Raw genomic sequence first — 105,211 nt, forward strand, 5'->3', positions numbered from 1 at the left:
GGAGTAACTTGTGATGCTGATAATCTGTTGACTAGCAGTCTGACTCCACAAGCACCCACACGAATTGCTTGATTCAGTTGTTAAAGAGCGGTTGGTTAAGATCTTTCGTCTCAACCGAGGCGCGCATTCTACAGCAGCCTCATTTGCTGTCAAGTGGTTATTTTCAGAAGTTTTCAAGGATTTCCTTAACAACTTCAACCACTTGCGCTTCAGATCTCTCATCAGCGGGAGGCGAATTCTACAGCGTTACCCGCTGATGTCAACACCTCTTTTTCAACTTCCTTTTGGCTTCGATGAACTGAAGCAACCTGCTGCCGAAAACTGCGTAACTCTTTGTTTACCAAGGAATTTTCCGTTTCGACTGCGCCGGAAGTGGGGCGAATTATAGACACCTGAGATCTGCCGTCAAGCACTGATTTTGCTTTTCTATCAATAGCTTGCAGAAAGGACCTGCCTACCCTCTATATAGAGGTGCAAATACGCGCCTCTATATAGAAGACATAATCAAAGAACGCCGGACGCTTTGAAAGCAGACACCACCGAAGCATCCATTCCCAGCACCCGCTGTAACACCTCCAGCGTATGCTCACCCAGCAAAGGCGGCGCATTACGGTACTCCACCGGCGTCTCCGACAGACGAATCGGACTCGCTACCTGAGGCACTATTCCGGCCAGCGCATGCGGCAGTTCGATTGCCAAGCCACGCGCCTTGACCTGGGGATCGGCAAACATCTGTGCCAGATCATTGATAGGCCCGCACGGAACACCAGCTTGCTCCAGCTGTGCCACCCATTGCGCCGTAGTCTTGAACACTGTCGCCTGACGTATCAGCGGAATCAGCACTGCCCGGTTAGCCACCCGCAATTTGTTGGTCACAAAGCGCGGGTCGTCTGCCCACTGCGGCTGCCCAGCCACTTCCGCGAACTTGCGGAACTGTCCGTCATTACCCACGGTAAGGATGAAATCACCATCCGCCGTAGGAAAATCCTGATACGGCACGATGTTCGGATGAGCATTACCCAAACGTTTTGGCGCATTGCCCGTGGTCAGATAGTTCATCGCCTGGTTGGCCAGGCATGCCACCTGGACGTCGAGCAAGGCCATATCGATATGCTGACCACCACCATCGTGATCCCGATGCGCAAGCGCCGCCAGGATCGCGACTGTCGAGTAGAGCCCGGTCAGAATGTCCGTCAACGCGACGCCCACCTTCACCGGTCCTTCACCTTCTTCGCCTTCAGGTCGCCCAGTCAGGCTCATGAGCCCGCCCAACCCCTGGATCATGAAGTCATAACCAGCACGCTTGGCATACGGTCCAGTCTGACCAAACCCGGTAATCGAGCAATAGATCAGATCCGGATTGATTGCCTTCAGCGACTCATAGTCCAAACCATAAGCCGCCAGGCCTCCGACCTTGAAGTTCTCGATCAGGATGTCCGACTTGGCGGCCAGATCACGAACCAGTTTCTGCCCTTCTGGACGCGTGAAGTCGATGGTGACCGATTGCTTGTTGCGATTGGCCGACAGGTAGTAGGCGGCCTCGCTGGTGTTCTCGCCATAGGCGTCTTTAAGGAACGGCGGCCCCCAGGCACGCGTGTCATCACCGTTGCCCGGGCGCTCGACCTTGATCACTTCGGCGCCAAGGTCGGCCAGGATCTGCCCGGCCCAAGGCCCTGCCAGCACCCGCGATAAATCCAGTACCCGTAGATGCGATAGCGCGCCCATGGACGTTCTCCTATTAATAGAACGCCTGGAGGCCAGTCTGCGCACGACCCAGGATCAGTGCATGGACGTCGTGCGTACCTTCGTAGGTGTTCACCACTTCCAGGTTGACCAGGTGACGTGCAACGCCGAACTCATCGGAAATACCATTGCCACCCAGCATGTCACGAGCCATGCGGGCGATGTCCAGGGACTTGCCGCAAGAGTTGCGCTTCATCATCGAGGTGATTTCGACCGCCGCCGTGCCTTCATCCTTCATACGCCCCAGACGCAGGCAACCTTGCAGTGCCATGGTGATCTCGGTCTGCATGTCGGCCAGTTTTTTCTGGATCAACTGAGTAGCGGCCAATGGGCGACCGAACTGTTGACGATCCAGGGTGTACTGACGAGCGGTGTGCCAGCAGAACTCGGCGGCACCCAATGCACCCCAGGAGATGCCGTAGCGCGCGGAGTTGAGGCAGGTAAAAGGACCTTTCAGGCCACGGACATCCGGGAAGATGTTCTCTTCCGGAACAAACACGTTATCCATGACGATCTCACCGGTGATCGACGCCCGCAGGCCGACCTTGCCGTGAATCGCCGGAGCGCTCAGGCCTTTCCAGCCCTTTTCCAGTACGAAGCCACGGATGTCGCCAGCATCGTCCTTGCCCCAGACCACGAACACATCGGCGATCGGGCTGTTGGTGATCCACATTTTGCTGCCGGTCAGGCTGTAGCCGCCTTCGACTTTGCGTGCACGAGTAATCATCGCGCCCGGGTCGGAACCGTGGTTAGGCTCGGTCAGACCGAAGCAACCGATCCATTCACCCGACGCCAGTTTCGGCAGGTATTTCTGCTTCTGGGCTTCGGTACCGAATTCATTGATGGGCACCATCACCAGCGAAGACTGCACGCTCATCATCGAACGATAACCAGAGTCGATACGCTCGACTTCTCGGGCGATCAGGCCGTAGCTGACATAGTTCAGACCGCTGCCGCCGTATTCCTCCGGGATGGTGGCGCCCAACAGGCCAACTTCGCCCATCTCGCGGAAGATCGCCGGATCGGTCTTCTCATGGCGGAAAGCTTCAAGAATGCGAGGCGCAAGACTCTGCTGGGCGAATTGCGCAGCGGTGTCGCGAATCATGCGCTCTTCTTCAGTAAGCTGTTGATCCAGCAGCAGTGGATCGATCCAGTTGAAGCTAGCTTTACCGGCCATGAGTGTGTCCTCTCGAAACAGGTCAAATAACGTGGACTGATCCTAGGCCGGGTTCGTCGTCTCGGCAAACGAGGATTTCGCATACTGTTGTGCTAATTTCTCACTTCGAAACGTCGCAGAAGAGCCTTTATGCGATGCATTAGTGAGGTTGACGTACATGCGCAGGAAGATTCCCAGTACCACCGCCCTGATCAGCTTCGAGGCGGCAGCACGCCATGAAAGCTTTACCAAGGCAGCCCAGGAATTGTCGCTGACCCAAGGGGCGATTTGCCGACAGATCGCCAGCCTTGAGGAGTTCCTCAGCGTGGAACTGTTCCGACGCTCGAGACGCGGAGTGAAGCTGACGGAGGCCGGACTTTCCTACAGTCGCCGCGTCGCCACCCAGCTCGATGCCGTTGAACGAGACACGCTGTCGGTCATGGGCCAGCAGGGCGCCAATGTGATTGAGCTGGCCGTGGTTCCGACCTTCGGCACCCAGTGGTTGCTGCCGCGCCTCAAGGACTTCCAGCAAAAACACCCTGAGGTGACAGTCAACCTGACCAACCGCACACGCCCGTTTCTGTTTGCAGACACCGAATTCGACGCGGCAATCTATTTCGGCGATGCAGATTGGTCAGGTACGGAATCCCACAGGTTGATGGGTGAAAATCCGATGCCTGTGTGCAGCCCCAACTTACTGGGAAAAAAGCCTCTTCTGACGCCCGGCGAAATCGCTGACCTGCCCCTCCTGCAACAAACCACACGCCCTTACGCCTGGCGCCAATGGTTCGACTCTCAACACCTGAATGTCCCCCGAGACATGACAGGACCGCGCTACGAACTATTCTCCATGCTTGCCCAAGCAGCCATGCACGACATGGGCATTGCCCTGATCCCGCCGTTCCTGATTCAGCGTGAACTGGCCGAGAAACGCCTGGTGATTGCCAACCCTCAGGCACTCTCCAGCATTAAGGCCTATTACCTGATGATTCCAGAGCGAAAGGTCGAATCCGCGTCATTAAGGGCCTTTCGTGACTGGCTGGTAAATCAGGCCCACGGCTACAGCCTAGAAGGATAAAGGCTCGAAGCCATTATCTGACCTCGTAGTCAGCAAACACAAAGCCCTACAGATATAAGTATTTGTCGCGTAACAGCAAACTGTACTAAGCAGCCGAACAATCGTCCCACAAGCGCCGGTTGACGCGGCTTTGCGCCACTATTTTGCGACGATGCCGCATCATTCATACGGCCGATGTGCAAATTATTGAATTTCGCTCAAAATCCTTACAAAGCACGGTCTACAAGGGATCGGGCCTGTCGGTTGCGACATTCGGTCACGGGGTGACTTGTAGTTAATTTTCCGTCACCCGTCATAATCCCTTGAAGGGCACAAAGTTCGCCTGCAAAATGCCGCGCCCCGCCCTGATTTGGCGGGATCGTGCTGATCGGCCGCCCCAGCCGCACCATCCGTAGTGCATGGGTTTACTCAATAAGATCACGCAGGAGATTTGACGTGCACATTGGTGTTCCTCTCGAAACCCAGACCGGTGAAACACGGGTTGCTGCAACCCCGGAAACCATCAAGAAGCTGATCGGCCAGGGCCATAAGGTCACTGTACAAAGCGGCGCCGGCATTAATGCCAGCGTTGTCGACAGTGCCTATGAAGCGGCAGGCGCAAGCATTGGCAGCGCCAACGATGCGTTTGGTGCAGAGCTGATTCTCAAAGTTGTCGCCCCCAGTGACAGCGAGCTCGCACTGATCAAGAGCGGCACCATTGTGGTGGGCATGCTCAACCCGTTCAGCAATGAAACCATCGCAAAAATGGCCGAGTGCGGCATTACTGCCTTCGCTCTGGAAGCGGCGCCTCGTACCTCACGCGCCCAGAGCCTGGACGTGCTGTCCTCGCAAGCCAACATCGCCGGTTATAAAGCCGTGTTGCTGGCTGCTCACCACTATCCGCGCTTCATGCCAATGCTGATGACCGCTGCGGGCACCGTGAAAGCGGCGCGCGTGCTGATTCTCGGTGCCGGTGTTGCCGGCTTGCAGGCGATCGCCACGGCCAAACGCCTGGGTGCAGTGATCGAAGCGTCTGACGTGCGTCCTGCGGTTAAAGAGCAGATCGAATCCCTCGGCGCCAAGTTCGTTGACGTGCCGTACGAGACCGATGAAGAGCGTGAATGCGCCGTCGGTGTCGGCGGTTACGCACGCCCTATGCCAGCCAGCTGGATGCAGCGCCAGGCCGCGGCCGTACACGAACGCGCCAAGCAGGCTGACATCGTCATCACTACCGCACTGATTCCGGGTCGCAAGGCTCCGACGCTGTTGAGCGCGGAAACCGTGTCGCAGATGAAGCCGGGCTCGGTGGTCATCGACCTCGCGGCAGCCCAGGGCGGCAACTGCCCGCTGACCGTGGCCGATCAGGTGGTCATCGAGAATGGCGTGACCATTGTCGGCCCGACCAACCTGGCCGGCGCGGTGGCGGCTGACGCTTCGGCGCTGTATGCCCGCAACCTGCTGGACTTCATGAAACTGTTGTTCGATAAAGAAGGACAACTGGTGATCAACCTTGAAGACGACATCGTCGCCGCGTGCCTGATGTGCCGCGACGGCCAGATCGTGCGCAAGAACGGCTGAGGATAAAAACAATGGAAGACATGCTGATCTCTGACGGTATCTACAACCTGATCATCTTCGTGCTGGCGATTTATGTCGGTTACCACGTGGTCTGGAACGTGACGCCTGCGCTGCACACCCCGTTGATGGCGGTGACCAACGCGATCTCGGCGATCGTGATCGTCGGTGCCATGCTGGCAGCGGCTTTGACCGTGACGCCACTGGGCAAGACCATGGGCACTCTGGCTGTGGCCCTGGCCGCGGTGAACGTGTTCGGTGGCTTTTTGGTCACCCGTCGCATGCTGGAAATGTTCAAGAAGAAAGCGCCAGCAAAAGCGCCGGCCGCCAAGGCTGAAGCAGTCAAGGCTGAGGTGCAGCAAGCATGAGCATGAACCTGGTTACGTCCCTGTATTTGATCGCCTCGGTCTGCTTCATCCAGGCGCTCAAGGGCCTTTCGCACCCCACCACGTCGCGTCGCGGCAACCTGTTCGGCATGCTCGGCATGGGCCTGGCGATCCTCACCACGGTCGGCCTGATCTACAAGCTCGGTGCCGAACTGGCACAGGACGGTATCGTCTACGTGATCGTCGGCCTGCTGATCGGCGGTACCGCCGGTTCGATCATGGCCAAACGCGTTGAAATGACCAAGATGCCGGAGCTGGTCGCCTTCATGCACAGCATGATCGGTTTGGCTGCGGTGTTCATCGCCGTGGCTGCCGTGGTCGAGCCACAGTCGCTGGGGATCGTCCATCAGCTCGGCGACGCAATTCCGGCCGGTAATCGCCTGGAACTGTTCCTCGGCGCGGCCATTGGTGCAATCACCTTCTCCGGTTCGGTGATCGCGTTCGGCAAGCTGTCAGGCAAGTACAAGTTCCGCCTGTTCCAGGGTGCCCCGGTGCAGTTCACCGGCCAGCACAAGCTGAACCTGCTGCTGGGTCTGGCGACACTGGGCCTGGGCGTGACCTTCATGCTCACCGGCGACTACACCGCTTTCGCAGTGATGCTGGCCCTGGCCTTCGTGCTCGGCGTGCTGATCATCATCCCGATCGGTGGCGCCGACATGCCGGTCGTGGTGTCGATGCTCAACAGCTACTCCGGTTGGGCGGCAGCGGGTATCGGCTTCTCGCTGAACAACTCGATGCTGATCATCGCCGGTTCGCTGGTGGGTTCGTCCGGTGCGATCCTCTCGTACATCATGTGCAAGGCGATGAACCGTTCCTTCTTTAATGTGCTGCTCGGTGGCTTCGGCAATACGGCGGATGCGGCCGGCCCGGCGGGTTCGAAAGAAGCCCGTCCGGTGAAATCCGGTTCGGCTGACGACGCGACCTTCCTGCTGACCAACGCCGACACCGTGATCATCGTTCCGGGCTACGGCCTGGCGGTAGCGCGGGCACAGCACGCACTGAAAGAACTGACCGAGAAGCTAACTCATCGCGGCGTGACCGTGAAGTACGCGATCCACCCGGTTGCCGGTCGTATGCCGGGCCACATGAACGTATTGCTGGCCGAGGCCGAAGTGCCTTACGACCAGGTGTTCGAGATGGAAGACATCAACTCCGAGTTCGGCCAGGCCGACGTGGTATTGGTATTGGGCGCCAACGACGTGGTCAACCCGGCCGCCAAGAACGATCCGAAGTCGCCGATTGCCGGCATGCCGATCCTCGAAGCGTTCAAGGCCAAGACCATCATCGTCAACAAACGCTCGATGGCCAGCGGTTATGCCGGCCTGGACAACGAACTGTTCTACCTGGATAAAACCATGATGGTGTTCGGCGACGCTAAAAAGGTCATCGAAGACATGGTCAAAGCCGTCGAGTAATTCTGCGCGGCATACAGAACGCCCCGATTCGTCGGGGCGTTTTTGTTTGCGCAAATCGTCGGACAAAACTACGCTTTTGTTACCGATCCGGTAATGGTGTTTTGCTCAAAAGGCCCGAAATAGACAGCTCTTTTGCGACCTTGGTAGCGGGACAGGACTCGGCGTAATTCACTAGACTGCACGTCCTGTTACTTGTTGCCCGAGATAATAATCCATGTACCGTGACCGTATTCGCCTGCCTTCGTTGTTGGACAAAGTGATGGGCGCTGCCGAAGCCGCCGCCTTGATTGAAGACGGCATGACCGTCGGCATGAGTGGTTTCACCCGCGCCGGTGAAGCCAAGGCCGTGCCACAGGCACTGGCCGAACGCGCCAAGGTCACGCCGCTGAAGATCACCCTGATGACAGGTGCGAGCCTGGGCAACGACCTCGACAAGCAACTCACCGAAGCCGGCGTGCTGTCACGACGCATGCCGTTCCAGGTCGACAGCACCTTGCGCAAGGCGATCAACGCCGGCGAGGTCATGTTCATCGACCAGCATTTGTCCGAGACCGTGGAGCAATTGCGCAACCAGCAACTGAAGCTGCCGGACATCGCCGTGATTGAAGCTGTGGCAATCACCGAACAAGGGCACATTGTGCCGACGACTTCGGTGGGCAACTCGGCCAGCTTCGCGATTTTCGCCAAGCACGTCATTGTCGAAATCAATATGGCGCACAACCCGAACCTCGAAGGTCTGCACGACATCTACATCCCGACCTATCGCCCGACCCGCACGCCTATTCCGCTGGTCAAGGTCGATGACCGTATCGGCAGCACCGCCATCCCGATTCCACCGGAAAAGATTGTCGCCATCGTCATCACCAATCAGGGCGACTCGCCATCCACGGTGCTGGCGCCAGACGCCGAGACTCAGGGCATTGCCGACCACCTGATCAACTTCTTCAAGCAGGAAGTCGCGGCTGGGCGCATGACCAACAAGCTCGGCCCGCTGCAGGCCGGTATCGGCACCATTGCCAACTCGGTGATGTGCGGCCTGATCGATTCGCCGTTCGAAGACCTGACGATGTATTCCGAAGTACTTCAGGACTCGACCTTCGACCTGATCGACGCCGGCAAGCTGAGCTTTGCGTCGGGCAGCTCGATCACCTTGTCGAGTCGACGTAATGCCGACGTATTCGGCAACCTGGAGCGCTACAAGGACAAACTGGTGCTGCGCACGCAGGAGATTTCCAACCATCCTGAAGTCGTGCGCCGCCTGGGCATCATCGGCGTCAACACGGCGCTTGAGTTCGACCTCTACGGCAACGTCAACTCCACTCACGTTTGCGGTACGCGGATGATGAACGGGATCGGTGGTTCTGGCGATTTCGCGCGCAATGCGCATTTGTCCATCTTCGTGACCAAGTCGATCGCCAAGAACGGCGCGATCTCAAGCGTAGTGCCGATGGTCAGCCACGTAGACCACACCGAGCATGACGTCGACATCCTCGTCACCGAAGTCGGCCTGGCGGACCTGCGCGGCCTGGCGCCTCGGGAGCGGGCGCGCATCATCATCGATAATTGTGTGCACCCGGATTATCGCCAGGCGCTTGATGACTACTTCACAGCCGCTTGTGCTCTCGGTGGACACACCCCGCATATCCTGCGCGATGCACTGAGCTGGCACATCAACCTGGAAGAAACCGGGCAAATGCTGAAGAAGTAATTGATACAGATAGGAGCTGACGCAAACACAGTTTCGTCAGCTCCTCATTGTCCGTTTCTATTATTGAAAAAACTGTACTGCTGTACTGGTCATTTCCTACCGAAAAAGCCTACACCCTCCGACCAAAAACCTAAAAATGCACAGAATTAGTGCAGATAGGTACAGTTGCCTCAATTTAGACCAGTACACCCCCTATAAACAGTTAACTGAGCTCTCACAATACAGATGAACTGTATCTACAGAGACTAGGCAAAGAAGAGGAACATGGGCACCAGTTAAACCACTACCTGATCCCGCCACAAGCGGAAGGATGTCAACCATGGAACGTACACTCAGTTCCGAACTGTTCTTCGAAAACACTGCTGCAAAAACCCAGGCTTCCATGCCTCTGCGCGTTATCGCCAACCTGATGCTGTGGCAGCGCCGCATCTCCAGCCGCCACCAATTGGCTCGCCTGGATTCGCGTCTGCTGGCTGACGCCGGGATTAGCGAAGCACAACGCTACGAAGAGCTGAGCAAGCCGTTCTGGCGCTAAGTTAGCGTCGCTGGCTCTGACCTGAAGGGTCCACCGCCAGCACCCGAATTGAACAAACAAGACCCGTCGTGGGAAACCACGACGGGTCTTGTCGTTTAAGGGTCAAAAAAGTAAAAATAGTACAGTTTCACAAAATCAAAAAATGCACAGGTACAGTTGAACTGTAAGGTTTAACCTTGCAGCTGTTACACAGAGTTTTTTCAAGCAGGCTGGTCGACCGACATATACAGGCCTAATATCCAACCAGAACGGGGTGATCGAAGCTCCGGCGCTGAATGGCCGGGCACGCACCTCTCATCGAGCTTTTCCAAAGGAGTAACACCATGTCCCGACTACGTCTGCTCAGCGCTGCAGCCTTGCTTGCCGTGGCTGCCAATTCCCACGCCACCAGCTTCATCGTGACCACCGACGCCGTCGTTGGAGCACTCAAGTCGAGCTCCGATTCGACGTCCGACGTCACGTCGTCCTTCAAGGATGACAAGATCGTGCTTGCTGCCCGTGATGACGCTGCCAGCTTCGTCGCCAGCGAAGGCTCTATCCGCGGTGTAAAACTCGAAAGCGCACTCGACCACATTCGCCACCAGGCGCCTGCGTTGAATGCGACAGACGCACAGCTGGCGCAAGCCATCCTGTCGATCTAAGCGAAACCGCTGATATGGGACGCGCCGGTCGCGTCCCGATATTTCGGCGCTGGCTCTAGAATGGGCCTTACGCTAGCCTTGGGACTCACTTGCAACTGTCGAGTCTCATGCGTTTTCTTTCAAATCTGTTGATCGCTCCAGTGTTCCTTGCTCTTGGCTATAACGGTTCGGCCCAAGCCTACGACGCTTTCAACCTGTCTACCCAAGGCACGGTTGCCAGCGGTTACGCCACAAGCCTGGTGACCTCCGCCCCCTTCGACCATAAACTGCTCGACGCCCGGGATGATGCCGCGGCATTCATTGCCAGTGACGGTCGATTGAGAGGCGCGCAACTGGAAGCGGCCCTGCTGTATCTACGCCAGACCCAGCCGAAACTTCATGCTGGCGACCTTGAACTGGCACAGGCAATACTCGTCCAATAGTTATCCTTGTTTTATCTGGAGTCGTTCCATGCGTAACCCGCTCATTGCTGCCGTCTTAGGCCTGTTTCTGTTGGCCGACGTGGCCCAGGCACAAACTCTGGTCGCCACCAGTAACATTCTGATTCGCGCTACCCAGCGCACACTTGATTTCACTTCCGATACCACCACGTCCATTCGCGATTCGAAGATTGTCCGCGAAGCCCAGGACGATGCCGCCAGCTTCGTCGCCAGCAATGGCGATATTCGTGGCGCACACCTGGAGTCCGCGTTTGATTTGTTGCGCACCCGCGTGCCGGAAGCTCGTGATGCCAGTGACCAGGATCTCGCCGAAGCCATCCTCGCACTGTGAAGGGTCCAGGCGCCTGGCTGCTGGCCGGGGCCCTGTTGCTGCTTGGCAACACGGCCCACGCTGGCCTTCAATTACAGCTCAAGACCGAAGGTCTGACGCCCGCGCAACAGCAAGCCAGCCAGGCCCTGCTCGATGAAGCCATGCAGGCCCTGCCGCCGCGCTTCATCGAGCAACTGGACCGGCGCATTGATGTCGGCTGGACCGATGACATGCCCAAGAATGCCTACGGACAGGCATCACTGGTCTCGGAGCTCGATCTGAATCGCAATCTGTTGGCCAGCCTCACGGACGGCAGTGCCGCGACCAAAAAGACTTATCGCCCCCACGGCACTGTGCGCCGGGAAATGCTGGCCACCGTCCTGCATGAGTTGACTCATATTTATGATCGTTCGCGCCTGTGGTCGGATACCGAGCGCAAACTGATTCAGCGTTGCACCCAACGCAGTAACAGTTCGGGCCTGATTGGCATTCCGGACGAATGCCGGAGCCAATCCGATCGGCGCTTTACCCTCAGCGACGATCCGCGCCTGCTTGACCTCGCCGGGTGGCAGCAATACGTCGGCCGTCGTGGCGAGCGCGAACAGCACAACCGGCAGATCGCCCGCAGCCCGGACATCTACGAGACAAGCAGTCCGAAGGAGTTCGTCGCGGTCAACATGGAGTACTTCCTCCTCGACCCGAGCTACGCCTGCCGTCGCCCCGCGCTGTATCGCTACTACGAAGAACGCTTTGGCTGGGCGCCCGCTGCCAGGAACGCTTGCGGCCAAACCTTCGCCTTCCTCAATGCCGGTAATGACTTCGCCAAAACGCCGTTAGGCCACGTTGATCCGGAACGGGTCTACGCCGTTGACTATCTGCTGGCCGAGGCCAATCAGAACTGGGTCAGCCGCTGGGGCCACAGCATGTTGCGGCTGGTGATCTGCGCACCGGGCCGTCCACGCGGGCCGGATTGCCGGCTGGATCTGGATCAGCATCTGGTGCTGTCGTACCGCGCCTTCGTCGGCGACGTTCAACTGTCGAGCTGGGACGGACTTGTGGGTAAATACCCGTCACGCCTGTTTGTTTTGCCCCTTGCCCAGGTCATCGACGAATACACCAAGACCGAACTGCGCAGCCTGGCCTCCGTGCCGTTGAACCTGTCGCGCAGCGAGATCGATGGCGTGGTGGAGCGTGCCGCCGAAATGCACTGGAGTTACGACGGCAACTACTTCTTCCTGTCGAACAACTGCGCAGTGGAAGAGCTGAAACTGCTACGCGGCGGCACCAACAATGCGCAACTGGTCGCCCTCGACAACATCATGCCCAACGGTTTGCTGGAAGTGTTGAAAGGCCGCGGACTGGCGGACACCAGCGTGTTGAACGATCAACGGGAAGCCCTGCGTCTGGGCTATCGCTTCGACTCTTTCCGCGATCGTTATCAAGCCATGTTCGAAGTGCTGAAGAAGCACCTGCCGATCAAGCAGGACACCGTCGAAGAATGGCTGGACTTGAAAGCCCATGAGCGCCGCGAATGGTTCGGCCAGGCTGACTTGCGCACCAGCGCAGCCTTGCTGCTATTGGAACAGGCGAGCTTTCGGCGCCAGATGCTGTTGGCTCAGGATGAAGTGAAGCAGCGATATCTAGGCGCTCGAGAGCTGAAGAACGGCGGCATGGACAGGGCCAACGAAACGCTCAGGCAGATTCTCGACAACAGTGGCTTCCTCAGTCGCCCGGCGGAGTTGCTGGGCACTGGCGGTTATGGATTGCCGCAGCCAAGCGAGTCGCAGCATCTGGAAGCGGAAACCAGTTTGCGCCAGAAAAAACTCCAGGCACTGACCGGTGATCTCGACAAAGAGGTGAGGGCGCTGCTCGAACCGAGCCGAGCCGCCGAGATGGCCGCCAATGAAGCCAACGTGAAGCAAATCGGCGAACATCTGCGCAAACTGCATAAGGCATCGGGCGGACTGGAGTTGCCTTGATAGCTTAGAAAGCAAAGATCGCAGCCTGCGACAGCTCCTACAGATCACATTTCATCTGTAGGAGCTGTCGCAGGCTGCGATCTTTTGATGCACGTTACTTTCAGCTGATGCGGGCCTTGCGCACGCCTTCGGCCAACGCCGAGCAGAGGCTCAGCACGCCATCCACCGCTTGTTCCGGCGAGGTGGCATTGGCGATGTGATCGATCAATGCCGAACCCACCACAACACCGTCGGCCAGACGCGCGATAGACGCAGCCTGTTCAGGGGTGCGGATACCGAAACCGATGCTGATCGGCAGATCGGTATGACGACGCAGACGAGCGACGGCTTCTTCAACGTGCTCCAGCGTCGCGGCACCGGCACCGGTCACACCGGCCACCGATACGTAATACACAAACCCGGAGCTGCCGTTGAGAACGGTCGGCAGGCGGACATCGTCGGTGGTCGGCGTGGTCAGACGGATAAAGTCCAGGCCCGCGGCCTGCGCCGGGTCGCACAGCTCGCCGTTATGCTCCGGCGGCAGATCGACCACGATCAGGCCGTCAACGCCGGCCTCTTTGGCATCGGCGATGAAACGCGGCACGCCGTACATGTGGATCGGGTTGAAGTAACCCATCAACACCAGCGGCGTCTCTTGATTGCCTTCGCGGAACTCGCGGACCATTTGCAGGGTTTTCGCCAGATTCTGTTTGGCGCCCAACGCACGAATGTTGGCCAGTTGAATCGCCGGGCCATCGGCCATCGGATCGGTGAAGGGCATGCCCAGTTCGATCACGTCTGCACCAGCGGCCGGCAAGCCTTTGAGGATGGCCAGGGACGTGTCGTAGCTCGGGTCGCCCGCGGTGACGAAGGTCACCAGGGCGGCGCGGTTCTGTTCCTTGAGTTCGGCAAAACGCGTTTGCAGGCGGCTCATCAGTGTTTCTCCTGCTTGGATTGTTCCATGTGGTGCATCACGGTCTGCATGTCTTTGTCGCCACGGCCGGACAGGTTGACCACCATCAGGTGATCCTTCGGCAAGGTCGGTGCGCGCTTGAACACTTCGGCCAGGGCATGGGCACTTTCCAGGGCAGGAATGATGCCTTCCAGACGGCAGCACTGGTGGAACGCGGCGAGGGCTTCGTCGTCGGTCACCGAGGTGTATTGAACGCGGCCGATGTCATGCAACCAGGCGTGTTCCGGGCCGATGCCTGGGTAGTCCAGGCCAGCAGAAATCGAGTGGGCGTCGATGATCTGGCCATCGTCGTCCTGCAGCAGGAAGGTACGGTTGCCGTGCAATACGCCCGGTACGCCACCGTTCAGGCTCGCCGCATGCTTGCCGGTTTCGATGCCGTAGCCAGCGGCTTCAACGCCGATGATTTCGACGCTCTTGTCGTCGAGGAACGGGTGGAACAGGCCCATGGCGTTGGAACCACCGCCAATGCACGCTACCAGGCTGTCCGGCAGGCGGCCTTCCTGGGCTTGCAGCTGCTCACGGGTTTCCTTGCCGATCACGGCCTGGAAGTCGCGAACCATTGCAGGATATGGGTGTGGACCGGCCACAGTGCCGATCAGGTAGAACGTGCTGTCGACGTTGGTCACCCAGTCACGCAACGCTTCGTTCATCGCGTCTTTCAAGGTGCCGGTGCCCGCCACGACCGGGATCACTTCAGCGCCCAGCAGCTTCATGCGGAATACGTTGGCCTGCTGACGCTCAATGTCAGTGGTGCCCATGTAGATCACGCAGTCCAGACCGAAACGCGCAGCCACGGTGGCAGTGGCCACACCGTGCATGCCGGCGCCGGTTTCGGCGATGATGCGTTTTTTACCCATGCGCCGTGCCAGCAGGATCTGGCCGATGCAGTTGTTGATCTTGTGCGCGCCGGTGTGGTTCAGCTCTTCACGCTTGAGGTAGATCTTGGCGCCACCACAGAATTCGGTCAGGCGCTCGGCGAAATAGAGCGGGCTTGGACGACCGACGTAGTCACGCTGGAAATAGGCCAGCTCTTCCTTGAAGGCAGGATCTTCCTTGGCCAATTCGTATTCGCGGGCCAGGTCGAGGATCAGCGGCATCAGGGTTTCAGCGACGTAACGGCCGCCGAACGCGCCGAACAGGCCGTTGGCGTCGGGGCCGTTGCGCAGATTAGTCTGGGTCATGGGGCGCTCCAGTTGAATGCGTGAAGTGATAATGGGCTTCACTCTACCCCTGACGTCCTCGGCTGAAAACCGATAAGATCACCACAACCTGTCAGGAAAACTCACAGATCTAATGAGCCACGATCTCCCACCGCTGAACGCCTTGCGCGCCTTCGAAGCCACTGCTCGCTTAAACAGCGTCAGTCAGGCTGCCGAACAGCTGCACGTGACCCATGGCGCCGTCAGCCGTCAGTTGAAAGTGCTGGAAGAGCACTTGGGTGTGAGCCTGTTCATCAAGGAAGGTCGCGGCCTTAAACTCACAGATGCCGGCATGCGACTGCGCGATGTGAGCGCCGAAGCGTTTGAACGCTTGCGCACCGTGTGCGCTGAGCTCACGCAAAGCACCGCCGACGCACCCTTCGTGCTTGGTTGTTCGGGAAGCCTGTTGGCGCGCTGGTTCATCCCGCGCCTGGGACGGCTCAATGCGGATCTGCCAGACCTTCGGTTGCACCTGTCTGCCGGAGAAGGCGATCTCGACCCACGACGGCCGGGGCTGGACGCACTCCTGGTGTTCGCCGAACCGCCGTGGCCAGCGGACATGCAGGTCTTCGAACTGGCCAGCGAACGCATCGGACCGGTCATGAGCCCGCGCTTTGCCGGTTATGAAGGACTAAAACACTCGCCTGCTACGGCACTGCTGAGCGAACCACTGTTGCACACCACATCACGCCCACAAGCCTGGCCAAGCTGGGCGCAGCAGCGCGACCTCGACGCCGGGACATTGACGTATGGTCAGGGCTTCGAGCATTTGTATTACTTGCTGGAGGCTGCCGTTGCGGGGCTGGGTGTGGCGATTGCCCCCGAGCCGTTAGTGGCCGAGGACTTGAAGGCTGGCCGCCTGGTTGCACCTTGGGGTTTCAGCGAAACCTCGGCGCAACTGGCGTTGTGGCTGCCCAAGCGCGCCGCAGACGGACGCGCCCGGCAACTGGCGCAGTGGCTCAAGAATGAGCTGCGTCGAGCGGATTAATCACGCTTGCACAGCAAATAAGCAGCCAACAGGCCCAACGCACCCACCGCGACTCCGGCTGTTGTCCAGGGATGTTCCTGAGCGTAATCGCGGGTGGCGATCCCGGTTTCACGGGTTTTGACCTTGACCTCTTCATAGGCATCGGAGAGTAGGTGTCGCGAATGCGTCAACGCATTCTCGGCGTTGACTTTCAGGCTTTTCAGGGTTCTACGCGACTCGTCCGAGGTGTCGTCCTTAAGGCTTTCCAACGACTTGAGCAGACTCTCGATCTCGGCTTCCATGCTTTGCAATGAGGCTTTACGTAACGAAGTGCTGGCCATGGTGGCTCTCCTGCATTGGTGATGAGTAGCGTGTGTTGGTTGGGACTTCAGGTGAAGGAGAAAGTGCAGTAAATCTGAACTTCACTGCGGATGTGTCGACTGAAGTAATAGGAAAAATCACTGCTAGGCTGTAATTCACACGCCGAGGAGAACGCCATGACTGACCATCACACCTATAAGAAAGTCGAGCTGGTCGGCTCGTCCACCACCAGCATTGAAGATGCGATCAACAACGCACTGGCCGAAGCCAGTAAAACCATCAAGTATTTGGAATGGTTTGAAGTGACCGAAACCCGAGGGCATATCAAGGATGGCAAGGCCGCGCACTTTCAGGTGACCCTTAAGGTCGGGTTCCGGATTGCCAGCAGCTGACTTTAGTCTAGTCTTCTGAACTTGCGTGCTGGCCGTATGCCACAGGGAATGGCAAAGCGCTGTATGAGCGCGTCTGGCAGACCGCTGGATAACCCTTTTGATTCGACCAGGGGATGCAACCGATGAAGAAATTTATATTGGCAGCAGGTTTGTTGAGCCTTGCCGGTTCTGTGTTTGCGGCCGGCAAGCCATGCGAAGAACTGAAAGCCGAAATCGCAGCGAAACTGGATGCCAAGGGCGTTTCCGGTTATTCACTGGAAATCGTCGATAAAGGCGCTGAGGCCGGCGGACAAATCGTCGGCACCTGTGAAAGCGGCACCAAGGTCATTGTTTACAAGCGATAGCCCGATTTCTGTGCGTTATTAAAAGCCGACGCCAAGGCGTCGGCTTTTTTGTCATCGGGTTTTCGCATCAACCTTTCATGACTTGCGCCAGCAGTTCGTAGGAATGCACGCGATCGGAATGTTCGTACAAGTCACAGGTAAAAATCAGCTCGTCCGCCTGAGTCTGCTCAATGAGCACGTCCAGTTTGGCGCGGATTTTCTGCGGGCTGCCCACCATGGCCAACCCCAGGAAATCACGCACAGCTTCTCGCTCATGGGGTAGCCACAGGCCATCCATGGATTCCACCGGCGGACGCTGCACCAGGCTCTGACCACGCATGAGCGCGAGAATCCTTTGGTACACCGACGTCGCCAGGTAATCGGCTTGCTCATCGGTGTCGGCAGCCACCAGCGGCACACCGAGCATCACGTAGGGTTTGTCCAACACGGCCGATGGCTTGAAATGGTTGCGATAGACGCGAATCGCCTCGTGCATGTAGCGCGGCGCGAAATGTGAGGCGAATGCGTAGGGCAAACCGCGCTCACCTGCCAGTTGTGCACTGAACAGGCTCGAACCCAACAGCCAGACCGGTACATTCGTACCGGTGCCCGGCATTGCGATGATGCGTTGGTCCGGGGTTCGCGGGCCTAGGTAGCGGACCAGTTCGGCGACATCTTCCGGGAAGTCATCGGCGCTGCCGGAGCGTTCACGGCGCAGCGCGCGCGCGGTCATCTGATCGGAGCCAGGCGCACGGCCAAGGCCCAGATCGATCCGGCCAGGATAGAGGCTTTCCAGGGTGCCGAACTGCTCCGCGATCACCAGCGGCGCGTGGTTGGGTAACATCACGCCACCCGAACCGACACGAATGGTCGATGTGCCGCCCGCAAGATAGCCGAGCAGCACCGATGTAGCGGAACTGGCGATGCCATCCATGTTGTGGTGCTCGGCGACCCAGAAGCGGTTGTAGCCGAACTTCTCGACGTGTTGCGCCAGGTCCAGCGAGTTGCGCAGCGACTGGGCGGGGCTGCCGTTCTCGCGCACAGGCACCAGATCGAGGGTCGAGAACTTGATATCGGACAGTCGTTTCATAAACCTGCTTCTCCAAATGAGGGCGCAGGTTTTTATGCGAGCAAAAACCTGCCGAATCCAAAGGCGTGTTTCATGCAATGTGGGCATATACCCGAGATTCAATAGCCGGGTAAAAAATCCTGCAAAAAAAGCGTCCCGATCGGACAGGATGAACTTTGCGCCTCGGTCTATCCTCACAACCCTGCTAATCGAAAACCACAAAGGCGTGACATTTCGCGCCGCTCTTGAGGAGACAGGCATGGCTATCACCAAGAAAGCATCGGCTCATTGGGAAGGGGACCTGAAAACCGGCATCGGCTCGATTTCCACGGAAACCGGCGTACTCAGAGAGGCACCTTATGGCTTCAAAGCGCGCTTCGAGGGCGGCAAAGGTACCAACCCGGAAGAGCTGATCGGCGCAGCCCACGCGGGTTGTTTCTCCATGGCGTTTTCAATGATTCTGGGGGAGGCGGGGCTGAAAGCCGACAGCATCGATACCAACGCTGAAGTGACTCTGGACCAGGTGGATGGCGGCTTTGCGATCACGGCCGTGAAACTGATCCTCAAGGCGAAAATCCCCGACGCAACTCAAGCCCAGTTCGAAGAGCTGAGCAACAAGGCTAAAGAAGGCTGTCCGGTGTCCAAAGTGCTGAATGCGAAAATCAGCCTGGATGCGACGCTGGTTGGCTAATACGCTTGCGCTTCGCAGCCTTCGGGCTGCGAACTTTTTGCCCTGAAACAAAACCTGAACGGCAAAACTGTGGTCGAATAAATGACAGCAGCCAAAACGCATTACCGTGCGTGCTGCCTCAAAGGAGCTTCAACCATGAAACGTTTTGCCTTGGTGGTTATCTGTTGCGCGCTGGCCACATCGGCGATCGCCGCACCGAAACCCTGTGAAGAACTCAAGGCCGAGATCGAAGCCAAGATCCAGGCCAGCGGAGTAACCTCCTACACGCTTGAAATCGTCACCAACGACGAAGTGCACGACAAGAATATGGTCGTGGGTTCGTGTGAAAACGGCACCAAGAAGATCATCTACCAGAAGAACGACCGCTGACACTCACATCAGGCAGTAGGCTTCCCGATCTTCAGCGACGATCTCCCGCTTGGCGTTATACAGCCGGGCGCCAGGGGTGAAGGCGATTGAGCGGCCTTCGAGCACGTAACGCTGACCGGCTTCGAAATGATCATATCTGATGGTCAGGTAGCAAAGCCGTTCCGAGGGCCCACTCATCATACTCATGCCCCCGCCACCGGGTACTTCGAAGTCGAACCGGACGACCAGCTCATGGCTGCCGGGCAACACTTCGAAATAACGCCCGTCGCGCAATCGCTGCTTGTCGAGGCGCTCGGCCATCAACAACTTGTCGTTAGGGAAGGGCGTAGAGAACTCCACCCAGGCCATTTGAGGATTGGGTGTCGGCATCGGGGTTTGGCAGCCCGCGACCACACTGGCGGCGAACAACAGCATCAACCTGCGCATGTTGGATGTCTCAAGGGGTAGGCATCCAGCATAACGCTGATCAGGTGCGTTGGCAGCCCGCCGGCGTGCCCTGACCAATCACTTTGCGCTGTTGATCGTAGAGCTTTGCCCAAGGCCGGAAACCGATATTGCCCGCCTGCAGTTCATAGCGCTCGCCGGCATTGAATTCCTTGAATTTCACGTTGATCTGACAATCGCGCCACAGCGGCTCAGCGTCGGGCCCGATGTTGGTGGGTTGCACGGTGAACTGGTAGCGAACGGTCAACTCATGGCTGCCGGGTTGAACCTCAAAGTAGCGCTTGTCCTCAGTGGCCTTGTCGTCGACCTCCAGTGCCTGCAAAGCCGTATCTTCTTGTTGTGAATCCAGATCGATCCAGGCTTGCGAGGGATCGTGGTGCGGTAGTCCAAATCCAGCACAGCCAGCCAGCAACAGCAGGCTTCCCGTCAGCATCAACATGCGCATAGCGGAGCTCCAGTCAGGCGGGATAGTCTTGCGGGCAGACTCTCCAGGGTAAATTCATTTTGATCAGGCCACTTCCAAGCCTTGGGTTACTTGATCGCGTTTTTCGCGTTTTGTTTCCGGGTGTGATGTTTTTGTTGCTCAACGGTTGCAGCAGCGTCAGCTATTACAGTCAGTTGGCCAGTGGCCAGCTGCAACTGTTGCGAGCGCGGGAGCCTGTTTCCGAAGTGATCGCCGATCCGGCTCGCGATCAAAAACTGCGCGCTCACCTGGCCCAATCACAAACGGCCCGGACGTTCGCCAGCCAGCAGCTGCGTCTACCGGACAACCAGAGCTATCGCCTGTACGCCGATATTGGCCGGCCATATGTGGTCTGGAATGTTTTCGTCACGCCGGAGTTTTCCCTGACCCCGCAAAACCACTGCTTTCCCATTGCGGGTTGCGTGGCCTATCGCGGTTATTACAGCCAGAGCGCGGCTCGCGGTGAAGCAGCCCTGCAACGTCTGCAAGGGATGGATGTGTCGATTGGCGGTGTCGAGGCCTATTCGACACTCGGCTGGTTCAACGATCCGATCTTGAATTCGATGATGGGTTGGGGCGATGAACGACTGGCTACGCTGATTTTTCACGAGTTGGCGCATCAGCGTATGTATGTGAAGGACGACACCGAGTTCAACGAGTCATTTGCCACGTTTGTCGAGCAAGAGGGCACTCGCCAGTGGCGCGCCTTTCGCAACCTTCCTCCCGATAACAATGCGCAGGCACGCCAGCGTGACCAGTTCATTGAGCTAGTGCTGGACACCCGCAGCCGATTGGAGAAGCTCTATGCGCAGCCATTGCCGGCCGAACAAATGCGTCAGCGCAAAGCGGCGGAGTTTGAGCGGTTACGTGGCGAATACCGGCAAATGCGCGACCGTCAGTGGGCAGGCGACAAACGCTATGACGCCTGGATCAATGCTCCGATGAACAATGCCCGATTACTGCCGTTTGGCCTGTATGACCAATGGGTACCTGCGTTTGTCGCATTGTTCAACCAGGCGGGCGGTGACTGGCTGAAGTTCTACGCCGCCGTGGAAACGCTTGGCGCCTTGCCGCTAGAGGAGCGCAAGACAGCACTCAAAGCGCTGTCCGGATCAGCAAGCGCCCATCAACCGAAGAACCAGTAGCAAACACCGATCGCACCGAGCACCCCGGCCAGCTCCGCCAGCAGCGCACAACCGACCGCATGCCGAGCGCGCTGGATGCCCACGGCGCCGAAGTACACCGCCAGCACATAGAACGTCGTTTCGGTGCTGCCCTGGACGGTTGCCGCCACCAGCGCCGGGAAGCTGTCTACGCCCGAGGTCTTCATGGTTTCAATCAACATCGCCCGGGCAGCGCTGCCGGAGAAGGGTTTGACCATGGCGGTTGGCAGCGCATCGACGAACCGCGTATCCCAACCGGCCCATTCCACCAGATGACGAATCCCGTCCAGGCCAAAATCCAGCGCCCCGGACGCCCGCAGCACGCCCACCGCACACAGCATCGCCACCAGATACGGCAGCAGGTTCTTCGCGACATCGAAGCCTTCTTTGGCACCCTCGACGAAGGCCTCGTAGACCTTCACTTTGCGCAGCGCGCCGATCACAAGGAACAGCATGATCAGACCGAACAGCGTCAGGTTGCCGAGGATCGATGACAAACCGGCCAGTGCGGCGGCCGACATCGTGCCCAACAGCGCCATGAAGCCACCGAGGATGAGGGCACCGGGAATCATGTAGGCCAGCACCACCGGGTCCCAGATGCGCAGGCGTTGCATGAAGGCCACGGATAAAAAGCCGACGATGGTCGAGCAACTGGTGGCCAGCAGAATGGGCAGGAACACCAGCGTCGGGTCAGGCGCGCCTTGTTGGGCGCGGTACATGAAGATCGTCACCGGCAACAGCGTCAGGGACGACGCGTTGAGCACCAGGAACAGGATCTGCGCGTTACTGGCGATGGTGGCGCTGGGATTGAGCTCCTGCAGGGCCTTCATGGCTTTGAGGCCAATCGGCGTGGCTGCGTTGTCCAGGCCCAGGCCGTTGGCGGCGAAGTTCAGGGTGATCAGGCCGATGGCCGGGTGACCGGGCGGGACTTCCGGCATCAGGCGCAAAAACAGCGGGCCGAGCGCCTTGGCCAGCCATTCGACGATCCCGGCTTTCTCGGCGATCCGCAGAAAGCCGAGCCAGAGGGTGAGGGTGCCGAACAGCAGGACCATCACTTCGACCGACAGCTTGGCCATGGCGAAAATGCTCTCCACCATCGCCGCAAAAATCCCGGCATTACCGCCGACCAGCCACTGCACCAGCGCCGATATTGCGGCCACAACGAAGAAGCCAAGCCACAGGCCATTAAGCATCAGTCAAATCCCCCAAAAGATGCGCGAATGATAGCGGGGTGGCCAGAAACGACAAACCCCGGATTTCTCCGGGGTTTGTCTATGCGCTACACATCTGTAGGAGCCGGCTTGCTGGCGATTGCTGCACCGCGGTGTATCTGTCACATCGCGTTATCGTTCATCGCCAGCAAGCCGGTTTCTACAGAGGGTGTCAGTTGCTGGAAACTTCACCAGCCGGCAGCTTTTCCTTGCTGCGCCAGTGTGGCAGGGAGTTCCAGTAGCGCTGGCCCTTGGCATCGTCGTACATGCCTTCCCAACGCGAGATAACCAGTACGGCCAGGGCGTTGCCGATCACGTTCAGTGCGGTACGCGCCATGTCCATGATGCGGTCGACACCGGCGATGAACGCCAGACCTTCCAGCGGAATACCAACGCTGCCCAGAGTTGCCAGCAGTACCACGAAGGACACGCCCGGTACGCCGGCGATGCCTTTGGAGGTGACCATCAGGGTCAGGACCAGCAGCAGTTGCTGGCCGACCGACAGGTCAATGCCGTACAGCTGAGCAATGAAGATCGCCGCGATGCTTTGATACAGGGTCGAACCGTCGAGGTTGAACGAGTAGCCGGTCGGTACCACGAAGCTGCAAATGGCTTTCGGTGCGCCGTAGGCTTCCATCTTCTCGATCACGCGCGGCAGCACGGTCTCGGAGGAAGCGGTGGAGTAGGCCAGCACCAGCTCATCCTTGAAGATGCGCATCAGCTTGATCACCGAGAAGCCGAACAGGCGTGCGATCAGGCCCAGCACCACGAAGGCGAAGAAGGCGATGGCGACGTAAACCAGGATCACCAGTTTCGCCAGCGGCAGCAGGGAAGCGAAACCGAAGTTGGCCACGGTTACCGCGATCAGTGCGAAGACGCCGATCGGGGCGTAGTTCATGATCATGTGGGTGACCTTGAACATGCTTTCCGACACGCCCTGGAACATCGTGACCAGCGGATCACGCAACTCTGGCTTGAGGCTCGACAGACCGAGACCGAACAACACGGAGAAGAAGATGATCGGCAGCATTTCGCCGCGGGTCATGGCCGCGAAGATGTTCGACGGGATCAGGTTGAGGATGGTCTCAATGAACGCGTGTTCATGCTGGACCTCCGCCGCCGTCGCCTGGTACTTGGAGATATCCACCGTTCCCAGCGTGCTCATGTCGATGCCGGCACCCGGATGGAACAGGTTGGCCATCAGCAGGCCTACGACGATGGCAATGGTGGTGACGACTTCAAAGTAGATGATGGTTTTGAGGCCGATGCTACCGAGTTTCTTCGCATCACCCACACCGGCAATGCCGACGATCAGCGAAGAGATCACGATCGGGATCACAATCATCTTGATCAGACGGATAAAGATATCGCCTGCCGGTTGCAGGACGTTGCTGATCCACCAGGCTTTTTCGGCACTGAAATGGTTGAGCAGCGCACCGATTGCAATCCCCAATACCAGACCGATGAGGATCTGCCAGGCGAGGCTAAGCTTTGCCTTCTTCATATCTTTACCCTTACTTCAGTTTGACTCGGACAGACGCATGGACTGGCCCGCTTGTGGCGAAACCGTCTGTGCATCTGCCCCCGTATAAGGAGCCCCGGAGCACTTGTTAATAGCTCTCTGGCAGGCGAAAAAAGGCGCAACTATTCCGATGCAAGGAAGCGACGTCTAATGCCGTAAACGCCTACCCCATGCCGAATCGGCATGAGGTTTTTTTACTGAAAGCGACGTCGCAATCGGTTCGAATACGACATTTCAGCAGGCATAAGCGCCGTGAACCGGTCATCACAGAGCAGGTTGGTTGTTTTTTGAGCAGGGCAGGATCGTGGTTTTTTCAGCAAAATCCCACGTGATGGCGAGAAAAATCACAGCAAAATAACGGTTATTTTTCTCGATATACGGTCACAGAGATTGCTGCGCAAATCATGTTTGTGAGCGCAGATGACCAACGGGGAGAGGAAAAACGAAGGAATGACGGTCTCAAGCGTATGTGTGATCAAGCCCTTCGCAAGTCCGTCGAGCCTGGGTCGGTCGGCGAACTTGCGACGCAGCTTTTCCTGACCCGGCCCTCGCGCAGGCACTCCCTGTACCCGTAGGTCACTCCGCCCCTGACACAGGCAGAACGTCCCGACCCCATGGTCATGCGCCGGCCTTCCTCAGGTGGCGCAGATGGAAAGAAGCGCGGCGGCCTCTTTCCTGTACAAATTCTGATCTTTCAACAAACCCTGCATACGCAGATCAGGCATGTCGGCAAGCCCTGGCACTACCGCCCAACAGCAGGGCGGCTGCCAGTGTTTTCGACAAACCGCTCATGTCAGCCGCGACCGCGACGGCTAAAGAAGAAGGAAGCAATGAACATCACCAGGAACACGACAAACAGAATCTTGGCGATACCCGTGGCGGTGCCCGCGATACCACCGAAGCCCAGTACGGCAGCGACAATGGCAATGATCAGGAATGTGATTGCCCAGCTCAACATGGTGATTCTCCTTACGCGTCTATTAAAGGTGCTGCGTTTCCCGGCGCATCAAAGGCGACAGGTGTATTGCCTAGAACACCCAACGCTCCTGGGGACGCATCTCGTCCACAGGCTGGGCCTGGTCGACGTCCATCATTCGCATCGGGGTGCTGTCGGCCTGGCTGCTGACAGCGCTGAATTGGGTTTGGGTCGGGTACTGAAACGTTGGGCGCGCCGCGTCTGGCTGCTGACTCTGCTCCCAGCGCACAAACTGCTGGCCGCCGATCAATGTGATCATCAGCGCCAGAGCAGCGAACAAGCCTTGCTGGAAATACAGCGGCGATAGGCGCAAGTGGGCGGCACGTTGACGGTTCATCCTGAAGCTCCTCCCAATCAAGTCGGGATTGACGGGCGTTTGTTCTTGAATGCCCTGGTTAATCAGACCATTGCACCCTGCATGCCAGATTTTTTTTAGAACAAAACACCTTTTAAATCAATACGTTATCAACTTAACGAAAATCACTTCAGGCGCATCCTGCACGATGCCGACCCTAGAACCGTGCGAATTGCACGATCCCAATCAAGGAAGTCGTAATTTTTTTGGAATTGCGAGGAGGGCGCAGATGTCAGAAATGGACGCAGGACGTTGTCTGAAACCGGGATTCTATTAAAAGACCCAAAGAATCAGGCTGCTAACTGATCATTGAGATGAGCGCTACCCTCTCTGTGCAGGAATGGCTCAGAATCAACCATGCAACTTGCCCGATTTTTCCGGGACTAAATTCAGACCATTCACTAAGGAGCGTAGGAAAATGGAATCAGCCACTGAGCATCAAGGCCGTATTCTGCTGGTGGACGATGAATCCGCCATCCTGCGTACTTTCCGATATTGCCTCGAAGACGAAGGCTACAGCGTGGCCACTGCCACCAGCGCCGCGCAGGCAGAGACGTTGCTGCAACGTCAGGTTTTCGATCTGTGCTTCCTCGATTTGCGCCTTGGCGAAGACAACGGGCTCGATGTGCTGGCGCAAATGCGCGTACAAGCGCCCTGGATGCGGGTCGTGATTGTCACGGCGCACTCGGCCGTCGACACGGCAGTGGACGCCATCCAGGCCGGTGCCGCCGACTATCTGGTCAAGCCATGCAGCCCTGATCAATTGCGACTGGCCACCGCCAAGCAATTGGAGGTGCGGCAACTGTCGGCGCGCCTGGAAGCCCTGGAAGGTGAGGTACGCAAACCCAAGGATGGTCTGGACTCCCACAGTCCGGCCATGAAGGTGGTTCTCGAAACCGCCCGACAGGTCGCCACCACCGACGCCAACATCCTGATTCTTGGCGAATCCGGCACCGGCAAGGGTGAGTTGTCTCAGGCCATCCACGGCTGGAGCAAGCGGGCGAAGAAATCCTGCGTCACGATCAATTGCCCGTCGCTGACGGCCGAACTCATGGAAAGCGAGCTCTTCGGCCATAGCCGTGGCGCATTCACCGGGGCGAGCGAAAGCACCCTGGGTCGCGTCAACCAGGCTGACGGTGGCACGTTGTTTCTTGACGAAATCGGTGATTTTCCACTGACGTTGCAGCCAAAGTTGCTGCGTTTCATCCAGGACAAGGAGTATGAACGCGTCGGCGACCCCGTGACCCGTCGCGCCGATGTGCGCATCCTCGCGGCCACCAACCTCAACCTTGAGGACATGGTGCGTGACGGCCGCTTCCGCGAAGACCTGCTCTATCGACTGAACGTCATTACTTTGCACCTGCCGCCGCTGCGCGAACGCCGCGAAGATATTCTCACCCTCGCCGATCGGTTCCTGGCGCGGTTCGTCAAAGAGTACGCACGACCGGCACGGGCCTTCAGCGATGAGGCGCGGGAAGCGCTGCTGAGCTACCGCTGGCCGGGCAACATCCGCGAGCTGCGCAATGTCGTCGAACGTGCGAGCATCATCTGCCCCCAGGAGCGCGTCGAGATCAACCACCTGGGCATGGCCGAAACCCCGGTCAACAATGCGCCACGTATCGGCGCGGCGCTGAGCCTGGACGAACTGGAAAAAGCCCACATCGGCGCAGTCCTGGCCACCGCCGACACGCTCGACCAAGCCGCCAAAACCCTGGGCATCGATGCTTCGACGCTGTACCGCAAACGCAAGCAGTACAACTTGTGAGCCACTGCCAATGAAACTGGCGATGAAGTTGAGGACACGGCTCTTCCTGAGCATTTCCGCACTCATCACCGCAGCCTTGTTCGGGCTGCTACTCGGGCTGGTCGGCGTGATGCAGATGGCGGCTAGCCAGGAATCGCTGATCCGCAACAATTTCGCCACTCTGGATCTGGGTCTCAAGCTACGTCAGACCCTGGGCGACCAACTGGTCATCCTGCTCAGCGACAAACCCGATCCAAATGCCTTCGAAGCCTCCAAGCAGCAATACTTCAGTTTGCTTGAAGAAGGTATCGCCCAAGAGCCACAAGACGAGAAAGGCAACGAGTACGGATTCAGAAAAGCCAAGGCGGATTACCAGAGCTTCATCCAGGCATATGAACTGTCCCCGAACACCACAAATGTCCTCGGCAGCCACAATGACCTCGCGGACAAGTTCAACGCACTGCGTAATGGCTTGATCGCCGAACACAAACGCGCGCTGGACGACATCAACCTCATCCAGCGACAGGCCCGTGAACGTGCACTTCTGGTGGCCGGGTTACTCGGGCTGGTGGGACTGGCAGTACTGATCATCGGCTTCGTCACCGCCCATGCCCTTGCTCGGCGATTCGGAGCGCCGATTGAAGCCTTGGTCCAGGCAGCGGATAACATCGGCCAAGGTAATTTCGACGTCACACTGCCGATCTCGTCCGCTGCGGAATTGAACCAACTGACCCGGCGTTTCGGGATCATGGCCGAAGCGCTGCGCGACCATCAGGCCACCAACGTCGACGAGCTTCTGGCAGGTCAGCAGCGTTTGCAGGCAGTCCTCGACAGTATCGACGACGGTCTACTGATGATCGACCGCCAGGGCAACCTGGAGCACCTCAACCCCGTGGCCCAACGCCAACTCGGCTGGGACTCTGACCGCTTGGGGCAGGGCTTGGGCACGGCATTGGAGCGCCCTGAACTCGATCCGCAGCTGCAACTGGTCCTGCGCGGCGGCACGCTGGAGCGAGCGCCGGACGATTTGAGCATCGAGGTCGACGGTGAAGCGCGCGTGTTGACCTACAGCCTGACCCCGGTCAGCCATACCCAGGGCCATATTCTCGGTGCCGTGATGGTGCTGCATGACGTAACGGAACAGCGGGCCTTCGAACGGGTACGCAGCGAGTTCGTGTTACGAGCGTCTCATGAGTTGCGAACACCGGTCACCGGCATGCACATGGCGTTCGGTCTGTTTCGCGAACGTGCGCACTTTGCCCCTGACTCCCGGGAGGCCGATCTGCTGGACACGGTCAACGAAGAGATGCAGCGCCTGATGCAACTGATCAACGACCTGCTGAACTTCTCCCGCTACCAGAACGGCTTGCAAAAACTCACCCTGACACCCTGTTCCATCGAGGATTTGCTGGAGCAGGCTCAAACACGCTTTGCCGAATCAGCCAGCGAAAAGGAAATCGACCTGCTGGTAGAAGTGCAGGGACCGTTGCCTTGGCTGCAAGCTGACCAGCTGCAATTGGACCGGGTACTCGATAACCTGATCGACAACGCGCTGCGCCACACCGGCTCGGGCGGGCGCATACGTCTGCAGGCCCGACGGCATGGCGATCGGGTGATCATCAGCGTTGAAGACAATGGCGAAGGCATTGCCTACGGCCAGCAAGGACGGATCTTTGAACCGTTCGTGCAGGTCGGGCGCAAGAAGGGCGGTGCCGGGCTCGGTCTGGCCCTGTGCAAGGAAATCGTGCAATTGCATGGCGGTCGGATGGGCGTCTATTCACGACCAGGACAGGGCACACAGTTCTACATGGCGCTGACCGTTTAGAGCGGCGTCAGGCTTCATCATCCAATCGTCGCACCGTGCGGCGGCGCCCTCGGGTGATCAGTTCAATGAACTGCACCGCGCTCAGGGCCTGGGCGAACAGCCAGCCCTGACCGAACTTCACGCCCTCGCTGCTGAGTAACGCAGCCTGGGCTTCATGTTCGATGCCCTCGGCAATCACCTTGAGGTGCAGTGACTGGGCCATGTGGATGATGTGCGGAGCCACACCACTGCTGGCGGCGTCATGGCCCAGGGCGTCGATAAACGCCTTGTCGATTTTCAGGCAGTCCACCGGCAAGGTTTGCAGGTAGGCGAGGCTGCAATAGCCGGTACCGAAATCATCGATCAACACCTGATGCCCGACATCCCGCAAGGCTTGCAGGTTTTCCCGGGCCACTACCACATCGATCAGGCCGCGCTCGGTGACCTCGAAGGCAATCTGCCGGGCCGCGACCCGATGCAGTGTCAGCAACCGCTCCATGACCTGGCCGATCCGCGGAACCATCACGTCACACGCCGCGAGATTGACCGAAATGTAGAGCTGAGGATTGGCGCGCAGCAGTTGCCCGAGTTGTTCAAGCAGGCGTTGCAGCACGAAGTCTGTCATCTGGCGAATTTGCCCGGTGTTCTCCGCCATTGGAATGAACAGATCGGGACTGGTCAGTGTGCCGTCCGGCCTGCGCCAACGCAGCAGGGCTTCAGCGCCCACACAGTTACGGCTATCGAGGTCGAAGATCGGTTGATACAACACCTGCAACTCGCCGCGTCGAATCGCGCCGGTCAGCTCGGCGTCCAGCGACTGTCGCTGACGCACCAGCAGAAACACCAGGAATCCCACGCACACACCCAACGCCAAACTGGCCGGCAACAACCACCACCAGACCGTCGGCACATGCATGCCGCTACGTGGACTGATCAACACCAATTGGTATTCCGGGTTGTCGGTGGGCATGCGGTAAATCAGGCGCGTCCCGGTAATTTGCAGCGCGTCTCGATTTTTCGGTGGCCAGCCTTTTTTCGGTGGCCAGGGCTGTGAGACCCCCAGCACCGGAATGGCCCGCGCGCCATCGTCCAGAACAACCAGCAGGCTGCTACCCGGCGACAGATCGACCATGTCGGTCAAATGCCCACGAGACGTCGCCACGCGAAAATTGCCGCGCCCGAGCATCAGCGCGGCACGGTTTTCGTCGGGTTCAGTCGTGGTATTGAGCCAGTAACTGTAGGTAGGGCCTTCGATGTCTGGCGGTCGAATCAGCGACAACCCTTCCTGACGCGGTCGATTTGAGCAGACACGCGAAGCATCCATGTAGGCTGCTTCGTAAACGAAACGGTAATTGAAACTGACCGCCTGCAAGGTCGCGATCATCTCATCGTCGCAGCCTCTTAACGGCTGGGCCTCAAGGTCGTCGAGACTTTCTCGCAACTGCCCGAAAAGTTGTTCCAGACGGGCGAGGAAACGTTCGCCCTGAGCGTTCATTTCCTCGCTCTCGTTTTGCTCAACCTGATGCAGTGCGACGAACAGACTGCCTGTCATCAACATGCCTGTGCTCAAGACAGCCGCCATCAACCCCAGAAACCAGGGGTGATAGAACCAACTTCGAAAGGTATCTCGAGCAGCAGCCATTGTGGAATTCCGGCGAATTACCAATGAGTTATAGCTGCTGATTGAGAAAGCGCCCGCACCGTCGGGCGGTCGTCATTATTTTGTCTGATTTAAGACCATCAACATCGCCGCCGTTTGCGCATCCGGCGTGCCGTCGAAACGGGCTGGCCGGAAACGCATCTGAAACGCTGCGATCACATGCCGTGTTGCAACATCCAGCTCACCGGTTTGTGGCGTGGAATAGCCTAATCGTGCCAATTGCGACTGAAACCAGCTGATGCTCGGCAATTGTGCGGCGAACTGCATTTGCTGGCGCGCCACGGCCTGTTCGTTCGGCCAGATGCCGATACCCTCGGCGGCGAGGCGCTTCCAGGGGAACAGCGGGCCCGGGTCCAGTTTGCGCAGCGGTGCGATGTCACTGTGACCGATGATGTAGCGAGGATTGATGGTGTAGCGCTTGCTGATGTCCTTGAGCAGCACGATCAAGGACTGAATCTGATCCTCGGTGTACGGATACCAGAGCCGGCCGGTCGGGGTGTCCTTGAAGCCCGGATTGACGATTTCGATGCCGATGGAGCTGGAGTTCAGCCAGGTCCTGCCGTCCCACTCGCTTTCACCGGCGTGCCAGGCACGCTGGCTTTCGTCCATCAGCTTGAAAATGGTGGCGCCCTTGTCATCACCGATCAGGTAATGACTGCTGACCTCGCCATGGGTCAGCAATTGCAGCGAACGCTCCATTGAGGCATTGGTGTAGTGCACCACCACGAACTGGATGCGGCTGTCGAAATTGGCAGACTTGTGACGGGTGTCGAATCGAGGGCCGCTGGCACAGCCGGCCAGCAGGATCAGAGACACGAAGAGGGCAAAATATTTCATGGCGAGAGGCTGTACGCAGGAGTCGATAATGCAACAGTGTAACGTACCGCCCTGAACACGGACGGCATTCACGCTGAATTAAACATAATGGAACAATAGGCGATCAGCCCGTTTCGACCCGATTACGACCTGCATTTTTCGCTCGATATAACGCCTGATCGGCCCTTTTAAGCGCCTGATCGCTTTGCTCGCCCGGGCGCAACGCTGTCATCCCCATGGAAATGGTGATGGTCACCGGCTCACCCTTGAAGTGAAACGGGCAGGCTTCGATGGAAGCACGGAGGTTTTCCAGCAGCTTCAGACCGGCCGCAGGCACCGTGGACGGCATCAGCAGGACAAACTCTTCACCACCGAACCGGGCAATGAAATCCGTTCCACGCAGCCGCTTGCGCAATACACCAGCAATGATTTTCAACACTTTGTCGCCAGCCAGGTGCCCGTAGTTATCGTTGATGCGCTTGAAATGATCGAGGTCGAACATGGCCAGCAACAACGTATTGCCATGTTGCTGCCACTGTTTGACTTCATCCTCCAGCCGCTCGCTCCACGCGGCCCGATTGGGCAGCCCGGTCAACGGATCGATCAAGGCTTTCTGGCGCTGCTCTTCTAGGTGCTCGCGGTAACCTTGGGCCTCCTGCTCCATATGGGCGACCCGTTCCGCCAGACTGTGCAGGCGTGCGGCGACCTCTTGCTCGCGTTCGTCGCGTTTTTTCTGGTGCTCGTCCATGGTGCCGAGCAGGCCTTCGAGGTGGTTTTCCAGGACGACTTTGAGATCGTCCAGATCCGCTGCTTCTTGCATGCGGCTCTGCAATCCGTCGACCTGTTCGCGGATCTGCGTGTCCATCTCGCGCGCAGCCGAACGGTTGTCGGCGTGACCGGCGCTGGCTGCCTGAAGGTTGCTCTGGAACGACTCAAGACGCTCGTTGAGTCGCTGCAGGTAGACTTCGAATTCGTGCTGGCCACTGTCGGTGATCGCCAGCATCAACGTCGCGAAATCGTCGAGAATCGGCAGTAACTCGTACCAGTTCAAACCGTTTTTCAGACGATCACGCATGGACTCGGCTTGCGGTCGATGGCGCTCGGGCAACGTCAGGTCATCCAGCAGGCCCAGCAGTGTGTCTTCAATATGGCTGGCCACCGAGCTGTAAGACGGCTCGGGGGAGTCTGGCAGGGCGTAAAGGATGTCGTGCTCGGATAACTCCGGATCGACCAGGGTGATTTCCACCGTGGTGGCCGGTGGAAGGTGCGCGTTTTCTGCCGATGCCTGGGTGATCAGTTCATCGGGGTTGATGGCCGACTCGGTAATTGCCCGCAGCGTCTCGGGGGCCTGTTGCTCCTGGGTTTCGCTTACTGGAGCAGGTTCGGGATGGCCCACAACAAGCGGCTGGACGATTGAATCGTCGGCCGGCACAAGTAATTCGGTAAGCCGGGGTTCGGGCGCCAGTGACTGTGGCTTCGACACCTCGACCAAAGGTTGCCGGGCCGTAGGTGGCTCGACGCTGACAGGCGCCGCAGGGGCATCCGGGGTGTTCGCTGCCTCCGCATCACGATGTCCAAACAACCGCTGCAACAGACCCGGTCGATCCTGCTCGGCCGGGTTCTCAAGCTGGCTCAGCGCTTTACCTTGCAGACCACTCAGCTCACTGAGCAACAATGGAATCTCACGCGCCTGACCCACTCGGGCATCCAGTTGTTTGGCAAAACTCTTGAGCGGCCGACTCACTTCCCGTGGCAACGGCAGTGTTTGCAACTGAGTGACCAGCGCGGTCAGGGCGGCGCTGGTCTGGTTGATCCGGGTTTCGCGGCGTTGCTCAGAGTCGAGCACGGCTTTTTCCAGACGCGGAATCAACGCCGCCAGGCCGGCGTCCATGTCATCGGTACGCACGACTTCGCGCATTTCCTTCATGCACTGGTCCACGGCGCGGTCGGTGCCTTCCGCCGCCAAGGTGCTGCGCACCAGCCCGCGCCGCAACAGGTCGAGTCGTGCATCCCAACGGCGTTCGAGTTTTTCCTGTTGTTCGATGCTTTTGAGGTACTTCTCTTTCCAGCGCTGTGTTTCGTCGCTCATTCAGGGGTTCCGCGAAGGGCAGGACTCAACGCGGGCAATGCATCGGCCGTGAGCGAACCCGGCAGACGAATCTCTACCGCGACCGGCAGGTGATCGGAAATGGGTTGGGCCAGCACCTCGACCTTTTCAAGGGTCAGGGTCGGACTCAAAAGAATATGGTCCAGGCAGCGCTGTGGGCGCCAGCTGGGGAACGTCGCTTCCAGCTGCGGGGCCAGCAGGCCGAGGTCACGCAATGGAGAGTTTTGCAGCAGGTCACTGGCATGGGTGTTCATGTCGCCCATCAGCACCTGGTGCTTATAGCCACCAATGAGCTCGCGGATATAAGCCAATTGCAGGCTTCGAGTACGCGCACCGAGCGCGAGATGCATCATGACCACCACCAGTGCCTCCGGACCTTCGCCGAAGCGCACCAGAATCGCTCCACGGCCTTTTGGCCCAGGCAATGGATGGTCCTCGATCGCCCACGGGCGCAAACGGCTGAGCACGCCATTGCTGTGCTGGCCGAGACGGCCGAGATTGCGATTGAGCTGTTGATACCAGTAGGGGAATGCGCCGAGCTGGGCCAGGTGTTCGACCTGATTGACGTAACCTGAACGCAGGCTGCCGCCATCGGCTTCCTGCAAGGCGACCAGATCGAAGTCGCCCAGCAGATTGCCGATCTTCTGCAGATTACCGGCGCGCCCGGTGTGGGGCAGCAGATGTTGCCAGCCCCGCGTCAGGTAGTGCCGATAGCGCTCGGTACTGATGCCGACCTGAATATTGAAACTGAGCAGGCGCAAACGACTGTCTGCGGGCAGGCCCGTCGACTCCAGATGGTGCTCGTTAACCCGCGGATCATGCAGGCCAACGATGCGTTCAGTACCCCAGCGGCGCATGGAAAACGATGCCCTTAGTTGGCGGCAGCCTTATTAGCCGCTCGCTCTTTGTCGATCAGTTTATCGGCCAGTTGCAAGGCTTGTTCGGCACCGCCGGCAGAGCCCACGTCGAAGCGATACTTGCCGTTGACGATCAAGGTTGGAACGCCGGTGATTTCATATTTTTTGGCCAGTTCAGTGGCTTTGGTGATTTGGCCTTTGATGGCGAAAGAATCGAAAGTCGCCAGGAATTTGTCCTTGTCGACGCCCTGGGTGGCCAGGAAATCGGCCATGTCATTCTTGTCGGTCAGCTTTTTGTGCTCTTTCTGAATCGCTTCGAACACCGCGGTATGGACCTTGTGCTCGACACCCATCGCTTCGAGGGTCAGGAACAGCTGGCCGTGTGCGTTCCAAGGGCCACCGAACATGGCAGGGATACGGACGAAATTCACGTCGGAAGGCAGCTTCTCGACCCATGGATTGATCACCGGCTCGAAAGCGTAGCAATGCGGGCAGCCGTACCAGAACAGCTCAACCACTTCGATCTTGCCAGGCACGGCAACCGGAACCGGATTGGTCAGTTCGACATAAGGGGCGGCTGGGGCTTCGGCGGCCTGGGCAGTCATGCCGAACAGGCTGGCAGCGGCAAAAACGGCGCTGATGATCAGATTACGCATGCTTTACTCCTGGACAATTTTATCGCCTCGCGCGACCTGTTCTCAGACAGATCGCGGCGGGCTCGAGTTCTGTAGTGTAGCGGCAGCGGCCACAAAAAAGGGCGGCCAAAGCCACCCTTTTTATACTTGCTGTGACGGATTAATCGAGCGTTAACGTTGCAAGAGATATGCAACCGCGTCACGCCCGATTCGTCGGTCTTAGTGCAGGCCCTGAATGTAGCTGGACACTGCGGCGATGTCTTCGTCGCTCAGGCGCTTGGCGATGGTCTGCATGGTTTTCGCATCGCCATCGTTGGTGCGACCGCCTTCTTCCTTGCGGAAATCAGTCAGTTGCTTGGCGACGTATTGAGCGTGCTGGCCACCCAGGTGCGGGAAACCGGCGGCAGCGTTGCCGGTGCCGTTTGGCGAGTGACAGCCGGTGCAGGATGGCAGGCCCTTGGCCATGTCGCCGCCACGGAACAGTGCTTCACCCCGTGCCACGATTTTCGGATCGGCGGCGCCGACGCTGCCTTTCTGGCTGGCGAAGTAAGCGGCGATGTCCGCCAGGTCCTGATCGCTCAGGTTGGTCAGCAGGCCGGTCATTTCCAGAACCGTGCGCTTGCCCGACTTGATGTCGTGCAGCTGCTTGGTCAGGTAGCGTTCGCCCTGACCCGCCAGTTTTGGAAAGTTTGGCGCCATGCTGTTGCCATCCGGTCCGTGGCAAGCGCCACATACGGCGGCTTTTGCCTGGCCTGCGGCGGCGTCACCGGGTTTTACTGGCTCACCTGCAGCATTGGCAATGCCGGAGATCCCCATGGTCAACAGCAGACTCACGATCAATTTGTTCATCAGCTAATCCAACTACGGCTAAGGGTTGAAGAGTTATGGACCGGGCTTACTCGCTCATCCAATGGATGATGGCTTGGTAATCCTCGGCACTGCAGTCCATGCACAAACCACGCGGCGGCATCGCCTTGAAACCCTGGGTCACGTGTTGCACCAGCGTCTCCATACCTTTCGCCAACCTCGGCGTCCAGGCTTCCTGATCGCCCTTGCGGGGCGCCGTTGGAAGCTGGCCGGAATGACAGGCACCACAAACACGGTTGTACACAGCTTCCGGATCCTGTGTAGCCTGAGCGCTGTAAAGCGGCATCAAGACACCGGCAGCTAGCAGCCATTTCGTCATAAAACGACCTTTTCAGGGTTGAGAGCGTGCTGCGTTCTAGTGCGCAATCAAGGTCTGTCGCTCTCGTGAACTTCATCCTACGCTGGGACAAAGCGCACACAAAATCTGCGGCATTATATACTGGCGTCACTGAAACGGAAGCGACACTGCTTGCCGCACCTATTCCTGGCGCCGCCCACATCGGAAATCCCATGCAACTCAAGAATCCCATCCTCGGTCTGTGCCAACAGTCCACCTTCATGCTCAGCGCCGCCAAAGTCGACCAATGTCCGGATGACGAAGGCTTTGAAGTCGCCTTCGCCGGGCGTTCCAACGCTGGCAAATCGAGTGCACTGAACACCCTGACCCACGCCAGCCTGGCGCGGACCTCGAAAACCCCGGGTCGCACGCAACTGTTGAATTTCTTCAAGCTAGACGATGAACGCCGTCTGGTCGACCTGCCGGGCTACGGTTATGCAAAAGTACCGATTCCGCTCAAGCAACACTGGCAGCGTCACCTGGAAGCCTATCTCGGCGGCCGCGAGAGTTTGAAGGGTCTGATTCTGATGATGGACATCCGCCATCCGATGACCGATTTCGACCTGCTGATGCTCGACTGGGCCGTGGCCGCGGGCATGCCGATGCACATTCTGCTGACCAAAGCGGACAAGCTGACCTACGGCGCCGCCAAGAACACGCTGCTCAAGGTTCAAGCGGAAATCCGCAAGGGCTGGGGCGATCTCGTGACCATTCAGCTGTTTTCGGCCCCCAAGCGCATGGGCCTGGAAGACGCCTACACTGTATTGGCAGGGTGGATGGAATTGGCGGACAAGGGCTCCGAAGCAGAAGCCGAATAAGCGAGAAAAACTGCCTGTGACGCACTCAGGCAGTTTTCTTCAGGCAAAAAAAACCCCGGACTTCTTATGGGGAGGGGGAAGTTCCGGGGTTCAAATTCTAGACCGCTAGGGCGGGGTCCAGATATCTGCCAACACTTAACACAACATAGGAGCTCGAAGGGCTTCACCAGCCATTCAGTAACTCTGAGTGCCTGAATCGAAGATTAGTTCAGATTTTTTTCGATTAGCTTTGGAATAACCCCAAGAACGCTTCGAACTAAGCAGCCCTCGCCCCCTCTGCCGCGGCATTTCGCCGCGCACAAACGATGATTTCTCTGTTGGAGCGAGCTTGCTCGCGATGGAGTGTCATCCAAGTCAATGTGGCTGATACACCTTCGCGAGCGGGCTCGCTCCTACAGGGGGCCGTGGCCTTTTCAGACGGGTTAGTGAGCCTCATCCCAGTTGTTTCCGACGCCGACTTCCACCAGCAGCGGAACATCGAGCTTCGCCGCTTCGCTCATGTGCACGCGAATTTCTTCGCGGACCTGATCGACCAGATCCTCACGCACCTCAAGCACCAGTTCATCGTGCACCTGCAGGATGACTTTGGCGTCCAGGCCCGAGGCTGTCAGCCAGTCATCCACCGCGACCATGGCTTTCTTGATGATGTCTGCAGCGGTGCCCTGCATCGGCGCGTTGATCGCCGTGCGCTCAGCGGCAGCGCGTTCTTGCGGCTTGTTGGAGTTGATGTCCGGCAGGTACAGGCGCCGTCCAAAGAACGTCTCCACGAAACCTTGCTCGGCCGCTTGGGCACGAGTGCGATCCATGTACTGGCGAACGCCGGGATAACGGGCGAAGTACGTATCGATGTAAGCCTTGGCGGTCTTGGTGTCGACGCCAATGTCCTTGCCGAGCTTCTGCGCACCCATGCCGTAGATCAGGCCGAAGTTGATCGCCTTGGCGCTGCGGCGCTGGTCGGAGGTCACGTTCGCCAGGTCGTCCACCTTGAAGACCTCGGCGGCGGTCGCGGTATGCACGTCCAGATTGTGGCGGAAGGCGTTCATCAACCCTTCATCTTTGGACAGGTGCGCCATGATCCGCAGTTCGATCTGCGAATAGTCCGCTGCGAGTAATTTGTAACCGGTCGGTGCCACGAAAGCCTGACGAATGCGACGCCCTTCAGCCGTGCGCACCGGAATGTTCTGCAGGTTCGGATCGCTGGAGGACAGCCGGCCGGTGGACGCCACCGCCTGATGATACGACGTGTGAATCCGCCCGGTGCGCGGGTTGATCTGTTCCGGCAAGCGGTCGGTGTAGGTGCTTTTCAGCTTGCTCATGGAACGGTATTCCATCAGCACCTTAGGCAACCGGTAGTCGTCCTCGGCCAGTTTCGCCAGCACCTCTTCGGCGGTGGACGGCTGGCCCTTGGCGGTTTTCTTCAGCACCGGCAGACCGAGTTTTTCGTAGAGGATCACGCCCAGTTGCTTGGGCGATCCAAGGTTGAACTCTTCCCCGGCAATCTCGAAGGCTTCACGCTCCAGCGCGACCATCTTGTCACCCAACTCGATGCTTTGAATGCCGAGCAACGCGGCATCAACGAAAGCGCCTTGGCGCTCGATGCGCGCCAGCACCGGCACCAAGGGGATTTCGATGTCGGTCAGCACGCTGGCCAGGCTCGGGATGGCGCTGAGCTTTTCATGCAGGACCTGATGCAGACGCAAGGTGATGTCAGCGTCTTCGGCCGCATACGGACCGGCCTGTTCAAGAGCGATCTGGTCAAACGTCAGCTGCTTCACGCCTTTGCCGGCGATGTCCTGGAAACTCACCGTGGTGTGATCCAGGTATTTCAGCGCCAGGCTGTCCATGTCGTGGCGAGTCGCCGTCGAATTGAGGACGTAAGACTCGAGCATGGTGTCGAACGCAACGCCGCGCACGGTGATGCCGTTGGCTTGATCGCCGCCGATGGCGCAGTTGGCCAGGATGTTGATGTCGAACTTGGCGTGCTGACCCACTTTGAGCTTGTTCGGATCTTCCAGGATCGGCTTCAGCGCGCGCAGGACGGTGTCGCGATCCAGCTGCTGCGGTACGCCGATGTAGGAATGGGTCAACGGGATGTAGGCCGCTTCGTTGGCCTGCACCGCGAACGACAACCCCACCAGTTGCGCCTGCTGCGCATCAATGCCGGTGGTTTCGGTATCGAAGGCGAACAGCTTGGCGTTGTTCAGTTTTTCCAGCCAGACATCGAAACGCGCTTGATCGAGGATGGTTTCGTAAGCGGCTTCAGCAGCGACGATCGGTGCTTCGGCCTCGGGTTCGCTGAACAGGTCGACGGCCGGTGCAGGCTCGGCGGCAGCGCTCAGCTCCAGGCGTTTGGCGTCGCGATCAAGGTCGTTCAGCCAGCTTTTGAATTCCAGCAGGGTGTACAACTCGTAGAGTTTCGCCGGATCTTCCGGACCCATTTGCAGATCGTCGAGGCCAATGTCCAAAGGCACGTCGACCTTGATGGTCGCCAGTTGATAGGAGAGGAATGCCATCTCCTTGTGCTCTTCGAGTTTGGCCGGCAGGGTCTTGGCGCCACGGATCGGCAGGGTCGGGACGATGTCGAGCTGCGCATAGAGATCGGTCAGGCCACCATTCACGCCAACCAACAGGCCGGAAGCGGTCTTCGGACCGATGCCCGGAACGCCCGGGATGTTGTCGGACGAATCGCCCATGAGTGCCAGATAATCGATGATCTGCTCGGGAGCGACGCCGAATTTCTCCTTCACGCCTTCCACGTCCATGCTGCTACCGGTCATGGTGTTGACCAAGGTAATGTGGCCGTCGACCAGTTGCGCCATGTCCTTGTCGCCGGTCGAGATGATCACCGGGCGATCGGCGGCCGCGCTGCTGCGGGCCAGGGTGCCGATCACATCATCGGCCTCGACGCCTTCGACGCACAGTAACGGGAACCCGAGGGCGATCACGCTCTGGTGCAGCGGTTCGATCTGCACGCGCATGTCGTCGGGCATGCTCGGACGGTTGGCCTTGTATTCGGCGTACATTTCATCGCGAAAAGTCCCACCCTTGGCGTCGAACACCACGGCGAACGGACTGTCCGGATATTGCTTGCGCAGGCTCTTGAGCATGTTCAACACGCCCTTGACCGCGCCGGTCGGCAGGCCTTTGGAAGTGGTCAGCGGTGGCAGCGCGTGAAAGGCGCGGTACAGGTAAGAAGAACCGTCCACCAGGACGAGGGGGGCTTGGCTCATGAGCAGGATCAACCTTTTCGGCGGGTCCGGCGCTAGAATAGCGGGACCGTTGACGACAAAGGGACAAGGTTATCATGCGCACACTAAATCGCCTGTTGCTGGCTGGCTTGTTTGCAATTACACCATTGGCCGCCATGGCGGCGGACGATGCGCCATCGCCGGAACCGGAAGTCACGATCCGCACGGAAGGGGACAAGGTCATTCAGGAGTACCGCCAAAACGGTTTCCTGTATGCGATCAAGGTCACGCCGAAGGGTGCGCCACCGTATTTCCTGGTGCGCTCTGACGGGACGGATGCAAACTTCATCCGCTCGGATCAGCCAGATATGCTGATTCCCGCGTGGAAAATCTTTGAGTGGAAGTAGTTTCTTAATTTCAATCGGCGCTGGCCCAACAGCGGCGCCCGTACTGGCAGTTTAAACATGTCTGTGTTCACCCCCCTGGCTCGGCCCGAGCTGGAAGCTTTTCTCGCCCCTTATGGCCTCGGCCGCCTGCTTGATTTCCAGGGGATTGCCGCCGGTAGCGAAAACACCAATTTCTTTATCAGTCTGGAGCAGGGTGAATTCGTCCTGACCCTGATCGAGCGCGGCCCGGTTCAGGAGATGCCGTTCTTCATCGAACTGCTCGACGTACTGCATGACGCCGACCTGCCGGTGCCTTACGCGATCCGCACCACCGACGGCGTGGCCTTGCGTGAACTGGCCGGCAAGCCTGCGCTGTTGCAACCGCGCCTGGCCGGCAAGCACATCAAGCAAGCCAACGCGCAACATTGCACGCAGGTGGGCGAGCTGCTGGGACATCTGCACCTGGCGACCCAGAACAACATGATCAAGCGCAAAACCGATCGTGGCCTGGACTGGATGCTGGAGGAAGGCACGCAGTTTCTATCGCACGTTAATGCCGAGCAAAAAAATCTGCTGCAACGGGCGCTGGACGAAATCGCACAACAGAAAGAGAAAATTCTGGCGCTGCCACGCGCCAACATCCACGCCGACCTGTTCCGCGACAACACGATGTTCGAAGGTACGCACCTGACCGGGCTGATCGACTTCTATAACGCCTGCTCGGGGCCGATGCTCTACGACGTGGCGATTGCCTTGAACGACTGGTGTTCGGACGACGACGGTTTGATCGACGGACCGCGAGCGCGGGCCTTGTTGGGCGCTTATGCCGCGTTGCGTCCGTTCACGGCGGCCGAAGCCGAACTGTGGCCGACGATGTTGCGGGTGGCGTGTGTAAGGTTCTGGCTGTCACGCTTGATTGCGGCGGAGTCGTTCGCCGGTCAGGACGTGTTGATTCACGATCCGATGGAGTTCCAGTTGCGATTGGCGCAGCGGCAGACGGTCAATACACCGTTGCCTTTCGCCCTTTAAGGCAAAAGATCGCAGCCTTCGGCAGCTCACAGAGATATGCGTAACTCTGTAGACGCCGGCTTGCTGGCGATGGTCGTTAACGATAACGCGTAGGGCATGGTTAAACGCGGTGCCCTTGAGTCCATCGCCAGCAAGCCGGCTCCTACATGGGGCTGCAATCTTTTTATGGGGTTACAACGACTCCAGGCACCCCGCCAAATCATTCCCCAGCTTCTCCAGCAGCTGCTCATACCCCTGAGCAGTCGCAGGCGTGTACCCGCCCAGCGCATCCAGTTCCGCCAGTTTCACCGGCAGCCCCGCCACCAGTGTTTCAGCCAAACGCGGACGCAGCGGCGGTTCGCTGAACACGCAAGTCTTGCCGACTTCCTGCAAACGCGTGCGCATCGCCGCCACGTGCTGGGCACCGGGTTGTACTTCCGCAGCGACACTGAACACGCCCGCGTGCTTGAGGCCATAGGCGTCTTCGAAGTAGTCGAAGGCTTCGTGGAACACGAAGTAGGGTTTGCCTTCAATGCCGGCCAGACGTTTCTTCAGCCGAAGGTCGAGCGCATCGAGACGCTCATCGAACGCCTTGAGGTTGCTTTGATAGCGCGTGGCATTGGCAGGGTCGGCAGCGCTGAGGTCGGCAGCCATTTTACTGGCGATAACCCGGGCGTTGACCGGAGACAGCCACAAGTGCGCGTCCAGGCTGCCGGGACGGTGATCGTGGTCATGTTCGTCGGCTTCTTCGGGATGGGAGTGGTTATCTTCGGCGAAATGTCGGAGTTTCAGCCCAGGCAGGTCCTGCACGGCAATGCTCGGCAGCGTACGACCCTTCAGCACGCGGGGCAGGAAACCTTCCATGTCCGGGCCAATCCAGTACAGCAGATCCACCGACTGCACCTTGCGTACGTCGGACGGGCGCAAGGCATAGTTATGCGGCGATGCACCGGGTGGCAGCAAAACCTCTGGAATCGCCACACCGTCCTGCACTGCCGCGGCAATCAACTGCAACGGCTTGATGCTGGTAAGAACCTTGACCTCGGCTTGCGCCGTACCGATCAGCAGAAAACTTGCGATAAATGCGACAAAGATAGAAAAAAGTCGGGACACGATGACCACTCGAAGAGGCGAGAACGGGTAACATAATAACGTCTCTCACAAAACTCGTCGCCGCTCATGCCTAAAACACCGATTGCCAGCCGCCCCCACGACCACTCTCATTGCGTTCACAGCGCTTTGTCCGAGGCCGATGTCCTGTGCGCACGTCAGGGTCTGCGCCTGACCGCATTGCGCCGGCGGGTGCTGGAACTGGTGTGGCAAAGCCACAAGCCGCTGGGTGCGTACGACATTCTCGCGGTGCTCAGCGAGCAGGACGGCCGCCGCGCCGCGCCGCCAACCGTGTACCGCGCGCTGGATTTCCTGCTGGAAAACGGCCTGGTACACCGCATCGCCTCGCTCAACGCCTTCATCGGCTGCAATCATCCGGGGCACGCTCACCAGGGCCAGTTCCTGATTTGCCGTGTATGCCACGCCGCCATCGAACTCGAACAGAAGTCCATCAGCGACGCGATCATTACCAGCGCCAAAGATGTCGGGTTTGTCGTCGAAGGCCAGACCGTCGAAGTCGTCGGTCTCTGCTCGGGTTGCCAGGGGGCTTGATGAGCAACGCGCTGATTCGCCTGGAGCAGGTTGCCGTCACATTCGCCGGACAGCCCGTGCTGGATAACATCGAGCTGAGCGTCGAGCCGGGGCAGATCGTCACCCTGATCGGTCCGAACGGCGCCGGCAAGACCACACTGGTGCGCGCCGTGCTCGGCTTGTTGAAGCCCGACAGCGGCAGCGTCTGGCGCAAGCCGAAACTGCGCGTGGGCTACATGCCGCAAAAGCTTCACGTCGATCCGACGCTGCCGCTCTCGGTGCTGCGCTTCTTGCGTCTGGTGCCGGGTGTGGACCGTGCGATGGCATTGGCCGCGCTCAAGGAAGTCGGCGCCGAGCAGGTCATCGACAGCCCGGTGCAAAGCGTTTCCGGCGGTGAAATGCAGCGCGTGTTACTGGCCCGTGCCTTGTTGCGCGAGCCGGAATTACTGGTGCTCGATGAACCGGTGCAAGGCGTCGACGTGGCTGGACAGGCCGAACTCTATAGCTTGATCACCCGCCTGCGTGACCGCCACGGTTGCGGCGTGCTGATGGTTTCTCACGATCTGCACCTGGTGATGAGCACCACCGACCAGGTGGTCTGCCTGAATCGCCACGTCTGCTGCTCCGGCCATCCAGAGCAAGTCAGCGGCGATCCGGCTTTCGTCGAGCTGTTCGGAAAGAACGCACAAAGCCTGGCGATCTATCACCACCATCACGACCACGCCCACGATTTGCACGGCTCGGTGGTCAAGGCACCCGCGTCGGGCCAACCCCATGTTCACGGAGATAGCTGCAAGCATGGCTGATTTTCTGCTCTACGCCCTGCTTGCAGGTTTGGCTTTGGCCGTCGTCGCGGGACCGTTGGGGTCGTTCGTGGTCTGGCGGCGCATGGCCTATTTTGGCGACACGCTTTCTCACGCGGCGTTGCTGGGTGTGGCGCTGGGCTTTCTGCTGGATGTCAGCCCGACCGTCGCGGTCACCGTCGGCTGCTTGCTGTTGGCGATCCTGCTGGTGACATTACAACAGCGCCAACCGCTGGCGTCCGACACCCTTTTGGGAATTCTCGCACCGAGCACACTCTCTCTGGGCCTGGTGGTACTAAGCTTCATGCACGAAGTGCGGATCGACCTGATGGCCTATCTGTTCGGCGACCTGCTGGCGATCAGTCCGACCGACCTGGCCTGGATCCTCGGCGGCAGTGCAGCGGTGCTGGCGTTGCTGGTGACGCTGTGGCGCCCGTTGCTGGCGATCACCGTGCATGAAGAGTTGGCCAGGGTCGAAGGCTTGCCCGTGGCGGGGCTGCGCATGGCGCTGATGTTGCTGATCGCCGTGGTGATTGCCGTGGCGATGAAAATCGTCGGCGTATTGCTCATTACTTCGTTGCTGATCATTCCGGCGGCTGCGGCACAACGTCACGCCCGATCACCGGAACAGATGGCACTGGGCGCGAGCCTGCTGGGCATACTCGCCGTGTGTGGCGGGCTGGCACTGTCCTGGTTCAAGGACACCCCGGCCGGACCGTCAATTGTCGTGGCGGCCGCCGCGCTATTTCTGCTGAGTTTTGTTCTGCCCCGTCGAGGGGTGTAGACTTGCTCGTTTTTTGCGCAAATAGAGAGTCGCAGGAATGAAGTCGTTCGCCTCCCGTTATCTGCTCCTTGTCGCATTTTCTGTGCTACTGGGCGCCTGTCAAAGCACGCCACCGGCAGCCACCCAGGCCTCCGATGCGCGGGCCACGGCCATCGCGCAACTGGAACAAAGCCTGGCCAGCAGCGAGCTGGCCACCGCCGAAGATCAATTGGCAGCCTTGCAAGCTGAATCGCCCAACGATCAATCCCTTGAGCAGTACCAGCGGCAACTGGCCGAAGCCTATCTGCTGCGCAGCCAGATCGTGCTGCAAAAGGGCGATGTCAATGCAGCCGCCACCGCCCTGGCCCGTGCCCGCGCCTTGATGCCGAAGGCGCCAGCGCTAACCGGTGGCGTAAACGGTCCTATTGCTGAAGCCCGCAAAGCTGAACTGGAAAAAGCCGAAGCTGCCCTTAAAGCCGCTGAGGCAATGCCAAAAGCCAAAGTCATTGACCCAACCGCTGAAAGCACCACGGTTGCACTGAACATCAACGACATTGCCAAACTGCGTCGCCAAATGGATGCGATCGCCGCCGATGTGGTGAATTATCAGTGCGATGTCAGCATTCAGGCGCCGCGTACTGACGACTATCCATGGCTGGCGACCTTGCTGACCAAGCGCGTGACGAAGCTCGATCCGGAATTTGATCTGAAGCTTGAGCGGCAGATTTTGCGTAGCGTGCCGGCGCAGATGGTTTTGAGTCCGCGTAAGCCTTAACAGCATCGTCGGAACGCCGCCCGGAGCAAGCTCGCTCCTCCCCCCCTGTAGGAGCGAGCTTGCTCGCGATGGCGGCCTCTCTAGCTCCGTAGAGCTTCAGGCCGGAATCGCCTTGGCCTTCTCCTCCCGCTCCCACACCCGATGCTGCCCGATCGCGGCCAGAAACGGTTTGATCAGCTTCGCATCCACGCCCACGATCAACCCCGCATCAACCTCTAGCTTCAACACATCCAGCAACTGCTTCGCTTCGCCCTGCAGCGCAATGGCTTTCAGGTGTTTGTAGGCTTCAAGCAGGTAATGCAGCGCCACGCCGTCAGTACTCAACGCTTTGATCGACGCCGCGCCGCCGGGCACGAACACCGCATCGAAGGCTACCGAGGGCGAACCTTCCATCGAGGCATCGACCGCTAGGGTTTTGCCATCGGCAGTTTTCACTGGCGCCGAACTCGGACCTAACAGCTTCCCGTGCGCACCCTCGGCTTTCAGCGCTTTCTTCATCGCATCAATGGCCGCGCCATCGACACCGTTGGCCGCCAATATCGCCACCTTGCGGGTTTTGATGTTCTCCGGCAGCAGGTTCGCCTGACTCAGCGCCGGAGAGTGATCCAGCGAGATTTTCGGGACCTCGACAGTGCCCGCGGTCGGCGCTGGCAACCCCAGGTTCTGCGCCACGCGCTTGGCCAGCTCCAGATCAATGCTGGAGAGAATCTCATTCACTTCGCGGGCGCGGATCGTTTCCCGTTCGACCTTGCCCAGCTCGAAGCTGTAGGCAGAGATGATGTGCTCCTGTTCATGTTTGCTCATGCTGTGGAAAAACAGCCGTGCCTGGGAGAAATGGTCGCTGAACGACTCGCTGCGCTGGCGGATCTTGTTGGCGTCGATGCGTTCCGGATAGCTCTCGAAGCCGCCATCCTGAGCGGCGGGTGGCGTTTCCTTCGGCCAGCCACCATCGATGGAATTCGGCTCATAAGAGGCGCGCCCCTTGTCGATGGTGGTGCGGTGTTGCGCATCCCGCTGACCGTTGTGGAACGGCGCGACCGGACGATTGATCGGGATCTCATGAAAATTCGGCCCGCCGAGTCGGCTGATTTGCGTATCGGTGTAGGAAAACAACCGGCCTTGCAGCAATGGGTCGTTGGAGAAATCGATCCCCGGCACGATATGCCCAGGGCAGAAGGCGACCTGTTCGGTTTCGGCAAAGAAGTTGTCCGGGTTGCGGTTGAGCACCATTTTGCCCAGCGGTGTGATGGGCACAATTTCTTCGGGAATGAGTTTGGTCGGGTCGAGGAGGTCGAAATCGAAGGCGTGTTCGTTTTCTTCCTCCACCACCTGAACACCGAGTTCCCACTCCGGATAGTCACCGATCTCGATCGACTCCCAGAGATCACGGCGATGGTAGTCGGCGTCTTTTCCCGCAAGCTTCTGCGCCTCGTCCCACACCAGTGAGCAAGTGCCCGCCGTAGGGCGCCAGTGGAATTTGACGAAGCGCGACTTGCCCTCGGCATTGATCATGCGAAACGTGTGCACGCCGAAGCCCTGCATGCTGCGCAGGCTCTTGGGGATGGCCCGGTCGGACATCGCCCACATCACCATGTGCGCCGACTCCGGCACCAGCGAAACAAAGTCCCAGAACGTATCGTGGGCCGAGCCACCGGTAGGGATTTCGTTGTGCGGCTCGGGTTTTACCGCGTGCACGAAGTCGGGAAACTTGACGGCATCCTGGATAAAGAACACCGGCATGTTGTTTCCGACCAGGTCGAAATTGCCTTCGTCGGTGAAGAACTTCACCGCGAACCCTCTGACGTCCCGCACGGTATCGCCCGACCCACGTGGACCTTGCACCGTGGAAAAACGCACGAACACCGGGGTTTTCTGCGACGGGTCCTGTAGGAACCCGGCTTTGGTCAGCACCGAATGGTTTTCGTAACACTGGAAAAAACCATGGGCTCCGGTTCCGCGGGCGTGAACGATACGCTCGGGAATGCGCTCATGGTCAAAATGCGTGATCTTTTCACGCATGATGAAATCTTCCAGCAACGACGGCCCGCGCGCTCCGGCCTTCAGGCTGTTCTGGTTGTCCGCCACTTTCACGCCCTGATTGGTACGCAGGGCCTGTGCAGTGGCGTCGGAGCGGAAGGTTTCCAGGCTGTCGAGCTTGGCGTTGGTGTTGTTGCGGTCGGGGGTATCGGTCCCGGCCAGTGCGCTCTGGGTGGCGGCAGGCTTCTTGGTACTCATCAGGCGTGAACTCCTCGGGCGGTTTGCAGTGGCCTAAGTAGTGACTGGCGGGCATCTTTAGCCGTTCCTTTTTTCTGACCTTTGATCGCGTTATTGCTAAATGGCAGGACAAATACGAAATAAATGCTAAGAACCTCTATACGGACAGGCTAAAATGCGCGCCCGGCTAACCGCTGATCCTTTTCTAACGCGCCCCACAAGGTTCGCTACGTGATCGAGTTTCAAAACGTCCACAAAACCTACCGCGTCGCCGGTAAGGAAATCCCCGCACTGCATCCGACCAGTCTGACGATTGAGAACGGGCAGGTTTACGGCTTGATCGGTCATTCCGGCGCAGGAAAAAGTACCCTGCTGCGTCTGATCAATCGCCTGGAAAATGCCAGCGGCGGCAAGATCATCGTCGACGGTGAAGAAGTCACCGCGCTCGACGCCAACGGCCTGCGCCGCTTCCGTCAGCAGGTCGGGATGATTTTCCAGCACTTCAACCTGCTGGCCTCCAAGACCGTCGCCGACAACGTGGCGCTGCCGCTGACCCTGGCCGGCGAACTGTCGCGCAGCGAGATCGATGCGCGCGTGGCCGAATTGCTGGCGCGAGTCGGTTTGTCCGACCACGCCAAGAAGTACCCGGCGCAGTTATCCGGCGGACAGAAGCAGCGCGTGGGCATTGCCCGCGCCCTGGCGACCAAGCCGAAAATCCTGCTGTGCGATGAAGCCACCAGCGCCCTCGACCCGCAGACCACTGCGTCGGTCCTGCAATTGCTGGCCGAGATCAACCGCGAGTTGAAGCTGACCATCGTCCTGATCACCCACGAGATGGACGTGATCCGCCGCGTTTGCGATCAAGTGGCGGTGATGGATGCCGGCGTGATCGTCGAGCAAGGTTCGGTGGCCGAGGTGTTCCTGCATCCCAAGCACCCGACCACCAAACGCTTCGTGCAAGAAGACGAGCAGATCGACGAAGGCGAACAGCGTGACGACTTTGCGCACGTCCCGGGCCGCATCGTGCGTCTGACGTTCCAGGGCGAAGCGACCTACGCGCCGTTGCTCGGCACCGTCGCCCGCGAAACGGGTGTGGACTACAGCATCCTCGCCGGTCGTATCGACCGCATCAAAGACATCCCTTACGGGCAACTGACCCTGGCCGTGACCGGCGGTGACATGGAAGCAGCCTTCGCCCGCTTCACCGCGGCTGACGTCCACATGGAGGTGCTGCGCTAATGGAAGCCCTGACAAGTTTCTTCGCCAATATCGACTGGTTCGAAATCTGGCTGGCCACCGGCGACACGATGCTGATGCTCGGCGGTTCGCTGTTGTTCACCGTATTGCTCGGTTTGCCGCTGGGCGTTCTGCTGTTCCTGTGCAGCCCGCGCCAGTTGCTGGAAGCCAGAGGCATCTACGCGATGTTGTCGCTGGCGGTGAACATCCTGCGTTCGCTGCCGTTCATCATCCTGTTGATCGTGATGATTCCGTTCACTGTGTTGATCACTGGCACCTCCCTCGGTGTTGCCGGCGCGATCCCGCCGCTGGTGGTCGGGGCCACGCCGTTTTTCGCACGGCTGGTGGAAACCGCCCTGCGTGAAGTGGATCGCGGCATCATCGAAGCGACCCAGGCCATGGGCGCGACCACGCGGCAGATCATCGTCAATGCCTTGCTGCCGGAAGCCCGCCCGGGCATTTTCGCAGCGATTACGGTGACAGCAATTACGCTGGTGTCCTACACGGCAATGGCCGGTGTTGTAGGCGCTGGCGGTCTGGGTGACCTGGCGATCCGTTTCGGTTACCAGCGTTTCCAGACCGATGTCATGGTGGTGACTGTGGTGTTGCTGCTGGTCCTGGTTCAGGTACTGCAAACCGTAGGCGACAAACTGGTCGTCCACTTTTCCCGTAAGTAAGAAATGAGCCGGCCATTCGCTGGCAGGTGCCAAACGGGCACCTCATATGGAGTTAGCTGAATGAAAAAACTACTCGTGGCCTTCGCGGCCGTTGCCGCGTTCTCTGCTCACGCTGAAACCCTGACCGTCGCGGCCACCCCGGTACCGCACGCCGAGATCCTCGAATTCGTGAAGCCGACCCTGGCCAAAGAAGGCGTGGACCTGAAGGTCAAAGTCTTCACCGACTACATCCAGCCGAACGTACAGGTTGCGGAAAAGCGTCTGGACGCCAACTTCTTCCAGCACCAGCCGTACCTGGATGAGTTCAACAAAGCCAAGGGCACCAGCCTGGTTTCCGTGGCCGGCGTACACCTTGAACCCCTGGGCGCTTACTCCAGCAAATACAAAACTCTGGAAGAGCTGCCAAGCACCGCCACCGTAGTCATCCCGAACGACGCCACCAACGGCGGCCGTGCGCTGTTGCTGCTGCAAAAGGCCGGTGTGATCCAGTTGAAGGATGCGAACAACATCCTGTCGACCGTCAAGGACATCACCGCGAACCCGAAAAACCTGAAGTTCCGCGAACTGGAAGCCGCCACCATCCCGCGCGTGCTGACCCAGGTCGACCTGGCGCTGATCAACACCAACTACGCGCTGGAAGCCAAGCTTGATCCGGCCAAGGACGCGCTGTTCATCGAAGGCAGCGACTCGCCGTACGTGAACATTCTCGTGGCCCGTCCGGACAACAAAGACAGCGACGCGATGAAGAAACTGGTCGCTGCCCTGCACAGCCCGGAAGTGAAAGCCTTCATTCTCGAGAAGTACAAAGGCGCAGTCGTGCCGGCGTTCTGATCTGTTGCTGAAATGAAAAAAGGAGCTCCTCGGAGCTCCTTTTTTTACGCCTGGAATTCGGACTCCGTAGGAGCCGGCTTGCTGGCGATTGCGATTCACCGACGCCATCGCCAGCAAGCCGGCTCCTACAAGGGTCGTGTGCTAGTTACGTTTGAGCATGACCGGCAACTGCGCCACCAGTTTCACGTTGTTCAACGGCGCCCGAATGAACCCGCGCTGGGTGCCGTCAGGTCCGATCACGGCGAGGTTGCCGCTGTGGTCCACGGTGTAGTTGGGTTTGCTGGTGTCAGCCGGGATGAACGGGATGCTCAGCGCGTTGGCGACTTTCTGCAGTTCTTCGATCGAGGTCGGGGTCAGGCCGATGAATTGCGGATCGAAGTAGCCCAGGTACTGCTTGAGCTGCTTGGGCGTATCGCGATTGGGGTCGACGCTGACCAGCACGATTTGCAGTTTATCCACCGCCTCGGGTGGTAACTCACTCTTGATCTGACGCAGCTGCGCCAGCGTGGTCGGGCAGATGTCCGGGCAGAAGGTGTAACCGAAGAACACCAGGCTCCACTTGCCTTTCAACTCGTTGATGGTGACCGGTTTACCGTCCTGATCGGTCATCGTCACGTCCGGCAGGTTGCGGCTCTGCGGCAACAGGATGATGCCGGCGTCGATCAACGCTGTCGGGTCGCCCTGGCCCTTGCCGGACAGCACTTTGTTGATGGTCAGGCCCAGGACCAGTGCGATCAGGGCCACAAGGATGAAGACGGTTTTCTGGGTTCGAGTCATAGGTTCAACAGTAAGTAGTGGTCTACGAGCAGGGCGATAAACAGCAGGAACAAGTAGTAAATAGAGTACTTGAACGTGTTGATCGCCGCGTGCGGCCGAGTGCCACGGTACAGCACCACGGCCCATTGCAGAAATCGCGCACCCAGCCCAAGCGCGCACACCAGATAGAGCGTGCCGCTCATGTGAATCACGTAGGGCATCAGGCTGACGGCGAGCAACACGAAGGTGTAAAGCAGGATGTGAACCTTGGTGTAGTGCTCGCCATGGGTGACCGGCAGCATCGGGATGTCGGCCTTGGCGTATTCCTCTTTGCGATGAATCGCCAGTGCCCAGAAGTGCGGCGGGGTCCAGGCGAAGATGATCAGCACCAACAGCAGCGGTTCGGCGCTGACGTGACCGGTGGCTGCGGTCCAGCCGAGCAACGGTGGCGCGGCACCGGCGAGGCCGCCGATGACGATGTTCTGCGGGGTCGCACGTTTCAGGAACCCGGTGTAGATCACCGCGTAGCCGAGCAATGAGGCAAGGGTTAGCCACGCGGTCAGCGGGTTGGTGAAGGCCAGCAGCATGGCTTGCCCGAGGGCGGCCAGGACCAGCGCGAAGGTCAGCGCCGCCGTCGGCGAGACCCGGCCTTCGGCCAATGGCCGCTTGTGGGTGCGCGCCATGATCGCGTCGATGCGCCGGTCCACCACATGGTTGACCGCCGCCGCACCACCGGCACACAGGGCGATCCCCAGATTGCCGAACACCAGCACCGTCCACGGCACCCCGGCGCGGGTCGCGAGGAACATCCCGACCAGCGAGGTGATGAGCATCAGCACGACTACTTTGGGCTTGGTCAGCTCCAGGTAGTCACGCCAGATCGCCTGACTGGGACGTTCGCCGATCAGAATCGCCATGGCATTTCTCCTTTTATTGTTATGGGCCCGGCTGAGTGTTTACGCGGGCTGAAATGCCAGCGCGTTTGCTTGACCCGGACCAGGCTGGTCCGGGCGTGGTAATTGACCAGCACCAGGGTCAGCAACAACGCCGCCCCGCCCGCGTTGTGCGCAACGGCCACCGGTAATGGCAGATGGAACAGCACATTGCTGATGCCCAGGGTGATTTGAGCGGCGAGGGCGATCAACACCAGGCCTGCCAGGCGCGTCATGCCGACCGCTTTGAGTTGCCAGGCCAGGCCGACCAATACCAAAGTCACCAGCAGGGCGCCGATACGGTGCGTCAAATGAATCGCCGTGCGCGCGTCGCTGTCCAGTTGCCCGCCGAGGTAATTCGGGCCGATGTGTTGGGTCAGGTGAAAGCCGTTGGCGAAGTCCGCTGCGGGCATCCATTGGCCGTGACAGGTCGGGAAGTCGATGCAGGCCACCGCGGCATAGTTGGAACTGACCCAGCCACCGAGGGCGATTTGCCCGATCACCAGCAACAGCCCCGCCGTCGCCCAGTGCTGCAAACGTCGCGGCACGGTCAGCGCCGGCAGCACGCCGGACAAACGCAAGGTCAGCAAAAACAACAGGCTCAAGGTCGCAAACCCGCCGAGCAAATGCCCGGTAACCACTTGCGGCCAGAGCTTGAGCGTCACCGTCCACATGCCGAACGCGGCTTGGCCGATCACGACCGCCAGCAGGAACAACGGCAACTTCACCGGTTGCCCCGGATGGCGACGATGCACCCAGGCGCGACCGGCCAGCACCGCGATCAACAGCCCCAGGGTGCCGGCGAAGTAGCGGTGGACCATCTCGTTCCAACCCTTGTGGGCCTCGACTGGTGCGTCCGGAAAATGCAGTTCGGCATGGGCCAGCTGGGCTTCGCTTTTCGGCACGCTGATAAAGCCGTAGCAGCCCGGCCAGTCCGGGCAGCCGAGGCCGGCGTGGGTCAGGCGAGTGTAGGCACCGAGCAACACCACAATCAGTGCCAGCAAGGTGGCAAACAGCGCGAGGCGAAATCCAGGTTTGGCCATGACGATGCCCTTATCCGATGTTCGACAGTTTCAGCAGGTGACGCAGGTCGTTAAGCAGGTCCTTGCCCTTCACCGACGGGTCGTAGCGCAGCACCAGATTGCCGTGGGGATCGATAATCCACAGTTGCGGCACGCTCTGGTCGCCGGTGGTGCGGCTGAAGGTGGTCAGGTCCAGTGGATAGCGTTGCAGTTGAGGATATTCCCGTTGCAGCTTGGCGTCGTAGTCGGCGCTCAGCGGTTGCGCGGCGGCCAGGGCATGGCTGGCGCGGGACGCGTCGCGACTGAGGCCGATCTGGACTTGCCGCGCCAGATACACCAGCTGCTGGCAGTCCACCGCGCAATCCTTGGGCGCCGTCACCAACATCTGCCAACGATCGTCCTGGGCCTGCACGCCAATATCGGCACGGGTCTGACCGTTGCCGATCAGTTCGCCGTGGTAACTGCGGCCCTCGGGCACCCAGAAATTCAGCTTGTACATGCCGGTGGCGAGGATCATCGGACCGATCACCCCGAGCAGGATCAATAGCAACTGCAAGCGGCCCTTGCGCCGGTTCACCGACGGTTTTGCCTCAGACATGCTGGGTGGATTCATGGCCGCTCCCATGGTGTTTCTCCTTTGCGTTGTGCCAGCCGAGATAGAGATAAAGACCGAACAGGGCGATCGCCATAGCGAACCACTGCACGGCATAAGCGATGTTTTTTTCCGGCCCCATGGCCACCACCGGCCAATCGGCCTGATAGGTCGCGGCGCCGGTTTCGGCACGTAATTCGTAGGCAAACCCTTCACGGCTGAGCGTGCTCCAGAGTCTGGCCGGTTCAACCGCCGTCACCAGTTGCGGCCAGGTGTTGCTATCCGGATCGGCATGCAGCTGGAAGGTGGCACCGGGGGAAACGTAGACCCAGGCGTCGAGACTCAAGGCTTGTGTGGGGGTGGTGAATTGCGGCGGGGTGCGCCGGTCCGGCCAGGGCAGCCAGCCACGATTGATCAGCAGCCAGAGCCCGGTCGCGTGGTCCCGGAACGGTTGCAGCAACTCGACCCCGACCTTGCCGTCGCGCTGGCGGTTATCCAGCAGCAGGCTGTGCGCAGCGTCGAACTCGCCCTGCAGACGAACCCGGCGAAAGGCCGGGTCCTGAGTGTGTTGCAACTCGGTGCTGGCCATCGGTTCGGCAGCCCGGCGCTCGGCGTAGTTTTGTAGCAGTGCGCTTTTCTCCGCGCCCCGGCTCAACTGCCAGAACCCCAGGGACACCAACAGCGGCAGCAACAGCGCCACGACCACTGTCGGCACGACGCCCGGCCGGAAACGCTTCATGGCGTCGCCCGCAAATCGGTCCGTGCGATAGCTATACTCAAGTGCATCGCTTGTCCCCCCGGAGTCTCACCATGCTCAAAGCAGCCATCGTCCTGATGCTGATTGCCACGGTTGTCAGCCTGTTCAGCGGCCTGTTTTTTCTGGTCAAGGACGACAGCAGCTCAAACCGCCTCGTCATTGCCTTGAGTGTTCGTGTGACTTTGGCCGCCCTGACCCTGGGTTTGATTACCTGGGGCTTTTTCAGCGGCCAACTGGTCTCCCATGTGCCTTGGTAAAAGGTTTAGAGCACGTAAACGAACACGAACAACCCGATCCACACCACGTCTACAAAGTGCCAATACCAACTCGCTGCCTCGAAAGCGAACTGGTGCTCGTTATCGAAATGCCCGCGCATGATCCGCATCAGCATCACGAACAGGATGATGGTGCCAATGGTCACGTGCGCACCGTGGAAACCGGTGAGCATGAAGAAGGTCGCGCCGTAGATGCCGGAACCCAGAGTCAGGCCCAGCTCGTGGTAGGCGTGGATGTATTCTTCAGCCTGAAAGCCAAGGAACGCGCAGCCGAGCAGCACCGTGATCGCCAGCCAGATTTTCAGCGCGCCGCGATGGCCTTTTTTCAAGGCATGGTGGGCGATGGTCACCGTCACGCTGGAACTCACCAGCAGCACCGTGTTGAGCAACGGCAGACCCCAAGGGCTGATGACGTCCTTGGGCGGTGGAAACAGTTTCGAGTCGGGGTTGTTCAGCAGCGGCCAGGTGAACTGGAAGTTCGGCCACAGCATGTGCGCCATGCCTTTGGCGCCTTCACCACCGAGCGCCGGCCCGGAAATGTGGCGCACATAAAACAGCGCGCCGAAGAAGGCGATGAAGAACATCACCTCCGAGAAGATGAACCAGCTCATGCCCCAGCGGAACGAGCGATCCATCTGTGCGCTGTACAAGCCGCTGCGACTTTCCTTGATCACCGTGCCGAACCAGCCGAACAGCATGTAAGCCACCAACAGCCCGCCGATGAAAAAGATCAGCGGCCCGTGGGATTCCGGTCGTGCAGCCTTCAGATCGTTGAACCAGGTCGCCAGACCGAACACCGTGACGAACATCCCGACCGTGGCGATGATCGGCCATTTGCTCTGGGCCGGGACGTAATAATGTTCATGAGTTGCCATTTATTGTTCTCCTTATCGGGCACGCTCAACCGCCAGTGATTACGGCTACCGGTGGATGTCGGGCGGTGATATCGAACAGCGTGTAAGACAGCGTCAGGTGCTTCACATCTTTGGGCATGTCACGGTCAACGATGAATCGCACCGGCATCTCGATCCGTTGACCGGGCTGCAGCACTTGCTGGGTAAAGCAGAAACATTCGGTCTTGTGGAAATACGCCGCCGCGGCGCTTGGCGCGATGCTCGGCACGGCCTGGGCGCTCATCGGTTTATCGGTGGGGTTGTGGGCGATGAAGATCATCTCGTTCACCGCCCCCGGGTTCGCGGTCAACTCGTCATGCTTGGGGTAAAAGTCCCATGGCATGTCGGCGGTGTTGGTCGACAGAAACTGCACGCGCACCTGCCGCGAGGTGTCGACCGTTTGCTCACCTTCGTACTGCCCGGCGGTCTTGCCGTTGATGCCGAAGGCCCTGCACATCACGTCGTAGATCGGCACCAGGGCAAACCCGAACACAAACATCGCCACCACCACGGTCAGCAGACGCGTGACCAGTTTCTTCATCGAAATTGAGTCAGCCATGACTTCTAACCCCTACTCCAAATCCTGTAGGAGCTGGCTTGCCAGCGATAGCGGTGTGTCTGACACACCGTTTTAGCTTCATCGCCAGCAAGCCGGCGCCTACAAGGGCGTTGTTCATTTCACTTCCGGCGGCGTAGTGAAGGTGTGATACGGCGCCGGTGACGGAATGCTCCACTCCAGGCCTTCCGCCCCATCCCACGGTTTGGCCGGGGCTGGCGGGCCGCCGCGAATGGTCTTGATCACGATGAACAGGAAGAAGATCTGCGTGGCGCCGAACATGAATGCGCCGATCGACGACACCATGTTGAAGTCGGCGAATTGCAGGTTGTAGTCCGGAATCCGCCGAGGCATGCCCGCCAACCCCACAAAGTGCATCGGGAAGAAAGCCATGTTCATACCGATGAACGACAGCCAGAAATGCAGCTTGCCGAGGGTTTCGTCGTACATGTGGCCGGTCCATTTCGGCATCCAGTAGTAGGCCGAAGCGAAGATCCCGAAGATCGCCCCCGGCACCAATACATAGTGGAAGTGCGCGACCACGAAGTAGGTGTCCTGATACTGGAAGTCCGCCGGGGCGATGGCCAGCATCAACCCGGAGAACCCGCCGATGGAGAACAGGATCACGAACGCCACCGCAAACAGCATCGGCGTCTCGAACGTCAGCGAGCCTTGCCACATGGTGCTGGCCCAGTTGAACACCTTCACGCCCGTTGGCACCGCGATCAGCAGCGTGGCGTACATAAAGAACAACTCGCCCACCAGCGGAATGCCGACCACGAACATGTGGTGCGCCCAGACGATGAACGACAGGAAGGCGATACTCGCCGTGGCGTAGACCATCGAGGTGTAACCGAACAGCGGCTTGCGCGAGAAAGTCGGGATGATTGCGCTGACGGCACCGAAGGCCGGCAGGATCATGATGTACACCTCGGGGTGACCGAAGAACCAGAACACATGCTGGAACAACACCGGATCTCCGCCACCGGCGGCACTGAAGAAGCTGGTGCCGAAGTGGATGTCCATCAGCATCATCGTCACGCACCCGGCCAATACCGGCATCACCGCGATCAGCAGGAACGCGGTGATCAGCCAGGTCCAGACGAACAGCGGCATTTTCATCAGCGTCATGCCGGGGGCGCGCAGGTTGAGGATGGTGGCGATCACGTTGATCGCGCCCATGATCGAACTGATCCCCATCAAGTGGATGGCAAAGATGAAGAACGTCACGCTTTCCGGTGCATACGTCGTCGACAACGGCGCGTAGAACGTCCAGCCGAAGTTCGGCCCGCCACCGGGGGTGAACAGGGTCGAGATCAGCAGAATGAACGCCGCCGGCAACAGCCAGAAACTGAAGTTGTTCATGCGCGGCAAGGCCATGTCCGGCGCGCCGATCATCAGCGGAACCATCCAGTTGGCGAGGCCGACGAACGCCGGCATCACCGCACCGAAGACCATCACCAGACCGTGCATGGTGGTCATCTGGTTGAAGAATTCTGGCTGGACGATTTGCAGCCCCGGCTGAAACAGCTCGGCGCGAATCACCATCGCGAACGAGCCGCCCAGCAGGAACATGGAGAACGCAAACCACAGGTACAGCGTGCCGATGTCCTTGTGGTTGGTGGTCAGCACCCAACGCATCAGGCCTTTGGCGGGGCCGTGGGCGTGGTCGGTGGCGGTATGAACATGTTCATCGATTACAGCAGTCATGTCCTGTCTCCTGCAAACAGATGGGCTGGGCAGGCCGGGGTACATTGCCCCGACCGGTTCCTTACGTGCGCAATAGACCGGGTCATTTGCTTTCCGCCTGTTTCAGCTCCAGCACTTCTTTTGGCGTGACCATGTCGCCCTTGTTGTTGCCCCAGGCGTTGCGTTCATAGGTCACGACCGCTGCGATATCGACTTCCGAGAGCTGTTTGCCGAACGCCGCCATCGCTGTGCCAGGCTTGCCATGGAAGACAATGCCCAGGTGAGCGTCTTTCGGCCCGGTGGCGATTTTCGAGCCCTTGAGTGGCGGGAACATCGGTGGCAGGCCCTGCCCCTCGGCCTGGTGACAGGCCACACAGGCGGTGTGATAGACCTTGTCACCGCGCTCCTTGAGCTCGTCGAGTGTCCATTCCTTGCTGGTCAGCTCTTTGAGTTGCGCGGCCTCAGCCTTGCGCTCGGCCAACCATTTTTCGTAATCGGCCTTTTCCTTGACCTCGACCACGGTCGGCATGAATCCGTGATCCTTGCCGCACAGTTCAGCGCACTGGCCGCGATAGATGCCGGGCTTTTCGACGCGGGTCCAGGCTTCGTTGACGAACCCCGGAATCGCATCGCGCTTGACCGCGAAGGCCGGCACCCACCAGGAGTGGATCACGTCCGCGGACGTCACCAGGAAGCGCACCTTGGCACCGACCGGCAACACCAACGGCTTGTCGACCTCAAGCAGGTAATGCTCGCCCTTGGCTTCCTTGTTGTGGATCTGATCGGCGGGTGTGGCCAGGTTGCTGAAGAACTCGACGTCCTGGCCCAGGTATTTGTAGTGCCACTTCCACTGATAACCGGTGACCTGGATATCGATCTCCGGCTCACTGGCGTCGTACATCTTGATCAGGGTCGCGGTAGCGGGAATCGCCATCACCACCAGGATAAGAAAGGGCACGATGGTCCAGAGGATTTCGACGGTGGTGCTTTCATGAAATTTGGCGGCCACCTGCCCGGTCGAGCGGCGGTGGAGGATCATCGACCAGAACATGGCCCCAAAGACGATGATGCCGATCACTACACAGATCCAGAAAATGGTCATGTGCAGGTCAAACACAGCGTGACTGATTTCAGTCGCTCCAGGCGCCATATTCACAGTCCAGGCCGCTTGCGCCTGACTGAAAATCGACCACAACAGGAGGCCCATCCAGACATGTGGATGTCGCATCATTGCGGGTTCCCCTTATCGTTCTTGTTATCCCGCCGGCTTTCACCTGCGGCAAGGGAGCGGCTGCATCAGACTACGAACTTGAGCACCGGGCCTTGCTGCATATGCAGTCGGGCGTCATCAGCTAACTCCATTCCAACCCGAGTATAGACAGCACCTCCGACCTCGCAATGTGAAGGCGTAAATGATCTGAAACAGCATTCACTTGCTTTGTAGGGTGCGAATGGAGAAGGATGCAGACGAGTGGTGGCGAACCGATATAACGGGGGCGTCTCAAGGATGAAATAATTATGACAAATGCGTCTTAGCATTTTTCGTAAGCCAGCTAAGTTATGTCTTCCATATTTCATTGCCTTGTTCCCTGGAGTTTTCATGAACACCGCCGCATTGCGCGAGCAGATCCAAACAGCCCAACAACACGAAGCCGAGACCCGCCTGCTGACACGTCAGCTGGAAAATAAACTGCCTCATCTACACCCGGCGATCCAACTGCCGGAAACCGATACCAACGGCGTTCTGACGCGTTTTGTCGCCGCCTACATTGAAGAAGTACCTGATCTGCTGGATGCAGCCAATGAAGTCGCCAGGGAAGCGGGCATTGAGTCACAGATCAAACCGGTGCTGAAAATCGCCGAACAGTATTTCATTCAGCCACCCGCCATCATGGCCGGGCACATCGGGCTGGACGGTTTGCTGGACGAAGCCTATCTGGCGCACCGTTTTGTCGAAGAGGTCAACGACCTGTACATCAAGCATTTCGGCCAGCCACTGATCCCTTTGGACATGACTGTCGCCAACCTGATTGCTCACCAATTGATCGGTGAGGAATTTGCCAACCAACTGGACGAAGTGGTGCATCACGCCATTGACGAGATGCTCAACGACGAAAGCTTCGCGCTGGAATCGGTGGAAGCCTACCGTGAGAAACTCAACAGCCCGGACACCGGCGCCGCGTGGAAACGCTGGCCGTGCATGTCCCGCCGCCTGGGCGTAGGCCTGGAACTGGATCAGCCGGCGGCTTGATCCACCGGTAAACACATCCCCTGTAGGAGCGAGCTTGCTCGCGATGAGGCCATGTCATTCAACATCAATGTTGACTGATCCGCCTCTATCGCGAGCAAACTCGCTCCTGCATTGGTTTTTAGCCAGCCGCACCGATACCGGTGTTGGTACGAACCCTGCCTTCAAGCCTGCGCTTCAACCCTCGCGACTCAATCAACAGTTTCGAGCCCTTGGCCGAATTCGCCCGTCCCCATTCCTCCAGCAATTCCAGACACGAATGATCGATGTAGCTCAGGTTATTGAGCGGCACATGCACCGTCGTACCCGCAGGAATGCTGCCCAGCACCTGGGTCAGCGCCGGCACTTTGAGGAAGGTCGCCGCGCCCACCAGACGCAATTCCATTTCCCCCTCCTGTGGCAGGTCGATCAGGCTGATTTTCAAGCGTGAGGCTTTCAACGCCAGCTTCACCAACGTCAAGCCAAAGCCGATCAACACACCCGTCAGCAGATCCGTGAACACGATGGCGAGGGCGGTGGCCGCATAGGTGAACATCGGCGCTCGACCATAGCGGCCCAAACCGCGAAAGACCTTGAGGTCCACCAGTTTGAAACCGGTGTACACCAACACGCCCGCCAGGCTCGCCACCGGAATGCTCTGCAGCACGCTGGACAGCAACAGCACGAACGCCAGCAACCACAGCCCGTGGAATATGGTCGAGAAGCGGGTCGTGGCGCCGGCCTGCACGTTGGCCGAACTGCGCACAATAACGCCCGTCATCGGCAATGCACCGAGCAAGCCGCACAACATGTTGCCGATACCTTGCGCCGACAGTTCCCGGTCGAAGTCCGAGCGCTGCCCGCTGTGCATGCGATCAACCGCCGCGGCCGAAAGCAGCGTCTCGGCGCTGGCGATGAAGGCCACGGCAAACGCGGCAATCAGCAAGGTCGGATCAGCCAGGTTGAGCAAATCCGCCGGTTTCAGCCAGTCGATGGCCTCCGTCAGGTTGGCCGGCACTTCAACCCGTTTGACCTGCAATGCCAACACCAGGCTGGCAAGTGTTGCCAGACCGACGCCCAGCAGCGCGCCGGGGATGAAGCGCAGGGATTGTGGGCGGAATTTTTCCCACAGCCACATGACGACAATCGTCGACAACCCGAGCAAACCGGCTTGCCATCCCAGCGTCGGCAACGCCTGAGCCAGCGCAGCCGGGAAACCGGCCAGGTTATCCAGACCCGAGGGTTTAGGCACGGCATCCAGCATCACATGCACCTGGGACAGAACAATCAGCACGCCGATCCCGGCCAACATGCCGTACACCACCGCAGGTGCTGTCACGCGAAACCAGCAACCCAGTTTCAAACGACCGGCCACCAGTTGCAGAAAACCCGCGAGCAACAGAATCGGCCCGAGCATGGCGATGCCGTGCTCGCGCACCAGTTCGAACACCAGAACCGCCAGGCCCGCCGCCGGGCCGCTGACTTGCAGCGGCGAACCGGCCAGCCAACCGACCACCAGGCCACCGATGATGCCCGTTATCAGACCTTTGGCCGGTGGCAGTCCCGAGGCAATCGCGATGCCCATGCACAAGGGCAGGGCGACCAGAAACACAACCACCGAAGCCAGCAGCTCCCGTGGCAGAACAGTTTTGAGTTGAGCTGCACGCATGGTGAGTCTCCCGAAGTTTTCTTCAGGCATGGCAAAGCCGGGCTGCCTGATCGGCAGCCTCGGCTAAACCACACAAGGATTTAGGAGTATTTAGAAGCGCGCTTTGGGCGTCGCCACGGGAATCGGCAGGCTGCCATTGAGCGGCAGGAAACAACCTTTATCAGCGTCGTAGGCTTTGATTTCGCTGGTTTCGATGTTGTAGACCCAGCCGTGGATAAACAACTGACCGTTGGCCATGCGCGAGGCCACCGACGGGTGGGTGCGCAAATGCTGCAACTGGGCGATGACATTCTCTTCGGTGAGGATGTGCATGCTTTCGCTTTCGTTGGCGCAATTGCAGTTGTCCTGGACCATGGTCTTCGCCACTTCGGCATGCCGCAGCCAGGCTTTGACCGTGGGCATTTTTTCCAGGCTCTGGGGGTTCAGCACCGCACGCATCGCACCGCAATCAGAATGCCCGCAGATGATGATGTGATGCACACCGAGGGCCAGCACCGCGTACTCGATGGCGGTGGAAACACCACCGTTCATTTGCCCGTAGGGCGGCACAACGTTGCCGACGTTGCGGGTCACGAACAAATCGCCGGGAGCGCTTTGGGTGATCAGTTCCGGAACGATGCGCGAGTCGGCGCAAGCGATGAACATCGCGCGCGGCCGTTGGGCCGTGGCGAGTTTTTTGAAGAGTTCTTCCTGCTGCGGAAAGATCTCATGATGAAAATGCAAAAAGCCTTCAACGATATGCTGCAGCGCTGCATCGGCGGTTTCCGCCTCGGGTTCGGCGGAAGCCGACGCAGCCAACGGCTGTTTATCCTTGTCACTCATGATTCATCCTCTTTGGCGGAGTCAGGGAATCTTCCCGTGTTGTCCGGTATGAAGCCAGTGCCTGTGTAAAAAACATCCAGGCCGAGCATCTCGACCCATCAGTCACTCGATGAACAAGGTAGCGGCCGAATCTTAATTCAAACTGAAGAAACCGCTCTGGAATGCGTGTTCCAGATCACAAAAAACGTGACCAGCCTAATGGCAAAGTGAAATCCACCGTACTCAACCATAGGCCAATTGTCCTCAAATCAACGACATCTGGCGACCCGGCGGACAAAAGGCATCACAGTCCAGATTAAAGCCTTCCCGGTGATTGAGTCCCAGACGCCTGATCGCTTTGCTAAAACGTTGCGCCAACAGGTCGGCAAAAGGACCTTCACCACGCATTCGCGCACCAAAGCGACTGTCGTAGAGTTCGCCGCCCCGGCTCTGGCGAATCAGGCTCAACACGTGCGCGGCCCGTTGCGGGTAGTGGGCAGCCAGCCACTCTTCAAACAACGGCGCCACTTCCAGCGGCAGGCGCAACATCATATACGCAGCGCTTTGCGCCCCGGCCGCCTGAGCCTCGGTGAGCAGGCTTTCGAGTTCGCTGTCGTTGATCATCGGAATCATCGGGGAACACAACACGCCGACCGGAATGCCCGCGTCGCGCATCACCCGGATCGCGCGAAGCCTGGCCTTGGGCGCCGCCGCGCGGGGTTCAAGGATGCGCTTGAGTTCGTCGTCCAGGCTGGTCAGGCTGATCATCACCGCCACCAGCCTGTGCCGGGCCAGCTCGGTCAGCAGGTCGAGGTCGCGCAGAATCAGCGAGCCCTTGGTGACGATGGTCACCGGATGCCGGTAGCGCAGCAGCACTTCGAGGGTTTGTCGGGTGATCTTGTATTCGCGCTCGATCGGCTGGTATGGATCGGTGTTGGAACCCAGATTGATCGGCGCGCATTGATAGCCGCGTTTGGACAGCTGTTGCTCCAGCACATCGACGGCATTGGTCTTGGCGATCAGTTTTGTTTCGAAATCCAGCCCCGGCGACATGTCCCAGTAAGCGTGGCTCGGCCTCGCGTAACAATAAATGCAGCCGTGTTCGCAACCGCGATAGGGGTTGATTGAACGATCAAAGGGCAAGTCCGGCGAAGTGTTGCGGGTGATGATGGATTTCGCCGTCTCAATGCTCACCTCGGTACCCTGCGTGGTGGGCACCTCTTGATACCAGCCGTCGTCCTCAGCCACTGATCGGCTGGGGGCGAAGCGATTATGGGGATTGGTCGCGGTGCCGCGGCCACGTGGGGGCAAGGGCGTGTGCATGGGGAAACCCTGATAACTGTATGCGCATACAGTATCCCGACAAGAACGCGCTCACCAGTGCCGTTCGGCATTTTCCTGGAGGCTGGTTAGTGCGAAGCAACTAAGAGATACAGATAACGGCTGGCTCAAAAGTTTGAAACACCGGTATCGTTGTTTCGCTGCACACAGGGATATTCATATTAATTAAAAGGATTTAGTGATGTCGTTCTTCAACCGTCGCGGTATCTTTCTGCAAAAGCTTGGCCCAACTATTGTCGACCCAAATGAAGTTCTCGTTTCAATGCAGTTCGCATTGAAAGAGGACGGATGGGATGCTGAAAACTCGCTGAAAACCACGGCGCTGCTAGATTCCACCAGCCTGATCGCCTCTTCGTATGATGGCGGAAAATCGTTCAACCTCGGCAACGTCAATAAAGACATTGATGGAGACGGCGATATCGACGCCGATGACAAGGCCAAACTTCTGGCACTGGCTAAAGCCTATGTCGATATTGTCAGGCCTTGATTAAAACTTAAAAAAAGCCCCCATTGCAGGACGCAATGGGGGCTTTTTTGATTACTCGTTTTATTACTCGTCCGACTTCTTCTTGAGCTTCGGATTCGGGAAAAACTGAACCGCCTGAACCTTGGTATCCGGAGCTTTTGGCGCGGTGACGTTCACCCGCGTTCCCAGCTCCTTGGGCACCGAAAGCCCCTGTTCATTCAGCGTGTCAGAGTATCCACAAGCCACGCACTCGCGATGTGGCACGCTGTCCTCATTCCACATCATCAGTTTGTCCGGCTCGCTGCAGGCCGGGCAGACCGCCCCGGCGATAAAGCGTCGTTTGGTAATCACAATCCCCTCACTCATGCTGCCGCGTCCTCACTCAGGCCGCTGTGGCGCAAGAGTGCGTCAATCGAAGGCTCACGGCCACGGAAGTCGACGAACAGCACCATCGGTTCCTGGGAACCACCGCGCGCAAGGATCGCTTCACGGAATGCGCGACCGGTGTCGGCGTTGAGCACGCCGTCCTCTTCGAACTTCGAAAACGCATCCGCCGACAACACTTCAGCCCACTTGTAGCTGTAGTAACCCGCCGCGTAACCGCCAGCGAAGATGTGCGCAAAGCTGTTGGGGAAACGGTTGTAAGCCGGTGGCCGCATGACCGAAACCTCGTCACGCACGCCTTCGAGCAATTGCAGCACGCTGCGGCCATCGCCGTGGGTGGCATGCAATTCGAAGTCGAACAGCGAGAATTCCAGTTGGCGGACCATCATCAGGCCGGACTGGAAGTTTTTCGCTGCGAGCATCTTCTGCAGCAAGTCTTGCGGCAGTGGTTCGCCGCTTTCGTAATGACCGGAAATCAGCGCCAGGCCTTCCGGCTCCCAGCACCAGTTTTCCATGAACTGGCTCGGCAGCTCGACCGCGTCCCAAGCAACGCCGTTAATGCCGGACACACCGGCGTGCTCGACGCGGGTCAGCAGGTGGTGCAAGCCGTGACCGAACTCGTGGAACAGCGTGGTCACTTCATCGTGGGTCAGCAGCGCAGGCTTGCCGCTGTCGGCCGGGGTGAAGTTGCACACCAGGTTGGCCACCGGGCTTTGCAATACGCCCTCGGCGGTACGGCGACGGTCGCGGGCGCCGTCCATCCAGGCTCCGCCACGCTTGTTGGCGCGGGCATAGAGGTCGAAGAAGAAGCGGCCGACGTGCTGGCCGTTTTCCTTGATTTCAAACAGGCGAACATCCGGGTGCCAGGTGTCGAAGCCTTTCTGTTCGGCAATCTCGATGCCGTACAGGCGCTGAACAATGGCGAACAGGCCGCCCAGCACTTTATCGATCGGGAAGTAGGCGCGCAGGGCTTCCTGGGCCACGCTGTAGCGTTGTTCACGGAGTTTTTCACCGTAGAAACCGCTGTCCCAGCTTTGCAGATCCGGGCAACCCTGTTCGGCGGCGTACGCCTTCAGCTGCTCCAGATCCTGAGCGGCGAACGGCTTGCTGCGCTTGGCCAGGTCGCGCAGGAAACTCAGCACCTGATCGCTGGACTCGGCCATTTTGGTCGCCAGGCTCAGTTCCGAAAAACTGGCGAAGCCCAAGAGCTTGGCCAGCTCCTGACGCAGGTCGAGGATTTCTTCCATGACCGGGCCGTTGTCGTTCTGGCCGGCGTTCGGGCCTTGGTCCGACGCACGGGTGCAGTAGGCGGCGTAGACTTCTTCGCGCAACGCACGGTCGTGGGCGTAGGTCATCACCGCGTAGTAGCTCGGGAATTCCAGGGTGATCAGCCAGCCGTCCAGGCCTTTGGCTTGCGCGGCGGCCGCCATTTGCGCCTTGGCCGAATCGGTCAGGCCGGCGAGGGCGGCTTCATCGGTGAGGTGCTTGGTCCACGCCTGGGTGGCGTCGAGCAACTGGTTGGAAAAGCGGCTGCCCAACTCGGACAACTTGCTTTGCACTTCGGCGTAGCGCTTCTGCTCAGCTTCCGGCAGGTCGATACCCGACAGACGGAAGTCACGCAGGGAGTGTTCCAGAATAGTCTTCTGCGCCACGTCGAAACCGGCGGCTTCCGGACTGTTGGCCAAGGCTTCGAAGGCCTGGAACAGTTCGCGGTTCTGGCCCATCTCGGTGGAATAGGCACTCAAGGCCGGCAGGCACGACTCGTAGGCTTCGCGCAGTTCGGCGCTGTTGCACACGGCGTTGAGGTGGCTGACCGGACTCCAGGCAGCGCCGAGGCGATCATTGAGCTCGTCCATCGCCAGCACCAGGCCGGCCCAGGTCGGCTGTTTGCCCTGGGTCTTGAGGATCTCGAGGATGGCGGCGCGGTTGTCAGCCAGGATCTGTTCAATGGCCGGCTGCACGTGTTCGGCACGGATCGCAGAGAACGGCGGCAAGTCGTAGGACTGCAAAAGAGGGTTGTTCACGCTCACAGTGGGCACCTTGGCTGGAGAAACATGCGGCCATCTTAATTACAATCGACGCTCACCGCAGCTATCAGCAACAGAGAGAAACCCTATCGTGAACCTTCGCAAGTATCAGAACCACACGCCGTTGCTGGGCAACGGGGCATTTGTCGACCGTTCGGCGGTGGTGATCGGCGACGTCGAGATCGGCGAAGACAGCTCGGTGTGGCCGTTGACGGTGATCCGCGGCGACATGCACCGCATCCGCATCGGCGCACGCACCAGCGTGCAGGACGGCTGCGTGCTGCACATCACCCACGCCGGGCCGTTCAACCCGGACGGTTACCCGCTGTTGATCGGTGATGATGTGACCATCGCCCACAAAGTCATGCTCCACGGTTGCTCGGTGGGCAGCCGGGTGCTGATCGGCATGGGCAGCATTGTCATGGACGGTGCCGTGGTCGAAGACGACGTGATCATCGGCGCCGGCAGCCTGGTGCCGCCGGGCAAACGCCTGGAAAGCGGTTTTCTGTACGTGGGCAGCCCGGTGAAACAGATCCGGCCGCTGACGGACAAGGAACAGGCCTTTTTCACCTACAGCGCGGCGAACTACGTGAAGCTCAAGGATCTGCATCTGGCCGAAGGCTACGACCAGCTCTGAACCGGCGCACCAACATCCAGGAATTTTCATGCATTACCAAACCGTTTTGTTCGACCTCGATGGCACCCTGACCGACCCGCGCGAAGGCATCACCCGTTCGATCCAGTTCGCCCTGAGCAAACTGGGGATCGATGAGCCGGACCTGAGCAAACTCGAACACTTCATCGGCCCGCCGCTGTTGCAGGCGTTCATGCAGTTCTACGACTTCGACGAGCCGAAAGCGTGGAAGGCGGTGAATTTCTACCGCGAGCGCTTCAAGGTGACCGGCCTGTACGAAAACCGCGTGTTCGACGGCGTCACCCCGCTGCTCGAAACCCTGGGCGGGCAAGGGCGACAGCTATACATCGCGACCTCGAAGCCTTGGATTTTCGCGCGGGAAATCGCCCGGCATTTCGACTTCGCCAAACACTTCAAGGTGATTTACGGCAGCGAACTGGACGGCACCCGGACCAACAAGGTCGAGTTGATCGCCCATCTGATCGCTGAAGAAGGCCTGGACCCGGCCAACACCTTGATGATCGGCGACCGTAAACACGACCTGATCGGCGCACGCAGCAATGGCCTGGACGCGGCAGCGGTGGGTTATGGCTTCGGCAGCCATGAAGAATTGAGCGCCGAAGCGCCGGCGTATCACTTTGAAACGCTGGAAGCGATGCATCAGGCGTTTTTGCGTCGCTGAAGGCGCCTGTAGGAGCAATCTTGCTCGCGATGACGCTCGCACATTCAAAATCAATGTGACTGACAGACCGCTATCGCGAGCTCGCTCCTACAGAGGACTGCATCAGGGTCTGGGTGGCGGGGCGAGCCTCTGCCCTTGTTCAACCGCCCAGTTCACCACCTGCGTGGTCAATTGATCATTCGCCTGACCAAACCCGGCCACCACCGCAGGCACCTGTACATCATTCAGCGGCTGGCGTACTTCAAAGCGGCGACTGGCGAGGATGCGCTGGTCGTAACCGCGCACCAGCAAAGCATCCAGGCGCACGACCACGCTCGCCGAGGTGCCTTGGTACTCGGTCTGGAAGGCCTGCAGATTGCCGCCCAGTTCCAGGTCGCCATGAAAAAGGCTGTCATCGGTGCTCAACAGCGCCACCCGTCCGTCACGCTGAAAACCGTCCAGCAGACGATTGCGCAACAACACCGGCGCCGGGTCGCTCCAGCGTGAACCCTTGTAGTGGCTGAACACATCGCCCTGGGGAATCACTGCAATGTTCGGACTGTTCAACGCTTCGCTGGACTGGAATTTTGTCAGGCGCAGCGACCAGCGCTGCGGCGTGGCATGGCTGGCCGATGCGCTCTGGGCCGACGGCAATCGATAGATCTCGAAGGGCTCAGGCTTGGGCAGGATCGAGCACGAACAAATCAGGGTAACGCTGGCGAGCAAGGCCATTCGGGACAGCTTCATGGTGTGAATTCCTTGGTCTTGTCACTGCCCAGCAGGTAACCGCTGGGGTTGGCTTCCAGGCGTTGGGAGATGGTGCGCAAGGACGTCAGGGTTTCGCGCAGCTCGCGCACCGCCGGGGCCAGGCCGTTGAAGCCCTGCATGCCGCTGTTGATTGAGTCTTCGTTGGCGGCGAGCAATTTGTTGATGGTGGCGGTGCTCTGCTCCAGGGACTTCATGGCGTGCTCGGCGCTGCTGAACATCTGTTTACCGTTGTCATTGAGCAGACCGTTGGCGTTACGCATCAGGGCCGTGGTCTGCTCGAGCATGCTGTTGGCCTGCTTGCCGACCGAGGCCAGTTGCTGCATGGCCTGACGGATATCGCCGCGCTGATCGGCAATGGCTCCGGTGGTTTGCTCCAGATGCGCCAGGGTCTTGCTGATGTTCTCGATGTTGGCCGTGGAGAACATCCGGTTGGCGTTATGCATCAGCGTGCTCACCCCGGCCATCAGGTCTTCACTGTCATTGAGCAAACGGGCGATGGGCGACGGCGAAGCGACGATGGTCGGCAGGTTGCCGTCCTTGCCCTTGAGCGTCGGGCTTTGTGGTGTACCGCCGCTGAGCTGGATGATCGAGGTTCCGGTGACGCCGGTCAGGGCCAGTTTGGCCTGGGTGTCTTCCTTGACCGGGGTATCGCCGGCCAGACGGATCCGTGCCAGCACCCGGCGCGGGTCTTTCGGGTCCAGGCGCAGCGTCACCACGTCGCCGACCTTGATCCCGCTGTACTGCACGGAACTGCCCTTGGACAGGCCGCTGACCGCCTCGTTGAACACGACTTCGTAATCCTTGAACTCGGTGTCGACGCTGGACTTGGCCAGGAACAAACCGAAAAGCAGGGCGCCTGCCACCACGATCACGGTGAACAGGCCGATCAACACATGATGGGCTCGGGTTTCCATGTCAGACCTCGTGAAGCTGTTGGGCGGCCGTCAGCGCCGCGCGGCCGCGAGGGCCATGGAAGTATTCGTGAATCCACGCGTCGTCGGTTTCCGAGACCTTGTCGATGGCGTCCGCCACCAGCACTTTTTTCTGCGCCAGCACCGCCACCCGGTCGGTGATGGTGTAGAGCGTGTCGAGGTCGTGGGTCACCAGAAACACACTCAAGCCCAATGCGTCGCGCAGGGTCAGGATCAATTGATCGAACGCCGCGGCGCCAATCGGATCGAGGCCGGCGGTGGGCTCGTCGAGAAACAGGATGTCCGGGTCCAGTGCCAGTGCACGGGCGAGGGCTGCACGTTTGATCATGCCGCCTGATAGCGACGCCGGATACTTGTCCGCCGCCGACAACGGCAACCCGGCCAGGGCCATTTTCACCGCCGCCAGGTGCTCGGCGTCGTTGCGGCTCAAACCCGCGTGCTCGATCAAGGGCAGGGCAACGTTCTCGGTCACCGTCAGCGACGAGAACAGCGCGCCTTTCTGGAACAGCACGCCAAAGCGCCGTTCCACCAATGAGCGCTCATGCTCAGACAAGCTTGGCAGGTTCTTGCCGAAGACTTTCACCATGCCTTCGCTGGGCTGACGCAAACCGACAATGCTGCGCAGCAGCACCGATTTGCCGCTGCCGGAACCGCCGACCACGGCGAGGATTTCGCCCTTGTACAAATCCAGGTCAAGGTTTTCGTGCACGCTCTGGCGGCCAAAGCGATTGCACAGGCCACGCACTTCAATCACCGCCTCGGAGGGCGCTCGGGGTTCACGACTCACCAGCCCATCTCCATGAAAAACAGCGCAGCCACCGCGTCGAGCACGATCACCACGAAAATCGACTGCACCACACTCGACGTGGTGTGGGCACCCACGGATTCAGCGCTGCCGCTGACCTTGAAGCCTTCGAGGCAACCGATGGCGGCGATCAGGAAGGCGAAGAGCGGCGCTTTGACCATGCCCACCAGAAAGTGCTGAACACCGATGTCCGATTGCAGCAGCGACAGGAACATCGCTGGCGAAATATCCAGCGACACCGCGCAGACCACGGCGCCACCGATAATCCCCGAAATCATCGCCAGAAAGGTCAGCATCGGCAGCGCAACCAGCAGGGCCAACACACGCGGCACCACCAGCAACTCCATCGGATCGAGACCCAGGGTGCGGATGGCGTCGATTTCCTCGTTGGCCTTCATCGAGCCGATCTGCGCCGTGAACGAACTGGCGGTTCGCCCGGCCATCAGGATCGCGGTCAGCAACACACCGAATTCGCGCAGGAAGGCAAACCCCACAAGGTCCACGGTAAACACGCTGGCGCCGAACGTCGCCAGCACCGTCGCCCCGAGAAACGCCACCACGGCACCGACCAGAAAGGTCAGCAGGGCCACGATGGGCGCGGCGTCCAGGCCCGTTTGTTCGATGTGCGAGACCATCGGTGTGATGCGCCAGCACTTGGGACGAAACAGGCCGCGGGCGATGGTTTCGATGATCAGGCCGACGAAGCCCAGCAGTTGCAGGGTGTCCTGCCAGACGGTGTCCACGGCGCGGCCGATGCGGGTGAGCAATTGAATGCTGACGCTGATTTCCGGTTCTTTGACCGGAACGCAGAAGTCGGTCAGCGAGCAGTACACCGTTTGCAGCAACGCGCGATCAGCGGAAGAAAGGGTGCAATCGGGATGCTGGGCAGAGCGGCCGATGCGCTCGGAACCCAGCAGTTCCACCAACAACGAGGCGCCCGCCGTATCGAGGGTGCCAAGACCGTTGAGATCGATCTGGGTATCGGTGTCATACTGGCCGCGGAGTTTTTCGCTCAGCTGCTTGAGGTCGGCGTAGTGGGCAAGCGTCCAGTCGCCCGTCACCCGCAACCATGCAGGGGTGAGCGAAGTATCCAGTCGGGCATCGCCGGCCATTGAGCTGCTGGTCATAAGCTCCTTGCTTGTTCGGCTATCAGGCAGATCTACGTAATAGCACGAACCCGGTTACTTTTCTTTGATCGCTGTGCTGTCCGTGACGACGAAGCGCAGTACGCCGATCAACTGGCCGTCTTCGGTCAACACCCGGACCTGCCATTTACCGGCCGGATTGCCGGGGAAATTCTGCTTGTGGGTCCACGCCCGGTAACCTTCCTTGCGCCCGCCATGGATATCCAGCGGGATGCGATCGACCTCTTTGCCGTTGAATTTCCACACATGGTAAATCCGCTCGTCCAGGCCACGCGGGGCGTTGATCGCGGTGTACGCATAAAGCCCGCCACCGCGGATCTGCTCGACGCTGACTTCGTCGAGGCTGGCGCCAGGGATGCGGTCCTGCATTTGCGTGCTGATGGCCACGTCGGTCATCCACAACGTGGCCGGCGGCACCCATGAACGCAACACCCAGCCGACGCCGCCGATGCCCACGGTGATAATCAGGATCGCCAGGGCGTTGCGCACGGTGCGGATCGGGAAAATCGACGCCAGGCTCGGGAACGACAACAGCACGGCGATGCCCAGCGCCCATTTGAAACTCTGCGACGTGGTCAGGTGCATGATCACCGGCAACGCCGTGAGCAGGGCGGCAAACAGGGTCAGGGTGTGCAGCGCCAGGAACGCCCAGCGCCGCGGGGCCAGCCACTTGTAGTAGAGCGGGTCGATGATCGAAATGAGTGCCGCGATGCTCAACAGGCCGGTGAAAAACAACTGGCCGCTGTTCCAGGTCGTGGTGATGAAAAAGAACGGCAGGACGAAGAACAGGCTTTCCTGATGGATCATCTGCGTCGCGTAACGCAACAGCGGCTGCGGGATCTCACGCTTGAAGATGCGCGTGAACAGCTTGGTCAGGCTGTTTTCCAGCATCAGCCAGATCCAGCTGATCAGCATGATGGTGGTGATCCAGCTCGCCAGGCCTTGCTGGCGGTCGACCAGAATGAAGCTACCGACCCCGGAGACAAAACCACCGAGCGCAATGACCCCCGGATAACGCTTCATCAATTCGAGGATGCGCTGTAAGAAAAGGGTCAGGTTCGGCATTCGGCGTTTCACAGTAGTCGTGGGGAAAATCCTCGACAGGGTACCGCTGGCGCGCCCCTGTGGCGAGGGTCCCGGTCAGCCTGACCGAACATAAATCCCGGCGAACGGACATAGGTGCAATTGTGGCGAGGGAGCTTGCTCTCGCTGGGGTGCGAAGCGCCCCCTTACCCGTCAACGGCTACCGTCAGAAATACCTCGCATGCCATTTGACGACTGCTGCGCAGCCGAGCGGGAGCAAGCTCCCTCGCCACAATGTGTATGCACTTATTTTCTGCGCTGAACCCGCCAGCCCACCAACATCAAGACGATCAACCCCAACACCCCGGCAATCGTCCACACCAATTGATCATCACTCAACAAAGGCTTCTCGACCCGCAGATACCCCGGCTGCAAGAGCAATTCGCGCATCGCCTTGTTCGCCTCTTGCAACGACACCGCTTGCAGTTCCCTGGCCGGGTTGGCGAAACGGTCGTCCTCGTAGTCGCCAATGGCGCTCCAGTAGTAATCGGCCAGTGCGCTATTGCCCTGCACGGCCCAGGCCTGGCGGGCAATGGCGGCCTGCTTGAGGCGGTTGAAGGTCTCGGCGTTGAGACCATCCTTGAGTAATTGGGCTTTCAACTCCTCCAGCACCTGTTCGGCTTCGGCCACATCCTCGCGCTCCAGGTCGGCATTGAGGCTCATGAAGCCGACGCCACCGAACACCTCGCGCTCGGCCCACGGTCCATAGGACAAGCTGTGCGCCAGGCGCAACTGGCGATAGAGCGCCCAGTCGAGGTAATCCTTGAGCAGGTCGAAGGTTTCGTCGTGCTGATCCTGCAGCACCGGCTCCGGCACCAACCAGTGCAACTTGGCGCCATCGCCCACGAACCCGCGCGTCAGGGTGCGCTCATGGGCAGCGCTGGCCTGGATTTGCGGCAGCGGCGGATGTTCGCTGGGGTTGATCGCGTCGAGAGCGCCGTAGGTGCGATCCAGATAGGCCGGCAGCAACTTGTCGAGGTCGCCGACCACGATCAGGGTCATGTTGTTCGGCGCATACCAGGCCTTGCGCACACGCTCCAGCTGTTCGCGGGTCAGGTGATCGACCTGCGCCCGCTCGGGGCATTTGAGGCCCAGTTCCACGGCCAGCTGGTTGCTGGCGGTGTGGCCCAGGTCCTGGCGATCGAGCCAGCGTTGCAGGTGCGTGTAGTGCCCGCCATCCTCGCGCTCGACCACTTGCTTGGCGGCGTTGATGGCGTTGTCGTCGAAGCGGGTCTGGGTCAGCAGCGCCAGCAACAGGTCGAGCACCTTGCGCTGGTTCTTCGCCGGGGCTTCGATCACAAACGTGGTGTCGGCGTTGCTGGTGAAGGCGTTCCACTCACCGCCCAGCGCCTGCATGCGTTCTTCCAGGCCACCTTCGCCACTGGCATCGATGCCGCTGAACAGCAAATGTTCGAGCAAATGCGGCAGCTCTTTTTCATCGCAGCTGAAATCATCCAGGCCCACGCCGACCACCAGGCGGATCGCCACGTGCCCGCGCTCAGTGCCGGGTTTGAGCAGCAACTGCAAACCGTTGCGCAGCGTGTAGCCCTCGACCTGGAAGCGATCCAGGGCAAACGAAGGAAAAGAACCCAGCAACAGACAGGCGAACAACAGACAACGCATAACGAGCTTCCATACGGCTTGCGTGAATTCAACAGACTTCAGGCCACTGTGGACGTTCAGGGAGAATGCGTGATGTCCGCCAAATCGTCGACCACCAGCGCACCGGTGTCGTGCGTTTCCAGCACCACATAGGCACTGCTGCAAAACAGCGAGTTCAGGCGCTTCATGTCGGCAATCAACTCCAGGTGCAACGAACTGGTTTCGATACTTTGCACGATCTTACGTTGCAAACGGCTGACATGAGCGTGGGCCAGACGGCGTTCCTGTGCGCGAAAACGACGTTTTTCACGCACCAGCTGGCGCGCGCTTTCCGGATCACCGCTGAGAAATACCGACATCCCAAGCCGCAAGTTGGAAATCAACTGAGTTTGCAGCACGGTCAATTCGTCCAGCCCGACTTCGGAAAACGACCGACGCTGCGAGGTTTTCTGCTGCTGGACCTTGCGCAGCATGCGTTCGATCAAGTCGCTGGCCAGTTTCAGGTTGATCGCCAGCTCGATGATTTCCGCCCAGCGCCGGCTGTCCTGATCACTGAGATCTTCCCGAGGCATTTGCGCCAGATACAGTTTGATCGCGCTGTAGAGCGCTTCGACATCGTCGGTCAGACGGCGCATCTCCTGGGTGACGGCAGTTTGCTTGCCCTGCAAAACGTCGAGCATGGCTTCGAGCATGCTGTCGATCAGGTCGCCCATGCGCAGGGTTTCCCGGGCCGCGTTGGCCAGTGCCAAACCCGGCGTCACCAGCGCCGTCGGGTCGAGGTGCCGGGGTTTAGCCATGCCGTTGGCCACTGGGCGCTCCGGCAACACCCAGGCACAAAACCTGGCCATCGGCGCGGCGGTGGGCAACAGGATCAGACAGCGCACGGTGTTGTAGAGCAAGTGGAAGCCAATCACCAGTTCCTGCGGGCTGAAGTCGAGGCCATCGAGCCAGCGCACCAACGGACCGAGTACCGGGATGATCAATACAAGACCAATCAGTTTGTACAGCAGGCTGCCCAATGCCACTTGGCGCCCGGCGGCGTTCTGCATGCTGGTGCTGAGGAAGGCGAGCACGCCGCTGCCGATATTGGCGCCGATCACTAGCCCGATGGCCACTGGCAGGCTGATCACATTGGCGCCAGCCAGCGTCGCGGTGAGCAGGACGGCCGCCAGGCTGGAGTAGGAAATCATCGCGAACAGCGCGCCGACCAGGGCGTCGAGCAAGATGTCGCCGGTCAGCGAGGCGAAAATCACCTTCACCCCTTTGGCATGGGTAATCGGGTGCGCTGCTTCGACAATCAGTTGCAGCGCCAGAATGATCAGCCCCAAGCCAATGGCGACACGGCCCATCTGCCCGAGTCGGGTCTGCTTGCGGGACAGAAAGAAAATCACCCCGACAAAAATCAGCAGCGGCGACAACCACGACAGATCGAACGTCAGCACCCGCGCCATCAGCGCCGTACCGACATCCGCACCGAGCATGGTGACCAGCGCCGGGGTCAGCGCCATCAGGCCCTGGCCGACAAACGAGGTGACCAGCATGGCGGTGGCATTGCTGCTCTGGACCATCGCCGTCACGGCGATGCCGGAGAGGAAAGCCAGCCAGCGGTTGGTCATATTATGGCTGATGACATGACGCAAGTTGGTGCCGTAGACCCGCAGGATGCCGGTTCGGACGATGTGCGTGCCCCAGATCAACAGGGCCACGGCGGAAAGCAGATTGAGCAGGGTGAGCATACAGACCCCCTGTGGTGTAGCGCCCCAAAGGAGCAAATTGACGGTACCGCGCGACGTTTTACGTTCTGGTACTTAAGCTGTAGTTGGCTAACGGACTGAGCGCCAGCATCGCATAGCTAAAGAAGGGATTGAAACAGAACTGTCATGAAATGAGATTTATGCGGGCCATAAAAAAGGAGCCTGCGATGGCTCCTTTTTCGCACGTCGTGATAACCACCGAAGGACTGTGGCGAGGGAGCTTGCTCCCGTTGGGTCGCGAAGCGCCCCTGAAACCATTGCATGCAATTTGTCAGACATACCGCATGCAATGGTTCACGACTGCTGCGCAGCCGAGCGGGAGCAAGCTCCCTCGCCACAAAAGCTCATCTTTCAGAGAGCTTCGTTGCCGCAGGGTTACTGCCCCGGAATATCCTTGCGCAGTTTTACCGGATCCTTCTGCTTGCGCTTTTTCGCGATGGAAGAGCGCATCTTGATGTTGATCGCTTCAACCGCCAGCGAGAACGCCATGGCGAAGTAGACGTAGCCTTTTGGCACATGCACGCCCAGGGAATCGGCAATCAGCACGGTACCGACGATCAGCAGGAACGACAGCGCCAGCATTTTCAGCGACGGGTGCCTTTCGATGAATTCGCTGATCTTGCCCGAAGCCAGCATCATCACCAGCACCGCCACGATGATCGCCGCGACCATGACCGGAACATGGGAAACCATGCCGACCGCGGTAATCACCGAGTCCAGCGAGAACACGATGTCGATGATCGCGATCTGGACGATGGTGTAGAGGAAGTTGCCGCCCTTGCCGCCCGGCGTATCGTTGGTTTCGTCTTCACCTTCCAGCGCGTGGTACATCTCTTGCGAGCTCTTCCACAACAGGAACAGGCCACCGAAGAACAGGATCAGGTCACGCCCGGAAATACCCTGGCCGAACACTTCGAACAGGTCGGTCGTCAGGCGCATGACCCAGGTGATCGACAGCAGCAGCAGGATTCGCGTGATCATGGCCAGCGCCAGACCGAAAATCCGGGTGCGCGCCTGCATGTGCTTGGGCATGCGGCTGACCAGGATCGAAATCATGATGATGTTATCGATACCCAGGACTATTTCCAGGGCGGTCAGGGTGAAGAAGGCAACCCAGATTTCAGGGTTGGTCAGCCATTCCATGTGTATTCCTTTGAGCGATTGTTTAAACCAAAACGGGCCCGGCTTCTTATCACGGAGCCTGGACCCGAAGTGGCGAGTCTTGGGCTTATAGAGTGCTGAACATCGGGAAAGTCCCCAACAGCAGCGCAGCAATCAGTATGCAGATACAAACCAGCACTGCCCACTTCAGGGTGAAGCGCTGGTGGTCACCGAAGTCGATGCCGGCCAAAGCCACCAACAGGTAAGTCGATGGTACCAGCGGGCTCAACAGGTGGACGGGCTGACCGACGATCGAGGCACGCGCCATTTCCACCGCGGTTATACCGTAATGGCTGGCGGCTTCGGCAAGTACCGGTAACACGCCGTAATAAAATGCATCGTTCGACATGAAGAACGTGAACGGCATGCTCACCAGCGCGGTAATCACCGCCAGGTACGGGCCGAGAAAGTCCGGAATCACCGCCAGCAAGCTTTTCGACATGGCATCGACCATGCCGGTGCCCGACAGGATACCGGTGAAGATGCCCGCCGCAAAGATCAGACCGACCACCGCCAGCACGCTGCCGGCGTGGGCCGCAACGCGATCCTTCTGTTGTTGCAGGCAAGGGTAGTTGACGATCATCGCAATACTGAACGCCACCATGAACAGCACCGGCAACGGCAGCAGGCCAGCAACCAGGGTGCACATCAGGCCCAGGGTCAGGGCGCCGTTGAACCAGATCAGTTTCGGACGACGGGCATCCGGGAACTGCGACACGCTGATTTCGCTGTGGTCGACTTCATCGCCCACCAGGTGCAGTTCGCCCAGGCGCGCACGCTCACGTTTGCCGTAGAAGTAAGCAATGGCCAGGATCGCCATCACACCAGCGGCCATGGCCGGGATCATTGGCACGAAGATGTCGGACGGGTCCACGTGCAGTGCACTGGCCGCACGGGCGGTCGGGCCACCCCATGGGGTCATGTTCATCACGCCACCGGCGAGGATGATCAGGCCGGCCATGATCCGCGGGCTCATGCCGATACGGCTGTAGAGCGGCAGCATGGCGGCCACGCAGATCATGTAAGTGGTCGCGCCGTCACCATCGAGGGAAACGACGAGCGCCAGCACGGCGGTGCCGACCGAAACCTTCAGCGGGTCGCCCTTGACCATTTTGAGAATCTTGCGCACGGCCGGGTCGAACAGGCCGGAGTCAATCATCAGGGCGAAGTACAGAATCGCGAACATCAGCATCACGCCGGTCGGCGCAAGTTTGGTGATGCCTTCGAGCATCATCGGGCCGATTTTCGGACCGAAGCCGCCGAACAGGGCGAAGATGATTGGAATAAGGATCAGGGCGATCAGCGCGGACAGGCGCTTGGTCATGATCAGGAACATGAACGTGATGACCATGGCGAAGCCAAGGAAAGTCAGCATGGGAATACTCCAGGCGTAGCGCGGCTAGGGAATGGGCGGATCGCGGGGATCAGCGCAGAACGGGAAGCACGAGACGTACGGGCGGAGTTGCAGCGAAGCGGCGGGTAGTAAAGGACATCAGGGTCACCATTGTTGTTGTTAAATGGGCTGTGCGAGCGATAAAACACTGGCATTGGCCGACCGGTCTGTTGCCGGTAGTGAGGGCGATCCTAATCGGGGAAGCTTTCAGCCAGCTTTCGGCGATGAAAGCGTTGAGCGGAATTACAGCCGGTCGTCGGGTTGGGGCATGGCGTAAGCGCACTGATCACAACCGTAGGAGAGCGGTCAGTCATTGCTCGATCTGCCGTCGGGTCAGCGGCGGCATCGTGACTACCTGGATCACTTGCCCGGCGAGCCAGAAGAAACCCTCTGATCAAAAAGCAGACAGGTCGAGCGGGCACATCGCGCCCATCCAGATCGCGTGCTCGGTGTGGTCCAACAGATCGTCGCCGGTGTCCGGGTGCAGAAACACCACCAAGCCTTTGCGATTGAGCGCCAGCCACGGCAACACCTCGCCGATCAGTTCCGGACCGAATGCCAGTTGGCAACTCCAGTCCGGGTGCGGGCCGACCGGGCGCTCATGCACGCGGCCCATTTTCAGGGGGAACAACTGCGCCGCCAGCTCACACAAGGTGCGCGCCTGATTGATCGTATTGGCGTCGAAATACACGTGAGCGTGATAGCCCTTGATCTGATGCATGGAAATCCCTCTGAAGCGGGTCGAACCCTCACCGTTTCCTGCGAGTCACACGCCATATAGGCAGGAAAGAATGGAGCTCAGCATGAAAAATGCCGAAACCCCGGTGGTGAAAGTGGTGCTTTATGGTGCCATGAGTAGCCTGGGCAGTGCGCTGATGGCTGAAATGCTGCACCGCCAACATGAAGTGATCGCCATCCTCGATGACCTGACCGCGCTCGCACCGCGCCCCGGTTTGCGCACCAAGGCCGGCGATCTGTTCGACGCAAAACGAGTGAAACAAAGCGTGGCGGGCAGCTCTGTGGTCGTCTGCCTGCTGGGCGCACCAGGTTTGCCGTTCAACAGCGAATCGGTGGAGAAAACCTTCGTGCCCGGCCCGGTCGAACAGGTGCTCGCGGTGGACGCGTTGATTGACGGCATGCAGGCGGCGGGCATTGCGCGGTTATTTCTAGTGGGCGATTTCGATGTTCTGGACGACCCGGAGGCCGAAGACCAATTGCAATTGCATGCTGCCGAAGAAATTCGCGAGGCCCTGCAAAGCAGCCCGTTGCGGTGGACAATGGTGAACGCGCCGTGGGCGGTCGCAGGGCTCGGTATCGAGCATTTCACCCACATCAGCAGCAGCCTGGAACCAGGCCTGGCAGAAACCCTGGAGCGACTGAACCGGGTAGCCGTGGGGATTGCCGATGAATTGCAGCTGAATCTGCACGTTGGTGAACATGTGAACTTTGTGGCGGTTACGCCACGGTAAACCTGGGTAGGCGCTGCCGAAGGCTCGGTCCGCGCTCGGGCGATCTTTTAACGTTCAAACGGCAATCGAAGGAAACGACAGCCCTGTCAGCGATTGCGCACTGCTGGCCTGCTCGGCCATCAACCAATCCACGAATTGCTGAATCAACGCCCCACGCCGTTTGCGCTGGGGCAGTACCACGTAATATCCAAGCCTGGACATCGCCGTCTCGGCAATCGGTCGACACAACAATCCCTGCGCCAGCAAGTTATCCACAAGGTGCCGCCAGCCAATGGCCACGCCCTGACCGCCAATCGCAGCCTGAATCAGCAAGGTGTAGTTATCGAAGCGCAACTGCCCGGGGGCTGGCGGTGACGTAATCCCCAGTTCGCGGAACACGCCGCTCCAGTCGAACCAGTTGCTGCTGTTCTCACCGCGCAGGTGCAGCAGCGGAAACTCCAACAAGGATTGGGCCGGCAGAGGCAGTGGACGATCAATCAACAATTGCGGGCTGCACACCGGAAACACTTCTTCGCTGAACAGCCAATGGCTTTCGCCTTGCTTGAAACGACCATCGCCAAACAGCACTGCCACGTCGATATCCGTGCGCAGCATGTTGTGGCTGCGTTCACTGGTGACCAGGCTCACGTCCACCTGAGGATTGGCCGCGTGAAAACGGTGCAGGCGCGGCATCAGCCAATAAGCGGCGAACGCAAAGTCGGTCGCGACTTGCAGCACTTCATGCTGTTGCTGTGAGCTGATCGCGCTCAATCCTGCGTCTATGTTCTGCAAACCCAGCTGAACTTGCTCGAACAGGATCATTCCCGCCTCAGTCAGTTCGATGCCGCGATAAATGCGGTCGAACAAACGCGTCGCCAACTGTTCTTCCAGGCGTTTGATCTGCTGGCTGATGGCCGGTTGCGTGGTTCCAAGTTCATTGGCGGCAGCGGTAAAGCTGCGCTGGCGAGCCGCCGCTTCAAAGGCGCGGAGCAAATCCAGAGACAGGTCACCGAGGGCGTCATACATAAGCTGTGCTTATCCTAGTCATTGCCGCGCATGGGCTTTACCGCAAAGTGCATGGGTTACATCCTCGATCCCAGCACTCTCGCATAAACATTCACTATGGAATGCCGCGATCACATGAAGCGCAAGAACATTCTTTTCATCATGGCCGATCAAATGGCCGCGCCAATGTTGCCGTTCTATGGCCCTTCGCCTATCAAACTGCCTAATTTGAGCCGCCTCGCCGCCGGAGGCGTGGTGTTTGACTCCGCTTACTGCAACAGCCCGTTGTGCGCGCCGTCGCGCTTCACCCTGGTCAGTGGCCAGTTACCGAGCAAGATTGGCGCCTACGACAACGCGGCCGATTTCCCTGCCGATGTACCGACCTATGCCCACTACCTGCGTCGCCTCGGCTACCGCACCGCGTTGTCGGGAAAGATGCACTTTTGCGGTCCCGATCAGTTGCACGGCTACGAAGAACGCCTGACCAGTGACATTTACCCGGCCGATTACGGTTGGGCGGTGAACTGGGATGAACCGGATGTACGTCCGACCTGGTATCACAACATGTCGTCGGTGCTGCAAGCCGGACCATGCGTACGCACCAATCAGCTGGATTTCGACGAAGAGGTGGTGTTCAAGGCTCAACAGTATTTGTTCGATCACATTCGCGAAGACGGCGATCAGCCGTTCTGCCTGACCGTGTCGATGACCCACCCCCACGACCCGTACACGATTCCCAAGGCATTTTGGGATCTGTACGACGATGCTGATATCCCGTTGCCTACAACGCCGGACCCGCATGACCTCGACCCGCATTCCCAGCGTTTGCTCAAGGTCTACGACCTGTGGGACAAGCCGCTGCCTGTGGATAAGATCCGAGTCGCTCGCCGTGCGTATTTCGGCGCGTGCAGCTATATCGACAGCAACGTCGGCAAACTCCTGCAAACCCTCGATGAAACCGGGCTAATCGAGGACACTATCATCGTGTTTTCCGGGGACCACGGCGACATGCTCGGCGAACGCGGGCTCTGGTACAAAATGCACTGGTACGAAATGGCCGCCCGCGTACCTCTGTTGATCAGTGCGCCGGGGCATTTCGGTGCCGGTCGAGTCAGTGCTTCGGTATCCACCGCCGACTTGCTGCCAACCTTCGTCGAACTGGCCGGAGGCTCGCTGGAGCCAGGCTTGCCACTCGATGGCCGCTCGCTGGTCCCGCACCTGCAAGGGCAGGGCGGTCACGACGAAGTGTTCGGCGAATACATGGCCGAAGGCACGATCAGCCCGTTGATGATGATCCGCCGTGGCGCCTACAAGTTTATCTACAGCGAAGACGACCCTTGCCTGCTTTTCGATGTGCAAAATGACCCGCGTGAAATTGAAGAACTCAGCCAATCGCCACAACATCGCCAACTTTTCGAAGATTTTCTCACCGAAGCGCGGGCCAAGTGGGACATCCCGACGATCCACCAACAAGTGCTCGCGAGCCAGCGACGTCGGCGTTTCGTGGCCGACGCCCTGACGATCGGCAAGCTGAAGAGCTGGGATCACCAGCCGCTGGTGGACGCCAGTCAGCAATACATGCGCAACCACATCGACCTCGACGATCTGGAACGTAAAGCACGTTATCCACAACCCTGCCAAAACCAATAATGTTAAGGGGAAGCCCATGCAAAAGTTATCCACAGTACTGACGGTCGGGCTCCTGGCACTGGGCAGCGCATCGGCGTTTGCCGATCAGAGCTGCGAGACGGTGAAGATGGCCGACCCGGGCTGGAGCGACATCGCCGCGACCAACGCCATCACCGGGTTTCTGCTGGATGGCATGGGCTACAAGGCCAAGGTCGATACCCTCGCGGTGCCGATCACCTTTGGCGGGTTGAAGGACGGCCAGGTGGATGTGTTCCTGGGTAACTGGATGCCGGCGCAACAGGGTTTCTACGACAAGTTCGTGGCGACCGGCGATGTCACGCAACTGGCGAAAAACCTCGATGGCACCGAGTTCACGCTTGCGGTTCCGGATTACGTTTGGGACGCCGGCGTGCATAACTTTGCCGACCTGAACAAGTACGCGGACAAATTCGACAAGAAGATCTACGGCATCGGCTCCGGCGCGCCGGCGAACCTTTCGCTGCAAGAGATCATCAAGAAGAACGACTTCGACATGGGCCAGTGGAAACTGGTCGAGTCCAGCGAGCAGGCGATGCTGGCGGAAGTATCCCGAGCGGTGAAAAAACAGAAGTTCGTAACCTTCCTCGGCTGGACCCCGCACCCGATGAATGTGCAGCTGAAAATGCATTATCTGAAGGGTGGCGAGAAATACTTCGGCGACACCGGCAGCGTCTACACCCTGACCCGCAAAGGTTACGCACAGGCCTGCCCGAATGTCGGCAAGTTGCTGACCAACCTGAGTTTCACTCAGGAGATGGAGAACAGCATCATGTCCGAGGTGGTGAACAAAAAAGTCAGCAACGCGGATGCCGCCAAGGCATGGATCAAGGCCAACCCGGCGGTGCTGGATAAGTGGCTGGATGGGGTCAAGACCTTGGATGGCAAGGATGCGTTGCCGGCGGTCAAAGCCAAACTATAAGTGCCTCTGTGAAAGAGCCTTCGTGGAGGTGCCTTTGTGGCGAGGGAGCTTGCTCCCGCTGGACCGCGCAGCGGTCCCAAAACCATTGCATCAGGTTTATCAGGTCCACCGCATGCAAAGGTTTTACGATTGCTCCGAAATCGGACGGGGGCAAGCCCCCTCGCCACAATGATTGCGTGGTCCTGCTACCCTTGCGCCAAACCCAACCCGAGAGGCCCCATGGCCCTGCCAAGCCGCCATTCACTCTTCCCCTTCCTTTCCTGGTTGCCCCGGCAAACCCGCGCCAGCGTCGGGCGTGACCTGATCGTCGGCCTCAGCGGCGCGATTCTCGCGTTGCCGCAATCCATCGCCTACGCGCTGATTGCCGGTCTCCCACCGGAATACGGCTTATACGCTGCGATCATCCCGGTTTTGATCGCCTGCCTGTGGGGCTCGTCGTGGCATTTGATCTGCGGTCCTACAGCGGCCATCTCCATTGTCCTGTACGCCAGCGTCAGTCCTCTGGCCGTTCCGGCCTCGCAGGACTACGTCACGCTGATCCTGCTGCTGACATTCCTGGCCGGTGTTTTCCAATGGTTGCTGGGGCTGCTGCGCTTTGGCGCGCTGGTGAACTTCGTCTCGCACTCGGTGGTACTCGGTTTCACCCTTGGCGCCGCCGTGGTGATTGCCATCGGCCAATTGCCCAACCTGCTAGGGCTGGATTTGCCGAGCCAGGCCACCGCGCTGGACAGCTTTATCCTGCTGTGTAAACACCTCGGCGAAGTGGACAAGCCCTCGCTGGCCCTGGGGTTGGCGACCGTGATCGTGGGGGCGATCCTGAAACTGTGGTTACCGCGCTGGCCGACGCTGTTGATCACGCTGGTCCTGGGCGCATTGCTGGTCTGGCTTTGGCCATCGATGTTTGGGCATGTGCAATTGGTCAGTGCGTTTGTCGGTCAGTTGCCGCCCTTCAGCCCGTTGCCGCTGGACCTCGACCTGATCCTGCGCCTGCTACCCAGTGCAGTGGCGGTAGGCATGCTGGCGTTGGTGACCAGTCTGTCGATTGCCCGCTCGATTTCCGCACGCTCTCAGCAGTTACTCGACGCTAATCAGGAAGTCCGCGCTCAAGGCTTATCCAACATCGTCGGGGCGTTTTTTTCCGGGTCGCTGTCGGCCGGGTCATTCACCCGCTCGGGCCTGAGCTACGAAGCGGGAGCCTGCTCTCCGCTGGCCGGGATTTTTTCGGCGTTGTGGGTGGCACTGTTTGCGATCTTTGGCGCCCAGTTGATCGCGCACATTCCGATCCCGGCCATGGCCGGCAGCATTCTGTTGATTGCCTGGGGTCTGGTCGATCATCGCGGCATTCGTGCGTTGTTGCGCGTCAGCCGCGCCGAGTTTCTGGTGATGGCGCTGACTTGCCTCGCCACGTTGCTGCTGGAGTTGCAGACCGCTATTTACGCTGGCGTGCTGGCGTCGCTGTTCTTCTACCTCAAGCGCACTTCGCAACCGCGGGTGCAGCATTGGCGCAACGGTGAAGAAGACATCCTGCGGGTCGGCGGCTCGATCTTCTTCGGCGCCAGCCATTACCTGCAAGTGCGCCTGCAACGGATGCACGGCGCGCGGGTGGTGATCGAGGCACAGCAGATCAACTTCATCGATTATTCAGGCGTGGAAATGCTGCATCAGGAAGCGCGGCGATTGCTGCGCCAGGATCGTAGCCTGACCTTGCGCCGGGCGCGGCCGCAGGTGGTGGAAGAGTTGAGGAAGCTGGAAGGCGCGGAGAAATGCCCGATCCGGTTTGAAGACTGAACACCTTCTATTGAAAGCACCAATCAACCCTGTGGCGAGGGAGCTTGCTCCCGCTCGGGTGCGAAGCGCCCGCAATTGGTTTACGCATTCTGCCTGATACATGGCATAGCAGGTTTTAGGGCCGCTGCGCAGCCCAGCGGGAGCAAGCTCCCTCGCCAAGGAAAACCTGTCTGATCAGAGAAATCTACAAGGCCAACTGCCGGCGAAGTTCAGCCAGCACCGGCGCCGTGTCCGGACGCACGCCGCGCCACAGGAAGAACGCTTCCGCCGCTTGCTCGGCGAGCATCCCCAACCCATCCATCGCCACCGCCGCACCGTGTTCACTGGCCCAACGGCAGAACGAGGTCGGCTCTTTTCCGTACATCATGTCGTAGCACACGGTCTTGCCCGGTTCGATCAGACTGCTGGCAATCGGCGGCACGTCACCGGTCAGGCTGGCGGATGTCGCGTTGATGATCAGGTCCACCGACTCGCGCAACCAGTCAAATCCGCTGGCCGCCACCGGCCCCAGATCGGCAAACAGCTCGGCCAGCAACTCGGCTTTTTCCACCGTGCGGTTGGCGATGATCACCGATGCCGGCTGCTCGGCCAGCAACGGTTCCAACGCGCCGCGCACCGCACCACCCGCACCGAGCAACAGGATACGTTTGCCCTTGAGGCTGAAACCCAGGTTGACCGTCAAATCCCGCACCAGCCCGGCGCCATCGGTGTTGTCACCCAACAGACTGCCATCCGCCAGTTTGCTCAGGGTATTCACCGCGCCTGCCCGCTGCGCCCGCGCCGTCAGGGTGTTGGCCAATCGATAGGACTCTTCCTTGAACGGCACCGTCACGTTCGCCCCGCGACCTTCGAGGAAAAAGGTGCGGGCGCAGGTGGAAAAGTCGTCCAGGGGCGCCAGCAACGTGCTGTAGTCGAGCTGCTGCGCAGTCTGTTCAGCGAACAGGCGATGGATCAGCGGCGACTTGCTGTGGCCAATCGGGTTACCGAATACGACGTAACGATCCATCTACACACCCTCACCCGTAGGAGCGGCCGAAGGCTGCGATCTTGTTCGCAGCCTCGACGACGTAAACCAAAACTTTGATGTCAGCCTTTGGCCAACCAATCGCGGTCTTGCAGAAAGTACTCGGTCAGACGCGCTTCTTCGCTGCCAGGCTCGGCTTTCCAGTCGTAACCCCAGCGCACGTGCGGCGGCAGCGACATCAAGATCGATTCGGTACGCCCGCCCGATTGCAGGCCGAACAGCGTGCCACGGTCATAAACCAGGTTGAACTCGACATAGCGCCCACGGCGGAACTCCTGGAATTCCCGCTGTTTTTCGGTGTACGTGTCGTTCTTGCGGCGCTGCACGATCGGCAGGTAGGCGTCGATGTACGCATCGCCGATAGCGCGCATGAAGGCAAAGCTGGTGTCGAAGTCCCACTCGTTCAGGTCATCGAAGAACAAGCCGCCGATACCCCGGGGTTCGTGACGATGCTTGATGTGGAAGTAGCTGTCGCACCAGGCCTTGTAACGCGGGTAGACATCCGCACCGAACGGCGCGCAGGCCTGCTCGGCGATGCGGTGCCAGTGGATGCAGTCTTCTTCATTGCCGTAATACGGGGTCAGGTCGAAGCCGCCGCCGAACCACCAGACCGGCTCTTCGCCTTCTTTTTCAGCGATGAAGAAACGCACGTTGGCGTGGGACGTCGGCACATGCGGATTGTGCGGGTGAATCACCAGCGACACGCCCAGGGCCTCGAAGCCACGGCCGGCCAGTTCCGGGCGGTGGGCGCTGGCGGACGGTGGGAGACCGCTGCCGAAAACGTGGGAAAAGTTGACGCCGCCCTTTTCAATCAACGCCCCGTTTTCAATCACGCGGGTACGACCGCCACCGCCGGCAGGCCGGGTCCAGGCATCTTCAACGAAGCGCGTGCCACCGTCTTCGGCTTCCAGGGCAGCACAAATACGGTCTTGCAGGTCGAGCAAATAGGCCTTTACGGCCTCGGTGCGGGTCGTCATGTCATCACCTTGAATCGGGCAAAGCTACGCGGCGCTCCATCGGAGCTCAGCCTGCGCAAATGGGCGCGTAGCATAACACCGCAAGTTACCCCTTCGCAGTTGACGAAGATCAAGCTTCGGAGTCCGATAGGGCGCTTGGTAACACGACCTCAGGAGAGAACAGATGGCAAAGCGTATCCAGTTCCGCGCCCATGGCGGCCCAGAAGTGCTCGAATATGTGGATTACCAGCCTGCCGAGCCAGGTCCGAAGGACGTGCGTGTGGCCAACAAGGCCATCGGTCTGAACTTCATCGACACCTATTACCGCAGCGGTCTCTACCCACCTCCAGCCCTGCCTTCGGGTTTGGGCGCGGAAGGCGCAGGCGTGGTCGAAGCGATCGGCAGCGACGTGACCCGGTTCAAGGTCGGTGACCGCGTGGCGTATGGCAGCGGCCCGTTGGGCGCCTACAGCGAGCTTCACGTCTTGCCCGAGGCCAATCTGGTGAAACTGCCGGAGGCCATCAGCTTCGAACAAGCGGCGGGCGTGATGCTCAAGGGCCTGACCGTGCAATACCTGCTGCGCCAGACTTATGAACTCAAGGGTGGCGAAACCATCCTGTTCCACGCCGCCGCCGGTGGTGTCGGCTCTTTGGCTTGCCAATGGGCCAAGGCGTTGGGCGTGAAGTTGATCGGCACGGTGAGCTCGGCGGAGAAAGCCGCACTGGCCAAGGCCAACGGTGCCTGGGCGACCATCGACTACAGCCATGAAAACGTCGCACAACGCGTACTGGAATTGACCGACGGAAAAAAAGTCCCGGTGGTGTACGACGGCGTCGGCAAGGACACCTGGCTGACCTCACTCGACAGCCTCGCGCCGCGTGGGTTGGTGGTGAGTTTCGGTAATGCGTCTGGCGCAGTGGACGGCGTGAACCTGGGGATTCTGGCGGGGAAGGGCTCGCTGTACGTGACCCGGCCGACATTGGGCACTTATGCGAACAACGCCGAGAACCTGCAGCGTATGGCGGATGAACTGTTTGGGATGATTACCAGTGGCAAGCTGACTGTGGACATCAGCCAACGCTACTCGCTGGCTGATGCAGCGAAGGCGCAGACCGAGCTGTCGGCGCGGCGTACGACCGGTTCGGTTGTTTTGCTGCCCTGACGGACGCCATCGCTAGCAGGCTAGCTCCCACACTGACCCAATGTGGGAGCCAGCTAGCCTGCTAGCGATGGGCGCACCTCGGTCTTAATCCGGGCGCACAACGTGCCCGGTCGCCACATCACGAATCACACTCGGGTTCTTGCGCCCGCCCAGCATCCCGCCGAGCACCAGATCTATCTGCCCCCGGAAATACTGCTCGATGCGAATCCGCGTGCGCGCCGCCGGACGACCCTGCGGGTTGGCCGATGTCGACACCAGCGGCCCGACCAACGCGCACAAGTCCCGCACCAGGGGATGATCGCTGACCCGCAGCGCCACCGTTTCGTGCACACCGGTAATCCACGGCGGCAGCAGGTTTTGATGCGGCACCAGCCAGGTGTTCGGGCCCGGCCAGGTGCTGGCCATGCGATCCATCCACAGCTCCGGGAAGTCTTCGAACAGGAAGTCGAACTGGCGGATGTTATCGGCCACCAGTATCAGGCCCTTGTCCACCGAACGACCCTTTATATCCAGCAGTCGCTCCACCGCATCCAGGTCCCACGGATCGCAACCCAGGCCCCAGACTGCTTCGGTTGGGTAGGCAATCACCGCCCCGGCGCGAACTGCTTGCGCGGCTTGTTGCACACGCCAACTGTTGACCATGAAAAACTCTCCAGAAATAGGCTCTGCGCAGTTTACCGATCTTGTTTATAAAACCTAGCTCACCCGTGCAAACCAGCGGCCGTTTTCGCACACCGCACGGCCGTCCATTTCCAGTTCCGTCAACGCCGCCAGCACTTTCGGCAAGGCCCAGCCGCTGGCATCGACCAGCGCTTCACTGGTCAGGGGAGCCGCATGCAACAACATCAACAGGGGATGAGTCGTCGTAACTTCGCACATCTCTGTGAACAACGGTTGTTGCTGCCAGCCACGCAAGGCTTCGAGGATGTGCTCAATGGTTTCAACCAACACCGCGCCATCGCGGATTAACTGATGGCAGCCCCGGGCGCCGGGATGATGGATGGAGCCGGGAATGGCAAACACTTCTCGTCCTTGTTCCGCCGCCAGCCTCGCGGTGATCAGCGAACCGCTGGCGACACTGGCCTCGACCACCAGCACGCCGAGGGACAAACCGCTGATGATCCGATTGCGTCGGGGGAAGTTGCCAGCACTGGGGCCAGTATCCAGCGGAAACGCTGAAAGCACCGCGCTGCCCGAGGCGATCATGGCGTCTGCCAGGCGTCGATTGCGCTGTGGATAAAACTTCTCAAGGCCCGTCCCCAGCACTCCGACCGTTTGCCCGCCGATGTCGATTGCAGCCTGGTGCGCGGCGGCATCAATGCCCAGCGCCAGACCGCTGGTGATGACAAAACCGGCGCCGGCCAGGCTGCGGGAAAACGCGCTGGCGGTGTCCATGCCCGGTCGCGATGCACGTCGGCTGCCGACCATCGCCAGCTGAGGTTTTTCCAGAATGCCCGGATCGCCCGCGACGAATAACAGCGGCGGTGCATCGCTGATTTGCGCCAGCATCGCCGGGTAGTCAGGCTGGTCCCACATCAGTAAATGCTGGCCAGGACGCTCCAGCCAGGCCAATGCGTGGCTGGCGCCATCACGAACTTCAGTGCTGCGCCTGGCCTCGGAACAGGCCAGCGGCAGACCCAACGCGTGCCAGGCACTGGCGGGTGCGCTGATGGCTTTGGACGCCGAGCCGAAGGCCTCCAGCAACTTCTTGAAGCGTGCCGGGCCGAGCTCGGGCAACCGGTGCAAACGTAAACGGGCTTCCAGTTCCGCAGGGGAAACCGGTGTAACGGCAGGCAGCGACATGGATCATCCTTGATCGTTTTGAGTCCCCGTCGATACGGGAACAAGCTGTGGATAACTCTGTTGGTAACTTGTGAAGCACGCTTACGGATTTCGCACCTTATCCATCACCGCCAGCGAGCGCGAGGCGTCAAGCACCAGCCCGTAGCTGAGTTTGTCGTAGGTGCGAAAAACCATCAGCAGACCGGCGCGCTGATCGGGAATTTTCAGGGATTGGCCGGTGATCCGGTCGCGAACGGTTTCGCCGGTTTTCATCACCGCCAACACGTTGCCCTCGACCAGACCGTCACGCTGCCCCTTGTTCAGCGTGACCACGTCCATCGCACCGATTTGCGTCACACCGCGCGGTACATCAATGATCAAGCCGTTGATTTCGGCACTAGGAGCACTGGGCGTGAAGGTCGAATGGATCGAACGCTCCTCGCCACGGAACAATCGATCGCCCAGTCGCACTTCCTGAGTCGTGCGCTGCACGTCGAGCGTAGCCACGTCTCCTTCGATGGCGACCACCTCGCCACCGCCGATGTCATCGGCGTTGATCCCCAGAACCTCGTGGCTCTGCGGGTCGGTGTAGACCTTGCCCTGGCGAAAGATTCCATACACCGGTTGCGTCGGGTCGAAGTGACCCCGAGCGAAAATGCGGTCACCGCTGCCACTGAGCACGCGCTCGGCATCGCCGGCGACGATGTAGGGCGCCTTGTCGAAATCCTCGGCCTTGTCGACGATGCGGTTACTCAATAAAAAACTGTTGATCGACTTCAGCGCAACGCTCGCAATGGTCTCGGTCACCGGGCTGACACGCACCTGGGGCGACAGCTTTACGGTGGGAATGTCTTGCCCGGGCAGCGCCTGGCCCTGTGCGAAACCGGCCGAGGCCAGAAGCAGCAGGGCGAGTAGTGATTTCCTCATGCGGTGAATCCCTTTATTATGTGCATTCGCGTGAAACGACAAAGTCTTCGTGGCTCGCTCCCGGCTTGCCAATCAAAAGAAGGGAGCTACGTTTCACACCGGTTGCCTGCATCTTCGGACCGCCAGGCCATCGACCCGACCTTACTTCACACGTGCAGTCATCAAGCTTATGGCCATTTTAAACATCCTCGAATTTCCTGATCCGCGTCTGCGCACTATCGCCAAACCAGTGGCCGTAGTGGACGACGAAGTGCGTCAGTTGGTCGACGATATGTTTGAAACAATGTATGAAGCGCCAGGCATCGGCCTCGCCGCGACCCAGGTCAACGTGCACCAACGCATCGTCGTCATGGACCTCTCCGAAGACCGCACCGAACCTCGGGTGTTCATCAACCCCGAGTTCGAGTCCCTGACCGACGAGATGGAGCAATACCAGGAAGGCTGCCTTTCGGTACCGGGCTTCTACGAAAACGTCGATCGCCCGCAACGGATCAAGGTCAAGGCCCTGGACCGTGACGGCCAGCCTTACGAACTGATCGCCGAAGGCCTGCTCGCGGTGTGCATCCAGCACGAATGCGACCACCTCAACGGCAAATTGTTCGTCGACTACCTGTCCACGCTCAAACGCGACCGCATCAAGAAGAAGCTGGAAAAACAGCATCGCCAGAACGCTTGATGCCCTCCTTCAAAGGCTTGCTGCGGCAAGCCTTTTTCTTTTCAAGATGCTTTGCAATAGAGAACACCCATGACTGAGCCACTGCGCATCGTCTTTGCCGGCACCCCGGAATTCGCCGCCGAACACCTCAAGGCCCTGCTCGCCAGCCCTTACGAGATCGTTGCGGTCTACACCCAACCGGATCGCCCGGCCGGTCGTGGGCAAAAACTGATGCCGAGCCCGGTCAAGCAGCTGGCGCTGGAAAACAATATTCCGGTGCTGCAACCGCCGACCCTGCGCAATGAAGAGGCTCAGGCTGAACTGGCCGCATTGAAGCCGGACTTGATGGTGGTGGTCGCCTACGGCCTGATCCTGCCGCAAGTGGTGCTGGATATTCCGCGCCTGGGTTGCATCAACAGTCACGCCTCGCTGCTGCCACGCTGGCGTGGTGCGGCGCCGATCCAGCGCGCCGTGCAAGCAGGTGACGCCGAAAGCGGCGTGACCGTGATGCGCATGGAAGCCGGCCTCGATACCGGGCCGATGTTGCTTAAAGTCAGCACGCCGATCAGCGCCGAAGACACCGGCGGCAGCCTCCACGATCGCCTGGCGGAAATGGGCCCACCGGCCGTGATCCAGGCCATTGCCGGTCTCGCCGCAGGCACGTTGGAAGGGGAAGTGCAGGACGACAGCCTCGCCACCTACGCGCACAAATTGAACAAGGACGAAGCACGTATCGACTGGACTCGCCCGGCAGTTGAGCTGGAACGTCTGGTACGTGCCTTCAACCCGTGGCCGATCACCCACAGCACCTTGAACGGCGAAGCCCTGAAAGTGCTGGCCGCGACGCTCGCCGAAGGCAAAGGCGCACCGGGTGAAATCCTCGGCGCCAGCAAGGACGGCCTGATCGTCGCGTGCGGCGAACAAGCCCTGTGCCTGACCCGCCTGCAATTGCCCGGCGGCAAGGCGCTGAACTTCAGCGACCTGTTCAACAGCCGTCGCGAGAAGTTCGCTACCGGCATCGTCCTCGGCCAAGCGGCGGACGCTCAATGAACCCGCGCCTGGCCGCCGCCAAGGCACTCGCCGCTGTCCTGAGCGGAAAAGCCTCGCTCAACAGCTCACTGCCGACGCAGATGGACAAGGTCGAAGACCGTGATCGCGGTTTCACCCAGGACCTGGCGTTCGGCACCGCGCGCTGGCAACCGCGCTTGTCGGCGCTGGCGGCCAAACTGTTGCAGAAGCCGTTCAAGGCCGCCGACGCCGATGTCGAAGCCTTGCTGTTGGTCGGCCTCTATCAGTTGCTCTACACCCGCGTCCCGGCCCACGCCGCCATCGGCGAAACCGTCGGTTGCGCCGACAAGCTGAAAAAACCTTGGGCCAAGGCCTTGCTCAACGCCGTGCTGCGTAATGCTCAGCGCGAAAGCGAAACGATTTTCGCCGAACTGGAACGTGATCCGGTGGTGCGCACCGCCCACCCACGCTGGTTGCAGAAATCCTTGAAGGCGTTCTGGCCCGAGCAATGGGAAGCCATTTGCGCAGCCAACAATGCGCATCCGCCGATGATTCTGCGGGTCAACCGTCGCCATCACAGCCGTGATGCCTACCTCGGATTATTGACCGACGCCGGTATCGCCGCGACGCCATGCGTTTATAGCCGCGACGGTATCGTGCTCGAAGCCGCCACCGACGTGCGCAGCCTGCCAGGTTTCGCCGACGGCTGGATCAGCGTGCAGGACGAAGCCGCGCAACTGGCCGCCGATCTGCTGGATCTGGCCCCTGGGCAACGGGTGCTCGACGCCTGCTGCGCTCCGGGAGGCAAGACCTGCCACATCCTCGAAGCCGAGCCAAAGCTGGCCGGCGTCGTCGCGGTGGATCTGGAAGCCAAGCGTCTGGTGCGGGTTCGCGAGAACCTCGAGCGCCTGAAGCTCAGCGCCGAACTGATCGCCGCCGACGGCCGCGACACTCAACTATGGTGGGACGGCAAGCCGTTCCAGCGCATCCTGCTGGACGCCCCGTGTTCGGCGACCGGTGTGATTCGCCGTCACCCGGACATCAAGCTGACCCGCCAACCCGACGACATCGCTGCGCTGGCGGTACTGCAAGGCGAATTGCTCGACGCCATGTGGATAACGTTGGAAGTGGGCGGCATTCTGCTTTACGCCACCTGTTCCACATTGCCGACCGAAAACACCGAAGTCATCGAAGCGTTCCTTGCCCGCACACCGGGCGCCCGTGAACTGGATCTCGCCACCATGGCCGGGATCAAGCAACCCCATGGTCGCCAGTTGCTGGCCCAGGAAGGCGGGCACGACGGGTTCTACTACGCCAAGCTGATCAAGATCGCCGCCGCGCGCGGCTAAATGGATTCAATGGAGTGACTGGATGAAAATCATCATCCTCGGAGCAGGGCAGGTCGGCGGTTCGCTGGCCGAACACCTGGCGAGCGAAGCGAACGACATCACCGTGGTCGACACCGATGGTGAACGCCTGCGCGACCTTGGTGACCGGCTGGACATCCGCACGGTTCAGGGCCGCGGTTCGTTCCCGACCGTGTTGCGCCAGGCCGGTGCCGACGACGCAGACATGCTGGTCGCCGTGACCAACAGCGATGAAACCAACATGGTCGCCTGCCAGGTCGCCCACACCCTGTTCCACACGCCGACCAAGATTGCCCGGGTGCGCGAAGCCGCGTACCTGACCCGCGAAGAACAACTGTTCCAGAACGAAGCGATTCCGGTCGACGTGCTGATCAGTCCGGAACAAGTGGTCACCAACTACATCAAGCGCCTGATCCAGCACCCCGGCGCCTTGCAGGTGATCGACTTCGCCGAAGGCAAGGCGCAACTGGTGGCGGTGCGGGCTTACTACGGCGGACCGCTGGTGGGCCAGCAACTGCGGCAGTTGCGCGAGCACATGCCGAACGTCGAAACCCGCGTCGCTGCGATTTTCCGTCGCGACCGGCCGATCCTGCCCCAGGGTGACACGGTGATCGAGGCCGACGACGAAGTCTTTTTCATCGCCGCCAAAGCGAACATTCGCGCAGTCATGAGCGAAATGCGCCGTCTCGACGAGACCTATAAACGCATCGTCATCGCCGGTGGCGGGCAGATTGGTGAACGTCTGGCCGAAGCCATCGAGAGCCGCTATCAGGTGAAGATCATCGAGATGAACCCGGCGCGTTGCCGACATCTTTCGGATCATCTCGACAGTACCGTGGTGTTGCAGGGCAGTGCCTCGGACCGTGACCTGCTGATGGAAGAGAACATCGCCGACGCGGACCTGTTCCTGGCCCTGACCAACGACGACGAAGCCAACATCATGTCGTCGCTGCTGGCCAAGCGCCTGGGCGCGAAGAAGGTGATGACCATCATCAACAACCCGGCCTATGTCGATCTGATCCAGGGCGGCGATATCGACATCGCCATCAGCCCGCAGCTGGCGACCATCGGCACGCTGTTGGCCCACGTGCGCCGTGGCGACATCGTCAGCGTGCACTCACTGCGCCGGGGCGCGGCAGAAGCCATCGAAGCGATTGCCCATGGCGATGCGAAATCGAGCAAGGTGATCGGCAAGGCCATCGAGAACATCGGTTTGCCGCCGGGCACCACCATCGGCGCGATCATCCGCGACGAAGAAGTGATCATCGCCCACGACGACACCGTGATCGAAGCGGGCGACCATGTGATTCTGTTCCTTGTGGATAAAAAGCATATCCGCGATGTAGAGAAACTGTTCCATGTGGGGTTGAGCTTCTTCTGATCCTTTAGACCGCCTTCGCTGGCAAGCCAGCTCCTACAGAGAATCGCGCATAACCTGTAGGAGCTGGCTTGCCAGCGAAGGCGATTTCGAAAACGACAACCATTCGGAAACTCCCCCATGCTCGAATCCCTGGAAAAAATGCTCGCCAAGGGTGTGGATAACTCACTGTTGCGCTTTGGCCTGGGCAAGGGTTATCTGGATCTGGGGGAGAACGCCAAGGCTGCGGAGCATTTCCAGCGCTGCGTCGAGTTCGATCCGAAGTATTCAGCAGCCTGGAAGTTGTTGGGCAAGGCCCATCTGGCGTTGGCGGACCATGCGGCCGCACGCCAAGCCTGGGAGCAAGGCCTGGAAGCCGCCCGCGCCCATGGCGACAAACAGGCAGAGAAGGAAATGACGGTGTTTCTGAAGAAGCTCGAGCGTCAGGCGCACGCAGGCCAATAAAGACCAAAAGATCGTCCGAACGCGGCCCGAGCCATCGGCAGCTCCTGCGGGGTGTACGCCGAGCCTTTGCAGGAGCCTGCGATCTTTTGATTTTTTACATCAATACCAGCGAGCTTCGCCTGGCGGACGCTTCTTGAAGCGCTTCATGCTCCACATGTACTGGCTCGGATAGGCCCCGACATATCGCTCGACCACTTTACTCATGGCCGCGCATGACTCGGCGGTATCGGTGCTGTACATGGCTTCGGGTGCGGCTTCCAGGATCACTTTGTAGCCAGAACCGTCCGGCAGGCGCAACGCATGCAGGAACACGCCAACCGCTTTGCCGCCCGCCAGCATGTTCGGCACAAACTTGCTGGTCAGCGCCTGGGTGGCGAAGAACGGCACGAAGATCCCGGCGGACTCGGACGGTTCCGGGTCAGCGGGAATGCCCACTGCCCCCCCTCTGCGCACTTCCTTGATGACGCTGAGGATGCCTTCCTTGGTGGAAGCGGCAACCTTGTTGCCCAACTGCACGCGCTGCTTTTGCAGCAATTCATCCACCGCCTTCAACTTCGGCGGGCGATAGAAAATGATCGGTTTGCACTGGCTGCAATAGAAGTGATTCAGCACTTCCCAGTTGCCCAGGTGACTGGTGATACCGACGACGCCTTTGCCGGAGGCGAGGGCCTCTTTCAATATGTCGAGGCCTTCGACCTCACGTACCAGATCGATAGAGCGCTGGGCCGGCCAGATCCAGGCGCAGGCGCTTTCGGTCAGGGACTTGCCGATGTCTTTCAGGCTCTGGCCGACCAGGCGTTCGCGCTCGGCCGGGTCCATGTCCGGAAAGCACTTGGACAGGTTGATCCGCACCACGTCGCGAGAACGGTTGGGGAATTTCCACATCATCCAGCCAATCGCCGAGCCGACGGCCTGAACGGCCCCCCACGGCAACAGGGCAAACAGCCGCAGAGCGCCTACCAGCAAGGCGCCTTTTAACTTATCCACAGGTCACTCCTGATCTTGTGCTGTGCGCGAGGCGGCCATTCTAACCGCCGTTCGCCAACAGCGCGTAGCGGTCGCAATCGCGGGTGTGGTCCATGACCATGCCCGAAGCCTGCATCAAGGCGTAGCAAATGGTCGGGCCGACGAACGTGAAACCGGCTTTTTTCAGGCCCTTGCTCATCTCTACCGCGGTTGGCGTGACGGCCGGGACTTCGCTGCGATCCTTGAAATGATTGACCACAGGCTGGCCACCGACGAACGACCAGAGAAATGCCACCGGGTCCTCCAGCGCCAGCCAGGCCTGGGCATTACGCCGGGCCGCGTTGAGCTTGAGACGGTTGCGGATGATCCCCGGATCGAGCATCAACTCGTCGATTTCCGCGTCGCTCATCTGCGCCACACGCTGGACATCAAAACCAAACATCACCTGGCGATAATGCTCGCGTTTACGCAGCACAGTGATCCAGGAAAGGCCGGCCTGGAACCCTTCGAGCAAAAGCAACTCGAACAAACCCTGCGCATCGCGTAGCGGCGTGCCCCACTCCTGATCGTGATAAGCCATGTACAGCGGATCTTCGGAACACCAAAAGCAGCGTGGCATAAGGCTCCAGGGGGCGTGCGCAGCAACGAATCGGGTATACTCCCGCTCTTTAAATCGCAGCCCAAGAAACAGGTGAATTTCGTGAGCCAGCCTACGCCAGCCGTGCGTACCTTCCAAGACTTGATCCTCGCCCTCCAGCAATACTGGGCCGAGCAAGGTTGTGTGGTACTTCAGCCCTACGATATGGAAGTAGGCGCCGGCACTTTCCACACTGCAACATTCCTGCGCGCCATTGGCCCGGAAACCTGGAACGCCGCCTACGTGCAGCCAAGTCGTCGTCCGACTGACGGCCGCTACGGCGAAAACCCGAACCGTCTGCAGCACTACTACCAGTTCCAGGTTGTCCTGAAGCCAAACCCGGACAACTTCCAGGAACTGTACCTGGGTTCCCTCAAGCACGTCGGCCTGGACCCGTTGGTCCACGACATCCGCTTCGTCGAAGACAACTGGGAATCGCCGACCCTCGGCGCCTGGGGTCTGGGCTGGGAAGTCTGGCTCAACGGCATGGAAGTGACGCAGTTCACCTACTTCCAGCAAGCGGGCGGCATCGAGTGCTACCCGGTGACCGGCGAGATCACCTACGGTCTCGAGCGTCTGGCCATGTACCTGCAAGGCGTGGACTCGGTCTACGACCTGGTCTGGGCTGACGGCCCGATGGGCAAAGTGACCTACGGCGACGTGTTCCACCAGAACGAAGTGGAGCAGTCGACCTACAACTTCGAACACGCCAACGTCGAGAAGCTGTTCGAACTGTTCGATTTCTACGAAAGCGAAGCCAAGCGCCTGATCGAACTCGACCAGCCGCTGCCGTTGCCGAGCTACGAAATGGTGTTGAAGGCTTCCCATACCTTCAACCTGCTGGATGCACGCCGGGCGATTTCCGTGACCGCGCGCCAGCAATACATTCTGCGTGTACGCACCCTGGCGCGTTCCGTTGCGCAAGCCTACCTGCTGGCCCGCGCCAAGCTCGGCTTCCCGATGGCGACCCCGGACCTGCGTGACGAAGTACTGGCCAAGCTGGAGGCTGCACAATGAGTGCTCTGGATTTTCTGGTTGAACTGGGCACCGAAGAACTGCCACCCAAAGCCTTGAACACCTTGGCCGAGGCGTTCCTCGCCGGTATCGACAAGGGCCTGCAAGCTGCCGGCCTGAACTACGAGACCAAAACCGTTTATGCCGCGCCGCGCCGTCTGGCCGTGCTGATCACCGCACTGGCCACCCAGCAGCCGGATCGCAGCATCAACCTCGATGGCCCGCCACGTCAGGCCGCGTTCGATGCTGAAGGCAACCCGACCCAAGCGGCACTGGGCTTTGCCAAGAAGTGCGGCGTCGACCTGAGCGAAATCGATCAGAGCGGCCCGAAACTGCGCTACAGCCAAAGCATCGCCGGCAAGCCGACGTCGAGCCTGCTGCCGACCATCGTCGAAGACTCGCTGAACGACCTGCCGATCCCGAAACGCATGCGTTGGGGTGCGCGCAAAGAAGAATTCGTGCGTCCGACCCAATGGCTGGTGATGCTGCTCGGTGACCAGGTCATCGACTGCACCATCCTCGCCCAGAAGGCTGGCCGTGATTCCCGTGGTCACCGTTTCCATCATCCGGAAAACGTGCGCATCGGTTCGCCGTCGAGCTACCTGGCCGACCTGCGTGCCGCCTACGTGCTGGCCGACGCCAACGAGCGTCGCGAGATCATCAGCAAGCGCACCGAAGAGCTGGCCACCCGTCAGGAAGGCACGGCAATCGTTCCGCCAGCCCTGCTCGACGAAGTGACCGCACTGGTCGAATGGCCGGTGCCGCTGGTGTGCTCGTTCGAGGAACGTTTCCTCGACGTGCCGCAAGAAGCGCTGATCACCACCATGCAGGACAACCAGAAGTACTTCTGCCTGCTGGACGCCGACGGCAAGTTGCTGCCACGTTTCATTACCGTGGCCAACATCGAGAGCAAAGACCCGCAGCAGATCATCGCCGGTAACGAGAAAGTGGTTCGCCCACGCCTGACCGACGCCGAGTTCTTCTTCAAGCAAGACAAGAAGCAGAAACTCGAAGACTTCAACCAGCGCCTGCAAAACGTGGTGTTCCAGGAAAAACTCGGCAGCGTCTACGACAAGGCCGAACGTGTTTCCAAACTCGCCGCTTACATCGCAGCGCGCATTGGCGGCAACGCTTCGTGGGCGGCTCGTGCAGGCCTGCTGTCCAAGTGCGACCTGGCGACCGAAATGGTCGGCGAGTTCCCGGAGATGCAAGGTGTCGCCGGTTACTACTACGCCCTCAATGACGGTGAGCCGGAAGACGTCGCACTGGCGCTGAACGAGCAGTACATGCCACGCGGTGCTGGCGCTGAGCTGCCTGCCACTCTGACCGGTGCAGCCGTCGCTATCGCTGACAAGCTGGACACCCTGGTCGGCATCTTCGGTATCGGCATGCTGCCAACCGGCAGCAAAGACCCGTACGCCCTGCGCCGTGCAGCGCTGGGTGTGTTGCGTATCCTGATCGAGAAGCAACTGGATCTGGACCTGAACGACGCCGTGGCTTTCGCCGTGAATGCGTTCGGTACCAAGGTCAAGGCTGCCGGCCTCAACGACTCGGTGCTGGAGTTCATCTTCGACCGTCTGCGTGCCCGTTACGAAGACGAAGGTGTCGACGTCGCGACCTACTTGTCGGTACGTGCCCTGAAGCCGGGTTCGGCTCTGGACTTCGACCAGCGCGTGCAAGCCGTCCAGGCTTTCCGTCAATTGCCGGAAGCTGCAGCCCTGGCCGCCGTGAACAAGCGTGTGTCGAACTTGCTGAGCAAGGTCGAAGGCTCCATTCCGACCGTCGTGGAAGCCAAGTACTTCGATAACGCCAACGAGTTCTCCCTGTACTCGGCGATCCAGCAGGCAGACCAGGCGGTTCAGCCGATGGCTGCAGCACGTCAGTACAGCGAATCGCTGGCACGTCTGGCTGCGTTGCGCGAGCCAGTGGATGCGTTCTTCGAAGCCGTAATGGTCAACGCGGAGGACGCAAAAGTCCGCGCCAACCGTTATGCGTTGCTGGCGCGTCTGCGTGGGCTGTTCCTCGGCGTTGCCGACATTTCGCTGCTGGGCTGAGGAATTGCTGTTGAAACTGCTGATTCTCGATCGGGACGGAGTGATCAACTACGACTCCGACGCTTACATCAAGTCGGTGGAGGAGTGGATTCCACTTCCCGGTTCGATCGAAGCCATTGCGCAGTTGAGCAAGGCCGGCTGGACGGTAGCGGTCGCTACCAACCAGTCGGGCATCGCTCGCGGCTATTACGACCTCGCCACCCTCGATGCCATGCACGAGCGCTTGCGCTCACTGGTGGCGGAGCAGGGTGGTGAAGTCGGGCTGATCGTCTACTGCCCCCACGGGCCGGACGACGGTTGTGATTGCCGCAAACCGAAACCCGGGATGCTGAAAACCATCGCCGGGCATTACAACGTGTCGCTGACCAATCTCTGGTTCGTCGGCGACAGCCTTGGTGACCTGGAAGCCGCAAAAGCCGTCGATTCACAGCCAGTTTTGGTAAAGACCGGAAAAGGCGTAAAGACTTTGGGCAAGACCCTACCGGTTGGCACATTGATTTTTGACGATCTGGCGGCGATTGCCGCAGAACTTATCCACAATTAGAGTGCTTCTGATGTTTTCCTGATAAAGGATTGATCAGGGGTGCGCTTTATACAGGCGGGTATTGCCCGCAACGGTAAACGTCACCATGTCGATATTGCAGGCGATCAGAACCTTCCTCTTTTACCTGCTGCTGGGCACCAGCTCCTTGCTGTGGTGCAGCCTGAGTTTTTTTATCGCGCCATTTCTGCCTTTCAAGGCGCGCTATCGTTTCATCAACGTGTATTGGTGCCGCTGCGCCCTGTGGTTGAGTAAGGTCTTTCTGGGCATCAGCTACGAAATCAAAGGCGCCGAGAACGTCCCTGAACGGCCTTGCGTGATTCAGTCGAACCACCAGAGCACGTGGGAGACTTTTTTTCTCTCCGCCTACTTCTCACCGTTGAGCCAGGTGCTCAAACGTGAATTGCTCTTTGTTCCGTTCTTCGGTTGGGCCATGGCCATGTTACGGCCGATCGCCATCGACCGGGACAACCCGAAAGCTGCACTCAAGCATGTGGCGAAGAAGGGCGACGAACTGCTCAAGGACAATGTCTGGGTACTGATTTTCCCTGAAGGCACACGCGTTCCTTTCGGCACCGTCGGGAAATTCTCCCGGGGTGGCACCGCACTGGCGGTCAATGCCGATCTTCCCGTACTGCCGATCGCACACAATGCCGGCAAGTTCTGGCCGAAAACCGGTTGGGCGAAGAAGAAGGGCGTGATCACGGTCATCATCGGTGCTCCGATGTATGCCGAAGGCAGCGGGCCGCGTGCGATTGCCGAATTGAACGACCGGGTTCAAGCCTGGAACGAGCAAATGCAACGGGAAATGGGCTCTATTCCACCTGCTCCGCAAGCTCCGGTCTCCAACGACTCGATGGCGGTCTGAAATTCTGTGGATAAGCTGTGTACCGTTTCATTGAAAAGTGTCATTTCTCTATTCTAACTTTATGTTTTTATTACATATTTTATAGAATGATAAAAACCATAAAAACGTGCATAAGTTTTTTTTGGGCGCAAAAAAACCGGCTGATATAGCCGGTTTTTTTATGCCCGCTAGAACGACCTGCATTCACTCTTCAAGCAACGGGAATTCCAGCGTGAAACACGTGCCTTCGCCGACCACGCTGCGGCATTCAATTCGTCCGCCATGGTGATCCATGACGGCTTTCACCATCGACAACCCCAATCCCACCCCATCGATCCCCTGGGCTGAAGAGAAACGCCGATACTGAGTGAACAGCGCGGGTAACTCTGCGGCCGCGATGCCTTTGCCTTGATCGGTGAGCTCACACGTTAGCCAGCTGTCGCTGTGCCTGACGCTCAAGCAGACGCGAGTTCCTGCAGCGCTGTACTTGATGGCGTTTTCCAGCAGATTGAACAGCGCGCGGGTCAGCAGCGCCTGATCCGCCATGATCAGGCTTTCCTGCGCTTCATCCTGCACGTCATGCACCAATTGGATCTGCTTCTGTTGCGCAAGGGGAAGTGCCTGATCGAACACATCCATCACCAGCATCGCAAACAGGCTCGGCTGAAATTGATAGGCGTCGGACTCGGCTTTTGCCAATTGAACGAATCCGTCAGTCAAACTCAGCGCCCGACGCACTTGAAGCTCGATTTGATCGAAGAGCCGCGTGTCACCGCCGACCTGATGCCGGTGCACATCGAGCAGCGCAAGAATCGCCGAGTGCGGTGCCCGCAAGTCGTGGGACAAGAAGCGCAACATAACGGCCCGCTGTTCTTCTGCATCGCGTTCGATACTCAGGTCGATCAGGCTCCATAACCAGCCAACGGGCGTTTCCCCGTCTGCCGGCAGCAACACTGCGCGTTCCAGTCGCAAACTACGCTCTTTGACGTCGCGAAACTCCAGCAACGGCAGCGTTGATAGTTGCCCGATGGCGCCGTGGATCAGGTCGGGGTAACCGAGTTGTAGCAACTGCTCAACCACGCCATCGCCCACCAGACTTGCGCCAAACAAATCGCGGGCTTTGCGGTTGCCGAGCAAAATTTGTCCACGGGGATCGCTGATCAACGTGGCGACAGGTAAATACTCCAGACCATCGGCGATGAAACGATGGGTATCGCGCGTCCGGCTCATGGCCTGTTCAAGGGCCATGACCTGCTTCTGCAAACGGTCGCCACGGGGAAACCGGGTTCGACGCCGCTCCGGAAAAACCTTCGGTTCGCTGTCGAGCCGCGCCAGCTCCCAGCCAAAATAGGTCAGCACCACACTGAGGCGCCGCCAGTTCCAGATCAGGTAACCAAACAGCATGCTGAGTACAGCCGGCATCGGCGACCACAACTGGTTCAACTCAGCGAGACCAGCGCTGGTCAGCAGCGTACACGCCATGCCAATCATCGTCAGCCAAAGTGCGAGACGCGGACGCCATAGCAGCAATCCCAGAACACCTGCCACCCAGGCAACAGAAAGCGATGCGCTCAAGCCCGGCGACACGTCGTTCAGTTTGATTTGTGCCCGATAAGACACCAGCGCAGTCAACGGCAGTAACACTAAACTTATCCACACCCACTCACGGACCAATTGCCGGAACAAGTGCTGTACCTGACTTGGCACACGACTTTCGCGGCGCCATGACTTACTCATGGAATAAAGAGGAGGGTGGGGTGAATGATTTCATAGCGCTCAGATCTAAGGACGGACACCGAAGAATCATAGCGGACGTTAACCAACCATGGACCGCTTACTTTCACTGTGTTGATCAAGCCGCTATTGTCGACAACCAACTGCTCAAGCGACAAGGAGTCACCGCATATGCGCGTTGCGATACTGGACGATGAACCCGCCGAACTACGCCGGGTTGAACAAACCCTGCAACAGATGGCTGAACCCGGAGAACAGCCGTGGTCACTGCACAGTTTTGAACGCGGGGAAGACTTGTTGCGCCAACTGCGCCGGGAAACATTCGATCTGCTGATCCTCGACTGGCAATTACCCGATCTCAATGGTTTGTCGCTGCTGCGTTGGACCCGTGAACACATGAAGGCACCACCGGCTGCAATCATGCTCACCAGCCGTGATGGTGAAAACGATATCGTCCTGGCCCTGAATGCGGGTGCCGACGACTACGTCAGTAAACCGTTCCGGCCCAACGAACTGAAAGCCCGGGTTAGTGCCGTGCTGCGTCGGCACAATCAGCAACGGGCGGTCGCTGAAGAGTTGAGCTTTAACGACCTGGTGTTTGACGATGCAGAACTCACTGTCACTCGCGACGGCAAACCGATCGCCATGACAGAACGTGAGTATCAGCTGGCGAGCTGCTTGTTCAGCAACCTGGGTCGACCGTTGTCGCGAGACTACTTGTACGAGCGGTTCTGGCCCCATGAGGAAATGTCTTCGTCGCGCCCGCTGGACACCCATATCTATCGCCTGCGCAACAAGCTTGGGCTGACGGCAGACCGGGGCTGGCAGCTGCTGACGATTTACGGGTATGGGTATCGGTTGGAAAGTGTGACGCCGGCAAGCGAGTGAACCGCCGGGCATAAAAAAAGGTTCTTCACGGATTACCGGGAAAGACGCTCTTGATCTTCATGAAAAAGAATTCGCTATCCCGGTAACCGTACGCCATCCGCTTGATGACCTTTATTCGATTGTTTATCCCTTCCAGCTGACCCGT

The 105,211-nt window shown here is 59.5% G+C and carries 103 protein-coding genes and 2 pseudogenes; 49 read left to right on the plus strand and 56 right to left on the minus strand.

The window, feature by feature from the left end; all coding sequences use genetic code 11:
• Positions 1 to 504: 504 nt before the first annotated feature.
• Positions 505 to 1,725 carry a CaiB/BaiF CoA-transferase family protein gene (locus CKW19_RS21155; protein ID WP_095059685.1) on the minus strand — a complete coding sequence of 407 codons (1,221 nt, stop codon included), beginning with the start codon at positions 1,723 to 1,725 and terminating at the stop codon, positions 505 to 507.
• A gap of 13 nt (positions 1,726 to 1,738) precedes the next feature.
• Positions 1,739 to 2,920 carry an acyl-CoA dehydrogenase gene (locus CKW19_RS21160; RefSeq protein WP_095059686.1) on the minus strand — a complete coding sequence of 394 codons (1,182 nt, stop codon included), beginning with the start codon at positions 2,918 to 2,920 and terminating at the stop codon, positions 1,739 to 1,741.
• Between the two features lie 157 nt (positions 2,921 to 3,077).
• Here CKW19_RS21160 and CKW19_RS21165 point away from each other — a divergent pair, with 157 nt between their 5' ends.
• From CKW19_RS21165 to CKW19_RS21210, 10 genes are all read left to right on the plus strand, one after another.
• Positions 3,078 to 3,977: a LysR family transcriptional regulator gene (locus tag CKW19_RS21165; protein ID WP_095059687.1), complete on the plus strand. Its 900-nt coding sequence runs from the start codon at positions 3,078 to 3,080 to the stop codon at positions 3,975 to 3,977.
• A gap of 435 nt (positions 3,978 to 4,412) precedes the next feature.
• A complete protein-coding gene (locus CKW19_RS21170) occupies positions 4,413 to 5,534 on the plus strand; it encodes a Re/Si-specific NAD(P)(+) transhydrogenase subunit alpha (RefSeq protein ID WP_095059688.1) in 1,122 nt (373 codons plus the stop codon).
• A gap of 11 nt (positions 5,535 to 5,545) precedes the next feature.
• A complete protein-coding gene (locus CKW19_RS21175; protein WP_057712569.1) occupies positions 5,546 to 5,899 on the plus strand; it encodes an NAD(P) transhydrogenase subunit alpha in 354 nt (117 codons plus the stop codon).
• A complete protein-coding gene (locus tag CKW19_RS21180) occupies positions 5,896 to 7,332 on the plus strand; it encodes an NAD(P)(+) transhydrogenase (Re/Si-specific) subunit beta (RefSeq protein ID WP_095059689.1) in 1,437 nt (478 codons plus the stop codon). Before CKW19_RS21175 ends, CKW19_RS21180 begins: the two co-directional genes overlap by 4 nt.
• 214 nt (positions 7,333 to 7,546) lie before the next feature.
• The gene (locus CKW19_RS21185) at positions 7,547 to 9,040 is read left to right on the plus strand and encodes an acetyl-CoA hydrolase/transferase family protein (protein WP_095059690.1); all 1,494 of its coding nucleotides are present in this window, start codon (positions 7,547 to 7,549) and stop codon (positions 9,038 to 9,040) included.
• 319 nt (positions 9,041 to 9,359) lie between these two features.
• Positions 9,360 to 9,575 (plus strand): DUF1127 domain-containing protein, encoded by a 216-nt coding sequence (locus CKW19_RS21190; protein WP_095059691.1) that lies wholly within the window; start codon positions 9,360 to 9,362, stop codon positions 9,573 to 9,575.
• Positions 9,576 to 9,898: 323 nt separating this feature from the next.
• A complete protein-coding gene (locus CKW19_RS21195) occupies positions 9,899 to 10,216 on the plus strand; it encodes a DUF2388 domain-containing protein (RefSeq protein ID WP_095059692.1) in 318 nt (105 codons plus the stop codon).
• A gap of 107 nt (positions 10,217 to 10,323) precedes the next feature.
• The gene (locus CKW19_RS21200) at positions 10,324 to 10,638 is read left to right on the plus strand and encodes a DUF2388 domain-containing protein (RefSeq protein WP_095059693.1); all 315 of its coding nucleotides are present in this window, start codon (positions 10,324 to 10,326) and stop codon (positions 10,636 to 10,638) included.
• Between the two features lie 28 nt (positions 10,639 to 10,666).
• Positions 10,667 to 10,987: a DUF2388 domain-containing protein gene (locus CKW19_RS21205; RefSeq protein WP_095059694.1), complete on the plus strand. Its 321-nt coding sequence runs from the start codon at positions 10,667 to 10,669 to the stop codon at positions 10,985 to 10,987.
• The gene (locus tag CKW19_RS21210) at positions 10,984 to 12,945 is read left to right on the plus strand and encodes a DUF4105 domain-containing protein (RefSeq protein ID WP_095059695.1); all 1,962 of its coding nucleotides are present in this window, start codon (positions 10,984 to 10,986) and stop codon (positions 12,943 to 12,945) included. The genes CKW19_RS21205 and CKW19_RS21210 overlap by 4 nt, the downstream gene beginning before the upstream one ends.
• A 100-nt stretch (positions 12,946 to 13,045) precedes the next feature.
• Here the strand turns inward: CKW19_RS21210 and trpA are convergent, their stop codons facing one another.
• Positions 13,046 to 13,858, minus strand: a complete 813-nt coding sequence (gene trpA / locus CKW19_RS21215; protein WP_095059696.1) for a tryptophan synthase subunit alpha — start codon at positions 13,856 to 13,858, stop codon at positions 13,046 to 13,048.
• Positions 13,858 to 15,078, minus strand: coding sequence for a tryptophan synthase subunit beta (gene trpB, locus CKW19_RS21220; RefSeq protein WP_008002146.1), 1,221 nt, complete (start codon positions 15,076 to 15,078; stop codon positions 13,858 to 13,860). Before trpB ends, trpA begins: the two co-directional genes overlap by 1 nt.
• A 112-nt stretch (positions 15,079 to 15,190) precedes the next feature.
• On the opposite strand from trpB, the gene CKW19_RS21225 reads away from it, so the two are divergent.
• Positions 15,191 to 16,084: a LysR family transcriptional regulator gene (locus tag CKW19_RS21225; protein ID WP_095059697.1), complete on the plus strand. Its 894-nt coding sequence runs from the start codon at positions 15,191 to 15,193 to the stop codon at positions 16,082 to 16,084.
• On the opposite strand, the gene CKW19_RS21230 is transcribed toward CKW19_RS21225, so the two are convergent.
• Positions 16,081 to 16,404: a YqjD family protein gene (locus tag CKW19_RS21230; RefSeq protein ID WP_095059698.1), complete on the minus strand. Its 324-nt coding sequence runs from the start codon at positions 16,402 to 16,404 to the stop codon at positions 16,081 to 16,083. The genes CKW19_RS21225 and CKW19_RS21230 overlap by 4 nt on opposite strands.
• 156 nt (positions 16,405 to 16,560) lie before the next feature.
• Here CKW19_RS21230 and CKW19_RS21235 point away from each other — a divergent pair, with 156 nt between their 5' ends.
• Together CKW19_RS21235 and CKW19_RS21240 are read left to right on the plus strand one after the other, a co-directional pair.
• Positions 16,561 to 16,776, plus strand: a complete 216-nt coding sequence (locus CKW19_RS21235) for a dodecin (protein WP_095059699.1) — start codon at positions 16,561 to 16,563, stop codon at positions 16,774 to 16,776.
• A 122-nt stretch (positions 16,777 to 16,898) separates the two neighbouring features.
• Entirely contained in the window at positions 16,899 to 17,120 is a 222-nt protein-coding gene (locus CKW19_RS21240) for a DUF1161 domain-containing protein (RefSeq protein ID WP_095059779.1), read from the plus strand.
• A 67-nt stretch (positions 17,121 to 17,187) separates the two neighbouring features.
• Here the strand turns inward: CKW19_RS21240 and CKW19_RS21245 are convergent, their stop codons facing one another.
• Complete coding sequence (locus CKW19_RS21245) at positions 17,188 to 18,189, minus strand: LLM class flavin-dependent oxidoreductase (protein ID WP_095059700.1); 1,002 nt, start codon at positions 18,187 to 18,189, stop codon at positions 17,188 to 17,190.
• Between the two features lie 238 nt (positions 18,190 to 18,427).
• On the opposite strand from CKW19_RS21245, the gene CKW19_RS21250 reads away from it, so the two are divergent.
• Positions 18,428 to 18,859 carry an OsmC family protein gene (locus CKW19_RS21250; protein WP_095059701.1) on the plus strand — a complete coding sequence of 144 codons (432 nt, stop codon included), beginning with the start codon at positions 18,428 to 18,430 and terminating at the stop codon, positions 18,857 to 18,859.
• A 135-nt stretch (positions 18,860 to 18,994) separates the two neighbouring features.
• A complete protein-coding gene (locus tag CKW19_RS21255) occupies positions 18,995 to 19,228 on the plus strand; it encodes a DUF1161 domain-containing protein (RefSeq protein WP_095059702.1) in 234 nt (77 codons plus the stop codon).
• A gap of 3 nt (positions 19,229 to 19,231) precedes the next feature.
• Here CKW19_RS21255 and CKW19_RS21260 read toward each other — a convergent pair whose 3' ends face one another.
• Both CKW19_RS21260 and CKW19_RS21265 read right to left on the minus strand, forming a co-directional pair.
• A complete protein-coding gene (locus CKW19_RS21260; protein ID WP_095059703.1) occupies positions 19,232 to 19,654 on the minus strand; it encodes a hypothetical protein in 423 nt (140 codons plus the stop codon).
• A gap of 40 nt (positions 19,655 to 19,694) precedes the next feature.
• A complete protein-coding gene (locus CKW19_RS21265) occupies positions 19,695 to 20,117 on the minus strand; it encodes a hypothetical protein (protein WP_095059704.1) in 423 nt (140 codons plus the stop codon).
• 59 nt (positions 20,118 to 20,176) lie between these two features.
• On the opposite strand from CKW19_RS21265, the gene CKW19_RS21270 reads away from it, so the two are divergent.
• Positions 20,177 to 21,280 (plus strand): aminopeptidase, encoded by a 1,104-nt coding sequence (locus CKW19_RS21270; protein WP_095059705.1) that lies wholly within the window; start codon positions 20,177 to 20,179, stop codon positions 21,278 to 21,280.
• On the opposite strand, the gene CKW19_RS21275 is transcribed toward CKW19_RS21270, so the two are convergent.
• From CKW19_RS21275 to CKW19_RS21290, 4 genes are all read right to left on the minus strand, one after another.
• Positions 21,262 to 22,491 carry a nucleoside recognition domain-containing protein gene (locus CKW19_RS21275; RefSeq protein ID WP_095059706.1) on the minus strand — a complete coding sequence of 410 codons (1,230 nt, stop codon included), beginning with the start codon at positions 22,489 to 22,491 and terminating at the stop codon, positions 21,262 to 21,264. The two genes, CKW19_RS21270 and CKW19_RS21275, sit on opposite strands and share 19 nt — an antisense overlap.
• 190 nt (positions 22,492 to 22,681) lie before the next feature.
• Positions 22,682 to 24,013, minus strand: a complete 1,332-nt coding sequence (gltP, locus tag CKW19_RS21280) for a glutamate/aspartate:proton symporter GltP (protein WP_095059707.1) — start codon at positions 24,011 to 24,013, stop codon at positions 22,682 to 22,684.
• An 811-nt stretch (positions 24,014 to 24,824) separates the two neighbouring features.
• Positions 24,825 to 24,989, minus strand: coding sequence for a DUF1328 domain-containing protein (locus CKW19_RS21285; RefSeq protein ID WP_020798027.1), 165 nt, complete (start codon positions 24,987 to 24,989; stop codon positions 24,825 to 24,827).
• Positions 24,990 to 25,059: 70 nt separating this feature from the next.
• The gene (locus CKW19_RS21290) at positions 25,060 to 25,344 is read right to left on the minus strand and encodes a hypothetical protein (protein ID WP_095059708.1); all 285 of its coding nucleotides are present in this window, start codon (positions 25,342 to 25,344) and stop codon (positions 25,060 to 25,062) included.
• 436 nt (positions 25,345 to 25,780) lie between these two features.
• Here CKW19_RS21290 and algB point away from each other — a divergent pair, with 436 nt between their 5' ends.
• Positions 25,781 to 27,127 carry a sigma-54-dependent response regulator transcription factor AlgB gene (gene algB, locus CKW19_RS21295; protein ID WP_095059709.1) on the plus strand — a complete coding sequence of 449 codons (1,347 nt, stop codon included), beginning with the start codon at positions 25,781 to 25,783 and terminating at the stop codon, positions 27,125 to 27,127.
• 10 nt (positions 27,128 to 27,137) lie between these two features.
• Entirely contained in the window at positions 27,138 to 28,931 is a 1,794-nt protein-coding gene (locus CKW19_RS21300) for a KinB sensor domain-containing domain (protein WP_095059710.1), read from the plus strand.
• A gap of 7 nt (positions 28,932 to 28,938) precedes the next feature.
• Here CKW19_RS21300 and CKW19_RS21305 read toward each other — a convergent pair whose 3' ends face one another.
• The 7 genes from CKW19_RS21305 to CKW19_RS21340 form a co-directional block, all read right to left on the minus strand.
• Positions 28,939 to 30,552, minus strand: coding sequence for an EAL domain-containing protein (locus CKW19_RS21305; protein ID WP_095059711.1), 1,614 nt, complete (start codon positions 30,550 to 30,552; stop codon positions 28,939 to 28,941).
• A 75-nt stretch (positions 30,553 to 30,627) separates the two neighbouring features.
• Positions 30,628 to 31,407: an N-acetylmuramoyl-L-alanine amidase gene (locus tag CKW19_RS21310; RefSeq protein ID WP_095059712.1), complete on the minus strand. Its 780-nt coding sequence runs from the start codon at positions 31,405 to 31,407 to the stop codon at positions 30,628 to 30,630.
• Between the two features lie 103 nt (positions 31,408 to 31,510).
• Complete coding sequence (locus tag CKW19_RS21315) at positions 31,511 to 33,475, minus strand: diguanylate cyclase (protein WP_095059713.1); 1,965 nt, start codon at positions 33,473 to 33,475, stop codon at positions 31,511 to 31,513.
• Positions 33,472 to 34,350 carry an endonuclease/exonuclease/phosphatase family protein gene (locus CKW19_RS21320; protein WP_095059714.1) on the minus strand — a complete coding sequence of 293 codons (879 nt, stop codon included), beginning with the start codon at positions 34,348 to 34,350 and terminating at the stop codon, positions 33,472 to 33,474. The genes CKW19_RS21315 and CKW19_RS21320 overlap by 4 nt, the downstream gene beginning before the upstream one ends.
• 14 nt (positions 34,351 to 34,364) lie before the next feature.
• A complete protein-coding gene (locus CKW19_RS21325; RefSeq protein ID WP_095059715.1) occupies positions 34,365 to 35,006 on the minus strand; it encodes a thiol:disulfide interchange protein DsbA/DsbL in 642 nt (213 codons plus the stop codon).
• Between the two features lie 198 nt (positions 35,007 to 35,204).
• Complete coding sequence (locus tag CKW19_RS21335; RefSeq protein ID WP_095059716.1) at positions 35,205 to 35,834, minus strand: cytochrome c; 630 nt, start codon at positions 35,832 to 35,834, stop codon at positions 35,205 to 35,207.
• A 46-nt stretch (positions 35,835 to 35,880) separates the two neighbouring features.
• Positions 35,881 to 36,171, minus strand: a complete 291-nt coding sequence (locus CKW19_RS21340) for a cytochrome c5 family protein (protein ID WP_095059717.1) — start codon at positions 36,169 to 36,171, stop codon at positions 35,881 to 35,883.
• 191 nt (positions 36,172 to 36,362) lie between these two features.
• Here CKW19_RS21340 and yihA point away from each other — a divergent pair, with 191 nt between their 5' ends.
• Positions 36,363 to 37,007: a ribosome biogenesis GTP-binding protein YihA/YsxC gene (gene yihA, locus CKW19_RS21345; RefSeq protein WP_095059718.1), complete on the plus strand. Its 645-nt coding sequence runs from the start codon at positions 36,363 to 36,365 to the stop codon at positions 37,005 to 37,007.
• A gap of 422 nt (positions 37,008 to 37,429) precedes the next feature.
• On the opposite strand, the gene polA is transcribed toward yihA, so the two are convergent.
• Positions 37,430 to 40,237 (minus strand): DNA polymerase I, encoded by a 2,808-nt coding sequence (gene polA / locus CKW19_RS21350; protein ID WP_095059719.1) that lies wholly within the window; start codon positions 40,235 to 40,237, stop codon positions 37,430 to 37,432.
• Between the two features lie 74 nt (positions 40,238 to 40,311).
• Between polA and CKW19_RS21355 the strand changes: the two genes are divergently transcribed.
• Positions 40,312 to 40,602 carry a DUF2782 domain-containing protein gene (locus CKW19_RS21355; protein WP_095059720.1) on the plus strand — a complete coding sequence of 97 codons (291 nt, stop codon included), beginning with the start codon at positions 40,312 to 40,314 and terminating at the stop codon, positions 40,600 to 40,602.
• 57 nt (positions 40,603 to 40,659) lie between these two features.
• Positions 40,660 to 41,610 (plus strand): homoserine kinase, encoded by a 951-nt coding sequence (locus CKW19_RS21360; protein WP_095059721.1) that lies wholly within the window; start codon positions 40,660 to 40,662, stop codon positions 41,608 to 41,610.
• A gap of 171 nt (positions 41,611 to 41,781) precedes the next feature.
• Here the strand turns inward: CKW19_RS21360 and CKW19_RS21365 are convergent, their stop codons facing one another.
• Positions 41,782 to 42,702 carry a zinc ABC transporter substrate-binding protein ZnuA gene (locus tag CKW19_RS21365; RefSeq protein ID WP_095059781.1) on the minus strand — a complete coding sequence of 307 codons (921 nt, stop codon included), beginning with the start codon at positions 42,700 to 42,702 and terminating at the stop codon, positions 41,782 to 41,784.
• Between the two features lie 66 nt (positions 42,703 to 42,768).
• On the opposite strand from CKW19_RS21365, the gene zur reads away from it, so the two are divergent.
• The 4 genes from zur to CKW19_RS21385 are packed head-to-tail and all read left to right on the plus strand — an operon-like array spanning position 42,769 to position 45,571.
• Positions 42,769 to 43,251, plus strand: a complete 483-nt coding sequence (gene zur / locus CKW19_RS21370; RefSeq protein WP_095059722.1) for a zinc uptake transcriptional repressor Zur — start codon at positions 42,769 to 42,771, stop codon at positions 43,249 to 43,251.
• On the plus strand, positions 43,251 to 44,036 hold the full coding sequence (znuC, locus tag CKW19_RS21375) for a zinc ABC transporter ATP-binding protein ZnuC (protein WP_007989407.1): 786 nt from the start codon (positions 43,251 to 43,253) through the stop codon (positions 44,034 to 44,036). Before zur ends, znuC begins: the two co-directional genes overlap by 1 nt.
• Complete coding sequence (znuB, locus tag CKW19_RS21380) at positions 44,029 to 44,817, plus strand: zinc ABC transporter permease subunit ZnuB (protein ID WP_095059723.1); 789 nt, start codon at positions 44,029 to 44,031, stop codon at positions 44,815 to 44,817. Before znuC ends, znuB begins: the two co-directional genes overlap by 8 nt.
• Before the next feature lie 37 nt (positions 44,818 to 44,854).
• Positions 44,855 to 45,571, plus strand: coding sequence for a PA5502 family lipoprotein (locus CKW19_RS21385; protein ID WP_095059724.1), 717 nt, complete (start codon positions 44,855 to 44,857; stop codon positions 45,569 to 45,571).
• 96 nt (positions 45,572 to 45,667) lie between these two features.
• Here the strand turns inward: CKW19_RS21385 and katE are convergent, their stop codons facing one another.
• A complete protein-coding gene (katE, locus tag CKW19_RS21390) occupies positions 45,668 to 47,806 on the minus strand; it encodes a catalase HPII (RefSeq protein WP_095059725.1) in 2,139 nt (712 codons plus the stop codon).
• 210 nt (positions 47,807 to 48,016) lie between these two features.
• Between katE and CKW19_RS21395 the strand changes: the two genes are divergently transcribed.
• Genes CKW19_RS21395 through CKW19_RS21405 form a run of 3 tightly spaced genes read left to right on the plus strand, consistent with a single transcriptional unit; the run spans position 48,017 to position 50,529 of the window.
• Positions 48,017 to 49,024, plus strand: a complete 1,008-nt coding sequence (locus CKW19_RS21395) for a methionine ABC transporter ATP-binding protein (RefSeq protein ID WP_095059726.1) — start codon at positions 48,017 to 48,019, stop codon at positions 49,022 to 49,024.
• Positions 49,024 to 49,698, plus strand: coding sequence for a methionine ABC transporter permease (locus tag CKW19_RS21400; protein ID WP_095059727.1), 675 nt, complete (start codon positions 49,024 to 49,026; stop codon positions 49,696 to 49,698). Before CKW19_RS21395 ends, CKW19_RS21400 begins: the two co-directional genes overlap by 1 nt.
• A gap of 60 nt (positions 49,699 to 49,758) precedes the next feature.
• On the plus strand, positions 49,759 to 50,529 hold the full coding sequence (locus tag CKW19_RS21405) for a MetQ/NlpA family ABC transporter substrate-binding protein (protein WP_095059728.1): 771 nt from the start codon (positions 49,759 to 49,761) through the stop codon (positions 50,527 to 50,529).
• A gap of 141 nt (positions 50,530 to 50,670) precedes the next feature.
• Here the strand turns inward: CKW19_RS21405 and CKW19_RS21410 are convergent, their stop codons facing one another.
• Genes CKW19_RS21410 through CKW19_RS21430 form a run of 5 tightly spaced genes read right to left on the minus strand, consistent with a single transcriptional unit; the run spans position 50,671 to position 54,570 of the window.
• Positions 50,671 to 51,306, minus strand: coding sequence for an SCO family protein (locus CKW19_RS21410; protein ID WP_095059729.1), 636 nt, complete (start codon positions 51,304 to 51,306; stop codon positions 50,671 to 50,673).
• Complete coding sequence (cyoE, locus tag CKW19_RS21415; RefSeq protein ID WP_095059730.1) at positions 51,303 to 52,202, minus strand: heme o synthase; 900 nt, start codon at positions 52,200 to 52,202, stop codon at positions 51,303 to 51,305. The genes CKW19_RS21410 and cyoE overlap by 4 nt, the downstream gene beginning before the upstream one ends.
• Positions 52,190 to 53,260: a heme A synthase gene (locus CKW19_RS21420; protein ID WP_095059731.1), complete on the minus strand. Its 1,071-nt coding sequence runs from the start codon at positions 53,258 to 53,260 to the stop codon at positions 52,190 to 52,192. Before CKW19_RS21420 ends, cyoE begins: the two co-directional genes overlap by 13 nt.
• Before the next feature lie 10 nt (positions 53,261 to 53,270).
• Positions 53,271 to 53,864 carry a hypothetical protein gene (locus tag CKW19_RS21425; RefSeq protein ID WP_095059732.1) on the minus strand — a complete coding sequence of 198 codons (594 nt, stop codon included), beginning with the start codon at positions 53,862 to 53,864 and terminating at the stop codon, positions 53,271 to 53,273.
• The gene (locus CKW19_RS21430; protein WP_095059733.1) at positions 53,830 to 54,570 is read right to left on the minus strand and encodes an SURF1 family protein; all 741 of its coding nucleotides are present in this window, start codon (positions 54,568 to 54,570) and stop codon (positions 53,830 to 53,832) included. The genes CKW19_RS21425 and CKW19_RS21430 overlap by 35 nt, the downstream gene beginning before the upstream one ends.
• 71 nt (positions 54,571 to 54,641) lie before the next feature.
• Here CKW19_RS21430 and CKW19_RS21435 point away from each other — a divergent pair, with 71 nt between their 5' ends.
• The gene (locus tag CKW19_RS21435) at positions 54,642 to 54,845 is read left to right on the plus strand and encodes a twin transmembrane helix small protein (RefSeq protein ID WP_053152840.1); all 204 of its coding nucleotides are present in this window, start codon (positions 54,642 to 54,644) and stop codon (positions 54,843 to 54,845) included.
• Between the two features lie 5 nt (positions 54,846 to 54,850).
• Here the strand turns inward: CKW19_RS21435 and CKW19_RS21440 are convergent, their stop codons facing one another.
• The 4 genes from CKW19_RS21440 to coxB all read right to left on the minus strand — a co-directional run bounded on the left by CKW19_RS21440 (position 54,851) and on the right by coxB (position 59,232).
• Complete coding sequence (locus CKW19_RS21440; protein WP_095059734.1) at positions 54,851 to 55,738, minus strand: cytochrome c oxidase subunit 3; 888 nt, start codon at positions 55,736 to 55,738, stop codon at positions 54,851 to 54,853.
• 25 nt (positions 55,739 to 55,763) lie between these two features.
• The gene (locus tag CKW19_RS21445) at positions 55,764 to 56,315 is read right to left on the minus strand and encodes a cytochrome c oxidase assembly protein (RefSeq protein ID WP_095059735.1); all 552 of its coding nucleotides are present in this window, start codon (positions 56,313 to 56,315) and stop codon (positions 55,764 to 55,766) included.
• 114 nt (positions 56,316 to 56,429) lie between these two features.
• A complete protein-coding gene (gene ctaD / locus CKW19_RS21450; protein ID WP_095059736.1) occupies positions 56,430 to 58,022 on the minus strand; it encodes a cytochrome c oxidase subunit I in 1,593 nt (530 codons plus the stop codon).
• 82 nt (positions 58,023 to 58,104) lie between these two features.
• On the minus strand, positions 58,105 to 59,232 hold the full coding sequence (gene coxB, locus CKW19_RS21455; RefSeq protein ID WP_095059737.1) for a cytochrome c oxidase subunit II: 1,128 nt from the start codon (positions 59,230 to 59,232) through the stop codon (positions 58,105 to 58,107).
• A gap of 369 nt (positions 59,233 to 59,601) precedes the next feature.
• On the opposite strand from coxB, the gene CKW19_RS21460 reads away from it, so the two are divergent.
• Positions 59,602 to 60,252: a hypothetical protein gene (locus CKW19_RS21460; protein WP_095059738.1), complete on the plus strand. Its 651-nt coding sequence runs from the start codon at positions 59,602 to 59,604 to the stop codon at positions 60,250 to 60,252.
• 118 nt (positions 60,253 to 60,370) lie between these two features.
• On the opposite strand, the gene CKW19_RS21465 is transcribed toward CKW19_RS21460, so the two are convergent.
• From CKW19_RS21465 to CKW19_RS21475, 3 genes are all read right to left on the minus strand, one after another.
• A complete protein-coding gene (locus CKW19_RS21465; RefSeq protein ID WP_095059739.1) occupies positions 60,371 to 61,897 on the minus strand; it encodes a SulP family inorganic anion transporter in 1,527 nt (508 codons plus the stop codon).
• Between the two features lie 90 nt (positions 61,898 to 61,987).
• The gene (locus tag CKW19_RS21470) at positions 61,988 to 62,719 is read right to left on the minus strand and encodes a carbonic anhydrase (protein WP_095059740.1); all 732 of its coding nucleotides are present in this window, start codon (positions 62,717 to 62,719) and stop codon (positions 61,988 to 61,990) included.
• 243 nt (positions 62,720 to 62,962) lie between these two features.
• A complete protein-coding gene (locus CKW19_RS21475) occupies positions 62,963 to 64,021 on the minus strand; it encodes a PA0069 family radical SAM protein (RefSeq protein WP_095059741.1) in 1,059 nt (352 codons plus the stop codon).
• Positions 64,022 to 64,220: 199 nt separating this feature from the next.
• Between CKW19_RS21475 and CKW19_RS21480 the strand changes: the two genes are divergently transcribed.
• Positions 64,221 to 64,526 carry a hypothetical protein gene (locus CKW19_RS21480; RefSeq protein ID WP_095059742.1) on the plus strand — a complete coding sequence of 102 codons (306 nt, stop codon included), beginning with the start codon at positions 64,221 to 64,223 and terminating at the stop codon, positions 64,524 to 64,526.
• A gap of 63 nt (positions 64,527 to 64,589) precedes the next feature.
• On the opposite strand, the gene CKW19_RS21485 is transcribed toward CKW19_RS21480, so the two are convergent.
• Together CKW19_RS21485 and prlC are read right to left on the minus strand one after the other, a co-directional pair.
• Positions 64,590 to 64,871 (minus strand): YheV family putative zinc ribbon protein, encoded by a 282-nt coding sequence (locus CKW19_RS21485; RefSeq protein WP_095059743.1) that lies wholly within the window; start codon positions 64,869 to 64,871, stop codon positions 64,590 to 64,592.
• Entirely contained in the window at positions 64,868 to 66,919 is a 2,052-nt protein-coding gene (prlC, locus tag CKW19_RS21490) for an oligopeptidase A (protein WP_095059744.1), read from the minus strand. Before prlC ends, CKW19_RS21485 begins: the two co-directional genes overlap by 4 nt.
• An 88-nt stretch (positions 66,920 to 67,007) precedes the next feature.
• On the opposite strand from prlC, the gene CKW19_RS21495 reads away from it, so the two are divergent.
• Positions 67,008 to 67,553, plus strand: coding sequence for a gamma carbonic anhydrase family protein (locus CKW19_RS21495; RefSeq protein WP_095059745.1), 546 nt, complete (start codon positions 67,008 to 67,010; stop codon positions 67,551 to 67,553).
• 28 nt (positions 67,554 to 67,581) lie between these two features.
• Positions 67,582 to 68,232, plus strand: coding sequence for an HAD family hydrolase (locus tag CKW19_RS21500; protein ID WP_095059746.1), 651 nt, complete (start codon positions 67,582 to 67,584; stop codon positions 68,230 to 68,232).
• A 102-nt stretch (positions 68,233 to 68,334) separates the two neighbouring features.
• On the opposite strand, the gene CKW19_RS21505 is transcribed toward CKW19_RS21500, so the two are convergent.
• From CKW19_RS21505 to CKW19_RS21545, 9 genes are all read right to left on the minus strand, one after another.
• Positions 68,335 to 68,958, minus strand: a complete 624-nt coding sequence (locus CKW19_RS21505; protein WP_095059747.1) for an ABC-type transport auxiliary lipoprotein family protein — start codon at positions 68,956 to 68,958, stop codon at positions 68,335 to 68,337.
• Entirely contained in the window at positions 68,955 to 69,893 is a 939-nt protein-coding gene (locus tag CKW19_RS21510) for an MlaD family protein (RefSeq protein WP_095059748.1), read from the minus strand. The genes CKW19_RS21505 and CKW19_RS21510 overlap by 4 nt, the downstream gene beginning before the upstream one ends.
• A 1-nt stretch (position 69,894) precedes the next feature.
• Positions 69,895 to 70,698, minus strand: a complete 804-nt coding sequence (locus CKW19_RS21515; RefSeq protein WP_095059749.1) for an ABC transporter ATP-binding protein — start codon at positions 70,696 to 70,698, stop codon at positions 69,895 to 69,897.
• Positions 70,695 to 71,843: an ABC transporter permease gene (locus tag CKW19_RS21520; protein WP_095059750.1), complete on the minus strand. Its 1,149-nt coding sequence runs from the start codon at positions 71,841 to 71,843 to the stop codon at positions 70,695 to 70,697. Before CKW19_RS21520 ends, CKW19_RS21515 begins: the two co-directional genes overlap by 4 nt.
• A gap of 54 nt (positions 71,844 to 71,897) precedes the next feature.
• Entirely contained in the window at positions 71,898 to 72,926 is a 1,029-nt protein-coding gene (locus tag CKW19_RS21525) for a DUF5924 family protein (protein ID WP_095059751.1), read from the minus strand.
• 264 nt (positions 72,927 to 73,190) lie between these two features.
• On the minus strand, positions 73,191 to 74,567 hold the full coding sequence (locus tag CKW19_RS21530; protein WP_095059752.1) for a pitrilysin family protein: 1,377 nt from the start codon (positions 74,565 to 74,567) through the stop codon (positions 73,191 to 73,193).
• Positions 74,568 to 74,623: 56 nt separating this feature from the next.
• Positions 74,624 to 76,282 carry a Na/Pi cotransporter family protein gene (locus tag CKW19_RS21535; protein WP_095059753.1) on the minus strand — a complete coding sequence of 553 codons (1,659 nt, stop codon included), beginning with the start codon at positions 76,280 to 76,282 and terminating at the stop codon, positions 74,624 to 74,626.
• 393 nt (positions 76,283 to 76,675) lie between these two features.
• Positions 76,676 to 77,443: a TerC family protein gene (locus CKW19_RS21540; RefSeq protein ID WP_095059754.1), complete on the minus strand. Its 768-nt coding sequence runs from the start codon at positions 77,441 to 77,443 to the stop codon at positions 76,676 to 76,678.
• An 85-nt stretch (positions 77,444 to 77,528) separates the two neighbouring features.
• Entirely contained in the window at positions 77,529 to 78,836 is a 1,308-nt protein-coding gene (locus CKW19_RS21545) for a CitMHS family transporter (RefSeq protein WP_095059755.1), read from the minus strand.
• Positions 78,837 to 79,165: 329 nt separating this feature from the next.
• On the opposite strand from CKW19_RS21545, the pseudogene CKW19_RS29190 reads away from it, so the two are divergent.
• A pseudogene (locus tag CKW19_RS29190) lies at positions 79,166 to 79,231 on the plus strand (GFA family protein); the annotation flags it as partial.
• Positions 79,232 to 79,248: 17 nt separating this feature from the next.
• Here the strand turns inward: CKW19_RS29190 and CKW19_RS21550 are convergent.
• Positions 79,249 to 79,575, minus strand: a complete 327-nt coding sequence (locus tag CKW19_RS21550; protein ID WP_095059756.1) for a DOPA 4,5-dioxygenase family protein — start codon at positions 79,573 to 79,575, stop codon at positions 79,249 to 79,251.
• Between the two features lie 82 nt (positions 79,576 to 79,657).
• Between CKW19_RS21550 and CKW19_RS21555 the strand changes: the two genes are divergently transcribed.
• The gene (locus CKW19_RS21555; protein ID WP_095059757.1) at positions 79,658 to 80,323 is read left to right on the plus strand and encodes an NAD(P)-dependent oxidoreductase; all 666 of its coding nucleotides are present in this window, start codon (positions 79,658 to 79,660) and stop codon (positions 80,321 to 80,323) included.
• Positions 80,324 to 80,377: 54 nt separating this feature from the next.
• Here CKW19_RS21555 and CKW19_RS21560 read toward each other — a convergent pair whose 3' ends face one another.
• Complete coding sequence (locus tag CKW19_RS21560) at positions 80,378 to 81,328, minus strand: LysR family transcriptional regulator (protein WP_095059758.1); 951 nt, start codon at positions 81,326 to 81,328, stop codon at positions 80,378 to 80,380.
• 114 nt (positions 81,329 to 81,442) lie between these two features.
• On the opposite strand from CKW19_RS21560, the gene betC reads away from it, so the two are divergent.
• From betC to CKW19_RS21575, 3 genes are all read left to right on the plus strand, one after another.
• Positions 81,443 to 82,957 (plus strand): choline-sulfatase, encoded by a 1,515-nt coding sequence (gene betC, locus CKW19_RS21565; protein WP_095059759.1) that lies wholly within the window; start codon positions 81,443 to 81,445, stop codon positions 82,955 to 82,957.
• 16 nt (positions 82,958 to 82,973) lie between these two features.
• The gene (choX, locus tag CKW19_RS21570; RefSeq protein WP_095059760.1) at positions 82,974 to 83,894 is read left to right on the plus strand and encodes a choline ABC transporter substrate-binding protein; all 921 of its coding nucleotides are present in this window, start codon (positions 82,974 to 82,976) and stop codon (positions 83,892 to 83,894) included.
• 219 nt (positions 83,895 to 84,113) lie between these two features.
• Positions 84,114 to 85,682, plus strand: a complete 1,569-nt coding sequence (locus CKW19_RS21575) for a SulP family inorganic anion transporter (protein WP_095059761.1) — start codon at positions 84,114 to 84,116, stop codon at positions 85,680 to 85,682.
• A gap of 184 nt (positions 85,683 to 85,866) precedes the next feature.
• Here the strand turns inward: CKW19_RS21575 and aroE are convergent, their stop codons facing one another.
• Both aroE and hemF read right to left on the minus strand, forming a co-directional pair.
• A complete protein-coding gene (gene aroE, locus CKW19_RS21580) occupies positions 85,867 to 86,688 on the minus strand; it encodes a shikimate dehydrogenase (RefSeq protein WP_095059762.1) in 822 nt (273 codons plus the stop codon).
• An 80-nt stretch (positions 86,689 to 86,768) separates the two neighbouring features.
• Positions 86,769 to 87,683 (minus strand): oxygen-dependent coproporphyrinogen oxidase, encoded by a 915-nt coding sequence (gene hemF, locus CKW19_RS21585; RefSeq protein ID WP_095059763.1) that lies wholly within the window; start codon positions 87,681 to 87,683, stop codon positions 86,769 to 86,771.
• A gap of 163 nt (positions 87,684 to 87,846) precedes the next feature.
• Here hemF and CKW19_RS21590 point away from each other — a divergent pair, with 163 nt between their 5' ends.
• Positions 87,847 to 88,824 (plus strand): NADPH:quinone reductase, encoded by a 978-nt coding sequence (locus CKW19_RS21590; RefSeq protein WP_095059764.1) that lies wholly within the window; start codon positions 87,847 to 87,849, stop codon positions 88,822 to 88,824.
• 84 nt (positions 88,825 to 88,908) lie between these two features.
• Here CKW19_RS21590 and CKW19_RS21595 read toward each other — a convergent pair whose 3' ends face one another.
• The 3 genes and pseudogenes from CKW19_RS21595 to CKW19_RS21605 all read right to left on the minus strand — a co-directional run.
• On the minus strand, positions 88,909 to 89,466 hold the full coding sequence (locus CKW19_RS21595) for an L-threonylcarbamoyladenylate synthase (RefSeq protein WP_095059765.1): 558 nt from the start codon (positions 89,464 to 89,466) through the stop codon (positions 88,909 to 88,911).
• A gap of 54 nt (positions 89,467 to 89,520) precedes the next feature.
• Positions 89,521 to 90,627 carry a DNA-processing protein DprA gene (gene dprA / locus CKW19_RS21600; protein ID WP_095059766.1) on the minus strand — a complete coding sequence of 369 codons (1,107 nt, stop codon included), beginning with the start codon at positions 90,625 to 90,627 and terminating at the stop codon, positions 89,521 to 89,523.
• Between the two features lie 81 nt (positions 90,628 to 90,708).
• Positions 90,709 to 91,464 (minus strand): annotated as a pseudogene (locus tag CKW19_RS21605) (peptidoglycan-binding protein); the annotation flags it as partial.
• Between the two features lie 238 nt (positions 91,465 to 91,702).
• Here CKW19_RS21605 and def point away from each other — a divergent pair.
• From def to CKW19_RS21630, 5 genes are all read left to right on the plus strand, one after another.
• Positions 91,703 to 92,209 (plus strand): peptide deformylase, encoded by a 507-nt coding sequence (gene def / locus CKW19_RS21610; protein ID WP_095059768.1) that lies wholly within the window; start codon positions 91,703 to 91,705, stop codon positions 92,207 to 92,209.
• A 69-nt stretch (positions 92,210 to 92,278) separates the two neighbouring features.
• Complete coding sequence (fmt, locus tag CKW19_RS21615; protein WP_095059769.1) at positions 92,279 to 93,238, plus strand: methionyl-tRNA formyltransferase; 960 nt, start codon at positions 92,279 to 92,281, stop codon at positions 93,236 to 93,238.
• Entirely contained in the window at positions 93,235 to 94,545 is a 1,311-nt protein-coding gene (rsmB, locus tag CKW19_RS21620; RefSeq protein ID WP_095059770.1) for a 16S rRNA (cytosine(967)-C(5))-methyltransferase RsmB, read from the plus strand. Before fmt ends, rsmB begins: the two co-directional genes overlap by 4 nt.
• Positions 94,546 to 94,567: 22 nt before the next feature.
• Positions 94,568 to 95,944 carry a Trk system potassium transporter TrkA gene (gene trkA / locus CKW19_RS21625; protein WP_046042728.1) on the plus strand — a complete coding sequence of 459 codons (1,377 nt, stop codon included), beginning with the start codon at positions 94,568 to 94,570 and terminating at the stop codon, positions 95,942 to 95,944.
• Positions 95,945 to 96,061: 117 nt separating this feature from the next.
• Positions 96,062 to 96,385, plus strand: coding sequence for a tetratricopeptide repeat protein (locus tag CKW19_RS21630; RefSeq protein ID WP_095059771.1), 324 nt, complete (start codon positions 96,062 to 96,064; stop codon positions 96,383 to 96,385).
• A gap of 99 nt (positions 96,386 to 96,484) precedes the next feature.
• Here the strand turns inward: CKW19_RS21630 and CKW19_RS21635 are convergent, their stop codons facing one another.
• Entirely contained in the window at positions 96,485 to 97,372 is an 888-nt protein-coding gene (locus tag CKW19_RS21635; protein ID WP_095059772.1) for a lysophospholipid acyltransferase, read from the minus strand.
• A 40-nt stretch (positions 97,373 to 97,412) separates the two neighbouring features.
• Positions 97,413 to 97,970 carry a DNA-3-methyladenine glycosylase I gene (locus CKW19_RS21640; RefSeq protein WP_095059773.1) on the minus strand — a complete coding sequence of 186 codons (558 nt, stop codon included), beginning with the start codon at positions 97,968 to 97,970 and terminating at the stop codon, positions 97,413 to 97,415.
• 81 nt (positions 97,971 to 98,051) lie between these two features.
• Here CKW19_RS21640 and glyQ point away from each other — a divergent pair, with 81 nt between their 5' ends.
• The 4 genes from glyQ to CKW19_RS21660 all read left to right on the plus strand — a co-directional run bounded on the left by glyQ (position 98,052) and on the right by CKW19_RS21660 (position 102,465).
• A complete protein-coding gene (glyQ, locus tag CKW19_RS21645) occupies positions 98,052 to 99,005 on the plus strand; it encodes a glycine--tRNA ligase subunit alpha (protein WP_008155694.1) in 954 nt (317 codons plus the stop codon).
• A complete protein-coding gene (gene glyS, locus CKW19_RS21650; RefSeq protein WP_095059774.1) occupies positions 99,002 to 101,056 on the plus strand; it encodes a glycine--tRNA ligase subunit beta in 2,055 nt (684 codons plus the stop codon). The genes glyQ and glyS overlap by 4 nt, the downstream gene beginning before the upstream one ends.
• Before the next feature lie 4 nt (positions 101,057 to 101,060).
• A complete protein-coding gene (gene gmhB, locus CKW19_RS21655; protein ID WP_177408843.1) occupies positions 101,061 to 101,600 on the plus strand; it encodes a D-glycero-beta-D-manno-heptose 1,7-bisphosphate 7-phosphatase in 540 nt (179 codons plus the stop codon).
• Positions 101,601 to 101,685: 85 nt separating this feature from the next.
• Positions 101,686 to 102,465 (plus strand): 1-acyl-sn-glycerol-3-phosphate acyltransferase, encoded by a 780-nt coding sequence (locus CKW19_RS21660; protein WP_095059776.1) that lies wholly within the window; start codon positions 101,686 to 101,688, stop codon positions 102,463 to 102,465.
• Between the two features lie 183 nt (positions 102,466 to 102,648).
• Here the strand turns inward: CKW19_RS21660 and CKW19_RS21665 are convergent, their stop codons facing one another.
• A complete protein-coding gene (locus CKW19_RS21665; RefSeq protein WP_095059777.1) occupies positions 102,649 to 104,181 on the minus strand; it encodes a PAS domain-containing sensor histidine kinase in 1,533 nt (510 codons plus the stop codon).
• Between the two features lie 168 nt (positions 104,182 to 104,349).
• Here CKW19_RS21665 and CKW19_RS21670 point away from each other — a divergent pair, with 168 nt between their 5' ends.
• Positions 104,350 to 105,066 carry a response regulator transcription factor gene (locus CKW19_RS21670; protein ID WP_095059778.1) on the plus strand — a complete coding sequence of 239 codons (717 nt, stop codon included), beginning with the start codon at positions 104,350 to 104,352 and terminating at the stop codon, positions 105,064 to 105,066.
• Between the two features lie 25 nt (positions 105,067 to 105,091).
• Here the strand turns inward: CKW19_RS21670 and CKW19_RS21675 are convergent.
• Positions 105,092 to 105,211: transposase (locus tag CKW19_RS21675; protein ID WP_141228961.1), on the minus strand; the 120-nt coding region annotated here is incomplete at its 5' end.

The organism is Pseudomonas sp. Irchel s3f7 (assembly GCF_900187615.1).
Taxonomy (GTDB): domain Bacteria; phylum Pseudomonadota; class Gammaproteobacteria; order Pseudomonadales; family Pseudomonadaceae; genus Aquipseudomonas.

Coding starts and splice junctions, on each gene's coding strand:
- gltP (WP_095059707.1), bottom strand. CDS start 24,013: ATGAAGAAGGCAAAGCTTAGCCTCGCCTGGCAGATCCTCATCGGTCTG.
- CKW19_RS21275 (WP_095059706.1), bottom strand. CDS start 22,491: ATGCTTAATGGCCTGTGGCTTGGCTTCTTCGTTGTGGCCGCAATATCG.
- CKW19_RS21325 (WP_095059715.1), bottom strand. CDS start 35,006: ATGCGTAATCTGATCATCAGCGCCGTTTTTGCCGCTGCCAGCCTGTTC.
- znuB (WP_095059723.1), top strand. CDS start 44,029: ATGGCTGATTTTCTGCTCTACGCCCTGCTTGCAGGTTTGGCTTTGGCC.
- CKW19_RS21290 (WP_095059708.1), bottom strand. CDS start 25,344: ATGAACCGTCAACGTGCCGCCCACTTGCGCCTATCGCCGCTGTATTTC.
- CKW19_RS21195 (WP_095059692.1), top strand. CDS start 9,899: ATGTCCCGACTACGTCTGCTCAGCGCTGCAGCCTTGCTTGCCGTGGCT.
- betC (WP_095059759.1), top strand. CDS start 81,443: ATGAAGCGCAAGAACATTCTTTTCATCATGGCCGATCAAATGGCCGCG.
- CKW19_RS21595 (WP_095059765.1), bottom strand. CDS start 89,466: ATGGTCAACAGTTGGCGTGTGCAACAAGCCGCGCAAGCAGTTCGCGCC.
- CKW19_RS21285 (WP_020798027.1), bottom strand. CDS start 24,989: ATGTTGAGCTGGGCAATCACATTCCTGATCATTGCCATTGTCGCTGCC.
- CKW19_RS21225 (WP_095059697.1), top strand. CDS start 15,191: ATGAGCCACGATCTCCCACCGCTGAACGCCTTGCGCGCCTTCGAAGCC.
- CKW19_RS21355 (WP_095059720.1), top strand. CDS start 40,312: ATGCGCACACTAAATCGCCTGTTGCTGGCTGGCTTGTTTGCAATTACA.
- polA (WP_095059719.1), bottom strand. CDS start 40,237: ATGAGCCAAGCCCCCCTCGTCCTGGTGGACGGTTCTTCTTACCTGTAC.
- CKW19_RS21175 (WP_057712569.1), top strand. CDS start 5,546: ATGGAAGACATGCTGATCTCTGACGGTATCTACAACCTGATCATCTTC.
- katE (WP_095059725.1), bottom strand. CDS start 47,806: ATGAGTACCAAGAAGCCTGCCGCCACCCAGAGCGCACTGGCCGGGACC.
- CKW19_RS21155 (WP_095059685.1), bottom strand. CDS start 1,725: ATGGGCGCGCTATCGCATCTACGGGTACTGGATTTATCGCGGGTGCTG.
- CKW19_RS21310 (WP_095059712.1), bottom strand. CDS start 31,407: ATGAAATATTTTGCCCTCTTCGTGTCTCTGATCCTGCTGGCCGGCTGT.
- CKW19_RS21235 (WP_095059699.1), top strand. CDS start 16,561: ATGACTGACCATCACACCTATAAGAAAGTCGAGCTGGTCGGCTCGTCC.
- CKW19_RS21165 (WP_095059687.1), top strand. CDS start 3,078: ATGCGCAGGAAGATTCCCAGTACCACCGCCCTGATCAGCTTCGAGGCG.
- CKW19_RS21435 (WP_053152840.1), top strand. CDS start 54,642: ATGCTCAAAGCAGCCATCGTCCTGATGCTGATTGCCACGGTTGTCAGC.
- CKW19_RS21510 (WP_095059748.1), bottom strand. CDS start 69,893: ATGGAAACCCGAGCCCATCATGTGTTGATCGGCCTGTTCACCGTGATC.
- CKW19_RS21540 (WP_095059754.1), bottom strand. CDS start 77,443: ATGGAATGGCTGACCAACCCTGAAATCTGGGTTGCCTTCTTCACCCTG.
- CKW19_RS21430 (WP_095059733.1), bottom strand. CDS start 54,570: ATGAAGCGTTTCCGGCCGGGCGTCGTGCCGACAGTGGTCGTGGCGCTG.
- CKW19_RS21420 (WP_095059731.1), bottom strand. CDS start 53,260: ATGGCCAAACCTGGATTTCGCCTCGCGCTGTTTGCCACCTTGCTGGCA.
- choX (WP_095059760.1), top strand. CDS start 82,974: ATGCAAAAGTTATCCACAGTACTGACGGTCGGGCTCCTGGCACTGGGC.
- CKW19_RS21410 (WP_095059729.1), bottom strand. CDS start 51,306: ATGACTCGAACCCAGAAAACCGTCTTCATCCTTGTGGCCCTGATCGCA.
- CKW19_RS21205 (WP_095059694.1), top strand. CDS start 10,667: ATGCGTAACCCGCTCATTGCTGCCGTCTTAGGCCTGTTTCTGTTGGCC.
- glyS (WP_095059774.1), top strand. CDS start 99,002: ATGAGTGCTCTGGATTTTCTGGTTGAACTGGGCACCGAAGAACTGCCA.
- coxB (WP_095059737.1), bottom strand. CDS start 59,232: ATGATGCGACATCCACATGTCTGGATGGGCCTCCTGTTGTGGTCGATT.
- CKW19_RS21590 (WP_095059764.1), top strand. CDS start 87,847: ATGGCAAAGCGTATCCAGTTCCGCGCCCATGGCGGCCCAGAAGTGCTC.
- aroE (WP_095059762.1), bottom strand. CDS start 86,688: ATGGATCGTTACGTCGTATTCGGTAACCCGATTGGCCACAGCAAGTCG.
- CKW19_RS21505 (WP_095059747.1), bottom strand. CDS start 68,958: ATGAAGCTGTCCCGAATGGCCTTGCTCGCCAGCGTTACCCTGATTTGT.
- CKW19_RS21160 (WP_095059686.1), bottom strand. CDS start 2,920: ATGGCCGGTAAAGCTAGCTTCAACTGGATCGATCCACTGCTGCTGGAT.
- CKW19_RS21425 (WP_095059732.1), bottom strand. CDS start 53,864: ATGGGAGCGGCCATGAATCCACCCAGCATGTCTGAGGCAAAACCGTCG.
- CKW19_RS21190 (WP_095059691.1), top strand. CDS start 9,360: ATGGAACGTACACTCAGTTCCGAACTGTTCTTCGAAAACACTGCTGCA.
- dprA (WP_095059766.1), bottom strand. CDS start 90,627: ATGTCGCTGCCTGCCGTTACACCGGTTTCCCCTGCGGAACTGGAAGCC.
- zur (WP_095059722.1), top strand. CDS start 42,769: ATGCCTAAAACACCGATTGCCAGCCGCCCCCACGACCACTCTCATTGC.
- CKW19_RS21440 (WP_095059734.1), bottom strand. CDS start 55,738: ATGGCAACTCATGAACATTATTACGTCCCGGCCCAGAGCAAATGGCCG.
- CKW19_RS21555 (WP_095059757.1), top strand. CDS start 79,658: ATGAAAAATGCCGAAACCCCGGTGGTGAAAGTGGTGCTTTATGGTGCC.
- CKW19_RS21630 (WP_095059771.1), top strand. CDS start 96,062: ATGCTCGAATCCCTGGAAAAAATGCTCGCCAAGGGTGTGGATAACTCA.
- CKW19_RS21640 (WP_095059773.1), bottom strand. CDS start 97,970: ATGCCACGCTGCTTTTGGTGTTCCGAAGATCCGCTGTACATGGCTTAT.
- CKW19_RS21575 (WP_095059761.1), top strand. CDS start 84,114: ATGGCCCTGCCAAGCCGCCATTCACTCTTCCCCTTCCTTTCCTGGTTG.
- CKW19_RS21245 (WP_095059700.1), bottom strand. CDS start 18,189: ATGAAACGACTGTCCGATATCAAGTTCTCGACCCTCGATCTGGTGCCT.
- CKW19_RS21535 (WP_095059753.1), bottom strand. CDS start 76,282: ATGCTCACCCTGCTCAATCTGCTTTCCGCCGTGGCCCTGTTGATCTGG.
- CKW19_RS21385 (WP_095059724.1), top strand. CDS start 44,855: ATGAAGTCGTTCGCCTCCCGTTATCTGCTCCTTGTCGCATTTTCTGTG.
- CKW19_RS21400 (WP_095059727.1), top strand. CDS start 49,024: ATGGAAGCCCTGACAAGTTTCTTCGCCAATATCGACTGGTTCGAAATC.
- CKW19_RS21320 (WP_095059714.1), bottom strand. CDS start 34,350: ATGCGCCGCTGGGGTACTGAACGCATCGTTGGCCTGCATGATCCGCGG.
- CKW19_RS21200 (WP_095059693.1), top strand. CDS start 10,324: ATGCGTTTTCTTTCAAATCTGTTGATCGCTCCAGTGTTCCTTGCTCTT.
- algB (WP_095059709.1), top strand. CDS start 25,781: ATGGAATCAGCCACTGAGCATCAAGGCCGTATTCTGCTGGTGGACGAT.
- CKW19_RS21500 (WP_095059746.1), top strand. CDS start 67,582: ATGCATTACCAAACCGTTTTGTTCGACCTCGATGGCACCCTGACCGAC.
- CKW19_RS21240 (WP_095059779.1), top strand. CDS start 16,899: ATGAAGAAATTTATATTGGCAGCAGGTTTGTTGAGCCTTGCCGGTTCT.
- trkA (WP_046042728.1), top strand. CDS start 94,568: ATGAAAATCATCATCCTCGGAGCAGGGCAGGTCGGCGGTTCGCTGGCC.
- CKW19_RS21360 (WP_095059721.1), top strand. CDS start 40,660: ATGTCTGTGTTCACCCCCCTGGCTCGGCCCGAGCTGGAAGCTTTTCTC.
- znuC (WP_007989407.1), top strand. CDS start 43,251: ATGAGCAACGCGCTGATTCGCCTGGAGCAGGTTGCCGTCACATTCGCC.
- trpB (WP_008002146.1), bottom strand. CDS start 15,078: ATGACCCAGACTAATCTGCGCAACGGCCCCGACGCCAACGGCCTGTTC.
- CKW19_RS21305 (WP_095059711.1), bottom strand. CDS start 30,552: ATGGCTGCTGCTCGAGATACCTTTCGAAGTTGGTTCTATCACCCCTGG.
- trpA (WP_095059696.1), bottom strand. CDS start 13,858: ATGAGCCGCCTGCAAACGCGTTTTGCCGAACTCAAGGAACAGAACCGC.
- hemF (WP_095059763.1), bottom strand. CDS start 87,683: ATGACGACCCGCACCGAGGCCGTAAAGGCCTATTTGCTCGACCTGCAA.
- yihA (WP_095059718.1), top strand. CDS start 36,363: ATGCAACTCAAGAATCCCATCCTCGGTCTGTGCCAACAGTCCACCTTC.
- rsmB (WP_095059770.1), top strand. CDS start 93,235: ATGAACCCGCGCCTGGCCGCCGCCAAGGCACTCGCCGCTGTCCTGAGC.
- CKW19_RS21265 (WP_095059704.1), bottom strand. CDS start 20,117: ATGCGCATGTTGATGCTGACGGGAAGCCTGCTGTTGCTGGCTGGCTGT.
- CKW19_RS21335 (WP_095059716.1), bottom strand. CDS start 35,834: ATGAACAAATTGATCGTGAGTCTGCTGTTGACCATGGGGATCTCCGGC.
- CKW19_RS21180 (WP_095059689.1), top strand. CDS start 5,896: ATGAGCATGAACCTGGTTACGTCCCTGTATTTGATCGCCTCGGTCTGC.
- CKW19_RS21405 (WP_095059728.1), top strand. CDS start 49,759: ATGAAAAAACTACTCGTGGCCTTCGCGGCCGTTGCCGCGTTCTCTGCT.
- CKW19_RS21525 (WP_095059751.1), bottom strand. CDS start 72,926: ATGCCGAACCTGACCCTTTTCTTACAGCGCATCCTCGAATTGATGAAG.
- CKW19_RS21445 (WP_095059735.1), bottom strand. CDS start 56,315: ATGGCTGACTCAATTTCGATGAAGAAACTGGTCACGCGTCTGCTGACC.
- CKW19_RS21460 (WP_095059738.1), top strand. CDS start 59,602: ATGAACACCGCCGCATTGCGCGAGCAGATCCAAACAGCCCAACAACAC.
- CKW19_RS21660 (WP_095059776.1), top strand. CDS start 101,686: ATGTCGATATTGCAGGCGATCAGAACCTTCCTCTTTTACCTGCTGCTG.
- def (WP_095059768.1), top strand. CDS start 91,703: ATGGCCATTTTAAACATCCTCGAATTTCCTGATCCGCGTCTGCGCACT.
- CKW19_RS21520 (WP_095059750.1), bottom strand. CDS start 71,843: ATGACCAGCAGCTCAATGGCCGGCGATGCCCGACTGGATACTTCGCTC.
- CKW19_RS21315 (WP_095059713.1), bottom strand. CDS start 33,475: ATGAGCGACGAAACACAGCGCTGGAAAGAGAAGTACCTCAAAAGCATC.
- CKW19_RS21185 (WP_095059690.1), top strand. CDS start 7,547: ATGTACCGTGACCGTATTCGCCTGCCTTCGTTGTTGGACAAAGTGATG.
- CKW19_RS21300 (WP_095059710.1), top strand. CDS start 27,138: ATGAAACTGGCGATGAAGTTGAGGACACGGCTCTTCCTGAGCATTTCC.
- CKW19_RS21465 (WP_095059739.1), bottom strand. CDS start 61,897: ATGCGTGCAGCTCAACTCAAAACTGTTCTGCCACGGGAGCTGCTGGCT.
- cyoE (WP_095059730.1), bottom strand. CDS start 52,202: ATGGCGATTCTGATCGGCGAACGTCCCAGTCAGGCGATCTGGCGTGAC.
- ctaD (WP_095059736.1), bottom strand. CDS start 58,022: ATGACTGCTGTAATCGATGAACATGTTCATACCGCCACCGACCACGCC.
- CKW19_RS21340 (WP_095059717.1), bottom strand. CDS start 36,171: ATGACGAAATGGCTGCTAGCTGCCGGTGTCTTGATGCCGCTTTACAGC.
- CKW19_RS21670 (WP_095059778.1), top strand. CDS start 104,350: ATGCGCGTTGCGATACTGGACGATGAACCCGCCGAACTACGCCGGGTT.
- CKW19_RS21250 (WP_095059701.1), top strand. CDS start 18,428: ATGGCTATCACCAAGAAAGCATCGGCTCATTGGGAAGGGGACCTGAAA.
- CKW19_RS21480 (WP_095059742.1), top strand. CDS start 64,221: ATGTCGTTCTTCAACCGTCGCGGTATCTTTCTGCAAAAGCTTGGCCCA.
- CKW19_RS21665 (WP_095059777.1), bottom strand. CDS start 104,181: ATGAGTAAGTCATGGCGCCGCGAAAGTCGTGTGCCAAGTCAGGTACAG.
- CKW19_RS21530 (WP_095059752.1), bottom strand. CDS start 74,567: ATGCGTTGTCTGTTGTTCGCCTGTCTGTTGCTGGGTTCTTTTCCTTCG.
- CKW19_RS21485 (WP_095059743.1), bottom strand. CDS start 64,871: ATGAGTGAGGGGATTGTGATTACCAAACGACGCTTTATCGCCGGGGCG.
- CKW19_RS21230 (WP_095059698.1), bottom strand. CDS start 16,404: ATGGCCAGCACTTCGTTACGTAAAGCCTCATTGCAAAGCATGGAAGCC.
- CKW19_RS21255 (WP_095059702.1), top strand. CDS start 18,995: ATGAAACGTTTTGCCTTGGTGGTTATCTGTTGCGCGCTGGCCACATCG.
- CKW19_RS21260 (WP_095059703.1), bottom strand. CDS start 19,654: ATGCGCAGGTTGATGCTGTTGTTCGCCGCCAGTGTGGTCGCGGGCTGC.
- CKW19_RS21545 (WP_095059755.1), bottom strand. CDS start 78,836: ATGCTGACTTTCCTTGGCTTCGCCATGGTCATCACGTTCATGTTCCTG.
- fmt (WP_095059769.1), top strand. CDS start 92,279: ATGACTGAGCCACTGCGCATCGTCTTTGCCGGCACCCCGGAATTCGCC.
- CKW19_RS21475 (WP_095059741.1), bottom strand. CDS start 64,021: ATGCACACGCCCTTGCCCCCACGTGGCCGCGGCACCGCGACCAATCCC.
- CKW19_RS21560 (WP_095059758.1), bottom strand. CDS start 81,328: ATGTATGACGCCCTCGGTGACCTGTCTCTGGATTTGCTCCGCGCCTTT.
- CKW19_RS21470 (WP_095059740.1), bottom strand. CDS start 62,719: ATGAGTGACAAGGATAAACAGCCGTTGGCTGCGTCGGCTTCCGCCGAA.
- CKW19_RS21550 (WP_095059756.1), bottom strand. CDS start 79,575: ATGCATCAGATCAAGGGCTATCACGCTCACGTGTATTTCGACGCCAAT.